The organism is Nocardia bhagyanarayanae, assembly GCF_006716565.1.
In the GTDB taxonomy this organism is placed as follows: domain Bacteria; phylum Actinomycetota; class Actinomycetes; order Mycobacteriales; family Mycobacteriaceae; genus Nocardia; species Nocardia bhagyanarayanae.
The window spans coordinates 5,629,266-5,744,608 of the sequence record NZ_VFPG01000001.1 but is presented as its reverse complement, the minus strand read 5'-3'; the positions used below and the strand labels follow the sequence as shown (position 1 = coordinate 5,744,608).

At 69.4% G+C, this 115,343-nt stretch carries 100 protein-coding genes and 3 pseudogenes (2 of these 103 cut by a window edge); 49 read left to right on the top strand and 54 right to left on the bottom strand.

Annotated elements, in window-relative coordinates; genetic code table 11:
* The 4 genes from FB390_RS25145 to FB390_RS25130 form a co-directional block, all read right to left on the bottom strand.
* Positions 1–38, bottom strand: partial view of a ribbon-helix-helix domain-containing protein gene (locus FB390_RS25145; RefSeq protein ID WP_141811167.1) — the start only. It extends 271 nt beyond the left edge of the window; 38 of the gene's 309 nt are visible here — the first part of the coding sequence; its start codon is at positions 36–38; the stop codon falls past the left edge of the window.
* Complete coding sequence (locus FB390_RS25140) at positions 35–319, bottom strand: hypothetical protein (protein ID WP_246124204.1); 285 nt, start codon at positions 317–319, stop codon at positions 35–37. The genes FB390_RS25145 and FB390_RS25140 overlap by 4 nt, the downstream gene beginning before the upstream one ends.
* Positions 320–462: 143 nt before the next feature.
* Positions 463–1,458: a zinc-binding dehydrogenase gene (locus FB390_RS25135; protein ID WP_141812020.1), complete on the bottom strand. Its 996-nt coding sequence runs from the start codon at positions 1,456–1,458 to the stop codon at positions 463–465.
* A 34-nt stretch (positions 1,459–1,492) separates the two neighbouring features.
* Positions 1,493–2,167: a TetR/AcrR family transcriptional regulator gene (locus tag FB390_RS25130; RefSeq protein WP_141811166.1), complete on the bottom strand. Its 675-nt coding sequence runs from the start codon at positions 2,165–2,167 to the stop codon at positions 1,493–1,495.
* 91 nt (positions 2,168–2,258) lie between these two features.
* On the opposite strand from FB390_RS25130, the gene FB390_RS25125 reads away from it, so the two are divergent.
* Complete coding sequence (locus FB390_RS25125) at positions 2,259–3,749, top strand: MFS transporter (RefSeq protein WP_141811165.1); 1,491 nt, start codon at positions 2,259–2,261, stop codon at positions 3,747–3,749.
* A 13-nt stretch (positions 3,750–3,762) separates the two neighbouring features.
* Here the strand turns inward: FB390_RS25125 and FB390_RS25120 are convergent, their stop codons facing one another.
* Positions 3,763–4,494 carry a hypothetical protein gene (locus FB390_RS25120; RefSeq protein ID WP_141811164.1) on the bottom strand — a complete coding sequence of 244 codons (732 nt, stop codon included), beginning with the start codon at positions 4,492–4,494 and terminating at the stop codon, positions 3,763–3,765.
* Between the two features lie 93 nt (positions 4,495–4,587).
* On the opposite strand from FB390_RS25120, the gene FB390_RS25115 reads away from it, so the two are divergent.
* From FB390_RS25115 to FB390_RS25100, 4 genes and pseudogenes are all read left to right on the top strand, one after another.
* Positions 4,588–5,466 carry an SDR family NAD(P)-dependent oxidoreductase gene (locus FB390_RS25115; RefSeq protein WP_246124203.1) on the top strand — a complete coding sequence of 293 codons (879 nt, stop codon included), beginning with the start codon at positions 4,588–4,590 and terminating at the stop codon, positions 5,464–5,466.
* A gap of 9 nt (positions 5,467–5,475) precedes the next feature.
* The gene (locus FB390_RS25110; RefSeq protein WP_141811163.1) at positions 5,476–6,126 is read left to right on the top strand and encodes an urease accessory protein UreF; all 651 of its coding nucleotides are present in this window, start codon (positions 5,476–5,478) and stop codon (positions 6,124–6,126) included.
* Between the two features lie 29 nt (positions 6,127–6,155).
* A pseudogene (gene ureG / locus FB390_RS25105) lies at positions 6,156–6,827 on the top strand (urease accessory protein UreG); the annotation flags it as partial.
* 163 nt (positions 6,828–6,990) lie between these two features.
* Complete coding sequence (locus FB390_RS25100; protein WP_141811162.1) at positions 6,991–7,695, top strand: urease accessory protein UreD; 705 nt, start codon at positions 6,991–6,993, stop codon at positions 7,693–7,695.
* 170 nt (positions 7,696–7,865) lie between these two features.
* On the opposite strand, the gene FB390_RS25095 is transcribed toward FB390_RS25100, so the two are convergent.
* Complete coding sequence (locus FB390_RS25095; protein WP_246124201.1) at positions 7,866–8,639, bottom strand: hypothetical protein; 774 nt, start codon at positions 8,637–8,639, stop codon at positions 7,866–7,868.
* A gap of 195 nt (positions 8,640–8,834) precedes the next feature.
* Positions 8,835–10,268, bottom strand: coding sequence for an NAD(P)/FAD-dependent oxidoreductase (locus tag FB390_RS25090; RefSeq protein WP_141811161.1), 1,434 nt, complete (start codon positions 10,266–10,268; stop codon positions 8,835–8,837).
* A gap of 232 nt (positions 10,269–10,500) precedes the next feature.
* Here FB390_RS25090 and FB390_RS25085 point away from each other — a divergent pair, with 232 nt between their 5' ends.
* A complete protein-coding gene (locus FB390_RS25085; protein ID WP_141811160.1) occupies positions 10,501–11,988 on the top strand; it encodes a cytochrome P450 in 1,488 nt (495 codons plus the stop codon).
* A 7-nt stretch (positions 11,989–11,995) separates the two neighbouring features.
* Here the strand turns inward: FB390_RS25085 and FB390_RS25080 are convergent, their stop codons facing one another.
* On the bottom strand, positions 11,996–12,835 hold the full coding sequence (locus FB390_RS25080; protein WP_425465883.1) for a serine hydrolase: 840 nt from the start codon (positions 12,833–12,835) through the stop codon (positions 11,996–11,998).
* 153 nt (positions 12,836–12,988) lie between these two features.
* A complete protein-coding gene (locus tag FB390_RS25075) occupies positions 12,989–13,186 on the bottom strand; it encodes a hypothetical protein (RefSeq protein WP_246124200.1) in 198 nt (65 codons plus the stop codon).
* A gap of 188 nt (positions 13,187–13,374) precedes the next feature.
* Here FB390_RS25075 and recC point away from each other — a divergent pair, with 188 nt between their 5' ends.
* The 3 genes from recC (at position 13,375) to recD (ending at position 22,442) form a co-directional block, all read left to right on the top strand.
* Positions 13,375–16,806 carry an exodeoxyribonuclease V subunit gamma gene (recC, locus tag FB390_RS25070; RefSeq protein WP_141811158.1) on the top strand — a complete coding sequence of 1,144 codons (3,432 nt, stop codon included), beginning with the start codon at positions 13,375–13,377 and terminating at the stop codon, positions 16,804–16,806.
* Between the two features lie 145 nt (positions 16,807–16,951).
* Positions 16,952–20,359, top strand: coding sequence for a UvrD-helicase domain-containing protein (locus FB390_RS25065; RefSeq protein ID WP_141811157.1), 3,408 nt, complete (start codon positions 16,952–16,954; stop codon positions 20,357–20,359).
* Positions 20,360–20,543: 184 nt separating this feature from the next.
* Entirely contained in the window at positions 20,544–22,442 is a 1,899-nt protein-coding gene (recD, locus tag FB390_RS25060; protein ID WP_141811156.1) for an exodeoxyribonuclease V subunit alpha, read from the top strand.
* A 155-nt stretch (positions 22,443–22,597) separates the two neighbouring features.
* On the opposite strand, the gene FB390_RS25055 is transcribed toward recD, so the two are convergent.
* Positions 22,598–23,479 (bottom strand): amidohydrolase family protein, encoded by an 882-nt coding sequence (locus FB390_RS25055; RefSeq protein WP_141811155.1) that lies wholly within the window; start codon positions 23,477–23,479, stop codon positions 22,598–22,600.
* Positions 23,476–24,561 carry a nucleoside hydrolase gene (locus FB390_RS25050; RefSeq protein WP_185757276.1) on the bottom strand — a complete coding sequence of 362 codons (1,086 nt, stop codon included), beginning with the start codon at positions 24,559–24,561 and terminating at the stop codon, positions 23,476–23,478. Before FB390_RS25050 ends, FB390_RS25055 begins: the two co-directional genes overlap by 4 nt.
* 175 nt (positions 24,562–24,736) lie before the next feature.
* Between FB390_RS25050 and FB390_RS25045 the strand changes: the two genes are divergently transcribed.
* On the top strand, positions 24,737–25,333 hold the full coding sequence (locus FB390_RS25045) for a TetR/AcrR family transcriptional regulator (protein WP_141811154.1): 597 nt from the start codon (positions 24,737–24,739) through the stop codon (positions 25,331–25,333).
* A 201-nt stretch (positions 25,334–25,534) separates the two neighbouring features.
* Here the strand turns inward: FB390_RS25045 and FB390_RS25040 are convergent, their stop codons facing one another.
* The 8 genes from FB390_RS25040 to FB390_RS25005 form a co-directional block, all read right to left on the bottom strand.
* On the bottom strand, positions 25,535–27,133 hold the full coding sequence (locus tag FB390_RS25040; protein ID WP_141811153.1) for an MFS transporter: 1,599 nt from the start codon (positions 27,131–27,133) through the stop codon (positions 25,535–25,537).
* A gap of 796 nt (positions 27,134–27,929) precedes the next feature.
* The gene (locus tag FB390_RS25035) at positions 27,930–28,625 is read right to left on the bottom strand and encodes a DUF8020 domain-containing protein (RefSeq protein ID WP_141811152.1); all 696 of its coding nucleotides are present in this window, start codon (positions 28,623–28,625) and stop codon (positions 27,930–27,932) included.
* 187 nt (positions 28,626–28,812) lie between these two features.
* Positions 28,813–29,964: a zinc-dependent alcohol dehydrogenase gene (locus FB390_RS25030; RefSeq protein ID WP_246124199.1), complete on the bottom strand. Its 1,152-nt coding sequence runs from the start codon at positions 29,962–29,964 to the stop codon at positions 28,813–28,815.
* Positions 29,961–31,193, bottom strand: a complete 1,233-nt coding sequence (locus FB390_RS25025; protein ID WP_141811151.1) for an MFS transporter — start codon at positions 31,191–31,193, stop codon at positions 29,961–29,963. Before FB390_RS25025 ends, FB390_RS25030 begins: the two co-directional genes overlap by 4 nt.
* A 217-nt stretch (positions 31,194–31,410) precedes the next feature.
* The gene (locus FB390_RS25020) at positions 31,411–32,295 is read right to left on the bottom strand and encodes an intradiol ring-cleavage dioxygenase (protein ID WP_141811150.1); all 885 of its coding nucleotides are present in this window, start codon (positions 32,293–32,295) and stop codon (positions 31,411–31,413) included.
* Complete coding sequence (locus FB390_RS25015) at positions 32,292–33,368, bottom strand: maleylacetate reductase (protein WP_141811149.1); 1,077 nt, start codon at positions 33,366–33,368, stop codon at positions 32,292–32,294. Before FB390_RS25015 ends, FB390_RS25020 begins: the two co-directional genes overlap by 4 nt.
* The gene (locus FB390_RS25010; RefSeq protein ID WP_141811148.1) at positions 33,365–33,769 is read right to left on the bottom strand and encodes a nuclear transport factor 2 family protein; all 405 of its coding nucleotides are present in this window, start codon (positions 33,767–33,769) and stop codon (positions 33,365–33,367) included. Before FB390_RS25010 ends, FB390_RS25015 begins: the two co-directional genes overlap by 4 nt.
* The gene (locus FB390_RS25005) at positions 33,766–34,656 is read right to left on the bottom strand and encodes an NAD(P)-dependent oxidoreductase (protein ID WP_141811147.1); all 891 of its coding nucleotides are present in this window, start codon (positions 34,654–34,656) and stop codon (positions 33,766–33,768) included. The genes FB390_RS25010 and FB390_RS25005 overlap by 4 nt, the downstream gene beginning before the upstream one ends.
* 375 nt (positions 34,657–35,031) lie before the next feature.
* On the opposite strand from FB390_RS25005, the gene FB390_RS25000 reads away from it, so the two are divergent.
* The gene (locus FB390_RS25000) at positions 35,032–35,763 is read left to right on the top strand and encodes a helix-turn-helix domain-containing protein (protein WP_141811146.1); all 732 of its coding nucleotides are present in this window, start codon (positions 35,032–35,034) and stop codon (positions 35,761–35,763) included.
* 292 nt (positions 35,764–36,055) lie between these two features.
* On the opposite strand, the pseudogene FB390_RS24995 reads toward FB390_RS25000, so the two are convergent.
* Both FB390_RS24995 and FB390_RS24990 read right to left on the bottom strand, forming a co-directional pair.
* Positions 36,056–37,137 (bottom strand): annotated as a pseudogene (locus FB390_RS24995) (acetyl-CoA C-acyltransferase).
* 16 nt (positions 37,138–37,153) lie between these two features.
* Complete coding sequence (locus FB390_RS24990) at positions 37,154–37,933, bottom strand: IclR family transcriptional regulator domain-containing protein (RefSeq protein ID WP_141811145.1); 780 nt, start codon at positions 37,931–37,933, stop codon at positions 37,154–37,156.
* A 203-nt stretch (positions 37,934–38,136) separates the two neighbouring features.
* On the opposite strand from FB390_RS24990, the gene FB390_RS24985 reads away from it, so the two are divergent.
* The 3 genes from FB390_RS24985 to FB390_RS24975 all read left to right on the top strand — a co-directional run bounded on the left by FB390_RS24985 (position 38,137) and on the right by FB390_RS24975 (position 40,447).
* Complete coding sequence (locus FB390_RS24985; RefSeq protein WP_141812014.1) at positions 38,137–38,883, top strand: CoA transferase subunit A; 747 nt, start codon at positions 38,137–38,139, stop codon at positions 38,881–38,883.
* Positions 38,880–39,524, top strand: a complete 645-nt coding sequence (locus FB390_RS24980) for a CoA transferase subunit B (protein WP_141811144.1) — start codon at positions 38,880–38,882, stop codon at positions 39,522–39,524. Before FB390_RS24985 ends, FB390_RS24980 begins: the two co-directional genes overlap by 4 nt.
* Positions 39,525–39,682: 158 nt before the next feature.
* The gene (locus FB390_RS24975) at positions 39,683–40,447 is read left to right on the top strand and encodes a lysophospholipid acyltransferase family protein (protein ID WP_141811143.1); all 765 of its coding nucleotides are present in this window, start codon (positions 39,683–39,685) and stop codon (positions 40,445–40,447) included.
* A gap of 116 nt (positions 40,448–40,563) precedes the next feature.
* Here FB390_RS24975 and FB390_RS24970 read toward each other — a convergent pair whose 3' ends face one another.
* Both FB390_RS24970 and FB390_RS24965 read right to left on the bottom strand, forming a co-directional pair.
* Entirely contained in the window at positions 40,564–41,181 is a 618-nt protein-coding gene (locus FB390_RS24970; RefSeq protein ID WP_141811142.1) for a TetR/AcrR family transcriptional regulator, read from the bottom strand.
* 84 nt (positions 41,182–41,265) lie between these two features.
* A complete protein-coding gene (locus FB390_RS24965; protein WP_141811141.1) occupies positions 41,266–42,132 on the bottom strand; it encodes a hypothetical protein in 867 nt (288 codons plus the stop codon).
* A gap of 503 nt (positions 42,133–42,635) precedes the next feature.
* Between FB390_RS24965 and FB390_RS24960 the strand changes: the two genes are divergently transcribed.
* The 4 genes from FB390_RS24960 to FB390_RS33725 all read left to right on the top strand — a co-directional run bounded on the left by FB390_RS24960 (position 42,636) and on the right by FB390_RS33725 (position 44,574).
* Complete coding sequence (locus FB390_RS24960; protein ID WP_246124198.1) at positions 42,636–43,406, top strand: hypothetical protein; 771 nt, start codon at positions 42,636–42,638, stop codon at positions 43,404–43,406.
* Positions 43,406–43,573: a hypothetical protein gene (locus tag FB390_RS34765; RefSeq protein WP_342780432.1), complete on the top strand. Its 168-nt coding sequence runs from the start codon at positions 43,406–43,408 to the stop codon at positions 43,571–43,573. The genes FB390_RS24960 and FB390_RS34765 overlap by 1 nt, the downstream gene beginning before the upstream one ends.
* Complete coding sequence (locus FB390_RS34760; protein ID WP_342780449.1) at positions 43,534–43,887, top strand: MFS transporter; 354 nt, start codon at positions 43,534–43,536, stop codon at positions 43,885–43,887. The genes FB390_RS34765 and FB390_RS34760 overlap by 40 nt, the downstream gene beginning before the upstream one ends.
* A gap of 366 nt (positions 43,888–44,253) precedes the next feature.
* Positions 44,254–44,574: a TROVE domain-containing protein gene (locus FB390_RS33725; RefSeq protein ID WP_342780448.1), complete on the top strand. Its 321-nt coding sequence runs from the start codon at positions 44,254–44,256 to the stop codon at positions 44,572–44,574.
* 67 nt (positions 44,575–44,641) lie between these two features.
* Here the strand turns inward: FB390_RS33725 and FB390_RS24950 are convergent, their stop codons facing one another.
* Entirely contained in the window at positions 44,642–45,988 is a 1,347-nt protein-coding gene (locus FB390_RS24950; protein WP_141811139.1) for a CoA transferase, read from the bottom strand.
* Positions 45,989–46,028: 40 nt separating this feature from the next.
* On the opposite strand from FB390_RS24950, the gene FB390_RS24945 reads away from it, so the two are divergent.
* Positions 46,029–46,802, top strand: a complete 774-nt coding sequence (locus FB390_RS24945) for a thioesterase II family protein (RefSeq protein ID WP_141811138.1) — start codon at positions 46,029–46,031, stop codon at positions 46,800–46,802.
* An 82-nt stretch (positions 46,803–46,884) separates the two neighbouring features.
* On the opposite strand, the gene FB390_RS24940 is transcribed toward FB390_RS24945, so the two are convergent.
* Together FB390_RS24940 and FB390_RS24935 are read right to left on the bottom strand one after the other, a co-directional pair.
* The gene (locus tag FB390_RS24940) at positions 46,885–47,679 is read right to left on the bottom strand and encodes an O-methyltransferase (protein ID WP_141811137.1); all 795 of its coding nucleotides are present in this window, start codon (positions 47,677–47,679) and stop codon (positions 46,885–46,887) included.
* Positions 47,680–47,749: 70 nt separating this feature from the next.
* A complete protein-coding gene (locus tag FB390_RS24935) occupies positions 47,750–49,180 on the bottom strand; it encodes an SDR family oxidoreductase (RefSeq protein WP_141811136.1) in 1,431 nt (476 codons plus the stop codon).
* Positions 49,181–49,447: 267 nt separating this feature from the next.
* Here FB390_RS24935 and FB390_RS24930 point away from each other — a divergent pair, with 267 nt between their 5' ends.
* Together FB390_RS24930 and FB390_RS24925 are read left to right on the top strand one after the other, a co-directional pair.
* A complete protein-coding gene (locus tag FB390_RS24930; RefSeq protein ID WP_141811135.1) occupies positions 49,448–50,251 on the top strand; it encodes a PRC and DUF2382 domain-containing protein in 804 nt (267 codons plus the stop codon).
* Positions 50,252–50,336: 85 nt separating this feature from the next.
* Positions 50,337–50,840: a flavin reductase family protein gene (locus FB390_RS24925; RefSeq protein ID WP_141811134.1), complete on the top strand. Its 504-nt coding sequence runs from the start codon at positions 50,337–50,339 to the stop codon at positions 50,838–50,840.
* 63 nt (positions 50,841–50,903) lie between these two features.
* Here FB390_RS24925 and FB390_RS24920 read toward each other — a convergent pair whose 3' ends face one another.
* Positions 50,904–51,767, bottom strand: coding sequence for a helix-turn-helix transcriptional regulator (locus tag FB390_RS24920; protein WP_141811133.1), 864 nt, complete (start codon positions 51,765–51,767; stop codon positions 50,904–50,906).
* Between the two features lie 101 nt (positions 51,768–51,868).
* Here FB390_RS24920 and FB390_RS24915 point away from each other — a divergent pair, with 101 nt between their 5' ends.
* Positions 51,869–52,618, top strand: a complete 750-nt coding sequence (locus FB390_RS24915) for an SDR family oxidoreductase (RefSeq protein ID WP_141811132.1) — start codon at positions 51,869–51,871, stop codon at positions 52,616–52,618.
* Between the two features lie 89 nt (positions 52,619–52,707).
* Here the strand turns inward: FB390_RS24915 and FB390_RS24910 are convergent, their stop codons facing one another.
* A complete protein-coding gene (locus tag FB390_RS24910; RefSeq protein ID WP_141811131.1) occupies positions 52,708–53,646 on the bottom strand; it encodes an alpha/beta fold hydrolase in 939 nt (312 codons plus the stop codon).
* 200 nt (positions 53,647–53,846) lie between these two features.
* On the opposite strand from FB390_RS24910, the gene FB390_RS24905 reads away from it, so the two are divergent.
* The 5 genes from FB390_RS24905 (at position 53,847) to FB390_RS24885 (ending at position 58,240) form a co-directional block, all read left to right on the top strand.
* Positions 53,847–54,542, top strand: a complete 696-nt coding sequence (locus FB390_RS24905) for a TetR/AcrR family transcriptional regulator (RefSeq protein ID WP_141811130.1) — start codon at positions 53,847–53,849, stop codon at positions 54,540–54,542.
* A gap of 126 nt (positions 54,543–54,668) precedes the next feature.
* On the top strand, positions 54,669–55,814 hold the full coding sequence (locus FB390_RS24900) for an acyl-CoA dehydrogenase family protein (RefSeq protein WP_141811129.1): 1,146 nt from the start codon (positions 54,669–54,671) through the stop codon (positions 55,812–55,814).
* Positions 55,798–56,472, top strand: coding sequence for a TetR/AcrR family transcriptional regulator (locus FB390_RS24895; RefSeq protein ID WP_221639359.1), 675 nt, complete (start codon positions 55,798–55,800; stop codon positions 56,470–56,472). The genes FB390_RS24900 and FB390_RS24895 overlap by 17 nt, the downstream gene beginning before the upstream one ends.
* A 405-nt stretch (positions 56,473–56,877) precedes the next feature.
* Positions 56,878–57,066 carry a hypothetical protein gene (locus tag FB390_RS24890; RefSeq protein ID WP_141811128.1) on the top strand — a complete coding sequence of 63 codons (189 nt, stop codon included), beginning with the start codon at positions 56,878–56,880 and terminating at the stop codon, positions 57,064–57,066.
* Between the two features lie 487 nt (positions 57,067–57,553).
* On the top strand, positions 57,554–58,240 hold the full coding sequence (locus FB390_RS24885; RefSeq protein ID WP_141811127.1) for a hypothetical protein: 687 nt from the start codon (positions 57,554–57,556) through the stop codon (positions 58,238–58,240).
* A gap of 4 nt (positions 58,241–58,244) precedes the next feature.
* Here the strand turns inward: FB390_RS24885 and ligD are convergent, their stop codons facing one another.
* From ligD to FB390_RS24870, 3 genes are all read right to left on the bottom strand, one after another.
* Positions 58,245–59,246 (bottom strand): non-homologous end-joining DNA ligase, encoded by a 1,002-nt coding sequence (ligD, locus tag FB390_RS24880; RefSeq protein WP_141811126.1) that lies wholly within the window; start codon positions 59,244–59,246, stop codon positions 58,245–58,247.
* The gene (locus FB390_RS24875) at positions 59,243–60,325 is read right to left on the bottom strand and encodes an ATP-dependent DNA ligase (protein ID WP_185757163.1); all 1,083 of its coding nucleotides are present in this window, start codon (positions 60,323–60,325) and stop codon (positions 59,243–59,245) included. Before FB390_RS24875 ends, ligD begins: the two co-directional genes overlap by 4 nt.
* A gap of 221 nt (positions 60,326–60,546) precedes the next feature.
* Positions 60,547–60,936, bottom strand: coding sequence for a cold-shock protein (locus FB390_RS24870; protein WP_372507985.1), 390 nt, complete (start codon positions 60,934–60,936; stop codon positions 60,547–60,549).
* Between the two features lie 205 nt (positions 60,937–61,141).
* Here FB390_RS24870 and FB390_RS24865 point away from each other — a divergent pair, with 205 nt between their 5' ends.
* Complete coding sequence (locus tag FB390_RS24865; RefSeq protein WP_185757162.1) at positions 61,142–61,777, top strand: TetR/AcrR family transcriptional regulator; 636 nt, start codon at positions 61,142–61,144, stop codon at positions 61,775–61,777.
* Positions 61,774–62,919 (top strand): hemerythrin domain-containing protein, encoded by a 1,146-nt coding sequence (locus FB390_RS24860; RefSeq protein ID WP_141811124.1) that lies wholly within the window; start codon positions 61,774–61,776, stop codon positions 62,917–62,919. Before FB390_RS24865 ends, FB390_RS24860 begins: the two co-directional genes overlap by 4 nt.
* A 4-nt stretch (positions 62,920–62,923) precedes the next feature.
* On the opposite strand, the gene FB390_RS24855 is transcribed toward FB390_RS24860, so the two are convergent.
* From FB390_RS24855 to FB390_RS24830, 6 genes are all read right to left on the bottom strand, one after another.
* Positions 62,924–64,636 carry an acyl-CoA dehydrogenase family protein gene (locus FB390_RS24855; RefSeq protein WP_141811123.1) on the bottom strand — a complete coding sequence of 571 codons (1,713 nt, stop codon included), beginning with the start codon at positions 64,634–64,636 and terminating at the stop codon, positions 62,924–62,926.
* A 139-nt stretch (positions 64,637–64,775) separates the two neighbouring features.
* Positions 64,776–65,402 (bottom strand): TetR/AcrR family transcriptional regulator, encoded by a 627-nt coding sequence (locus tag FB390_RS24850; protein ID WP_141811122.1) that lies wholly within the window; start codon positions 65,400–65,402, stop codon positions 64,776–64,778.
* 34 nt (positions 65,403–65,436) lie between these two features.
* Positions 65,437–66,762, bottom strand: coding sequence for a pyridoxal-phosphate dependent enzyme (locus FB390_RS24845; RefSeq protein WP_141811121.1), 1,326 nt, complete (start codon positions 66,760–66,762; stop codon positions 65,437–65,439).
* A complete protein-coding gene (locus FB390_RS24840; RefSeq protein ID WP_141811120.1) occupies positions 66,762–68,339 on the bottom strand; it encodes a type III PLP-dependent enzyme domain-containing protein in 1,578 nt (525 codons plus the stop codon). The genes FB390_RS24845 and FB390_RS24840 overlap by 1 nt, the downstream gene beginning before the upstream one ends.
* Positions 68,336–69,622, bottom strand: coding sequence for a heavy-metal-associated domain-containing protein (locus FB390_RS24835; protein WP_141811119.1), 1,287 nt, complete (start codon positions 69,620–69,622; stop codon positions 68,336–68,338). Before FB390_RS24835 ends, FB390_RS24840 begins: the two co-directional genes overlap by 4 nt.
* Entirely contained in the window at positions 69,619–70,950 is a 1,332-nt protein-coding gene (locus FB390_RS24830; RefSeq protein WP_246124196.1) for an aminotransferase class V-fold PLP-dependent enzyme, read from the bottom strand. Before FB390_RS24830 ends, FB390_RS24835 begins: the two co-directional genes overlap by 4 nt.
* 113 nt (positions 70,951–71,063) lie before the next feature.
* Here FB390_RS24830 and FB390_RS24825 point away from each other — a divergent pair, with 113 nt between their 5' ends.
* A complete protein-coding gene (locus FB390_RS24825; protein ID WP_141811118.1) occupies positions 71,064–71,495 on the top strand; it encodes a pyridoxamine 5'-phosphate oxidase family protein in 432 nt (143 codons plus the stop codon).
* 9 nt (positions 71,496–71,504) lie between these two features.
* On the opposite strand, the gene FB390_RS24820 is transcribed toward FB390_RS24825, so the two are convergent.
* The 3 genes from FB390_RS24820 to FB390_RS33720 form a co-directional block, all read right to left on the bottom strand.
* Positions 71,505–71,939: a CBS domain-containing protein gene (locus FB390_RS24820; protein ID WP_141811117.1), complete on the bottom strand. Its 435-nt coding sequence runs from the start codon at positions 71,937–71,939 to the stop codon at positions 71,505–71,507.
* A gap of 115 nt (positions 71,940–72,054) precedes the next feature.
* Positions 72,055–73,314: a PucR family transcriptional regulator gene (locus FB390_RS24815; protein WP_141811116.1), complete on the bottom strand. Its 1,260-nt coding sequence runs from the start codon at positions 73,312–73,314 to the stop codon at positions 72,055–72,057.
* Between the two features lie 431 nt (positions 73,315–73,745).
* A complete protein-coding gene (locus tag FB390_RS33720) occupies positions 73,746–73,922 on the bottom strand; it encodes a hypothetical protein (protein ID WP_185757160.1) in 177 nt (58 codons plus the stop codon).
* A gap of 504 nt (positions 73,923–74,426) precedes the next feature.
* Between FB390_RS33720 and FB390_RS24810 the strand changes: the two genes are divergently transcribed.
* From FB390_RS24810 to FB390_RS24790, 5 genes are read left to right on the top strand one after another with little or no spacing between them, the layout of a single operon-like run.
* Entirely contained in the window at positions 74,427–74,654 is a 228-nt protein-coding gene (locus FB390_RS24810; protein ID WP_141811115.1) for a ferredoxin, read from the top strand.
* Positions 74,654–75,205: a Cif family virulence factor gene (locus FB390_RS24805; RefSeq protein ID WP_141811114.1), complete on the top strand. Its 552-nt coding sequence runs from the start codon at positions 74,654–74,656 to the stop codon at positions 75,203–75,205. Before FB390_RS24810 ends, FB390_RS24805 begins: the two co-directional genes overlap by 1 nt.
* A 5-nt stretch (positions 75,206–75,210) precedes the next feature.
* A complete protein-coding gene (locus FB390_RS24800) occupies positions 75,211–76,461 on the top strand; it encodes a hypothetical protein (RefSeq protein WP_141811113.1) in 1,251 nt (416 codons plus the stop codon).
* Between the two features lie 22 nt (positions 76,462–76,483).
* Positions 76,484–78,091 carry an acyl-CoA synthetase gene (locus FB390_RS24795; protein WP_141811112.1) on the top strand — a complete coding sequence of 536 codons (1,608 nt, stop codon included), beginning with the start codon at positions 76,484–76,486 and terminating at the stop codon, positions 78,089–78,091.
* A gap of 45 nt (positions 78,092–78,136) precedes the next feature.
* Positions 78,137–79,363: a cytochrome P450 gene (locus FB390_RS24790; RefSeq protein ID WP_141811111.1), complete on the top strand. Its 1,227-nt coding sequence runs from the start codon at positions 78,137–78,139 to the stop codon at positions 79,361–79,363.
* A 52-nt stretch (positions 79,364–79,415) separates the two neighbouring features.
* Here the strand turns inward: FB390_RS24790 and FB390_RS24785 are convergent, their stop codons facing one another.
* The gene (locus FB390_RS24785) at positions 79,416–80,780 is read right to left on the bottom strand and encodes a cytochrome P450 (protein WP_141811110.1); all 1,365 of its coding nucleotides are present in this window, start codon (positions 80,778–80,780) and stop codon (positions 79,416–79,418) included.
* A 193-nt stretch (positions 80,781–80,973) separates the two neighbouring features.
* Between FB390_RS24785 and FB390_RS24780 the strand changes: the two genes are divergently transcribed.
* Entirely contained in the window at positions 80,974–82,143 is a 1,170-nt protein-coding gene (locus FB390_RS24780; protein WP_425465919.1) for an MCE family protein, read from the top strand.
* A 3-nt stretch (positions 82,144–82,146) separates the two neighbouring features.
* Here FB390_RS24780 and FB390_RS24775 read toward each other — a convergent pair whose 3' ends face one another.
* Positions 82,147–83,538: an NAD(P)/FAD-dependent oxidoreductase gene (locus FB390_RS24775; RefSeq protein WP_141811108.1), complete on the bottom strand. Its 1,392-nt coding sequence runs from the start codon at positions 83,536–83,538 to the stop codon at positions 82,147–82,149.
* A gap of 58 nt (positions 83,539–83,596) precedes the next feature.
* Here FB390_RS24775 and FB390_RS24770 point away from each other — a divergent pair, with 58 nt between their 5' ends.
* A complete protein-coding gene (locus tag FB390_RS24770; protein WP_141811107.1) occupies positions 83,597–83,863 on the top strand; it encodes a hypothetical protein in 267 nt (88 codons plus the stop codon).
* A gap of 36 nt (positions 83,864–83,899) precedes the next feature.
* Positions 83,900–84,034: a hypothetical protein gene (locus FB390_RS34680; RefSeq protein ID WP_281292409.1), complete on the top strand. Its 135-nt coding sequence runs from the start codon at positions 83,900–83,902 to the stop codon at positions 84,032–84,034.
* A gap of 43 nt (positions 84,035–84,077) precedes the next feature.
* Here the strand turns inward: FB390_RS34680 and FB390_RS24765 are convergent, their stop codons facing one another.
* Together FB390_RS24765 and FB390_RS24760 are read right to left on the bottom strand one after the other, a co-directional pair.
* Positions 84,078–84,311, bottom strand: coding sequence for a hypothetical protein (locus FB390_RS24765; protein WP_141811106.1), 234 nt, complete (start codon positions 84,309–84,311; stop codon positions 84,078–84,080).
* A gap of 337 nt (positions 84,312–84,648) precedes the next feature.
* On the bottom strand, positions 84,649–85,446 hold the full coding sequence (locus tag FB390_RS24760) for an SAM-dependent methyltransferase (protein ID WP_141811105.1): 798 nt from the start codon (positions 85,444–85,446) through the stop codon (positions 84,649–84,651).
* A 366-nt stretch (positions 85,447–85,812) separates the two neighbouring features.
* Here FB390_RS24760 and FB390_RS24755 point away from each other — a divergent pair, with 366 nt between their 5' ends.
* Entirely contained in the window at positions 85,813–86,037 is a 225-nt protein-coding gene (locus FB390_RS24755; protein WP_141811104.1) for a DUF397 domain-containing protein, read from the top strand.
* Positions 86,038–86,126: 89 nt separating this feature from the next.
* Positions 86,127–87,035 carry a helix-turn-helix domain-containing protein gene (locus FB390_RS24750; protein WP_141811103.1) on the top strand — a complete coding sequence of 303 codons (909 nt, stop codon included), beginning with the start codon at positions 86,127–86,129 and terminating at the stop codon, positions 87,033–87,035.
* 332 nt (positions 87,036–87,367) lie between these two features.
* Here the strand turns inward: FB390_RS24750 and FB390_RS24745 are convergent, their stop codons facing one another.
* The 3 genes from FB390_RS24745 to FB390_RS24735 all read right to left on the bottom strand — a co-directional run bounded on the left by FB390_RS24745 (position 87,368) and on the right by FB390_RS24735 (position 89,490).
* The gene (locus tag FB390_RS24745) at positions 87,368–87,595 is read right to left on the bottom strand and encodes a hypothetical protein (RefSeq protein ID WP_067778370.1); all 228 of its coding nucleotides are present in this window, start codon (positions 87,593–87,595) and stop codon (positions 87,368–87,370) included.
* 652 nt (positions 87,596–88,247) lie between these two features.
* The gene (locus FB390_RS24740) at positions 88,248–88,907 is read right to left on the bottom strand and encodes an NAD(P)H-binding protein (protein WP_141811101.1); all 660 of its coding nucleotides are present in this window, start codon (positions 88,905–88,907) and stop codon (positions 88,248–88,250) included.
* 28 nt (positions 88,908–88,935) lie between these two features.
* The gene (locus FB390_RS24735; protein WP_246124195.1) at positions 88,936–89,490 is read right to left on the bottom strand and encodes a DUF2599 domain-containing protein; all 555 of its coding nucleotides are present in this window, start codon (positions 89,488–89,490) and stop codon (positions 88,936–88,938) included.
* Between the two features lie 144 nt (positions 89,491–89,634).
* Between FB390_RS24735 and FB390_RS34930 the strand changes: the two are divergent.
* Positions 89,635–90,670: pseudogene (locus FB390_RS34930) on the top strand (alpha/beta hydrolase family protein).
* Positions 90,671–90,674: 4 nt separating this feature from the next.
* On the opposite strand, the gene FB390_RS24725 reads toward FB390_RS34930, so the two are convergent.
* Entirely contained in the window at positions 90,675–90,917 is a 243-nt protein-coding gene (locus FB390_RS24725; RefSeq protein WP_141811100.1) for a hypothetical protein, read from the bottom strand.
* Between the two features lie 333 nt (positions 90,918–91,250).
* Here FB390_RS24725 and FB390_RS24720 point away from each other — a divergent pair, with 333 nt between their 5' ends.
* The 3 genes from FB390_RS24720 (at position 91,251) to FB390_RS24710 (ending at position 95,143) form a co-directional block, all read left to right on the top strand.
* Positions 91,251–92,408, top strand: a complete 1,158-nt coding sequence (locus FB390_RS24720; protein ID WP_425465918.1) for a lipase family protein — start codon at positions 91,251–91,253, stop codon at positions 92,406–92,408.
* 212 nt (positions 92,409–92,620) lie between these two features.
* Positions 92,621–94,042, top strand: coding sequence for a lipase family protein (locus FB390_RS24715; RefSeq protein ID WP_141811099.1), 1,422 nt, complete (start codon positions 92,621–92,623; stop codon positions 94,040–94,042).
* 48 nt (positions 94,043–94,090) lie between these two features.
* Complete coding sequence (locus FB390_RS24710; protein WP_141811098.1) at positions 94,091–95,143, top strand: fused (3R)-hydroxyacyl-ACP dehydratase subunits HadA/HadB; 1,053 nt, start codon at positions 94,091–94,093, stop codon at positions 95,141–95,143.
* A gap of 6 nt (positions 95,144–95,149) precedes the next feature.
* On the opposite strand, the gene FB390_RS24705 is transcribed toward FB390_RS24710, so the two are convergent.
* On the bottom strand, positions 95,150–96,361 hold the full coding sequence (locus tag FB390_RS24705) for an NADH-quinone oxidoreductase subunit E (RefSeq protein WP_141811097.1): 1,212 nt from the start codon (positions 96,359–96,361) through the stop codon (positions 95,150–95,152).
* Positions 96,362–96,667: 306 nt separating this feature from the next.
* On the opposite strand from FB390_RS24705, the gene FB390_RS24700 reads away from it, so the two are divergent.
* A complete protein-coding gene (locus tag FB390_RS24700; protein WP_141811096.1) occupies positions 96,668–97,612 on the top strand; it encodes a helix-turn-helix domain-containing protein in 945 nt (314 codons plus the stop codon).
* Positions 97,613–97,844: 232 nt separating this feature from the next.
* Here FB390_RS24700 and FB390_RS24695 read toward each other — a convergent pair whose 3' ends face one another.
* The 4 genes from FB390_RS24695 to FB390_RS24680 form a co-directional block, all read right to left on the bottom strand.
* Positions 97,845–99,227 carry a condensation domain-containing protein gene (locus tag FB390_RS24695; protein ID WP_141811095.1) on the bottom strand — a complete coding sequence of 461 codons (1,383 nt, stop codon included), beginning with the start codon at positions 99,225–99,227 and terminating at the stop codon, positions 97,845–97,847.
* A 47-nt stretch (positions 99,228–99,274) separates the two neighbouring features.
* The gene (locus tag FB390_RS24690; protein ID WP_246124194.1) at positions 99,275–100,711 is read right to left on the bottom strand and encodes an MFS transporter; all 1,437 of its coding nucleotides are present in this window, start codon (positions 100,709–100,711) and stop codon (positions 99,275–99,277) included.
* The gene (locus FB390_RS24685; protein WP_141811094.1) at positions 100,708–107,118 is read right to left on the bottom strand and encodes a type I polyketide synthase; all 6,411 of its coding nucleotides are present in this window, start codon (positions 107,116–107,118) and stop codon (positions 100,708–100,710) included. Before FB390_RS24685 ends, FB390_RS24690 begins: the two co-directional genes overlap by 4 nt.
* Before the next feature lie 259 nt (positions 107,119–107,377).
* Positions 107,378–109,483 (bottom strand): AMP-binding protein, encoded by a 2,106-nt coding sequence (locus FB390_RS24680; RefSeq protein ID WP_141811093.1) that lies wholly within the window; start codon positions 109,481–109,483, stop codon positions 107,378–107,380.
* A gap of 450 nt (positions 109,484–109,933) precedes the next feature.
* Here FB390_RS24680 and FB390_RS24675 point away from each other — a divergent pair, with 450 nt between their 5' ends.
* Both FB390_RS24675 and FB390_RS24670 read left to right on the top strand, forming a co-directional pair.
* On the top strand, positions 109,934–110,593 hold the full coding sequence (locus tag FB390_RS24675; protein ID WP_141811092.1) for a TetR/AcrR family transcriptional regulator: 660 nt from the start codon (positions 109,934–109,936) through the stop codon (positions 110,591–110,593).
* Complete coding sequence (locus FB390_RS24670; protein WP_141811091.1) at positions 110,590–111,192, top strand: Rv1733c family protein; 603 nt, start codon at positions 110,590–110,592, stop codon at positions 111,190–111,192. Before FB390_RS24675 ends, FB390_RS24670 begins: the two co-directional genes overlap by 4 nt.
* A 228-nt stretch (positions 111,193–111,420) precedes the next feature.
* On the opposite strand, the gene FB390_RS24665 is transcribed toward FB390_RS24670, so the two are convergent.
* Positions 111,421–112,971, bottom strand: coding sequence for an acyl-CoA carboxylase subunit beta (locus tag FB390_RS24665; RefSeq protein WP_141811090.1), 1,551 nt, complete (start codon positions 112,969–112,971; stop codon positions 111,421–111,423).
* A gap of 431 nt (positions 112,972–113,402) precedes the next feature.
* Here FB390_RS24665 and FB390_RS24660 point away from each other — a divergent pair, with 431 nt between their 5' ends.
* On the top strand, positions 113,403–114,374 hold the full coding sequence (locus FB390_RS24660) for an RsbRD N-terminal domain-containing protein (RefSeq protein ID WP_141811089.1): 972 nt from the start codon (positions 113,403–113,405) through the stop codon (positions 114,372–114,374).
* 59 nt (positions 114,375–114,433) lie between these two features.
* Positions 114,434–115,343 carry the 5' portion of an acyl-ACP desaturase gene (locus FB390_RS24655; protein ID WP_141811088.1) on the top strand. 41 nt of this gene lie beyond the right edge of the window, so only the first 910 of its 951 coding nucleotides appear in the window; it begins with the start codon at positions 114,434–114,436; the stop codon falls past the right edge of the window.

The following is a 115,343-nucleotide window of genomic DNA, read 5'->3' as shown; positions in this document are numbered from 1 at the left end:
ATCTCTTCGGGGGTGTCGGGCCATTCGGTGCTGCTCATCGCGTCTTCTCCCACTTGCTGAATTCCTGGAGTTGATCCGGCGTCATCGGCTGGGCGGCGACGATCTGATGATCGAAGCCGTCCGACGCCCGCAGGGTGACGATCAACGGCCGCCCGTCGTCGGTGCGACCCCAGATCGTCAGCGCCGACAACCCGGTCACCGGATCGACGCCACGTCGCGGCCAACGACGATCGGCATACAGCACCTCGATCACCTCGTGGCGCTCGACTCCGGCCAACGCCAGAACCGTGACAATGCCGTACCACCACTCGTAGGCCACGTCCCGATCCTACCGTCTCGGTACCACGCGCGTGGTACCTCCTGGCCCGCCCGGTTCCTGCGGTCTACGGCAGGCCCGTGAGCAGCGAGGCGGGCGGGCTGCCGGAACGGTGGGCGGACGGGTCTGCGGAGGCGGGCCACGAGTCAGGGGATGAGCACGACTTTGCCAATCGTGGCGCGGGTTTCGATCGCGCGATGCGCTCCTGCCGCGTCCGCGAGGTCGAAGCGGTGCAGCGCGGGGCGCAAGCGCCCGGCGGCCGCCTCCGCCATGGCGCGGTCCTCGAGGACGCGGATGTCGCCGCCGACCGGCCGCAGCATGGGCGGCCCGAGGACGACCTGCGAGGTGATGCCCCGCGCGATCAGCTCGTCCTCGGTGACGGTCGGCGCGGTGCCGTCGTTCGGCCCCTTTCCGGCGAAACCGTAGACCAGGTGGCTCCCGCCCTTGGCGAGGAGATCGACGGCGGCCCTTGCGGTTTCGCCGCCGACGGCGTCGAAGACGAGGGTCGCGGCGCGGTCGCCGAGCTGGGCGCGCACCCGTTCGGGCCAGTCCGGCAGCAGGTAGTCGACGGCGATGTCGGCGCCGTTGCCGGCTACCCGCGCCACCTTCGTCGTTCCACCCGCGAGCCCGATCACGGTGGCGCCCAACGCTTTCAGAGACTGCACCAGCAGGGTTCCGATGCCGCCCGCGGCGGCGGTCACCACCGCGACGCTGTCCGGGCCGACCTCGGCGAATTGCAGGATGCCCATGGCGGTCCGCCCGGTGCCGATCATCGCGACCGCTTCGGCGGGACCGAGATTCTCCGGAATCATGTGCAGGCGAGCCACATCCACGACGGCGAGTTCGGCATACCCGCCCGGCGCCGAACCGAGGTGGGCGACCACCGGCTTCCCGAGCCAGTCGGGGTCGACGTCCGCGCCGACCCGATCGACCACGCCCGCGACCTCCCGGCCCGGCACGGTCGGCAGCTCGGGCAGCGGATAGGGCCCCGGCGCGCCGCGGCGCAGCGCGGTGTCGACGACGTGCACCCCGGCCGCGGCGACCGCGACGCGGACTTGGCCGGGCCCAGGGTCGGGATCGGGGAGGGTGTCGTAGCGGAGGTTCTCGGCGGGCCCGAAGGCGTGCAGTCGGATCGCGTGCATGGTGCTCACCCTGCAACCTCGAGCCAGGTTGGGGTCAAGCCGTGCGGTGCCGAACCCGCGCCGCGAATCCGTCGCACAGCGCGTCGAGCCCGGAGAACAACAGATCCTCGGAGGTGAGATCGCTGACACCCGCGCCTTGCAGCTCGGCGAGCGCGGCGGGAACCGGCCCGTTCGGCGTGCCCTCCAGCAGTGCGCGCAGACCGTTGTCGCCGTCGGTCTCGATGCCCTTTCGCGTCATCAGCGCCGAGCTGATCTGCGGCAGAGTCGCGCCCGAGATGTAGTTCCACACCGAGAACGCCATCTGCATGGCCTCGCGCGGCGAGACGTCCAGCTCGCGAAATCCCTCGACCAGCCAGGCCAGGCAGGCCATGCTGTGCGGGCCGAAGCTGTAGCGGGGCATCGCGAAGGTCAGGATGACCCAGGGGTGGCGCTGGTAGAGGTCCCAGTCGATCTCGGCCGCGATGTGAACCCGGTCGCGCCAGGTCCAGCCCCGGCCTTCGGCCGACGGATAGGGATGGCGGCGGGTGACTTCGTCGGTCATCGCCGCGATCAGCTCGTCCTTGTTGGCGATGTGCCGGTACAGCGACATCGCGCCGACACCCATCCGGTCGGCGATGCGGCGCATGGACACCGCGTCGAGTCCCTCGTCGTCCGCGAGCGCGATCGCGGTGTCGACGATGGCGACGCGGTTCAGCTTCGGCTCGGTCATCCCATGACTCGCTTTCGGTTCCGGGCCCGGATGCGTACACTGTACCCGGACTCATGCGTACGGCGTACGCGACACGGGAGAGGAAATCGGGATGACAGACCTGGAGACAGTGCGGCCCGCGCACGGGTCGTCCGTCGCTGTCGGCTCACGGCGCGCCTGGCTCGGGCTCGCGGTGCTGCTGCTGCCGGTGCTGCTGGTGTCGATGGACATCTCGGTGCTGTTCCTGGCCATGCCCACCCTCACCGTCGACCTCGACCCGTCCGCGGCCCAGCAGCTGTGGATTCTCGACATCTACGGCTTCCTCATCGCCGGCCTGCTGATCACCATGGGCAATCTCGGCGACCGGATCGGGCGCCGCAACATCCTGCTGATCGGCGCCACCGTGTTCGGCATCGCCTCGGTGCTCGCGGCCTTCGCGCCCACTGCTGGCGTGCTGATCGCGGCACGGGCGCTGATGGGCATCGGCGGCGCGACGCTGCTGCCGTCCAGCCTCGCGCTGATCTCCAGCCTCTTCCCCGACGCGCGCGAGCGGGCCGCCGCGATCGGCGTGTGGACGGCGTTCTTCGCGGGCGGCTCCGCGGTCGGCCCGATCATCGGCGGACTGCTGCTGCACCACTTCTGGTGGGGCGCGGTCTTTCTCATCAACATTCCGGTGCTGCTGATCCTGCTGGCATTCGGGCCGTTCCTGTTGCCCGAGCACCGCTCGGGAGCGCTCGGCCCGCTGGATCTGCCGAGCGTCGCGCTGTCCATCGGCGGCATCCTTCCGGTGGTCTACGCCGTCAAGCACGCCGCCTCGGAAGGCGTCGACGCGGCCGGCATCGTCATCGGAGTGATCGGCGTCGCGGTGCTGACCGTCTTCGTGCGCAGGCAGCGCACGCTCGCCGAACCGCTGCTCGACCTGCGGCTCTTCCGGCGCGCCCAGTTCTCCGTCGCCATCGGCTCCAGCCTGGTCGGCATGATGTCGCTGGCGGCGCTGAGCTACCTCACCAGCGTCTACCTGCAATCGGTCACCGGCCGCGACCCCCTCGCCGCCGCATTGCTCGGTATACCGATGGCGGTCGCGGTGTTCATCTGCTCGATGAGCGGCGCGCGCGTCGGACAGCGGATCGGCGTCCGTGCCACCTTCGTGCTCGCGCTGCTCGCGTCCGCGCTGGGCAATCTGCTGCTGCTCGGTGTCGGCGTGGACGGCGGTGTCGGCTGGTACCTGGTGGGCTCGACCATCGCGGGCGTGGGTTACGGCCTGGCATTCACCCTGGTCTCCGATGTCGCCGTGTCGTCGGTGCCGCCGGAGCGGGCGGGCTCGGCGGTCGGCATCTCGGAGACGAGCTTCGAACTCGGCAACGCGCTCGGGCTCGCGCTGCTCGGCTCGCTCGCGGCGCTGGTCTTCCGTTCCGGCGGCGACTACGACTCGACGCTGGGCGAGACCATCCAGCACGCCGGCGCCGACAAGGAACTGGTGCACAGTGCGGCGGCCTCGTTCGTGGACGGTATGCACGTCGCGACGACCGCGGGTGCGGGTCTGCTGGTGCTGATGGCGATCGTGGCCTGGGTGGCGACCCGGCGGCCCGCGCGCGCCGGGTGAGCGACTGCGGAATTCAGCGGCCGAACACGCCGGCCAGTATCTCGGCGGCCCACCGGTTGACCGGCGTGACCACGTTGCCGTGCACCCAGCGCACCGGACGCACGACCACCGCGACCCAGGCCGCCGCCAAGGCGAGCAGCAGCGGACGCAACACGCTGCGGTAGACGAAACGGCACGGCACCACGACCAACACCCCGACGATGACGGTCGCCACCCGCCACGCGTAGCTCAGCACCGTGCGCGACAGCGCCCACAGGGGACGCAGCACCCAGCGCCACAGCTGGACCAGCGGCCAGACCACGAACCACTTGCCGAGCCAGTACGCCGTCGCGAGCAGCAGGCCGATCAGCGGTTCCAGCACCGCCCGCCACAACCACGCCAGCGCGGGTCGCAACAGCGCGCGCCACAGCCAGCGCTCGATGGCCTGGCGGAGCGGGCGCAGGAAGTAGTCGAGCAGCACCGCGACCAACGGCGTCAGCACCAGGCCCCACAGCACGTGCTGCAGCACCCAACCCCAGAGAAAGTCCTTGAAGAACAGCCAGATCGGACGGATCACCCAGTACCAGACGAACCGGGCCACGGGCGCGAGCAGGCGGGTGACGACGTAGGAGAAGGCCGCGGCGAGCAGTCGCCCGAGCAGTCGCACGCCTTCCCAGAGCAGGCGAACGGGAACGAGCAGCACGACGGCGATCACCCTGGCGATCCAGGCGCCGAGCCCCGCGGGGCGGGGAGGTTGGGACGACATCGTCGAATCCTCTCGCACCGACCGGCTGCGGCGCCGCCGGGTTTCTACGCTTTGTGCCGGGTAGAAACCCCCAGCGCGCCATACATTGGTGGGGTGTCCGAGACTCAGCCCACCCGAAACGGGCGACCGCTCGCCGAGCGGGTGGCCGCCAAGCTGCTCTACCCGCACTCGCGCCCGTCCGGTGAAGACCTGCGCGCCGCGGTCTCCGGACGCAACGTGCTGGTGACCGGTGCGTCGCACGGGATCGGCAAAGCCAGCGCGCGCAAGCTCGCCGCCGCGGGCGCGACGGTGCTGCTGGTCGCCCGGTCCGCCACCGAACTCCAACGACTGGCCGCCGAGATCACCGCCGCGGGCGGCGCCGCGCACGTCTATCCGACCGACATGACCGACATGGAGGCGGTGGACCGCCTCGCCGCCGAGCTGCTCGCCGCGCACGGCCACATCGATGTGCTGATCAACAACGCGGGCAAGTCGATTCGCCGTCCGATCGACGAATCATACGATCGTTTCCACGATTTCACCCGGACCATCGACGTGAACTACCTCGGTCCGGTCCGCCTGCTGCTTTCCCTGTTGCCTGCCATGCGATCTCGGGGCAGCGGGCACATCGTCAACATGTCCACTTGGGGTGTTTTGATGCCGCCCGCCCCGCGGTGGGCCGCTTACGGTGCGTCGAAAGCGGCATTCGACGTGTGGCTGCGCAGCGTCGCCGCCGAGATCGCCGCCGACGGACTGACCACCACGTCGATCTACATGCCGCTCGTGCACACCAGGATGAGCGCGCCCACCGACTTCAGCAGGGTGCCCGGGCTCACCGTCGACGAGGCGTCGGACCTCGTTTGTCACGCCGTCACCGCCAAGCCGTCCGACATCGCGCCGTGGTGGTCGGCGCCCGTTCAGGCCTGGACCAACCTCACCAGAAGCCACGCCCAGCGTTTCTGGGCCCGCACCTACCGTCGCGGCGACGCGTAGGGTCGAACGATGCGGCAGACAGGTGCGACCAGCCCGGCGATGCTGTTCGCCCTGGCCGACTCGCGGCTGCCGATCGGCGGTCACGTGCACTCGGGCGGCGTCGAAGAGGCCGTCGCCGCCGGGCTGGTGCGCGACATCGCGACCGTCGAGGCGTATCTGCGCCGCCGCGTGCGCACCTCCGGCCTGGTCGCCGCCTCGCTGGCCGCCGCGGTGTGCGCGGGCGATCTCGACCCGCACCGCGCGGACGCCGAGGCCGACGCCCGTACGCCGTCGCCCGCCGTGCGTGCCGCCTCCCGCGCGCAGGGTCGCGGTCTGTTGCGATTGGCCAAACAGGTATGGCCACACCATGATTGGACCGAGCTCGCGGCGCGTCCGCACCTGTCCACGGTGTTCGGCGCGGTCGGTCGCGCCTGCGCGGTGACCCCGCGCGAGACGGCCGACGTCGTCGTCTACACCACGCTCACCGGCGCCGCCACCGCCGCCCAGCGGTTGCTCGCGCTCGATCCCGCGGCCATCGCCGCCTGCACCGTCCGGCTGGCCGAGCTCTGTGACCGCACCGCCGCCGAGGCGGCCGAGGGTCTCGCCGCGCTGTCGGATCCGCTGCAAGACGCGCTCGCCGAGCGACACCGGCGCCGCGCCATGCCGCTGTTCGCAAGCTGACCCCCGTTCCCGACAGAAGGAGATGCCGCATGCCACCGCACCTGATCGACGGTGAACCGCACCATCATTCGCACGACCGGCCGAAACGGGAGCGCACGCCGGGGGAGCCGCTGCGCATCGGGATCGGCGGCCCGGTCGGCTCGGGCAAGACGGCACTGGTCGCGGCGCTGTGCAGGCAGCTGCGCGGGGAACTGTCGCTCGCCGTGCTGACCAACGACATCTACACCACCGAGGACGCCGACTTCCTGCGCCGCCACGCGGTGCTGCCGGACGAGCGGATCACCGCCGTGCAGACCGGCGGCTGCCCGCACACCGCCATCCGCGACGACATCACCGCCAACCTGGACGCCATCGACGACCTGATCGCGGCCAACCCGCCGCTGGATCTGATCCTGGTGGAATCCGGCGGCGACAACCTCACGGCGACGTTTTCCTCCGGCCTGATCGACGTGCAGATCTTCGTCGTCGACGTGGCGGGCGGCGACAAGGTGCCGCGCAAGGGCGGGCCCGGCGTCACCTTCTCGGATCTGTTGGTGGTCAACAAAACCGACCTCGCCCCACTGGTCGGCGCCGACCTCGGCGTGATGGAGCGCGATGCCGCCAAGGTCCGCGAGGGCAGGCCGACCGCCCTGCTCTCACTGACTGAGGACCCGGCCGCAACCCCGGTGCTGGCCTGGGTGCGCGAACAACTCGCCGCACTGGTTCACCACGACGCCGCGCCGGGCGAACATCATGCCGGGCCGGATCGAGAGGACGCCGCGTCGGGCGAGCGCGATGCAGCGCCGGGGCGAAAGCTCGCCGTATCGGGCGAACGCGGGGCCGCAGCAAGCGAACCGAATCGCGGTACGGGAGACGCGGCGACCATTGCGCACTGACCTGAGGATCGTCGCGGCGGCGGGCACGCTCCCGGAAATCCACGCGTCCGGCGGACTTGCCGCGCGCCGGACCGGTCAGCACACCGTGCACCTGATCGGCACCGCCGCCACCCCGCTGGGCGGCGACGAACTGCACATCTCGGTCACGGTCGGCCCGGGTGCGCGGCTCGCCCTTCGCTCGGTCGCGGCGACCATCGCGTTGCCGGGCGTGACGACCCGAATCTCGTTCGCGCGGTGGGTTTTCGAAGTAGCCGAAGGCGGCGAGCTGGACGTGGAGACCGAGCCGCTCATCGTGGCGGGCGGTGCGGACCACCGGGCGGTCACCACCGCCCGGCTCGCGGCCGACGCCCGTCTCCGACTACGCGAACGCGTCCAGATCGGACGAGCGGGCGAGGATATCGGCCTGTGGCGCGGCGATCTGATCGCCGACCTGGACGACCTCCCGCTGCTGCGCCACCGGCTCGAGCTCGGTTCGGGCACCGCCACCGACGACGCGCTCTCGGCGCCGCGCGCCCTCGACAGCGAACTCGTCTATCCCGACGATCGTCCGGTCGAGACCCTCGGACCACACGCGACGCGCCTGCCCCTCGCCGCCGGCGGAAGCCTGTTCACAGCGGTGGGATCGCGGCTGGCCACCACTGCGAGCCCGCGAACCCCGAGAGGCGCAGTGGTTTCGGTGCCCGCCACCGCGTGAGGTGCAACCGAACCGGCTGGACCGCAGGGTCTTTCAGACCCGGCGCGGTCCTGGCACCAGGCTCCGGGGCGAAACCGAAAGGGCGGGGCTCCGACATGGTGTCGAAACCCCGCCCCGTGCTCTGACCTCCGGCAAACCTTTCCCGGTGGCCGGAGGCGTCTTCCGCGCGTTCAGTCGCCGACGACCCGCGAAGGGGCGTTGAAGGCGGAGACCGCGCCGACAGCCGCACCGGCAGCCGCGCCGACCATGGCTGCCGGAATGGTGATCACCGCGGCGCCGAAGGCCGCGCCGAGCGCCGGGCCCGCGACGAGACCGACGGGCATGAACGCCAGACCGGTCACCAAGCCGACCGTTCCGCCGACCATCGCCGAGGTGAGCGCGAACGGTGCCGCCGAGGCCGCACCCGCCACCGCGCCCATGGCCGCGGTGCCGACGGTCTGACCGGCGATGCGGTCGGACCGGCTGCGCTCCATGCCGATCGAGTCGAGGAACGTCGCGAGATTCGCCTCGATCATGGCGGAGTTGTCGTTGATCTGGATCGCCTGTTCGGTGTTGATCCAGTCGGGTGTGGGAACGGTGACGTCACCGAAGCGGAACTGCCCCGGGGGCGGCGCGATCGGCGGCACCGGTACGACCGGAACCGGCGGGTGCAGCACACCGACCGGCGCGAGGTAGCTCCGATCCGGCGCGGGCCGCGACCACTGCAGCGAGCTGCGAGTGTTGTCGGGGATGTCGAGGCCCTCGTACGGAACGGCATTGGGCGCGGCGGCCGCGGGCCACTGCGCCGGCTGTTCGGGCTGGGTGACCGGATTCGTCTCCGCGGGCTCGGCATTCGCGGTTCCGGTGCCGACGAGCGCCAACACCAGCGGAACAGCACCCGCCGCGACCATCGAGCCCACCTTCTGCCGCTGCGGGTTGGGAGCTCTGTGCTTGCCTGTGGCCATACTCACCTTTCTTCGTAGCTGACATGCTCGACGTTCCACATTCGGACCCACGGGCCGCACGGATTGGTGGAAAGGCGCACAGGACAGGTGAGTTGACGTTGCTAGCGGATTGCTGGACACGGAAAAGCCCGCCACCCGACGGTTTGTCGAATGGCGGGCCGGTGTCATCCCCGCTGGACAGAAACTCCGGAAATATCAGGAGACCGCGCGGTCTGTCGCCGCTTTGCCCGGCGCGCGACCGTTGCTCGCGGGCGGCGCGCCGAGCGCGGCCGCGAGTTCGTCGGCTTCTTCCTGATCCTCGTTGACCTGTTCCAAGGCGAGCCGGGCGAACACCCACTGCTCGGTGGCGGCCATCTGGCCGCGGGTGCGGCCGAGGAACGTGACGAACCACTGGATCACCGTGATGATCCGGCTGCGGTAGCCGACCAGGTAGTACAGGTGCAGCGCGAGCCAGGCCAGCCACGCGATGAAGCCGCCGAACTCCAGCTTGCCGACCTGGCAGACGGCGCTGAACCGCGACACGGTGGCCATGCTGCCCTTGTTGAAGTACTTGAACGGCTTGCGTTCCGCGGGCGCCTGGCCCTTGAGCCCGGCCTTGATCTGCTTGGCGGCGTAGGTCGCGCCCTGGATCGCGCCCTGCGCCTGACCCGGCACGCCGGGCACGGCCATCAGGTCACCGACCACGAAGACGTTGGGGTGGCCCTTGATGGTGAGATCGGGTTCCACGATGACGCGCCCGGCCCGGTCCACCTCGGTGCCCTCGGAGCGTTCGGCGAGCATCTTGCCCAGCGGGCTCGCCTGCACGCCCGCCGACCAGACCTTGCACGCGGATTCGATCCGGCGGATCGTGCCGTCGGCGTCCTTCACCGTGACGCCGTGCGCGTCGATGTCGGTGACCATGGCGTTGAGCTGGATCTCCACGCCCATGTTCTCGAGCCTGCGCTGCGCCTTGCCGCCCAGCTTCGGACCCATCGGGCCGAGCACCGCGCCCGCGCCCTCGATCAGGATGACCCGTGCGTCGCGCGGATCGATGTTGTGGAAGGTGCCCTCGAGCGTGCGGTCGGCGAGTTCGGCGATCTGCCCGGCCAATTCGACGCCCGTCGGTCCGGCGCCGATCACGACGAAGGTGAGCAACCGGTCGCGCAATTCCTGGGTGGTCGCCAGTTCCGCGCCCTCGAACGCGCCGAGGATGCGGCCGCGCAGCTCCAGCGCGTCATCGATCGTCTTCATGCCGGGGGCGTAGGTGGCGAACTGGTCGTTGCCGAAGTACGACTGCTGCGCGCCGGTGGCGACGATCAGGCTGTCGAACGGCGTGACGGTGTTCTGGTTCAGCAGTCGCGAGGTGACCGTCTTCTCGGCTAGGTCGATATCGATGACATCACCTAGCAGCACCTGGCAGTTGCGCTGCTTTCTGAGCACGAGCCGGGTCGCGGGCGCGATCTCGCCGACCGAGAGGATGCCGGTGGCGACCTGGTAGAGCAGCGGCTGGAACAGGTGCGTGGAGGTCTTGGAGATCAGGGTGATGTCCACGTCGGCTCGCTTGAGGTGCTTGGCGCCGAACAGGCCGCCGAAGCCCGAGCCGATCACCACCACCTTGTGACGACGGTTCTCGACAGACTGAGTGCTCATCGTCCTGCTCCTCGACAGTCGGGGGGCTCGTTCCCCCGCGAACGGTTACCGACAACGTTCAACCGTAGTCGGCCCGCCCTGGACCGTCACGACGAGATCCCCGATCCGGGTGTGTTGTCGTGCGAAGCCTCACCGTCGGCGGGCGGCGGAAGTGAAGGTGGCGGCGCTCGATCCGCCTGAACGATTGCGAAGAAGAGAATACGATGAATGCTGTCGTTCAGGGAGGTGTGCGATGGTCGCCGAAGACCGGGTCGCCGTCCGAAAGCGCAGCGTGCGCGCCGCATCGGAGAACGCGGATCTCATCGACATTCCCCAGGCGAGCGTCATCGATCGCGTGCTGCGCAGGCTGCCCGAACGCCACCGGGTGCTGGCCGCTCCGCCGCGCGGCAGCGCGACCGTTCCGGTGCACGGCGATATCGGGCTGCCGTACCTGGGCCGCGCCCTGCACTACATGCGCTGGGGGCCCGCCGAGATGGTGGACCGCCACCGCCGCTACGGACCGGTGTCGCTGAACAGCTCACTCGGCATCGACCGGGTGCTGGTGTCCGGACCGGAGGCGATCGACGAGGTGCTCGGCCGCCGTCGCCGCGATTTCGGCCAGGGCTGGGACTACTTCATCGGCCCGTTCTTCCGGCGCGGGCTGCTGCTGCTCGAATTCGACGAGCACATGTACCACCGCAGGATCATGCAGCAGGCTTTCACCAGGGACCGCCTCGCCGCGCATCTTGCGGCGCTGACACCGGTGGCGCGCGCGGCGGTGGCGCGCTGGGTGCCGCCCGGCCGGGACCGGACCACCGTGCGGCTGTACCCGACCGTCAAGGAGTTGACGCTCGAGATCGCGGGGGAGACCTTCATGGCGGTCGACGTCGGCGCGCGGCGGCGCGACCTGATCGACGCCTTCGTCGACTGCACGCACGCCGGTCTGTCGATCGTGCGCCATCCGGTTCCCGGCGGGCACTGGCGCGCGGGACTGCGTGGCAGGCGGGTGCTCGAGCAGTACTTCACCGAGATGCTGCCCGCCAAACGGCGCTCGCAGGACCCGGACTTCTTCTCCGGCCTGTGCCACGCACGCAGCGAGGACGGCGCGGTGTTCTCCGACGCCGACGTGGTGAACCACATGATCTTCCTGATCATGGCCGCCCACGACACCACGACGACCACCGCCACCGCGGTCGCCTACTACCTGGGCAAACATCCGGAGTGGCAGCGCAAGGTGCGCGCGGAGGTGCTGGCGGCGGACGCCGAAACCGCCGAGGCCGCAACGACCATCGCGGACCTGGACCGGCTGCACGATCTGGATCTCGTGGTCAAGGAGGCGCTGCGGCTGATGCCGCCGGTGCCGGGTCTGGTGCGCCGCGCCGTGCGCGACACCGAGATCCTCGGCCACTACATTCCCGCGGGCACCGCGGTCGACCTGGCCTATCAGGTCAACCACCTGCTGCCCGAGTTGTGGACCAGGCCCGAGGTGTTCGATCCGCTGCGCTTCGCCGAGCCGCGCCGCGAGGACCACTCGCACCGGCTGGCGTGGTTGCCCTTCGGCGCGGGCGCGCACAAGTGCATCGGCATGCACTTCGGCACCTTCGAGGTGAAGACCCTGATCTCGGCGATGGTGCGCGAATACGAGTGGGAGATCCCCGACGACTATCGAATGCCGTGGGGATTCACCACGATTCCGTTCCCGCGCGACGGCGCCCCCATGCTGCTGCGCCGCCGCGCGTGATCGCGGGTCAGCGACCGGCGAGCAGCATCTCCGCGACCTTGGTGTCGGTCTCGGCGCCCTCGGTGTAACCGCCCGCCTCGCCGAGCGAGCTCATGATCGCCAGCGTGTACCGCTCGTCGGGGCCCGCGAAGCCGACCGAGTTGACCACCCAGCCGCCCTGCTCGGCCGACCAGCCGTTCTTGAGTCCCGGCCGCATGCGAGCGCCCGCGCCCCAGACACCCCAGTGCTGGTTGTAGTCGACCGAGCGCATCCGGTCGAGCAGGTAGCCGCGGTCGTCGGGGTGCATCGCGGTGAGCACGTGATCCATCAGCCGGTCCAGGTCGGCGGCGGTGCACTTCTGGAACGACCAGTCGGGGAAGAGCGCGGTGCTGGTGGGCTGCGGGACGAGCGAGACCATGCCGTTGGCGCGGAAGGCGTTGTTGTACGCCATCCGGTCGATGCCGGCGTACTTGTTCCAGAGCAGGTCGGTGGCGGCGTCGTTGGAGGTGGCGAGCATGGCCTCCATCAGGTTGCGGTCTTCCGGCGTGAGCCCGATGGCGCCGACGCGTGCGCGGTTCAGCAGGTCCGCGGCGATCGCGAGCTTGATGGTGGAGGCCGTCCACACGGAGTTCTCGGCGTGCTCGTTCGCGTACACCCCGCCGGTCACCCGGTCGCGCACGACGTAGCCCGTGACGCCGGGGCGCGTCTTGAGGTAGGCGTCGACCGCGGCGATGCGACTGCTCATGTCGCAATCGAAGCCGGCGAGGCACGCGGCGGAGGCGCGCGGCGCGGCGGTACCGGGCAGCAGGGTGGGCGCGCTCGGGATCAGGATCGCCGCGGCGGCCAGGACACAGGCGGATGCGGCCACGCGGGGAACTGTCCGGGTGGCGGCCATGGGGTAACGCACGAGGGACCACGATCGCACATCCGCGCCGCTGACGCACGTCTTGAGCTCGGCGGGAAGGTGTGTTACAGCGGCCGTTGCGCGCTTGCACCGCAGCGAGTTTCGCGGCGCCGCGGTTCAGGTGAAGGCGGCGCGCAGTTCTTCGACGGTGCGTCCGTTGAGCCGATAGCAGTGCTCGAACGCCTCGGTGTGGCGGTCGCGCGGCCAGGTGTGCAGGACGACAGTGCGGCCGTAGTGGCGCGAGTTGACAAGCTCCCATCGGTCACCGACCCTGCGGACCGTGAACCCGCCTCTCGGCAATAGGGGAATCACCATCGCATCCATGAACGCGAACCAGCCTTTCGAAGCAGCTCTCCCGTTCCTCCCCGGTGGAGGACTCTCGCACACGGGTCCGACGGATTCGGCGTGACACGGCCGAGGATTCCGTTCGCGTGTGGCTCAATTCACTCGCCGACGGGCGGGGCGGCGCGGTTGCGCGACGGTCGCTGGCGTATAAACGTGCAATGCCGCTGCACATCCACCGGGCCGAGCGCGCCGACGCCCTGGCGGACGCGCTGGCGGAGTTGTTGGCGACGCCGCAGCCGGATCCGTTCGCGGCGGAGGTCGTCGCGGTGCCCGCCAAGGGAGTGGAACGCTGGCTGACCCAACGGCTGTCCTCGGTGCTCGGCGTCTCGGCGGGCGGCTGCGACGGTGTCGCTGCGAATATTCGGTTCCCGACTCCGGCGGCGCTGGTCGCCGAGGCGCTCGCGGCGAGCGCCGGTGTTGCCCAGGACGACGACCCGTGGTCGCCGCAGCGCACCGTGTGGACGCTGCTGCTGGTGATCGACGCCGCGCTCGGCGAACCGTGGTGCGCGGTGCTCGCCCGCCACCTCGGTGGTGCCGACCTATCCGGTCGTGACCACCGGATCGGCAGGCGCTACGCCACGGCGGCGCATCTTGCGGCGCTGTTCGACAGTTACGGCGCCCAGCGACCGGCGCTGATCGCGGAGTGGGCGGCGGGCGCCGACACCGACGGTGCGGGTCGTCCGGTGCCGGAGGATCTGCGGTGGCAGCCCACGCTGTGGCGGCGGTTGCGCGCCGAGATCGGCGTGCCGAGTCCCGCCGAACGGCTGGACGCGGCCTGCGCCCGACTGCGCGCCGAACCCGCGCTCCTCGAGCTGCCGCAACGACTTTCGCTGTTCGGGGTGACCCGGTTGCCCGCCGATCAGCTGGCGGTTCTGGCGGCCATCGGGCACCACAGGGACGTGCATCTGTTCCTGGCGCACCCCAGCCCGGTCATGTGGTCGGCCATCGCGCAGCTGCCGCCCGCGGTGTCCCGTGCCACCGATGCGTCCGGGCGGTCGGTGCGTCATCCGCTGCTCGCCGGGCTGGCGCGGGATGTGCGCGAGTTGCAGCAGCGGCTGTCCGAGCCTGCCGCGGGCGGGTCGGATACGCATCTCTCGGCGGCCGCCGCGTCCGGTGCGGAACCGCGGCTCGCGGCGGACGGATCGAATGCCGTTACGGGGACCGGCTTCTCGGCACCGTGGGAGCGCGGTGTGCGGCAGACCGAGACCTCGCTGCTCGCCGCGTTGCAGGCGGGCATCCGCGACGACGCGTGGCCGCCGACCGAACTCGTCCCCGCCGACGACAGCGTGCGGGTGCACGCCTGCCACGGACCGGCCAGGCAGGTGGAGGTCCTGCGCGAATGCCTGCTCGGCCTGTTCGCGGCCGATCCCACGCTGGAACCGCGCGACGTGCTGATCATGTGCCCGGAGGTCGAGGCGTACGCGCCGCTGGTGCGCGCCGCGTTCGGCTCGCGCGCGGGATCCGGCGAAACAACCACGGAGGCAGCCCATCCCGCGCACACGCTGCGGGTGCGGCTGGCCGACCGCGGCCGTGGCGTGACCAATCCGCTGCTGGCGGTGATCGGCGTGCTGCTGGAGCTGGCCGACGGGCGCGTCACCGTCACCCAGGTGCTCGATCTCGCCGCGTCCGAAACCGTCCGGCGACGTTGCGGATTCGACGACGACGCGATAGAGCGGCTGCGCGGCTGGGCCGCCGAATCCGGTGCCCGCTGGGGGATCGGGCAGCGCCAGCGGCAGGCGTTCGGGTTGGCCGATTTCGCCCAGAACACGCTGAACGGCGCGGTCGACCGGATCCTGCTCGGTGTCACCGCCGACGAATCCGCCGACGACTGGCTGGATCTCGCGCTTCCGCTGGACGACGTGGACAGCAACGACGTCGATCTGGCCGGTCGGTTCGCGGAGTTCATCGATCGTCTCGCGGTGTGCCTGCGCGATCTGCGCGGTCCGCGTCCGGCGCACGAGTGGGCCGCGGTGCTCGGCCGGGCGCTTGACCTGCTCACCGATGTTCCCGACAGCCAAGCCTGGGTGCGCACCGAGGCGCGCAGGGAGATCGCCGCGGCCACCGAACACGCGGGCGCGGTCCCGCTGCGACTGGCCGACGTGGCGGTGTTGCTGTCGAGCAGGCTGGCCGCCCAGCCCACCCGCGCCAACTTCCGCACCGGCGAACTCACCGTCTGCACCATGGTCCCGATGCGGTCGGTGCCGCATCGCGTGGTGGTGCTGCTCGGGCTCGACGACGATGTGTTCCCGCGCGCGAGCGGCGTGGACGGCGACGACGTGCTCGCGCGCGAACCGCTTCTCGGCGAACGTGATCCGCGCAGCGAGGACCGGCAGCTGCTGCTGGACGCCGTGCTCGCGGCGCGGGAGAAGCTGCTGCTCTTCCACACCGGCGCCGACCCGGTCAGCGGCGCGCACCGCCCGCCTGCGATCCCGGTCGCCGAACTGCTCGACGCGCTACGCGCCCACGTCGGCGTGGACGGCATGGACGCCGTGCTCACTCGCCACCCGTTGCAAGGCTTCGACCGCCGCAACTTTCACGCCGACAGCCCGTTCAGCTTCGACACGGTCGCACTGGCGGGCGCGCTGGCCGCGGGCCGCCCGCCCCGGCCACGGCCCCCTTTCCTGCCGGAACCGCTGCCCGCGCCGGAACCGTCGGATGTGGCGCTGGCCGACCTGATGTCCTTCGCCGAACACCCGGTGCGCGCCTTCCTGTGGCAGCGGCTCGGCCTGCGGGTGCCCGAACACGAGGAGGACATCGCCGACCGGCTGCCCATCGAACTCGACGGCCTCGCGAAATGGGAACTGGGCGAACGCATGCTGACCGCACGGCTCACCGGCGCCGACCCGAACGGGCTGCGCGCCGCGGAGTGGCGGCGCGGCACGTTGCCGCCGTTCGGGCTCGGCGGCGCGGTGCTCGACGAGATCGAGCACACCGTGGACAAGCTGGTGCGCGCCTCGCTGCCGGACTACGAGGGCCAGGCCAGGGCCGTCGACGTCGCCATCGATCTCGGCAACGGCCGCATGCTCACCGGCACGGTGCCGGAAGTGCGTGGAGAAACGTTGGTGCGCACGACTTTCTCGCGACTCGCGCCCAAACATCGCATCGCCGCGTGGGTCGCGCTGCTCGCGCTCGCCGCGACCGAGGACCGCTCCTGGCGCGCGGTGACCACCGGGCGCGGCCAATTCGGCCGCCCGGCATGGCGTTCCGTGCTCACCGCGCCCGACGCACCCGCCGCGGTGGCGATCCTGCGGGAGCTGGTGAAGCTGCGCGACGCGGGCCTCACCGAGCCGCTGCCCGTCGCCCCGACCGCGACCGCGGCCTACGCCGAACGCCGCTTCCGCGGATCGACCGCGGAGGAGGCGTTCGCCGCGGCCGAACGCGAATTCAACGGTGGCCCCAACGGTCCCGGCGCTTTCGGCGATCACACCGACCGTCACCTGCGCTACGTGTGGGGTTCGGCGCCGCGGTTGGAGCACCTGATGGATAGCCCGGCCCCGGCGGGTGAGCCGGGGGAGACCACCCGGTTCGGCGCCCTGGCGCGCCGCCTGTGGGCGCCGCTGCTCGGCGCGGAAAGCCAGGGGCAGCCGTGATCTCGATGCCATTCCCGCACCGGTTCGGGCTCCGACCCGGCGTGTCTGCGCGCGTTCTCGAGCGGGCGTGGTGCGATTCCTACGGGCGGCTGTTCGGCGCCCTGGTCGACGAGGTCCTGGTGCGGGGCGAAAGGCGGTGCGTGGCATGACCGTTGAGGACGCCGTCCGCGCCCCGTCGGTGGACACGATCGCGCCGTTCGACCCGTACGGCCCGCTGCCGAGCGGCACCACGGTGCTCGAGGCCAGCGCGGGCACCGGCAAAACGCACGCCATCGTCGGGCTCGCGGTGCGCTACGTGGCCGAGGCGGGTGTCGAGATCGGCCAGCTGCTGCTGGTGACCTTCAGCCGGGCCGCCACCCAAGAGCTGCGCGAACGCGCCCGCGACCGGTTCGTGGCGGTCGCGGTCGCGCTGGCCGACGCGTCGGCGGCGCGGGCGCACGCCGACGAACTGGTCCGGCACCTGGCGGACGCCGACCCCGACGAAGTGCGGCGCAGGCGAGCCAGGCTGCTCACCGCGCTCTCGGATTTCGACGCCGGCACCATCGCCACCACCCACAGCTTCTGCCAGCGCATGCTCGACGAGCTGGGGCTCGCGGGCGAACACGATCCGGGTTCGCGCCTGGTCGAATCGGTCGACGAGCTGACCTGCACGGTGGCCGACGACCTCTACCTGCACCGCTATGCTCGTGCGACGCCGCCGTTCTCGCTGAAGGATGCGCACAGCCTCGCGCTGGCGGCGGTTCGCGACCGGCACGCGCGCCTGGTACCGCGCGGCGACGGGACCGCGGGGGAGCGGGTGGCCTTCGCCGAGGCGGTGCGCGCCGAGACCGAGCGCCGCAAACGCCTTGCCGGACTGCGCGATTTCGACGATCTGCTGGTGCTGCTGCACGACGTGCTCGCCGATCCCGACCACGGCCCGCGCGCCTGCGCCCGCATCCGGGATCGCTACCGCGTGGCGCTGGTCGACGAGTTCCAGGACACCGATCCGCTCCAGTGGGACATTCTGCGCCGCTCCTTCCACGGCGAGACGACCCTCGTGCTGGTCGGGGATCCCAAGCAGGCCATCTACGCCTTCCGCGGCGCGGAGGTGCTCAGCTACCTGGACGCGGTCGCGCACGCCGACCGGCGCAGCGAGCTCACCACCAACTGGCGCAGCGACGCCGGACTGCTGGCCGCGCTGGAGCGCGTGCAGGGCGGCGCCGCGCTCGGCCACCCCGAGATCACCGTCTATCCGGTCGCCGCGACGCGCCCGTGGTCGCGTCTGTCCGGGCCTGCCGGGTTGGTCACCCCGATGCGGGTGCGGTGCCTGCCGCGCACCGGGGCGGGGCCGCTGAACAAGTCCGGCTTCCCGTCTGTTGGCCGCCAGCGCGCCAAGGTCGCCGACGACCTCGCCGCCGACATCGTGCGGCTGCTGGAATCCGATGTGCGAGTGACGGTTCCCGCGCCGAAGGTGCTCGCGGGGTCGGATGGGCAGGCGCGAGAATCCTTGCCGGACAATGGCATCGACGGTGTGGTCCGCCGCCCGGTCGGGCCGGGCGACATCGCGGTGCTGGTGCGCACCCGCTCCCAGATCGATGTGGTGCGGGCGGCGCTGGACCGGGTGGGCGTCGCCTCGGTGCTGGCGGGCGGCACCAGTGTGTTCGGCACGCCGAGCGCCACCGACTGGCTGTGGGTGCTGCGCGCGCTGGAACAGCCGCACCGTTCCGACCGCGTCCGTTTGGCCGCGTGCACGCCGATCCTGGGCTGCACCGCGGCCGACATCAACAGCGGCGGAGCCGATCTCGTCGGACGGGTGAGCGCGCAGCTGCGCGAGGCGGCCCGGCTGTTCGCCCGCGCCGGATTCGCCGCGGTCTTCGAAAAGCTCTCCGCCGAAACCGGTCTCGCGCCTCGGCTGCTCTCGATCGAGAACGGCGAACGCCAGCTCACCGATCTCAGGCACATCGCCCAGCTGCTGGATCAGGTCGCGCTCACCGAGGGGCTCGGCCTGACCGCGCTGACCCGCTGGCTGGCCGACCAGGTGCGCGACCCCGCCGCGAGCGCCGTCGCCGACCGCTCCCGCAGGCTCGACCGCGACGCGGCGGCCGTGCAGATCGCCACCGTGCACGCCAGCAAGGGGCTCGAATTCCCCATCGTCTACCTGCCTTTCGCGTGGGACAGCGCCAAGAACCCGTACCCGGCCACGCTCCTGTTCCACGACGACGACGGCGCACGAGTACTCGACGTGGGCGGTCAAGAGGCCGTCGGCTACGCCGAGCGCAAGCTGCGCAGCGAAGCCGAGGAGGCGGGCGAGGAACTGCGGCTGCTCTACGTCGCGCTGACCCGCGCCATGTGCCAGATCGTGGCCTGGTGGGCGCCCGCCATCACCACCGCCGCGGCGCCGCTGCATCGGATGATCCTCGGCCGCCCCGACGGCGGCGAGACGGTTCCCGGCCGGGCCGCCGTGCCCGCCGATCAGCAGGCGGTGCCGATGCTGGCGGCGTGGGCGGCCGCCGCGCCCGAGGCGATCTCGGTGACCGCGGTCGAACCGGCCGAGGACGTCGAACCGCGCCGGGTGCGCATCGAACAGCCCGGCGGCGACCTCGCGGCCGCGCGCTTCGACCGCGTCATGGACCAGCAGTGGCGGCGCACTTCCTATTCCGCGCTCACCGCGGGCGCGCACGAGATCGCCACGGACACCGAGCCGGAGGACGAACGCGGACCGGAGGACGAGCCGTCCGCGCCGCCACTGGACGCTGCCGAACCGGCCACCGTGGCCGCCCCTTCCCTGATGAACGCGCTGCCCTACGGCGCGGAGTTCGGCACCCTGGTGCACGGCGTGCTCGAGCGGATCGATACCGGCGCGGCGGATCTCGACACCGAGGTGCACACCCGCTGCCTCGCCGCGGTCGAGGAGTTGATGGCGGACATCGATCCCGCCGTGCTCGGCGCCGCACTGCTGGCCGTATTGCGTACGCCGCTCGGATTCGGTTGTCTCGCCGATCTTTCCCGCCGTGACCAGCTCGCCGAGCTGGAGTTCGAGCTGCCGCTCGCCGGTGGCGACACCCCGGCCGCGCGGGCGGCGACGCTGCGCGGCATCGCGGATCTGCTGCGCGAGCACCTGCCGCCGGACGACGACCTGGCGTCCTACGCCGACCTGCTGGCGGGCCTGGACGACATCCAGCTGCGCGGCTACCTCACCGGCAGCATCGATGCCGTGCTGCGCGTCACCGATCCCGTGGGCGCACCGCGTTTCGTCGTCGTCGACTACAAGACCAACCGCCTCGGCACCGGCGACCTCACCGTCGACCACTACACCAGGGAGCGGATGGCCGCCGAGATGCTGCGCTCGCATTATCCGCTGCAAGCGCTGCTGTATTCCGTTGCGCTGCACCGGTACCTGCGCTGGCGGCTGCCCGGCTACGACCCGTCCCGTCACCTCGGCGGCTGCCGCTACCTGTTCGTCCGCGGCATGGTCGGCCCCGAGACGCCGCCCGGCCGAGGCGTTTTCGACTGGACTCCGCCGGTCGCGCTGGTCACCGCACTGTCGGATCTGCTCGCGGGAGAGGTCCGATGACGTCGATTCGATCGGGGCGGCGGGGGCTCGGAATGTTGCGGGTCCTGAACGGGGCCGATGGACCGTCGTGGGGCGAGAATTCGGCAGCGGCGCGGTTCACGCCGGTCCTCGGTGCGTGGGACCTGCGACCGGCCGCCGTGTGCGCTCCGCGGTCGGGTCGGCGCGACAGCGCGGGGGAGGCATCATGACGTCGATTCAGTTGGCGCAGCGCGGCACCGGGCTGCTGCGGGTCTTCAACGAGGCCGGTGTGTTGTCCGCGGCCGACGTGCACGTGGCGCTGCGGCTCGGGCGGTTGGGGCGCGAGGACTCCGAGGAGGTGCTGTTCGCGGCGGCCCTGGCCGTGCGGGCGGTGCGCTCGGGCTCGGTGTGCTTGGAGCTGAACCGGATGCGCGAGATCGGCGTCGACGCGGACGAGGACTGGGACGCGGGGGCGGGCGTCGACCCGGCGACCCTGCCGTGGCCGGACATCGCGGCGGTGACGGCCGCGCTGAAGGTCAGTCCGCTGGTCTGCGGCGGACCCGCGGGTCCGCTCTGCCCGCTGCGGCTGGTGCCGCCGCAACGCGGCGACGACGCCGGCCCCCTGCTCTACCTGGACCGTTACTACCAGCAGGAGCAGACCATCCGGCGGGTGCTCACCGAACGCGCGGCGACCCACCCCAAGATCGACGTCCCCGTCGTGCGCCGGGAACTGGACCGGCTGTTCGACAGCCCCCTGGGCGAGGGACCCGACCGGCAGCGCCTCGCCGCCGCGCTGGCCGCCACACACTGGACCACCGTGGTGGCGGGCGGGCCGGGCACCGGGAAGACCCACACCATCGCCCGCGTCCTCGCGCTGCTCGAAGCGCACCGCAGGGCCGATCCCAAGGCCGCCGCGCTGCGTATCGCGCTCGCCGCGCCGACCGGTAAGGCGGCCGCGCGGCTACAGGAGGCGGTCCGCGAACAGGCGGGCGACCTGGGCCTGCCCGAGCTGACCGCCGCCACGTTGCACCGCCTGCTCGGCTGGCAGCGCGGGCGCCGCACCCGGTTCAAGTACCACGAGTTCAACCGCCTGCCCTACGACGTCATCGTGGTCGACGAGACCTCCATGGTGTCGCTCACCATGATGAGCAGCCTGCTCGCCGCGCTGCGCCCGGACACGCGCCTGGTTCTGGTGGGCGACCCCGACCAGCTCGCCTCGGTGGACGCGGGCGCGGTGCTCGCCGATCTGGTCGCGGGACCCGTTGTCGGCGAACCGAATCCGGTGCTCGACGAGATCATCGGTGCGGGCGTGCACGAGCCCGGCCACGACGCGGAGGCGCTCACGCCGCTGGAGCGAACGCGGCTGCGCGGCGGCATCGTCCGGCTCACCAGGGGGCGGCGCTTCGGCGGGCGGATCGCCGATCTGGCCGTCGCGGTGCGCGCGGGCGACGCCGACGCGGCGCTGGAGTTGCTGCGCGCGGGTGGTCCCGAGCTGTCGCTGTGCGCGCCGGAGGACACCGCGCCGGTGCGCGGAGACGTGGTGCGGGCGGCGCGGGCCGTCACCGAGGCCGCGGTCGACGGCGACGCCGCCGGTGCGCTACTGGCGCTGGAATCGCACCGGCTGCTGTGCGCACACCGGCAGGGCCCGTTCGGCGTGGAGCGCTGGGACCGGATGGCCGCGGACTGGGCGGCGGCCGCCGGCGCGGGACCCGACACGCATTACGCGGCCTGGTATCCGGGGCAGCCGCTGCTGGTCACCGCCAACGACCACGAGGCGCGCATCTACAACGGCGACACCGGCGTCATCGTCCGCATGCCCGACGGATCGCTGCGCGCCGCCCTCCAGCGCGGCAGCGAGCCGTACCTGGTGCACCCGACCCAATTCCCCGCGGTGGTCACGGTTTTCGCCATGACCATCCACCGCAGCCAGGGCAGTCAGTACGACACCGTCTCCGTCGTGCTGCCCGAACCCGAATCCACACTGCTCACCCGGGAACTGCTCTACACCGCGATCACCAGGGCCCGCAAGCACGTGCGCATCATCGGCACCGACGAGGCGATCCGCGCGGCAGTGGACCGCCGGGTGCTGCGCGCCAGCGGACTCTCCCGGCGCGAAACCCGCTGAAAGGTAGACACCAGAGCAGCTCACGCAGCGACGTCGAATCAGCTCAGCGAGAAGAGATCGGCGACATTGCGATAGCAACGACGTCCGCGTCCTCGGCACTCGGCGCTACATGCGCTGAACAGTAATCACGGCGTGGGTTGCGCAGCGACGCTGGATCAGCTCAGCGAAAAGAGATCCGCCGCATTTCGATAGCAAACCCGCCCCACCCAATCGGCGCCGAGTTCCAGACGCTCGAGGGCTTGGATGGCGTGGCCGTAGCTGTAAGGGATATTCGGGAAATCGCTGCCGAACAGGATGCGCTCGCCGTACTCGCGCACGCGGCCGTACTCGGCGACGGGGAACGGCGCGTCCGCCTCGCTGAAATCGGTCCACACCATCGTGGTGTCGAGGTAGACGCCGTCGTGCCGCTCCGCCAGGTCGAGGAACTGCGCGTACTCGGGGGTGCCCATGTGCGCGACGATCAGCCGCAGGCGCGGAAAGCGTTGCAGCAGTTCCGCGATCGGCTCGGGACCGGTGAACCGGCCGGGTGCGGGTCCGGACCCGCAGTGGATCAGCGCCGGAACGCCCGCGTCCTCCAGTAGTCCCCATACCGGGGTGAGCAGCGGGTCACCGGGCGGGAAGTCGCCGACCTGGATGTGCACTTTGAAGACTCGCGCGCCGCGTTCGAGCGCGGTCGCGACGTAGTCCGCCGCGCCGGGCTCGGGGTAGAAGGTGGCGGTGTGCAGGCAGTCGGGGGTGCGGGCGGCGAACTCGGCGGTCCAGTCGTTCAACCACGCGGCCATCTCCGGCTTGTGCGGGTACACCAGCGACGTGAACGCGCGAACGCCGAAGTCGCGCAGCGTCTTCAGTCGCACCTGCTCGTCTTCGCGATAGGCGATGGGCCAGCTTCGGCCGATCAGCGGGCCCACCGAATCGAAGTACGACCACACCTTGCTCAGCACCCGTTCCGGCATGAAATGGGTGTGCACGTCGATGATTCCGGGCAGGTCGAGTCGCGCGCGGAAGTCGGCGAGGTAGGTATTGTCGTCGTCGATCACCGAGGGTCCTTCGTCGGGCGGTGTGAAGCGGGCTGAGCGTGCGTCATGCGCGGCTCTCCCGAGGGGGGATAGAGGTCCTTCGCGAAATCGCCGACTCGGGCGATGAGCCGATCGAAGAACAGCTCGGGGTCGGTGCCGACGACGATGTCCGCGTTGGGTTCCCGTCCCCACATGCCCACCCAGTCGGCCACCGTCGTCGCCCGCGTCAAGGCGCCGGTCAGCTCGACGTCGACGGTCGCGGGCCTGGTGCGGGCCAGGGTCGGGTCGAGGGCCACCGCGGCGGCGAAGGGGTCGTGCATGTGCGCGAGATAGCCCTGGTCGTAGGCGCGGTGGAACTCGAAGTAGAACCGCACGGCGTCGGACACATGGCGCACAACGGGATTCGACGCCGCCGATCGGGTGCCCGGCACGTCGTCCTCCGACACCGTCTCCGCGGGGTGGCTGAGCGCGCGCTCGGCGAGCAGCGCCAGGTGCTTCGGATACATCTCGATGGTCTCGGTGATGTCGAGGGCGCACACCACCGGTCGGCGATCCGGCGGGGCGGCGGAGAAGGCGTCGAACACCTCCTTGGCCGACTCGGGATCGACGTGCACGTTCCACTCGTTGGTCGGCGTGGTGTTGCCAGGATGGTTGAACGCGCCGCCCATGATGACCAACCGGCGCAGCAGTCGCGGCAACTCGGGTTCGATGCGCAGCGCCAGCGCGAGATTGGTGAGCGGGCCGGTGCACAGGCCGACGATCTCGCCGGGATGTTCGCGTGCCAAAGCCACCCACATCTGCGCGGCCGTGCGGTTCGAGCACGCGCGCCGGGCCACGGGCAGTTCGGCGTAACCGAGGCCCTGCGGGCCGTGGGTGTCCTCGGTGGTGCGCAAGGGGATGGCGAGCGGTTCGGCCGCGCCGAGGGCGACCTCGATCTCCGGCGCCCGGCACACATCCAGCCACGCGAGATTGTTGGCGGCTACCTGCGCGGCGGGCACATTGCCCGCGGTTGCCGCGATACCGAGGATCTGCGCCTCGGGGGAGGCGAGCAGGTACAGCAGGGCCAGCGAATCGTCGATTCCGGTATCGACGTCCACGATCATCTTCTGCCGCACGATTCGACAGTAATCGACTCCGCCGGGCGCGCTCCGTCCAGTGCCCCGGGTGCGGCCGGAGGCGCGTGGCGATGCTCGGGCAACCGCGGCTCCCTCATCGAGGCCTCTGCTATTGAACGGACGTCTAGGACATACGTCTGAGACATGCCGTACTCTGGCTCGCATGGGAAACCGTGAAGACCTCTTGGCCGGAGCCCGCAAGGCGATCATGGAGCGCGGCGTGGCCAAGACCACCGCTCGCGACATCGCGAACGCGGCCGGGGTCAGCCTGGCCGCCATCGGCTACCACTTCGGTTCCAAGGACCGGTTGATCACCGAGGCGCTGGCCGAAGCGCTCGGCACCGGCATCGGCGACAGCATGGGTGAGCTGATCGCGGCGACGAAGGGGCGTCCGATGCCCGAGGCCTTCGCGTCGATGATCGACGGACTGCCCGCGGTGTTCGCCGCCAATCGCGAAGGCATGCTGGCCAGCATGGAGAACCTGCTGCGCATGGCTCGGTCGCCGGAATCGCAGCGGTTCATGTCCGAGAGCCTCCCGCAGGCGACCGCCGACCTGGCCACCACTCTGCGCGAAACCCACCCGCATCTGACCCAGCGGCAGGCCGAAGCGATCGGGGAACTCTATTTCGCGCTCACCCAGGGTCTTTCGGTGCTCTGGTTGATCAACCCCGACGGCGCGCTACCGGACGGAGCCACCCTGTCGACCGCCTTGGCGGCGCTGGCCGACGCGCCCGAACCGCCCTTTGACTCCGCTCGATAGAGAAATGGATCCGACGGGAGTCGAATGGTGGCTGCGAAACCTTTCGCAGCCACCATTTCTCTCCCGTCGATCGACCGTGGACTGACGCGGCATTGCTCGCGCCGCTGTTGTGCACGCTGCGCAAGAATGCCAGGGGTGGCGTCTCTGAACCTGTAGTCCCCGTGGGGCGATGGACCCGGCCGATTCCCACCGCCGGGACCGTCACTCGTCGTGGGTCAACGGCCCTGCGGGGATATCGCGCAGCTTGCGCACCGAGACCACCGCGATGGCCAGTGCGGCGATACCGGCGATGGCCGCGGTGATGTGCACACCGTGCAGGAATGCTTCGCGCGCCGCCGCGAGCACGGATTCGCCGAGGGCCGTCGGCACCTGGGTCGACACGTGGACCGCCGCGCCCAAGGTGTCGCGGACCGACCCGGCGTCCGCCTCGGACAGCCCGGCGGGCAGCGAGGACGACAGGTCGCCGCGGTAGATGGCGATGCTGATGCTGCCTAGGATCGAGATGCCCAGCGCGCCGCCGAATTCCGCGCCGGTTTCGGAGACGCCCGAGGCGGCGCCCGCCTGCTCGGGTGGTGCGGCCCCGACGATGAGTTCGGTGGTGATGCCGAAGACCGGCGCCAGCCCGAGCGCGGAGATCACCGAAGCCGCGAGCGCCAGACCGTATCCGCCGGACGCGCTGAGCTGCGTCATCATCAGCAGCCCGATACCGGCCATGGTCAGTCCGCCGCCGATCAGGTAGGCGGGACGCACCAGTTGGACCAGCCGCGGCGCCAGCTGCGATCCGACGATGAACCCGATACCGGAGGGCACCATCACCAGACCCGTCGCCAGCGGTGACATCGCGAGCACCAGTTGGAAGTACTGCGCGACGAACAGGAAGTAGCCGAACGCGACGAAGATGCCGACGATGTTGATCAGCAGCGCGACCCGGAACCGGCTCAACCGGAACAGCCGCAGGTCCAGCATCGGATCGGCGCTGGTGAGCTGACGCCGGACGAACAGCGCGCCTAGCGCGGCGCCCCCGATCAGGCCCGTGAGCGCCGCCATGCCGACACCGTCCTGGGCGATCTTCTTCATGCCGAACACCACCGCGATCATGGCTCCCACGCACAGCGCGGCGCTGATCGGATCGAGCCGCCCCGCCTCGGGGTCGCGGAACTCGGGAAGCACCTTCGGGCCGAGCACCAGCAGCAGCACCATGACCGGCACCGCGAGCAGGAACACCGATCCCCACCAGAAGTTCTCCAAGAGCACGCCACCGAAGATCGGCCCCACCGCGCCGCCTGCCGAGAACGCGCCGACCCACACGCCCACTGCCACCGAACGTTGCCGTGGATCACGGAACATGTTGAAGATCAACGACAGGGTGGACGGCGCGAGCGTGGCTCCCGCGACGCCGAGTAGCGCCCGGCAGACGATCAGCGCCTCGGCGGTGGGCGCGAACGCCGCGACCACCGAGACCACCGCGAACGAGGCCGCGCCGATCATCAGCATGCGGCGACGGCCGATCCGGTCGCCGAGGGTGCCCATGGTGATCAGCAGACCGGCCACCATGAAGCCGTAGACGTCGATGATCCAGAGCAGCTGCGAGCTGGTCGGATGCAGGTCGGCGCTGATCATCGGCACCGCGAGGTGCAGCACCGTGAGGTCCATCGCGTAGACGAGGCAGGCGAGCGCGAGCACCAGCAGGCCCACCCACTCGGTACGTCCGGCGAGCGCGGGGGTCTCGCCGCGCACGCTCTCGTCGACGATGTCCACGGTGCGAGTTCCTTCCGGCGTGCCGATGTCGATGGCTGTCATGTGTGTGCAGACGACGGGTGAACTCACATTTCATCGCCCGCGCGCCACCGAGCGCAAAGGATTTTTCGCGGTCGGCCGGGCGCGTCGATGTGCGGTACCACTGGGTCGCGGGAAGGAGATTTATTCAGTGGCGTGCGATCGGGCCGGAGCCCTACAGTTCGGTGCATTGGCAATCCGAAGGGGCGGGCCGGAGTCGGTCGGTTACCACTTTCAATGGAGCGGTTGCGGGTTCGAGTCCAGATGGGGGAGCAGAAACAGCAGGTCAAGCCCGATAGCTCGGCTTGACCTGCTTCTTTTCTCGCGGTGTGTAACCAGGAATACACCAAAGTTTCCGGGCCAGACTTCCAATCAGTTGAACGGCCTGGCGGTCGTCCGTCGCAGGTTCGTGCCCGCGGCGGGGCACATCGAACGGAACGGGAACAACCTGCGGTTTCGGGTGGCCGGTTGGTGATCGAAGCCGATTACCAACGGTAGGCGGACCCAGCGGCGATCACGAGACAACTAGAACTCCTGAGTGGGGGTCAGGGGTTTCGAGTCCCCTTAGCTCACAGAAATAGCAGGTCAGGCCCGGTCTCAGACCGGGCCTGACCTGCTATTTCTGTGTCTGACCCCGCGCGTACCCCCCGTTTTGGGTCCTGGATTCTGACGCCGGTGCGACAGGGGCGGTCGTGTACCTGCTGTGGTTACCGGTCGCAGATTCGTGCCCCCGGCGGGCTCGAGTAAGAGCGAACGAACTGGACTGACACGGGACCGGGGTCCTGGCCGCATGGCCACGGCCCCGGACCTCACCGGCTATTTATTTGACCGGGGCGGGCTGGTTGATCGTCGTGAAGTACTGCACGGCAGCCATCACGGCGACCGGAGCGGTCACCAGGAGCTGGCCGGCGAGAGTTCCCAGTGCGCCGACAGCGACGATGCCGCCGATACAGCCGACTGCGGCGGCGGGCAGGAACGCGCCGAACAGGCCGATGATCGCGGCGGCGGCCACTGTCGCCCCCGCGATGCCGCCGAGCAGGCAGCCCGCCGCGGCCCCGCTGAGACCGCCTACCAGGGTGCCGACGGTGGCGCCCATGGTGATCGTGGAGGTCATGCGGCTCCAGGCGGCCTGTTCGCGCTCGTACTCGTTCTTCCAGGGAGCCTGGTTCTCATATGGCAGCGCCACGGGCCGGTAGGTGGCGTGGGCGAGGTCGAATTGCGGGGTGAGCACGGCGCGGGTGCCCTGGATCTGTGCCTCGATGGGGAAGATGAAATCGTCGACGCGGAAGGACAATTCGGCACCGGCCAGAACGGGGCCGCCGTTCTCGGGTCGGATGCTGAGCACCCCGTCGGTGGCAGTGATCGCCGTGCCGGCATCGGTTTCGATCACGGCGGAGGTCGGGGTGAGCTCGGCGTGGTAGCCGATAGATCCCGGCGCGGACTCGGCGTGCGCGGTGGCGCAGCTCAGGCTCACGGCGGTGGCCAGAAGGGCCGAGGTGATAACGGTTTTCCTCATCGTTTTCCTTGTTTTCTCAGTGCCGACCGGTCGGTCGGCGGAGTCTTCGGCAGGTTGCACCCCCATTTGCCTTGGCCTGGGTGTTCGTTTTCGGCGTCGCGCGGCAGTGCGCGGTGGTGGTCATGTGTGAGCGCAGGTTCCCTGTGACCCCGGCTCCTGGCAGTGGCAGGCCGTGCTGGTTCGGGCGTCACGCGGTGGGGTCGATGAGGATCTTTCCTTCGACCTGTCCGGTGGCGAGGCGGTCCAGGCTCTCGCCCAGCTGTGCCAGCCCGACCGGGGTCTCGGCGAATTCCTGACCCAGCAGTGGGTTTTGGGCCAAAATGTGCAGCGCGGCCGGCAGGTCGGTATCGCAGATGTGGGCCAGGGTCGTCTCCAGGGTGATCTCGCGGAAGATCATCGAGTGCAGGTCGATCTCGGGTTTTTGCTTCGGAATCCCGACTGCTTCGACACGGCCGCCGTCAGTGACCAGCTCCAGAGCCAGCGCCAGCTGGCCGGGTGCGCCGCTGGCCTCGATAACCACATCGGGATTGGCGCCGTCGAAGGCATCGGTGAGTTCATCGGCGAGCGCGGCGGAGGCGGTCACAGTGATGTCTGCGCCGAGGCGTTTGGCCCGCGCCAGCCGGGAGGCGGCGATGTCGACCACGGCGATCTGGAAGTCGCCGAGATGACGCAGTCCGGCCAGGACGAACGAGCCGATCGCGCCTGCGCCGATCACCACGACGCGATCACCGGCGACGGTACCGGCCCGGCGGGCCGCGTGGATGCCCACGGCCAGCGGCTGGGCGAGCGCGGCGTGATCGAGGGTCATCTCTGGTGTCAGGGGGCGCAGGGTGGCCGAGGGCACGGCGACGTATTCGGCCATTCCGCCGTGGACGTTGAGTCCGAGCGTGCGGTAGCGCACGCATTTGTTGGTGCGACCCTGGCGGCAGCGTCGGCACTCACCGCACCAGATGCCGGCGCCGCTGGCGACCAAGGTTCCCGGCAGCAGGGTGGGGCGCGGGCCCGCCTCGACGATCTCGCCGACGAATTCGTGACCGGGGATGATCGGTCCGAGGTGTCCGCTGTGTGGGTGGCGCTGGCGGACGGGAAAGACTTTCGGCCCCGCGATCCACTCGCCGGCATCGGTGCCGCAGATCCCCGACCGCAGCACCTTCACCAGGACTTCGCCCGTGGCCAGGACTGGGATCTCGACCTCCTCGATCCGGATGTCGCGGGGTCCGTGGTAGAGAGCGGCTTGCATCGTCGATGGCACAGCGTCGTCTTTCGTCGTTGAGGAATGAAGAAGAGATCGCGGGTGGGTCCGGGCCCACCCGGTGACGGGCCCGGACCCAGCGGTCACACCGTGGCGGGTGCGTCGTCGCGCGGGTCGGCGATCGGCGTGGAGGTGGGCTCGTCGGTGGTGGCGCCGGTGCGGGGCAGCAGCAGCGCCACCACCGCGGCGAGGGCGAAGAAGCCCGCGCAGACAACCAGCCCGCCCTGGAAGCCGATGCTGGCGGCCAGTCCGGCCAGGATGAACGGGGCCAGCGCCGAGACACCACGACCGACGTTGAAGCAGAATCCGGCACCGGTGGCGCGGGCCCGGGTCGGGAACAGTTCACCGAGGTAAGAGCCGAACAGACCGAAGAAGGCGGTGAACGCGCCGAAGAGAGGCCCCAGCCACAACAGGGCGGTCAGGTCGCTGGTGAGCGCGTAGATCGGCAGCGTCGCCGCGACACCGAACAGCGTGATCACGATGGTGCGGTGGCGGCCGATGTGATCGGCCAGGTAGCCGAATCCGTTGTAGCCGGCGAACATTCCCAGGTTGACGATGGTGACGAACAGCGCGACCGATCCCTTGTCGAGGCCGCGTTCGGTGGTGAGATAAGTCGGCAGCCAGGTCATCGCACCCCAGTATCCGAACAGTGCCAGCGCTGCCATGAGGGTGCCGAGCAGGGTCCGGCGGCGCAGCGAGGAACCGAGAACGTCACGGACCGAGACGACATCGCCGCTGCTGTAAGCCTTCTGCTCGACCCAGGACGCGGACTCGGAGAAGAAGATCGCCACCACTGCGACCGGCAGCACGACCGCGGCGCCGGCGACCAGGAACATCAGCCGCCAATCAGGCAGGAACCATCCGGAAATGGTCGCCGCCATCGCGCCACCGGCAGGAAACGCGCTGATCACGAACGCCGCAGCGCGACCCCGATGCTGCTCCGGCCAGGTCTCCACCGCATAGGCCGAGACCACACTCCACACCGCGCCCAGCCCGATACCGGCCAGGAACCGCAGCAGCAGAAAGACTTCGAAGTTCGGCACGACTGCGATGGCGGCCGTGAACACCCCGAACGTCGACAGGGAGGCGAGCAGGGCCTTCTTGCGGCCGAAGTTGTCGGCGACGTAGCCGCCCAGCACGCTGCTGACACCGATACCGACCAGGGTCGCGGTCGCCAGCAGGCCGCCCTGGGTCACGGTCAGGCCCATGTCCTTGCGGATGGCGGGCAGACCCATCGACAGCAAGACGATCTCGAGCGCGTCGAACAGATAGGCGAGGAAACACCCGCCGAGCACGATCCAACGTGTACGTCGCATCGTTGTACCTCCAGTGTGAGCTGCTGGGATCGTTCCCGGGCAGCGGTGATCTTCGAATCGCGGTTGGCGACGAACCTCGCCTCGCGGGGTGTGGAACACGCACCCCAGCGCATGCTGGAGGGAGCTTTTGTTGTTCCGTCCGATCCGGGCCACGAGGGGCGCGGTCGCTAATGTCCGGCGGCTGTGCCGTCCGGAAGAACTGCCGCGGGGTGAGGGGCTACTGGTCGCCGTGTGGGGCGAGGACCAGGTCGAAAACGATACTCGTCCAATCGCCCTGGGGGTGAGAGCCGTCGGGAGCGGCGGTGTCGTGGTGCCAGGACACGTCGACCACCAGGCTGTCCTTGACACCGAACACCGCGTCACAGGCCAGGTAGGGGTCCTCGGCGAGGAAAATATGGGTGATCAACTTCCGGAACCCGGGCGCGGTCACCATGAAGTGCAGATGCGCGGGCCGCATCGGGCCCCGGCCGGTCGCGGTGAGCAGATCGCCCACCGGGCCGTCGTGCGGGATCGGGTACGGGGCCGGCAGCACCGACCAGAAACGGTATTCGCCGTCGGTGCCTGAACTCAGCCAGCCGCGCCCGGCGGTGCGCCCGTCGGGGTATTGGACGTCGTAGAAGCCATCGTCGTCGGCTTCCCACACCTCGATCCGTGCGCCGGGGATCGGTTCTCCGGTCACCGAGCGCACCTCGCCCGACACGTAGCACGCCACACCCGATGCGCCCTGGGCGATGTCGCCGTCGAGCGGTATTTCCGGGGCGTCGTCGACGAAGAACGGGCCGAAGACCGTGGCCTCGGTGGCGCCGGGCGCCTGGGGTTCATTGATCGCGACCGTGAGCATCGACAGCCCGAGCACGTCGGAGAGCAGGATGAACTCCTGACGGCGACTGTCGGTGATATGTCCTGCGCGGGTGAGGAATTCGATCGCGGCAGCCCATTCGGACTCGGTGAGCCGGATGTCGCGGGCGAAGGCGTGCAGGTGCTCGACGAGGCTGCCTATCACCTCGCGCAGCCGGGGATCGGCCGTCTCGGCGAAGGCGGCCAGCACCTCGGCGGTGACCGCGGCTTCCCGATCCGTGGCGAGCGTGTTGTCGGTGCTCATCGTGGCGTCTCCACCGGATCGTCTCCGGCCCACGCGCCGCGCAGGATGGCGCGCACACCGTCGTCGGTGACCGGGGTGGGGTTGTCGGCGGGGGCGATCGCGGTGATGTCGTCGATCACGGTGTCGATGTCGGCTTCGCTCATGCCGAGATCACGCAGGCCGCCGCGAACGCCGAGCCCGGTTCCGAGTTCACGCAGCGCGGTGACGATGTCGGGTCGACCCAGTGCCCGGGCGATGCGGTCGGACGCCTCGACAGCGTTGGGGGCGTTGTAGGCCAGCACGTACGGCAGCACGATCGCGTGGGTCTGGGCATGCGGCAGGTCGAAGGCGCCGCCGAGCACGTGACAGATCTTGTGGTGCAGACCCGATCCGGCCACGGCGAACGCCGACCCGGCCAGGTAGGCGCCCAGCAGCAGGTCACCGCGGGCGGCCCGACCGGTCGGGCAGGTCTCGACAGCGCTCAGACCGGCAACGAGGTGGCGGATGCCGTCCTCGGCCACGGCGCTCGAGACCGGGCTGCGCCGCGGCGCCCAGAACGCCTCCACGCAATGGGCGACGGCGTTGAGGCCGCTGGCGACCGACAGCGGCACCGGCAGCGACGTGGTCAGATCGGGGTCATAGACCACGGTCTTCGGCAGGACCCGCCGGTCGGTACCGGTGGTCTTGCGGCCGCGGTCGGTCATGCCCCACACCGGGGTGACCTCGGATCCGGCGTAGGTGGTCGGGACCGCGAGGATGGGCAAGCCGGTGGTCAGGGCGACGGCTTTGGCGGTGCCGGTGGTGGATCCACCACCCACCGACAGCACCAGATCGGCGTCGGCTTCGGTGGCGGCCTTGCGGGCCAGTTCGGCCACCTCGACCGGAACATGCGGGCGGACCTGGGAGAAGGTGGCAGCGACACGGTCGGCAAACGGCGCACACATCCCGGTGGCGAGCTCACCTTCGGTGTCGGAGGCGATGAGCAGAATCCGCTCAGCGCCCAGCAAATCCAGTTCTCTGAGCAACCGGGTGCTGGTCGTGCCGGAGCCGAAGACTATGCGGCCGGGCAGGCCGTCGTAGGTGAAGGTGCTCATCGGGGCTCCCCGGGGATGACGGTGGGACCGTAGGCCAGCAGCAGCCACTGATCGCCCTGGCGTACCCAGATCGCCTGCGCGCGGTTGCCGAGCTGTTTGCGGACTCCGCCCGCGGTGATGTCGGCATGCATCTCTCCGGAGACGACCGCGGTATCGCCCACGATTGCGATCCGGTTTACAGGGTGGTCGATGCGGTGGTAGACGTAGAACCCGCTGCGGAGTTTGTCCAGATAGCTGTCGAGGGTGTCGACGACGGCGTTGGAATGGGTGTAGATCAAATCGGGGTGGGCCAGGGCGGCGAAGGCGTCGATGTCTCCGGCCAGTACTGCGGTGTAGCGTGCATCCTCGAGCGCGGCGATGGTCGCTACGATCGTGTCGGTGGCGAGGGTGTCGCCGGTCATGAGAGTGCTCCTGTATGCAATGCGGGGGAGGGGATTTCGGGCAACGCCGAGGCGTTGCTGCGGCGCAAGGCGGTGAGGACCTCGGCCATGTCGGCCGAAGCCAGTCCACCTGCTACGGCCTCGTCGAGTACACCGAAGGCCGCTTCGGCGCCGGGCAAGATGAGGTGATGGCGATGGGCCAGATCCAGTGCCAGGCCGAGGTCTTTACGGATCAGCGAGACCGGGGCGGCGACGGGAGTGGTTTCCGGGGCGAGGTAGGCCTGCTGCTTGTAGCCGACATACGGTGCGCCGGCGGCGCTGTTGGTGAGGATCCCGTAGAAAATGGCTGGGTCCAAGCCACCTGCCTCGGCGAGGAGAACACCTTCTGCCACAGCCTGACTCAAGCCGGCGAGCACCGCGTTGACCGCGAGTTTGGCGGTGGAACCGGCACCGGCCGGACCCGCGTGGAACTGCCTGGCGGTCATCGCGGCCAGCACCGGCTGTACTCGGTCGAACTGTGCGGCGCTGGCGCCGACCATGGTGGTGATCGTGGCGGCCTCGGCCATCGACACGCTGCCCGAGACGGGTGCGTCGACGACGTCGATCCACGACAGCGCCGCCAGCTCGCGCACGACCGCGGGGCCGACGGTGCCCATGATGATGTGCAGGTGGCCGGGGGCGACGTCGGTCAACGCCTCGGTGACCAGTGCGTGGGTCGCCGCGCAGTCGGGCAGCATGCTGATCGAGATCTCGGTGGCGGCCAGCGCTTGGGCGGTGTCGACCAATCCCACCGACGCGGGCGCCTGCTCGGTGACCGGGTCGTAGGCGAGCACGGTGTGCCCGGCAGCGGCCAGGTGCGTGGCCATGGGCCTGCCCATCCGGCCCAAGCCGGCAAATCCGATCAACATGTCGAGCCCTGCTCTGCACGGGCGATTTCGATCGAGGCGAGGACAGACCGCGGCCGCCGGATCGGAGGTGTGTGTTCATGCGGGGAAGACACGAGACTCCTTCGTCGTCGATGACGGGAACGGGGCGAGAACCGCCACCGGATATGTTCAGTATCATTGAACATGACGTGAGTGATGTCAACCACTATCGGGCCGGTGTTTTATGACACCGAATCTTCACGGGAGGGGGTCCTGGACAAATGGGCTGGCGCGCGCTGTCAGCCCTGCTAGGGAAGCTGGGGTAGCGGAGCGCCCGCTCGGAGTTCGGCGGGTATGTTCATTGTTGGTGAAACGCTATTGTTCGCTGATAGTTGATGAGCAGACAGGGGTTTGCTGATGCAGGACAGGATCGGGCCGGCGCTGAAGCAGGCGCGCCAGGATCGCGGGTCGAGCCTGCGGGCGGTGGCGTCCGCGGTCGGGATCTCGGCCAGTCAGCTCTCCCAGATCGAGAACAACAAGTCCCAACCCTCGGTGAGCACCCTCTACGCCTTGGTCAACCACCTCGAGGTATCGCTCGACGAACTGCTCGGGATCGAGCATGGGCGCACGACCGAACCGGCTGCCGAATCGCCCGACAGCGCCGCTGAACAGGTTGTTCAGCGCGGTACTGACAACCCCGTGCTCGAGATGGCCAACGGGGTCCGCTGGGAGAAGCTCGCGGTCGGGCCGGACTCCGACGTCGATGCGCTGCTGGTCACCTATGAACCCGGAGCCGCGAGCTCGGTCGACCGGATGCCGATGCGGCACTCCGGAACCGAGTACGCCTACCTGTTCTCCGGGGAACTCACGCTGCTGCTGGGGTTCGACAAGTACACGATCGGCGCCGGTGACTCGCTCTGGTTCGACTCCACCCGCCCGCACATGTACGTCAACCAGTCCGACCGACCCGCGCGCGGGGTGTGGTTCGTCTCCGGGCGCCATGAGTCCGGCCCGAGCCGGGAATGGGTCGCCGCCCAGCTCGGGGAGCCGACCGCGGGGGGTTCACCTCGAGTGAACAGCGCTGTCGACGCGCTGGATCTGCTCAGCGGTTCCATCGCGCGACCGCCCGTGGGCGGTCGCGACGCCTAGGCGTGCGTAGCGAGGGCGTAGCGCATGCACCGGTCGGCACCCTTTGTTCTGCGACGTCGACGGCCGGTCACGACATTTCGCAGCTCCTCCGAGCGGTGACCGGCGTGCAGGCAGAGTCGAGCACCTACAACACCCACGATGCGTTGAAAGCGCCGCGTGAGCTGGGCTTCGCCACGTTCGAGCCGGTGGAGTACGACGCGCGGGAGCGGTCGTGGTGCGCGCAAGCCGCAAGCGCGGCTAGGTCCGGCATCTCCACGCAGAACCTAGCCGCCGACGGGGTCCACCGAGCAGGTCAGACCCGTTCGAACACGGCCGCTAGGCCCTGTCCGCCGCCGATACACATCGTTTCGAGACCGTAGCGCCCGCCGCGGCGGGTCAGTTCGTGCAGCAGAGTCGCCAGGATCCGGGCGCCGGTGGCCCCGACGGGATGGCGTGAGATCCAGTCGCGCGAGCGCTTTTTCGGTCGCCGGGACCGGCCCGATGCCCATCGTGGCAGGCTCCACGCCGGCAACCGCCCAGGACGCGAGCCGCGCCATCGGCTGCAGACCCAGCGCCGCGGCGCGCTGCGGCGTGGTCACCACGCACACGGCCGCGCCGTCGTTCTGGCCGCTGGAGTTGCCGGCGGTGACCGTGGAGTCGGGATCGGCCGCCGAGCGGATCGGGCGGTGACGGCCCAGGGCGTGGATATCGGTGTCGGCGCGAGGATGCTCGTCGAGGGCGACCCGCAGCGGCTCTTTGCGTCGCTGTGTCACCGCCACGGGCACCATTTCGGTGTCGAAGCGGCCTTCGCGCTGTGCGGCGACCGCACGCTGATGCGATTGCACAGCCAGTGCGTCCTGGTCGGTGCGGGTGATACCGAACTGTGCGCGCAGATTCTCCGCAGTCTCGATCATGCCGCCCGGAACGGGAAAGTTCTTGCCTCCAGCGGTGATCCGGGCGCGGGCGAGGCGGTCGTGGAGCACCGGGCCGTCACCGCGGACGCCCCAGCGGATGCCGTCGGTGTAGAACTTCGGTGCCGCTCATCGACTCCACGCCGCCGGCGAGCACGAGATCACTGCCACCGGACTGGACCTGCATGCAGGCCTGCAGGACCGCTTGCAGGCCCGAGTCGCAGCGTCGGTCGACCTGGAGGCCCGGCACGGTCACGCCCAGGCCCGCGTCCAGGGCGGCGATGCGTCCGATCGCCGGTGCCTCGGCGCTGGGTGAGGCCTGGCCCAGGATGACGGCGTCGATGTGTTCGGCGGCCAGGCCGATGCGCGTGATCAGTTCTGTGATCACGGTCGCGGCCGGGTCTTGTGCGGTGAGGTCTTTGAAGACACCACCGAGCCGTCCGACCGGGGTGCGCAGGGGGTGGCAGATGACAGCTTCGGGCATGAATCTTCCTCGTGGATCAGGTGTTGGAGCGGATCTGTGTCAGGTCGTGCTCGATGGCGGCGCTGGTCTCGAGCAGCGCGGGAATCAGGCGATCGTGGACCTCGGCCAGGCTGTAGCGGGCGGCGTGGGTGGAGATGTTCACCGCGGCCACGACGGTGCCGTGCCGGTCGTGGATCGGGGCTGCCATCGAACGCAGGCCGTGTTCGAGTTCCTGGTCGACGACGCAGTAGCCCTCGGCGCGCACCCGTTGCAGCTCGGCGCGCAGGTGTGCCGCGGTGGTGATGGTGCTGGGCGTGATCGGGGTGAGGTCGGCCCCGGCCAGGTAGCGCTCCAGCGCCTGGGGGTCGAGGTCGGCGAGCAGGACCCGGCCCATCGAGGTGGCGAAGGCAGGGAAGCGGGTGCCGATGCTGATCGAGACCGTCATGATCCGGCTGACCGGTACGCGGGCGACGTAGACGATGTCGGTGCCGTCCAGGATCGATACCGAGGTGGACTCGCGGACCTTCTCGGCCAGCGCCTCGAGGTGCGGGCCCGCCAGGTCGGGCAGGCTCAGACTGGACAGGAAGCTGTAGCCGAGTTCGAGAACCCTTGGTGTGAGCCAGAACTGGCTGCCATCGGTGCGCACGTAGCCGAGGTCGACCAGGGTGAGCAGGAACCGGCGCGCGGTCGCGCGTGTCAAGTCGGTGGCTGCGGCGACCTCGCTCAGTGTGCGCCGAGGATGCTCGGCGTCGAACGATCGGATGACGGCCAGGCCTCGTCCGAGGGACTGCACGTACTCCGGTGACGGTTCGGTCATGACTGGCCCAGCTCCTTCGTGATTGAACCCGATGGCATCCACCCGCGGCGGATGACGGTCCATCAGATCGGGCTCGAGGCTACGGGGCGGCCCTGCGACACGGCGGCAGCTGGGCGTGCTCTGCCGGTCACTGCGCCACCTGTGTGTTCGCCATACAAACGAGTGTACGCATTACGAACGTGTCGTCTACTATTGCTGGCGTGATCGACAAAGTCATTGCGACGGCAGCCACAGCCGTCGCCGATATCCACGACGGCGCCTCGCTCGCGGTCGGCGGGTTCGGCCTGGTCGGAGTGCCACAGGCGCTCATCGACGCCGTGCTCGCCCAGGGCGCCAGCGAGCTTGAGGTGGTCAGCAACAACTGCGGCACCGCGGGCTCCGGCCTCGGCGTGCTGCTCGAGGCCCACCGGATCCGCCGCACAACCAGCTCCTATGTCGGCTCCAACGCAGAGTTTGCCCGCCAGTTCCTGGCCGGCGAACTCGAAGTCGAACTGACGCCACAGGGCACACTGGCCGAGCGCATGCGCGCAGGTGGCGCGGGGATTCCCGCGTTCTACACTCCAGCCGGCGTCGGCACCCAGGTCGCCGAAGGTGGGCTGCCCCTGCGCTACGACGGCAACGGCGGGATCGCGCTGGCCAGCCCGGCCAAAGAGACCCGCGTCTTCGACGGCGTGCCCTACGTGCTCGAGCAGGCGATCGTCACCGACTTCGCACTGGTCCACGCTTGGAAGGGCGACCGGCACGGCAACCTCGTCTACCGGCGCAGCGCGCGCAACTTCAACCCGCCCGCCGCAGCGGCCGGGCGCATCACCATCGCCCAGGTCGAAGAACTGGTCGAACCCGGCGAACTCGACCCCGACCAGGTCCACACCCCCGGCATCCACGTCCAGCGAGTCGTGCACGTCGGCCGCGTCGAGGTTGGCATCGAGAACAGGACGGTCCGCGCATGAGTCTCACCCGCCAGGAACTGGCCGCGCGCGTGGCCGCCGAGCTGCGCGATGGCCAATACGTCAACCTGGGCATCGGGATGCCCACCCTGGTGCCGAACTACCTGCCCGACGACGTCACTGTCGTGCTGCACTCGGAGAACGGCGTGCTCGGTGTCGGCCCCTACCCGAGCGAAGACGAAGTCGACCCCGAACTGATCAACGCTGGCAAGGAGACGATCACCGTCCTGCCCGGCGCGACCTACTTCGACTCCGCGCAGTCGTTCGGGATGATCCGCGGCGGCTGCGTCGATGTCGCGGTGCTGGGCGCCATGCAGGTCAGCACCCGTGGTGACCTTGCGAACTGGATGATTCCGGGCAAGATGGTCAAGGGCATGGGCGGGGCGATGGATCTGGTCCACGGCGCGAAACGGGTCATCGTGATGATGGAGCATTGCTCGCGCAGCGGCGAACCGAAAATCGTCGAACAGTGCAGCCTGCCGCTGACCGGAAAGGGCTGCGTGCACCGCATCATCACCGACCTGGCCGTGTTCGACATCGGCCCCGACGGGCTGCACTTGGTCGAAACCGCGCCCGGTGTCAGCGAATCCGAGATCCGGGCCGCCACCGGGGCCGACTTCACGGTCGCCCTGGCTCTGGCCTGAACGTACGAGCCGCGACGCACCCGGCCCCGCCGAGGGGGCGGGGCCGGGTCCGTCGGCCGGCGTCGAACGCGGCCGGGCCCTTCGGCCGACGAACAACTCCACTACCGACCGACCTGCCGCGGAAAGGCCGGCGCGTGTCGCTGCATTCGCGAGGACAGATGAACAACATTGCGGGAACCGACCCGACGGCCCGACCGCCCCGAGAATACCGCTGGCCCTGGCGAGTGCACACGGGCGAGAGTTTCAACCCGTGGTGGAATGCGGTCTACCTCGCAGCGCATCCCCCGGTACGCGCGCTGGTGTCGACGCGCTACCGCGGAATCGAGAATGTGCCGAGCGCGGGCCCGGCAATCATCGTGTGCAATCATGTGTCCCACGTCGACCCGCTGCTGATCGCGCGGTTCCTCGTCGATGTCGGCCGCAGTCCGCATTTCCTCGCCAAACGCGAAGTATTCGTCGGGTTGGCCGGTGTGGTGATGCGGGCGGCCGAACAGATCCCGATCGATCGCGCCGCCGAGCCCAGTGAAGCCTTCCGAGCCGCATCTGCGGTTTTGCAGTCGGGACGGGTGGTCGTGATCATGCCGGAGGGCACCATTACCCGCGACCCTGCCGGTATGCCCGGTCCCATGAAGACTGGTGCCGCGCGACTGGCGAAACTGAACCCCGGCGTTCCGGTCGTCCCGATCTCGCAATGGGGTGTACAGCGCTCGATCGACTTCTATCAGAGGCGATTCCAGCTGCTTCCGCGCAGCCAGCACTTCGTCACCGCGCACCCACCGATCGAGGTCGACGACGACACCGATGTCAGTGCACTGACAGCGATGATCTCCCAACGGCTGACCGACGGCGTCGCTCGCCTGCGCGAGACAGCTGGGGAGCAGATCGGTCTCGGGGCCCGCCCGGCCGACTCGGGTGGTCGGTAAGAACAGCGCCCAGGCAGGTGAGCAGCCAACCGCGGGCCCGCCGGATACGTTCTGGCGGGCCCGTTCTGCATGTCGGCGAGCGTTGCCGGGAGTGTCGAGAGCGCTCACATCCGACATCAACGTTCTCGGTGCAGGGCCAAGGTGTCGTCCACACAGCGCGCGACAAACGCTTCGTCGATGGGTTTGTCGCCTACCAGCAGCCGGAAGTACAGCGGCGCGGACAGCGTTTCGAGTACCTCGCGAGGGGAGGTGTGCTCGGGCAGTTCACCCCGTGCGATCGCCTTGGTCACGACCTGCGAGCTCTTCTCGAAGCGTTCGTCCCAGAACCGGCGGCGAGCGGTGTCGACCTCCGGATCCGAGGACAAGGCGACGGTTGTACCCACCACGCGCGCGATTCCCGGCTGCTCGATCAAGTGGGTGACCTGCTCGGCGAGTATCCGCAGGTCCGTCCGCAGATCGCCGGTATCGGGCGCGGGGTTGCCAGCAGCGGCCAGCTCGGTGAGCGCTTCGGCGATCAACGTGGTGCGGGTACCCCACCGGCGATAGATGGTGGTCTCGGCGACACCAGCGCGGGCGGCGATATCGCCGATGGTCAGGCCCTCGATGCCGTGCTCGATCACCTGCTCGAGGGTGGCGGTCAGCACGGCCTGACGCACACGCGCCGACCGGCCCCCGGTCCGCTTGCGCGGAGCCGGGGAACTGGCAGAGTCCTCTGCGGTTCGCTGCTGGTCCATGGTCCAAGTTCTACTCGACCACACTCGAATACGCCCAATGTTCACCGTCGCCAACAATCGGCTCGGCGTCGGTCGGCCGGTCGGTCAGCGCAGGTAGGCGCTGATCCAGTTGCCGAACTCGCACGCGAGGTGCCACCGGTGTTCGGCGATATAGAGCTCGGGCAGCGCGGCGGGGAAAGCGACCTTGAGCTGACTGCGGAAACCTCCACCGGGCTCGTCGCGGAACTGGTGGCGCACACCGCCGATGACGAATCCGTCGGCCAGCGACGCCACACCGGCGACGGTGAGCGGGAACGCGGCATCGGTGGGCACCATGACCTTGGCGACGTCGGCGTAGTCGACGAAGAACTGGCTGGCCAGCATGGCGCCGCCGGTCACCTCGATGACCTCCTGGCGGCCGTCGGGCAGGGTCGCGATGATGTAGTGGTCCGGGCACGCGTCGGTCCACACGGCGCGATCGTTGTTCACGCGGGCCCGGTCGAACCAGTCCAGGAAGCCCTGCGCGGTGCCTCGATCGCTGGCGATCTCGGTGATGGAGTACTGCCAGCGCCCACCTGAGGCGGCCACCCCGGTCCGGGCCGCAGCCTCGGAAGCGACGAGTTCTCCGGCAAGCAGTTCGCGCAAACCATCCGGGCCGATCAGCACCCGGGCTTGCGCGAGCGCCGCGCGCGCGGCGGGGATGTCGTCGACGGAGACTTCCAGCCGAGCCAGCAACGAGTCGAGCTCGCCGACCAGCATGCCGGCGTAGTCCGTGCGCAACCGCGCGGCAGCCACCGACAGCCGCCGTCGCTCCCACTCGATGACCTTGGCCTGATCGACCAGGTTGCCGTCGATGAAGGTGCGTAACTCGGCTCCGACGGACTGACCCGGTGGTGCTGCGAAGGCGCTCCCGCTACCCATGTACGTGCCGGCCACGGCTGCGGCAGCCGTGGTGCCTGCGGCGCGGATCATAAAGCTTCTCCTGGTCAGCATTGACCAATTCCTCTCGGGCACTTGCTCGTTCGCGCATTGTCGGCACGTCACGAGCCCATCGGGTAAACGCAAGCAAATCCTGCGTTAACCAAGCATCGGTTACCTGCATCATGGTGTCAACGTCTTGTGCATAACTAACGCCAGAAATATTGGCTTTTGTGTGTCCATATCCTCCGGGGATGTGACGGGGCATGACCGGTCGACCGAGCGGCTAGCCACCGAAAAACGCCTCATCGGGGCGTGGTGTGGTGCCTGGATGTATGCGTCGAAGTCTGGCGCTGGCAGTGGTCGCGTCGATGCGGCAAGCCGTGACGCGTGCCTCATTATGGTCGGTCAAGGCCTGCGTTCTGCGCCCTCGGCGGCGACAGGACTTGCGGTCGGCGGTGCCGGGGGAGCACTCTTAATGCAAGTTCTATTGGCGTTAACTGGTGGGTGTCGGTCGCCAACGACCTAGGAAGGCAGAGCTGCTCATGATCAATCCGGTGAATCTCCGAGCGACCATCGGCGCACGGGAAGTCACCCGGCAGGAGGTCCTGGACTGGGAATCGCGCCGCGCCGACGCCGTGCTCGCCAAATTTGCCTCGCGGCTGGGCGATCTCGGGATCGATGAACTGCTTCCCGACCATGCCGAGGTGCGTCGTGCTCCGCTGCCGACTCGCCGCACCGCGCTGAACACACTCAAGTACGGGTTGGGGCATGCTGGCATGTACGCCATGCTCAAGCGGGAGATCGCCTTCTCGGAGCGAATGACCAGGGCCGGGGTCGCGATGAGCCGGGGTCGCGTAAAGTTCGCCGCCACTCGTCTGCAGGTACCCGGTTTGTCTGCCCAGCGCTTCGGTGAATGGTTCGACAACCTGGTCGTGATCAACGACGAGAAGACGATGAACGCCGCTTGCCCCGACCACTACCTGCTGCGCGGCTTGGGCGATGGTCGCCAGGAGGTCGTCGAAACCACCGGTGGCGCCCCGGCTGCGTCGCGGTTCCTCGTCGACTACCAGCGCACCGAAGCTATCGAGATCCCCGCGGACCCGGACTACCCGATCCAGATCGTCGGCACCGCCTACCTCGACGACGGTCTCGTGATCGGCGGTGTCCGCCACCAGTTCCGCGACACCAACGGGGTTCTCGATGCGATGATGACGGTGCAGTTTCCCGCCGCGGTTCCGGCCCGCAACATCCACCAGCATCAGTGGCATTTGGCCTGTGAGTTCAGCAACTGGCTGATCGCCTCGGAACCCTACGCCGCCGCGTGATGACCCTGACCGCCGAAGCCGCCACATCCGCCGCCCCGATGCGGCGGAGAGCAGGCCTCGTTCCCTTCGTGGTCACCGTTTTCGCGTTCACGGTCGTCATGGCCGGCGCCACTATGCCCACGCCGCTATATGGCCTGTACGCCGATCGCATGGGCTTCGAACCCTGACTACCACGACGATCTTCGCCGCCTACGCTCTGGGCGTGATCGCGGCGCTGCTCGTGTTCGGGCGGTGGTCCGACGAATTCGGTCGCCGCCCGCTGCTGCTGGCTGGTATCGCGATCGCTTCCAGCGGCGCTGTGGTGTTCCTGACCGCCGGGCCGATCTGGCAGTTGATGATCGCTTGCCTGCTATCGGGGCACTGGTCATCGCTATCTTGTTCCTGGTCTCGGCCGTGGCGCAGATCCTGGGCCGTCCGCTGTCGAACGCGGTCGCGATCGTCATCGGCTGTGCCTTGCTGGCCACTGGCGGGCTGGTCCTGATCGCCGCGCTGACCGTCCAGCAGTGCGCTCTGATGGTCATGGGTGCCACGCTGTGCGGCATCGGCCAGGGCCTGTCGTTCAGCAAAGGCTTCGCCACTCTGCTCGCCTCGGTCGACGACACCCGCCGAGCGGAAGTGGTCTCGGCCTACTTCGTCGTCGCCTATCTGGCCACCTCCGTACCGGTCATCGGCCAAGGCCTCGCCGCGGACCTGTGGGGTCTGCAGGTCGCCGGGACTGCCCTCAACATCGCCATCGTGTCGGTTGCGACGCTGGCGCTGATCACCACCGCCTTGGCGGCGAGACCCCGTCACACAGCGATAGCGAACCTTCGGCACGTCGAGCAGTTCCGCGGCTGGGGCCGTAAGGCTGCGCCGCGCCGTCGCGGACTGGTACGTCGAGAAGTCCGTCGACGACCTCGCCTTCCAGGTGGTGAAGTACCGCCAGCGCGAGGGGTGGACGCACCGCGACCTGCTGCGGCTCGCGCACCCGGATACCGCGGAGGCGGACCGCAAACGCCTGTTCGACTGGATCTGCGGCCGCGAAGCGTCCCTGGACGGGCTGCGGCTCATCGAGGGCTACCACCGGGCGCAGGCCGCGCCTGCGCGCGAGATCCCGGATCTGGTGCGCGCGTACCGGTTGTCCTGGGAGATGCTGCCCGACGCCGCGCTCGACCAGCCCGTCGTGTGAGAGGCGCTGCTGGACAACGGAATTCCGCAGACGACGCTGATGCGCCAGCTGCCGCGACGCGGTGCGCCTACCGGGTGCGCACCGGCCAGGCGGGCGCACCAGCGCCGAATTGCGGTGCGGGCCAGGCGTAGTCGGGGTACTCCGCCAAGACGGGCGCGGCGGTCACGAGAGCGCCGTGGCGCACGGTCAGCTCGGGGTTGGGGGCCGTGGCCGGGCCGTGCTGCAGGGTGCGGGCCGGGTGGGTCAGCAACCAGGACGCCGTGCGCGCCAGGGAGACTCGCACGTCGCGGCCGATGCCGTCGTAGGTGCGGGCGGCCAGCGCGTCGATCACGCCCGCGGCGAGCAGATAGCCGGAGGCGTGGTCGAGGGCCTGCGCGGGCAGGGCGCCCGGCACCGAGGGCGCGCCCTCGAGGATCGAGATGCCGGTGGCGGCCTGCACGATGCTGTCGAAGCCGCGGCGCGAACCCCACGGACCGGACTCGCCCCACGCGCTGACCCGGCCGTGCACCAGGCCGGGGCGCACGGCGGTGGTGAGGCCGGCGTGCTCGAGCGCACCGGGCCGATACCCGCTGACGAGTACGTCGGCCGAGGCGAGGAGATCGTGGAACACCGCCGACTGGGCGCGCACGTCGACGAGCGCGGAGTGTTTGCCCTGGCAGGTGTCGGCGTACTGCCACGGGATCTCGGGTAGCCAGGGCGGATCCACCCGCAGCACTTCCGCCCCGAGCAGCGCCAGCGTCCTGGTGGCGACCGGCCCGGCGATCACCCGGGTCATGTCGAGCACGCGCACGCCGCGCAACGGCTGGAACGGCGTTGCGTCGGAACGGAATTGCGCTCCCGCGCGGTCCTGGCGCGGTTCCATGGCGACGACCGGGCCGGACGCCGCGGCGTGCGCCTGCGGACTCGCGGCCCACTCGTCCTCGGTGCGCACCTGAACCGCGATCGCTCCCGCCGCCGCGGCATTGTCCTCGATGTCGGAGGCGCGGCTCATGGCGATGTGGGCGACCGCGAGATCGAGAGGCGCGTCCTCCGGTAGACCGAGCGCGGCGAGCAGGCGGGTTCGGTGGTGGGGGTAGTTGGCGTGGGTGCGCACCCACCCGTCGAAAGTGGGGAAGAATCCGGATAGATCGGCGAACATCGATACCTGGCGGCCGTTCGCGCGGAGCAGGCTGTCGCTGGAGAACGCGGCGGTGATCCGTTCCGGATCGATCCGGTGCGGCACCGGAGCCAGCCCGTGCGCGTCGCGCAAGCGGTTGGCCGCGGCAGCCACGGCGGCCACCGATCCCGCGGCCAGTGACCATACCGGCAGTGTCGCAGCAAGATTGCTGCCAGGATCGGGAGAGTGCGTAATGTCGGAAGCGGGGACTCCGATTCCGGCTTCGTAGTCGTGGACCAGCCGTGCGTGCGCGTTCACCAGATCGAGACTAGCGGTACCGGAGGAGAAGGAGACCGACGTGGACGAGACGATCACCGCCACCGACTGGCTGCGCGTCCTGCGCACCGACCCGGCGCCGCGCCATTACCTGGTGTGTTTCCCGCCGGGCGGCGGTTCGGCGACCGCCTACCGCGAGCTGGCCCGCGAAATCGGTTCCGGCGTCGCGGTACTGGCCGTGCAGTATCCGGGTCGGCAGGATCGGCTCGCCGAGCCGGCGGTTCCGGATCTGCACGCGCTCGCCGATCTGATCGCCGGGGAGTTGCTGACGCACGGCCCTCGGTCCGGTCTCGCGCTGTTCGGGCACAGTATGGGCGCCACCCTCGCCTACGAGACCGCCCGCAGGCTCGAGGACGGCGGGCAGGAACTCACCGCGCTGTTCGTCTCGGGCCGTCCCGCACCGTCTCTCGCCGAACCCGGCCGCCTGCACCTGGAGTCCGACGAGGCGCTCATCGCGGATTTGGAGCGCCTCGCGGCCGATCCCGCGCCGATCGCGCTGCTGCGCACCGAACCCGGCCTCGCCGACCTGGTGCTGCCCGCGGTGCGCAGCGACTACCAGGCCGTGGAGACCTACGAGTACCGGCAGAGCCCGCCGCTGGCTTGCGATCTCGCCGCACTGGTCAGCACCGAGGACCCGACCGCCACACCGGACCAGGTCGACGAATGGCGGGCGTTCACCTCGGGCGGGTTCGAACGCGCGACCTTCCCCGGTGGCCACTTCTACCTCGACGAACAGGTCGGTGCGCTGGCGGAATTCGTCACCGGGCACCTGCACGACCCCGCGCGCCGCCGCTGAACCGACCGTCCGGAAACGCGTATCACGGGAAACCGACGGAAAACCCTCGGACTTCGCCCCGAAATGCCCGGGTGGCAACCGATCAGCCGAGGTATTCCGACTCGAGGACGAGATCGTGCAGCAGGGATTGGTATTCGACGTGGGTACGGTGCTCCACCGTCCGCCAGCTCAGGCCCTCGTGCTCGCGCATGTAGCGCAGGTAGTCCGGCGCGCCGGGGATCTTCACGTTGTCGGCGACGACGAGGCTGCCCGGATGCAGCCAGCGCACCTCGAGCAGCGCGAGCAGGTCGGGCAGGTACGCGGTCTTCAGGTGGTCCAGGAAGACGAAATCGAGCGCGCCCGAAGCGAAACCGTGATCGACGGCCAGCCTGCGCAGGGTCGTGCCGCCGTCGCCGATCTTGCCGACCACCACCTCGACGCGATCGGCGAGTCCGGCGTGCGCGATCACGTCGGTCGCGATCGCCGCGTTGGCGGCGCTGGCCTCCACCGAGACGAGCCGCCCTTTCGGCGGCAGCAGTCGCCCTGTCCGCACCGCGCTGTATCCGCAGTAGGCGCCGAGCTCCAGCGCGAGCAGCGGCTTCGCCCGCCGGACCGCGGCGTCCAACAGCAGGCCTTTCTCGTCGCCGACGTTCATCAGGATGCTGCGGTTGCGCGCGAAGTCGTCGAAAGCGGCGAGCACACTGTCCGGATCGCCCGCCGACGCGGTGTGCAGCACGTGCTGCCGAACGGCCTCCTCGCGGCCGTCACCGACCTGCCCGGTGCGCAGTACGGACCGTCCGCCGAGCGCGAATCGGATCGTCGACCAGCGCAGGAACGGCGCCTTGTCGCGCAGCAGCGCGCCGAGTCCGCTTCGCCGCGATCCACCCTGATCCGCCATGCGCCCTCCGATCGTCGTAGCCGGTGTCACCCGCGATTCTGCGCGCCCGACCCGGCCCGGCGGTAGAGGCTCACCAAGGCGAGGGCTGATAGTCCTTGAGGAAGCAGCCGTAGAGGTCGACGCCGTCCTCGCCGCGCACAATCGGGTCGTAGACGCGGGCGGCGCCGTCGACCAGGTCGAGCGGGGCGTGGAAGCCTTCCTCGGCCAGGCGGATCTTGGTGTAGTGCGGGCGCTCGTCGGTGATCCAGCCGGTGTCCACGGCGGTCATCAGGATCGAGTCCGACTCGAACATCTCCTTGGCGCTGGTGCGGGTCAGCATGTTCAGCGCCGCCTTGGCCATATTGGTGTGCGGATGTCCCGGTCCTTTGTATCCGCGGCTGAACTGACCCTCCATGGCGGAGACGTTCACGATGTACTTGCGCCGCGCCGACGCGGCCGCCATGGCCGGGCGCAGGCGCGATACCAGGATGAACGGCGCCACCGAATTGCACAGCTGCACTTCGAGCAGCTCGGTGGGATCGACCTCGCCGACGGTCTGCACCCAGCTGTTGGTGTGCGCCAGATCGGGCACCAGCCCGCCCGCGTCGATCGCCACGCCGCGCGAAATCCGTTCGGGGGTGGCCGATCCCGCGACCAGGGCGAGCTCGGCGACGTCCGCGGCGGTGAGTGTGGGCGCCAGCGAGGCGGTGAGCGCGGTCGGGTGCGCCTGCATGGTCTTGCCGAAGCTCACCACATCGGGCAGCTCGCCCGCGGGCAGTGGACCGGACTCGGCGTCCACCAGCGCGCTGTAGGCGCCGGGGGAGCGGCGCACGGTCTGCGCCGCGTTGTTGATCAGGATGTCCAACGGGCCCTGCGCGGCGACGTCGTCGGCGAGCGCCACCACTTGCGCCGGATCGCGCAGGTCGATGCCGACGATGCGCAGCCGGTGCAGCCAGTCGGCGCTGTCGTCCATCGCGGCGAAGCGGCGGATGGCGTCGTTGGGAAAACGGGTGGTGATGGTGGTGTGCGCGCCGTCGCGCAGCAGCCGCAGCGCGATGTACATGCCGATCTTGGCGCGGCCGCCGGTGAGCAGTGCGCGGCGACCGGACAGATCGGTGCGCGCGTCGCGCTTGGCGTGGCTGCTCTCGGCGCACTCGGGGCACAGCTGGTGGTAGAAGGCGTCGACGCGGGTGTAGCGCTGCTTGCAGATGTAGCAAGGCCGCGCGCGCATCAACGTGCCCGCGCTCGCGCCTTTGGCCGTGGAAGTCAGCGGGATGCCCGCGGTCTCGTCGTCGATGCGATTCGGCGAGCCGGTGGCGGTGGCGGCGACCACGGCGCGATCCGCGGTCGAGATCTTGTCGCGCGCCTCGACGCGGCGGCGCTGCTTGAGCTTCTTGAACATGTGCCCGACCGCGCGCTGCACCGCGATCGAGTCGGGGTGTTCCTTGTCCAGCTGTCCGGCCTGGTCGAGTACCCGAAGACAGGTGGCGAGCTCGTCGGGATCGATACTGCTGTCGGCCATCGGGTCTGCGGGGGTCCTTCGTGAGCTGGGCAATCGAAGTCACCATTGTCGCAAACCCCGATGCCGGGTCGCGGTCCGCCCGTGCGGAGCGCGCACGATCTGCCCTGGCCGCGCGGATTCCGGCGCTCGACCGGCCGCTGTTTGTGCAGGAAGGGACCGGGTAGTTGCCGCTGTGTAACTGATGATCATGCAGGTCCGCGGTGTCCTGCTAATCGTTCACTCGGCTGGTCGCCGCGATCGTCCGGAGGAAAGATCGAGGAGGAGACCATGAGTAATCTGCTGGATTCGGTACTCGGCAGCACCGTCTACGACCGCGACGGGGACAAGGTCGGCAAGGTCAAGAAGATCTATGTGGACAACGCGAGCGGCTTCCCGACCTGGATCGCCGTCTCGACCGGCGTGTTCGGCCGCGACTCGCTGGTGCCGCTGGCGGGCGCCGAACACCGGCGCGACCGCTCGGCGCTGCAGGTGCGGGTCGGCAAGGACGAGGTCAAGTCCGCGCCGTACCTGGACGAGGACGGCAACATCAGCCAGCGCAGCGAGCGAGAACTGTTCGACCACTACCACATCGACCCGGCCCTCTCGGCATGGAAGACCTACGGCAGGCCCTACGGCGAGAACCAGATGGGCAACCAGCCCAACGCGGCGGACCGGGCGATCGACGGCAACAGGCGGACCGGCATGGAGCACACCGACGACGGCGAGCTGATCCGTTCCGAGGAGCGGCTGAACATCGGCACCGATCGCGAGGCGGCGGGCAGGGCGCGCGTCCGCAAGTACGTGGTCGAGGACGAGGAGACGGTGGCCGTGCCGACCAAGCACGACGAAGCGCGTCTGGTTCGCGAGCCCATCGCCGATCCGGCGTCGGCGCGCGGCGAGATCGGCGACGACGAACAGGAGATGACCTTGTTCCGCGACGAGGTCACCGTGCGCAAGGACTCGGTCCCGGTGGAACGGGTGCGGCTGGAGGTCGACGAGGTCGACGACGAGGAGATCGTGTCCGACACGGTGCGCAGGGAGCGTATCGAGGCCGAGGGCATCGACGAGCCGCGCGATCCCGATCGGTGGTGACCGGGCGCGCTACGGTGTCGTCGAGGACCGGAGCACATTCCTCGGCGGCGCCGTCGGCCGATGTGTGATCGAAGGAGAGGTAGCAGTGCCGAACGACTCGGAGGTTCGCGACGCTTTCGACGCGGTACTCACCGCGGCGGACTATCCGATCTGGGTGGTCACCACGGTCGCGTGTGGAATCCGCGCGGGATGTCTCGTCGGCTTCGGCACGCAGCTGAGTATCGACCCGCCGCGATTCGTGGTCGGGTTGTCCGAGAACAACCACACCTTCCGTGTCGCCGCGGACGCCGAACACCTCGCCGTGCACCTGCTGACCGAGGAGGACCGGGAGCTCGCGCGGTTGTTCGGCGGCGAAACAGGCGACAACACAGACAAATTCGCGCGCTGCGAATGGACAGAGGGTCCGCACGGTCTGCCGATCCTGAGCGCGGCGACGCACTGGTTCACGGGCCGCATCGTGGCCAGGTACGACTTCGGCGATCACGTCGGCGTGGTCCTGGAACCGACCGCGGGACGCGCCGCCGATTCGGCGCGTTCCGCACTGCGTCTCACCGCGGTCCTCAATCTATCCCCCGGGCACGAGGCCTGATCGTCCTAGGCTTCGGACGATGGCTTCGCTGCCTGGCTCCACAATCCGACCTTCGAACTCGGTTCATCGGACTGGTTCGGCTCGCATCGCCTGGGTGCCCACGACGGTCAGCAGCGCGAGCTTCTCTGCGGTGTCGGTCCCGGCGCGTGGGGTGAACCAGAGCAACCGCTGGCGGGCGTCCTCGCTGAAGAGGCTGAGGCAGTTGAGGTCGAGCATGCCAACGGTGGGGTGGACGATCCGCTTGCGCTCGTCTCTGCGCACCTCCACGTCCTGGTCGGCCCACAGCGCCTGGAACTCCGGCGACTGCCGCAGCAGCTCGTCCACCAGCTCGGTCGCCTCGGCGTCGCCTGGGCTGCGTCGCCCGACTGCCGCGCGCAGGTCGGCAACGAACGAGCGTGACTGCCTGGCGAGGTCCTCCGGCGGATAGATCTGCCTCGCGGCCGTGTCGGTGAACCATCGGTAGATGAAGCTCGCCGGGCGGCCGCGGTGCGCGGACAGGTCGCCGAGCATCGCGACGGCGAGCGGGTTCTGGACCAGAACGGTGTGCAGGTCGGTGCTCACCATCGCCGGGGTCGCGTCGATTCGTGTCAGCAGGTCGAGCATCGCGGGGTGGACGTGTGACGTCTTCCCGCCCTGGTGCGGGATCGGGCGGTTCGCCAGCCGGTACAGATGGTCGCGTTCGTCGCGACTGAGGCGCAGGGCGCGGGCGAGCGCGGCGAGCATCTGGTCGGAGGGCTGCGATCCGGCACCGCGCTCGAGCTCGGTGTAGTACTCCACCGAGGCGCCGGCCAGAACGGCGACCTCGTCACGACGCAGACCGGGGACGCGGCGCCGTGGGCCGGGCGTGAGCCCGACCTCCTCGGGGCGGATCCGCTCGCGTCGCGAACGCAGGAAGCCACCGAGTTCGGAGTACCTCGTCTTCGACATAGGCACAGCCTTCCTGGGCGGCGTCGTCGGCGCCAGGGGATGTCGTCCCCACCTTCGCAAGCAACTGTCACGGGTCCGCGCCGCGCCACAGAGTGGACGCCATGAACACTTCACTCACCGACTCCGGCGCATCGCCGGTCGCTGGAAAGACGGTCCTGATCACCGGTGGCACGAGCGGGATCGGCGCCGCGACCGCTCGGCTCCTGCTCGTGCGTGGCCACCGGGTCGCCGTCACCGGGCGCGACCCTGGTCGGCTCGCGGCCTTCCTCGACGAAGTCGGCCACGCCGACCGCGTCCTCGGCCTGGTAGCAGATGCCGCCGATTGGGACTCCACGAACACCGCGGTCACCAGTACGGTGGAGCGCTTCGGGTCGCTCGACGCGGCAGTCGCCAACGCGGGCGGCGCGTCCGCGGATCACTTCCGGACGGGCGGTGCCGGCGTCATCGACGGCGGCGATCCGCAGCTGTGGGCGCCGATGGTGCTCGCCAACGTGCTCGGCCCGGCTCTGCTGGCCAAGGCGACCCTGCCCCACCTCGAGCAGTCCCGCGGCCGGCTGGTGCTCATCGGCAGCGTGGCCGGAATCAAGAACAGCCCGGGCAACCTCTACTCCGCCACGAAGTGGGCAGTGGTCGGCTTCGCCGAGAACCTCCGCCTGCACGCCACGACCCGCGGCATCGGAGTCACGGTCGTGAACCCAGGCATGATCGACACCGCGTTCTGGCACGGCCAGGCTCCCCCCATCGCGATGAGCCCGGAGCCGGTGGCCGAGGCGATCGGCTTCGCGCTCGACCAACCGGCAGGCGTCGACCTCAACACGGTGACGATCCGTCCGATCGGCCAGCCCGTCTGACGAGGCGGCGCCTGCTGGTCGCCACTGGGGGCTGTGCGATCGAATGTGAGCACCGAAAGCCGGACCGAAGGAGCGCTCGGAGTACGAGCTCAGCCGCGGGGCAGGCTGGTGTCGGCCGCGGTCAGGTCTTCGACGAAATTGCCGAGCGCCTCGGCGACCAGCAGCGGTTCGGTGCTCGGCAACCAGTGGTCGGCGGGGATCGAGCAGCGCCACAGCCGGTCCACCCAGCGGGCGCTGCCGTAGTAGAGGAACGGCGGCACCAGCACGTCGGTGGTGTCGACCACCAGTTGCACCGGCACCGGGGTCGGCCGCGGACGCGGCCACAGCAGGCGCGGCGCCAGGTTGGCGTGCGCGATGCGCGCGCCCGCGATCAGGTCCGCCCGCCATGTCGGCGCGATCGGCGCGTACGCCGCGGGGATCCCGCCGAGCAGCTCGATCAACCAGGTGCGCATCCGCGGCGGATAGGCGAGGCGGACGGACGCCGTACGCGCCGAGCCCGCACCGTGCCGCCAGAATTTGCGGTCGGCCAGCAGCCGCTGGATCCGGTGCGGCCGGACGGCCAGCTCGCGCAGCTGGACGCCGAGGTGATCGAGATTGGGTCCGGAGATGGCGGTGAAGGAGGCGATCCTGGTGTTGGCGCGCGGATCGCAGACCGCCTCCCACCCCTGGATCGCGCCCCATCCGTGTCCGCAGACGTGCGCGGGCAGGTTCGGGCTGACCGCGTCGAGCACCGCGTAGAGATCGTCGGCCAACTTGTCGAGCCGGAAAGCGCCTGGGCCGGAAGGTGTTTCGGACTCGCCGTGCCCGCGGGCATCGTAGGCGACGACCCGGAAGTCGTCCGCGAGCAACGTGGCGACCTCGCGCCAGACCCGATGGGTGTCGCTGAGTCCGTGCATCAGGACCAGCGGAACGCCGCGCGGGTCACCCCATTCGAAGACCGCGAGCTCACCGTCTGCGCCGCGCACCCTGCGCTCGCGCCGCGGGCGGTGGGTTCCGCCCGATCCGATGCTGTCGAACGATTCGGTCATCTGCTCGCCTCGGTTGCTGTCCATGACTTCCGGGCGCGGGAACCCGAAACGTACTGGCGGTACGTTCCACGATATTGCCAGTACAGCGGCTGTCGAAGCAATGGCGTGCGTGGTCTCGGCACGATGAGCTGGATCACGGATGTGGGGTCCCGGGCCTTGGCTCACGGTCGGCGTACCGCCGGTACGGGTATGCTGCGGGCATGGGACGTACGCACGACAGATCCCCGAGGACGACGATCACCCGTGAGGAGATCGTCGATGCCGCCGTGCGGGTCATCGATCGCGACGGGCCACGGCCGAGCATGGACGCCATCGCGCGGGCGGCGGGCATCACCAAGCCGCGCCTGTACCGGCGATTCGCCGACAAGGCCGATCTCTACGCCGAGATCGGCGACCGGATGGGCAAGTCCGTCGCGGCCGCGGCGGGCACCGATCTGACCCTGGTGCTGCAACCGCCGCGCGTCGCGCTGCGTCGCGTGCTCACCGGCTACGCCGACCGTATTCGCGAACACCCCAATGTTTTCCGGTTTCTCGGTCGAGCGCAGATGAGCCAGCGTGGCGACGGCTCGGTGCTGCAGTTCGATCTCGGTCGCGCCGCGGCCGATCGCTTCACGCGACAGGCGCGCGAGATCGCCGAGTCCGTGCCGATCGATCCCGCCGGAATCGACTATCTCGCCCGCGCCGTCGTCGGGTCGGTCGTCGCCATGACGGATCTGTGGCTGGGTGATTCCGGCCGTCCCGATTCCGGGAGCGCGGCCGAATTCGTCGATCGCGCGGCGGTATTGGTCTGGGGGCTGATCGATGGATACCTGCGCGGGCAGGGCATCGTCGCCGACCCCGATACGCCGATCTTCACCACGCTGGCCGCGCTGGAGTCCGCGCGCTCCGCGAGCTGAACCCCTCCGTCGGTCCGTCGCGAGCACACCCGCGCCCACAGTTGTTGACAAGCCGCCAATAGTGCTGGAATCTGATGACGACGGACCGGCGCCGAGGCCGGTCCGAGGCGAGCAAAGGATCGAACCATGGCACGCGCCGCGTGGAGTGACGACGAGGTAGAAGCCGTACGCGACCTCGCACGAACGTTCTTCGAGAAGGAAGTCGTCCCGCACGAGGAGAAGTTCGTCGCGCAGGGCCACCCCGACCGCAACCTGTACAACCGTGCGGGCGAACTGGGCCTGCTGTGCACCGCCATCCCGACCGAATACGGTGGTGGCGGCGGCACTTTCGCGCACGAGGCGGCGATCATCGAGGAGCAGGCCTTCGCGGGCGACGGCTCGCTCGGCATGGCGGTGCACAGCTCGATCATCGCGCCGTACCTCATCGAGTTCGGTTCCGAGGAGCTCAAGCGGCGGGTGCTGCCCAAGGCGGCCAGCGGCGAGATGGTGCTCTCGATCGGCATGACCGAACCGAGCACCGGATCGGACCTGCAGAACATCAAGACCCGCGCGGTGCGCGAAGGCGACGAATACGTCATCACGGGCTCGAAGATCTTCATCACCAACGGCTGGCTCTGCGACGGCATCGTCATCGCCGCGAAGACGGACCCCGAGAAGGGCGCGGCGGGCGTCTCGCTGATCTTCGCCGAGGTCGGCGCCGACACCCCGGGCTTCACCCGCGGCCGCATCTTGAACAAGATCGGCGGCAAGGCCCAGGACACGGCCGAGCTGTTCTTCGACGGACTCCGGGTGCCCGCCACGAACCTGCTCGGCGAAGCCGAAGGCCAAGGCTTCTACCAGATGATGCAGCTGCTGGCCCAGGAACGACTGGTCACCGCCATCCTCGCCACCGCCATGATGGAGAAGGCGGTCGAATTGACCGTCGACTACACCAAGGGCCGCGAGGCGTTCGGCAAGCCACTGTTCGCGATGCAGAACACCAAGTTCGAACTGGCCGAGTGCGCGACCCTGGCCAGGGTGTGCCGCACGTTCCTCGACGACGCGATCGTCAAGCATCTGCGCGGCGACCTCGACATCCCGACCGCGGCCATGTCGAAATACTGGATCACCGACCAACTCGGTATCGTGGTCGATCGCTGCCTGCAACTGTTCGGCGGCTACGGCTACATGACGGAGTACCCGATTTCCCAGCTCTACACCGGCGCCCGCGTCCTGCGCATCCTGGCGGGCAGCAACGAAGTGATGAAGGATCTCATTGCGCGGTCTCTCTGAAACCCGAAGCGGCGGCGCGGCGTCGGCGGGGCCGAAGAGCGCCGCCGACGAGTCGCCGCGCCGCCGCAGGCTCGAACCCGACGAGCGGCGCGCGCAGATCCTCGCGTGCGCGATCGACATGTTCGGCGAACGTCCGTACGCGGCGGTGTCCACCGCGGAACTCGCGCAGCGCGCCGGGGTGGCCCGCGGGCTGATCAACCATTACTTCGGCAACAAGCGGGATCTCTATCTCGCAGTGGTGCGCCGGATGGTGACCCTGCCCAAGCTCGACGCGATGGTGGTGCCCGCGGGGACCGATCGCGAGCGCGTCGACGCCAGCGTGCACTGGCTGCTGGACACTATCGGCGAGCACGGCAGCACCTGGGTGAAGGTCACCAGCCACGAGGGCGTGGGCGACGACCCCGAGGTGCAGCAGATCCTCGACGAGGCCGACGACGCCGCCGCCGAGCGCACGCTGGTGATGGTCGGCCTCGCCGACTCGGCGCACAGTGCCGAACTGCGAGCGATGGTGCGGGCCTACGGCGGACTGGTCAAGGTCGCGGGCCGGGAGTGGATCACCCGCGGCAACCTCACCCGGGAACAGGTGCACGAACTGCTCGCCGATCTGCTGCTGACGCTGGTCACCGAGACGATGCCGAAGGTCGACCGGCGGCGCTGATCCGCCCGCCGGTTCGGCACGGGTACCCGCCGTAACCAGCGGATACGGGTCGGTTCGCGCGTGAATCTCGCTCCTGGATCGGGCATTTGGCAGGACGTGACTGCTCGAATCTTTCCGGCATTCTTGCGGAGGGGCTTGATTGCTGGGAGTAAGCTGATCTGGACGCCTTTCCAGCAGTGATCGAAGGAGCGTTCGCGCTGCGGCCGACATCCGCGGCGCTCGACTCGTCCGGTGGGTGCCGCGGAGGGCGGATGCCTGATGATCCGGCGCCGGACCGTTGCCTGTCGGGGCGACCCGCGAACTCCGCACCACGCGCTCACCGGGAATCCTCGGCGACCAGCGGACCAGGCCCGCGGCCGACGCGGGGCCTTTGTGAATTACTCGATCGAATCAAGGGATTACACAATGTCCAGCAAAATGATCAAGACCGCCGCCGCGACCGCCATGGCCCTGCCACTGTGCTTCCTCGCGGCTCCCGCCGCTTCGGCGAATCCGGCTCCCGCGCAAGGGTCTCCGGTTTCCGCGTCCGTCACGCCCACTACCGGGTCCGTGATTCTCTGCGTGCCCCTCGGCAGCGTCGTCTTCTGCATCTGAGTTCGTCGCACTCGCCGCGCGTAACCACGTGCGGCACAGCGTCCGAGCCGACCGTTCATTCGGTCGGCTTCGGCCCGCGAGGCGCCGTTGCGCGGTAGCGCGCCTCGTGCGGCCGAGCCTGCCCGCCGCAGTTCGAGCACTTCCCGCGCGCGGTGGCCGCGACACCGAGCACTATTTCGGGCAATTCATGGTTATCGGCGAGCAGATCACTCGTTTGCGCATGTCAGCGCCAGTTGTCCAGGCCTGATGAATTCGTGGCCCGGTGCGTTGGTCTTCGGGAGTGCACCAGCGCATTGTCAGCGATGTCGCCGCAATCTCGGCACGAGCCGCCGGTTCGGAGACGGCGAGCGTTGTCCCGGGTCCCTATTTCCTTGTCGATCGGACAATTCGGTCTTATAGCGGCATTTCGTCCGTATTCTGTCTGCGTATCGGGCGGGGCCGGACAGCCCGGGTTTCCGCGCGATAGGTGAATGCGAGAGGGACCTGGATGGCACGCACGCAACAGTGGCAGGAGCGCGAGCGCTGGCCGGAGGCTTGGCCGGACGAGCGGGAACCGGAGGATCCGTACCCGTACGAGCCGCGGCCGATCGTCAATCCCTACGCGATCGTCGCGCTGGTGGCCGCGTTGCTCGCGTTGTTCCCCGTCGCGATCGTCTTCGGGTTCATCGCTTTCAGTCATCCGCGTGGACGCGCGATGGCCTGCTTCGCGCTGCTGCTCGGCGCGGCCGAGGTCGCGGCGGTGGCCGGGTTCTTCGTACTCTCCGGGAACCTGCTGTCCGACACGGTTACCCGCGCCAATCAGGCCGCCGCGACCACGACCGCCCAGGTCACGACGGTCGCGACCACCTCGGCGCCGACCCCGGTGGCCCCGCCGCCGACCACCGCGCCGCCGACCAGCGCCCCGCCCGTGGTGCGCAAGGGCGAGGCCTGCACCGAAACCCAAGCCGGCCTGATCGGCGCCGCGTCCGACGGCGGCACGCTACTGTGCCTGGCCAACGCCTCTTCCGACGGCGGCTACCAGTGGTCGGGCCCGTACAACGTCGGCACCGGCGTCTACGAAGCGGGCGCCAAATGCGACTCCTCCGTCGCCAAAACCGGCCGCACCTCCGACAACCGCGCTCTCGTCTGCGAAACCCAGTCCCGCACCCCTGCCTGGGTCCTCTGGACGGAATAGATTGCTATTCCGCCTTCTTCGCTCGGCTGGGTTGGACTCGGGGTGGCTCGTTGGGCATTTTCGGGTATTGCGGGGGCCAGGGCGCGTCCATGAGGCCCGCGGCCATATCGCGGTCGGACATTTCGAGGAGGGGGTCGATAGATTGGGGTGCGCGGTTGGACCACGGGTCACCGCGTTCGGCGAGGCGGGCGGGGACGGTCGCGATGGTGAGTTCGTCGGGGGCGACGTCGTCCAGGTCGTCCCAGGAGATCGGGGTCGAGACCTGAGCGCCGACCTTCGGGCGCACGCACCACGCGCCGAATACCGTTTTGTGGGGCGCGTTCTGGTTGAAGTCGATGAAGACCCGTTGGCCGCGTTCCTCTTTCCACCATTGCGCGGTGATCAGGTCCGGGTGCCTGCGCTCGAGCTCCCTGGCCAGCGCGACGGCGGCCGCGCGCACCTGGTAGCCGTCCCATTTCTCCTGCAGCGCGACGTAGATGTGCAGCCCGCGTGAGCCGGAGGTCTTGATCCGGCTTTCGATGCCGAGTTCGGCGAACAGGTCCCTGGTGAGTACGGCGGCGTGCTTGAGGTCGTCGAAACCGATGCCGGGGGAGGGATCGAGATCGATCCGCAATTCGTCGGCGATGCGCAGATCGGCGACATGGTTGGGCCAGACGTGGAAACCGAGGCACCCCTGGTTCACCGCCCAGAGAATGTGCGCGAGGTCGTGCGCGACGAGCGCGTCGCTGGTGGTGCCGTTCGGCGTCGACACCTCCACGGTGTGCAGCCAGTCGGGCGCCGACTTGGGCACCCGCTTCTGGAACCACGACTTGCCCGACGCCCCATCGGGATAGCGCTCCAGCAGCAGCGGCCGGTCGCGCACCACGCCGAGGAACGGCTCGGCCACCGCCTGGTAGTAACGCACCAGATCGAGCTTGGTCTCGCCGCGCTTGGTGAAGTACACCTTGTCGGGATTGCTGATCGTGACGGTTCTGCCGCCGACCTCGATGTCCACCGACGCCGTCATCGCGACGCCTCGGTGAAGATGGCACTCAGCTCGGCGGGCGCCACCTCGTCCAGCTGGGCGTAGGTACACGATTCCGGTGTGCGATCGGACCGGAAGCGCACCAGCCTGCCGCCATGGCGCAGCCGACCGGACTGCACGTGCTCGTAGCGGACCTCGGCCACCAGCTCCGGCCGCAGCGCCTCCCAGGACAGGTCCTTGCCCCCGGTCCATCGGCTCACGCCGCCGGGCATCTTGCCCTCCGCCTTGGCCTGCGCGGCGGCGTCGGCCCAGTCCCGCCACGGGTGCTTCGCCAAGGCGTTCTCGCGCAACGGTTCCAGTTCCGCCACGAGTTCCTTGCGCCTGGCGGCGGTGAAACTGCTGGCCACCCCCACGTGGTGCAGCCTGCCCTCGTCGTCGAACAGTCCGAGCAGCAGCGAGCCGACACCCGCGCCGTCCTTGTGCCAGCGGAACCCCGCCACCACGCAATCGGCCGTGCGTTCGTGCTTGATCTTCAGCATGACTCGCTTGTCCTGCTCGTACGGCTGGGCGTCGGACTTGACCATCACGCCGTCGAACCCGGCGCCCTCGAACCGGGTGAACCAGTCCTCGGCCACGTCCGGGTCGCGGGTCAGCGGCGTCAGGTGGACGCGCGCCAGCGCGGTGTCCAGGATCGTCTCCAGCAGGCGCCTGCGCTCGGCGAACGGTTCGCCGGTGAGGTCCTTGTCGCCGAGCGCGAGCAGATCGAAGGCGACGAAACTCGCGGGCGTCTCCACCGCCAGCTTGTTCACCCGCGACGCGGCCGGGTGCAGCCGATTCTGCAGGGTGTCGAAATCCAGGCCGTGCTCGGTGACCACCACGATCTCGCCGTCCACCACGCATTTGTCGGGCAGCGCCTGTTTCAGCAGTTCGGCGACCTCGGGAAAATACCGGGTCAGCGGGCGGTCGTTGCGGGAACCGAGTTCGACTTCGTCGCCGTCGCGGAACACCACGCAACGGAAGCCGTCCCATTTGGGTTCGAAGCTCAGGCCCGGCTCGCGCGGCACCGACGGCGCGGTCTTGGCCAGCATCGGCCGGACGGGTGGCATTACCGGTAGGTCCACACGTTCCTCCTCGGATCTGATCCTCACCCTTACCGACGTCGTGGCCGACGCGAATTCATCGGTACGGATCGGGTCGTCCCGGTCGATCGTAAAGGCCGGGTCCGACAAGGAGGAATACTTCGGTATCCGGCCGCGCGCCGTTCACCGGCAATTCTCCGGCAGCCGCCTGTCAGCTGGGTGTCGTCGGTGCGTCGGAGGGTTTGGCTACCGCGGGGCGTCGCTCAGTCCAGCCAGCCGTGCTGATCGGCGAAGGCGGTGAGGCGGTCGCGGATGGTGAGGATCTCGCCCGCGGTGAGCGCGGGGCTCGCGTCCAGAAGCAGTTCGGTGATCAGGCGCTTGTGCTCGGCGGCGGTGAGCTGGCCGGTCGACGATCTGTCTTTCTTGTGGCGGGACGGGGCGGCGGCCGCACCGCCGACCGCGCTGAGATTGACCGCCTTGGGACCCCTGTCGCCCTCGGTGACGTCGAATTCGAAGACCCGCCCCTGGCGCAGTTCGTCCTCGTCCAGCCCGATGTCGTTCACGTGCACGAACACATCCGGTCCACCGTCTTCCGGTCGAATGAACCCGAACCCCCGAGAGCTGTCGAACGACACCAATTTCCCGATGGACACCAACACCCGCTCCTCGCCGCCGTCGCTACCCGGCCACTTTAGCTCGCATTATCCGCTCTGTTGTTCGAAAGCGCCTTTTGTGGAGAGTTCACCCCGTGCGCATCGAGATCTCTTTTGCGCCAGGAAGGAAGCGCGGCGGGCATTCCCGATCGGCAATTCGCTGGAACAGCCTTGTGTTGAATACAGGCCTGTTCGACGATGGAGTATGGCCACGAGCACTCGGCGGTACCGTTCCACCCTGCGCCAGGCGAAGGCCGACGAGACGAGGGCGGCGGTGCTCGCCGCTGCCGCAGAGCTGTTCGTCGCCCGCGGGTGGGCCGGCACCTCGATGCGCGACATCGCCGCCCGCGCGGGGTGCGCGGTGGAGACGGTGTACAGCAGCGTCGGCAACAAGCGCGAGATCCTCAAAGTGGTGCTCGACGTGGCCGTGGTCGGGGACGACGAGCCGGTGCCCCTGCTCGAGCGGCCGGAATTCCACGCCATCGCGGCGGGCGTCATGCGCGAGCGCGCCGTGAAGCTGGCGAGTCTGCTCGAGACCGTGAACCGGAGATCGGCGGCATTGCACCGGGTGCTGGTGCAAGCCGCGGCCGCCGATGCGGAACTGGCCGCCCTCGCGGCCCGCGACCGCGCGAATCGCTGGACGTCGATGCGAGCGGGAGTCGAGGCGGTGACGGGTCGCCCCGTCACCGACGCCGAGGCCGACTCGCTGCGCGCCGTCCTCGGTGGCGAGGTCTACCTCGCGCTCACCGAGGAATCGGCGTGGACGCCGGACAAGTATCGGAACTGGGCGGCCGACACCGTGATTCGGCTGCTCGACCTCGCCGAGGAGCAAATCTCATGACTTCCTCCGCAGACCTGGAACGGCCCGCCGACACCCGCGTGATGGGAATCGTGCACTCGGCGATGCGCCGTGATCTGCGCCGAGCCAGAAACGCGTTGAGCGCCTGGCCCTATCCGTTCGACGAGCAGCGGGTCGCGATCGCGGAACATCTGCTCTGGATCATGCGCTTCCTGCACCATCACCACGAGTCCGCAGACGAGCACCTCTACCCGGTGGTCCGCGACCGCGACCCGGCGGCGGCACAGCTCCTCGACCGGATGGACGCCGACCACCGCGCCATCGAACCCGCCATCGACCGGCTGGTTCGTGCGGCGGCGGTCTATCGGGTGAGCGCCGAGGCCCGCGCCGATGTGCTCGCCGCGCTCGACCACCTGGAGGCCGTGCTGTTGCCGCACCTGGAACGCGAAGAGCGCGAGATGATGCCGGTGGTCTCGGCCGTCGTCACCGAAGGTGAGTGGCGGCACTGGGCCGACGAGTACAACGTCAAACCCCTCGGCCCGATCGAATTGTTCGACGAGGGGTTGTTCCTCGTGGACGGCGCCTCGCCCGGCGATACCGCCGCGATCAGCGAGATGGTCCCCGCCGTCCCGCGCTGGCTCATGCTGCACGTCATGATCAAGCGGTACCGCAAGGCCGCGTTCCGGCGCTGGCACACCGCGGAATTCTCCCCGCTGCATGTGCCGCTGGGCGGCAGCAACGACGTGTTCTGTGCCGCGCCGCCGGAGGCGGTGTGGGCGGTGCTCACCGATGTCACCCGCGTCGGCGAGTGGAGTCACGAATGCCGCGGCGCCCAGTGGCTCGGCGACAGCACACGCGCGGAGGTCGGTGCCCGCTTCCGCGGCAGCAACAAATCGGGCATCTGGCGCTGGCGGCGCGTCTGTACTTTCACGGTCGTCGACAAACCCCGGGAACTGGTCTGGGTGACCGACGGCGGCATCTTCGGCGACAACTCCGAATGGCGCTTCCGGCTGCGGTCCACGCCCGACGGGACCTGCATCGAGCAGACCTTCCGTGTGCTCTCCCTTCCGGTCTGGCTCGACTGGGTCATCTACCGAACCCTGCCCGCGCACCGCGATCGCTCCCGCGCGTTGCACGGCGATCTCGACCGGCTCGCCCAGCTGGTCGAGCGCGAATCGTCCTGAGACACTACGGGTTCATCCGGTACGCGCCCGCGTGACCGAGCACCTCCGCGTAGACCCGATCGGCCCGCGCGGCGTCGCCGATCGGCTTGCGCAGCACGCTGAGCGCCCATTCCTGTTGCGCGGCAGTGGAAGACGTCTTGCCGAACACCCCGAGGGCATAGGCCGAGAAGTCGCGGACGAACAACTCGAAGATGGCGTCCACATGATCGTCGGGCGTGCCCGCGATCTTCGCCTGCTCCAAGATCAGCTGGCCGTAGGGCAGCAGCGTGAACAACTCGCCGACGGCCAGCTGATAGTCCAGATCGGTCAGCTGTTCGTCGGTGGCGGGCGCCTGCACCGGGAATTGGACGAACCGCTCCGCCTGCTCCAGGAACAGCGCGACGTTCGGCAGGTGCCGGTAGTCGGCGAACGCGGGTCGCCAGTCGGCGAAGCGCACCTTGCCGAGACCCGCGGCGCCGGGCTGACGGAACAGCGCCTCGTCGTCGCCGGGGTCGCGGCGCACCGGCACCGGCGGCAGGTCGGCGGCGTTGTAGAGGAAGCTCGGCATGAACTTCAGGGTGAGTGCCATGTTGACGTGGGCGGTGCCCTCCAGCCGCGGCATGGAGTCGATCAGGCCGCGCGCCATCGCGAAGTAGGTGTCCTTCTCGAAACCCTTGGCGGAGATGACATCCGAGAGTTCCCGGAAGGCGCGCTCGCCCTCACGTGTCACCTTCATCTTGCCGATCGAGTTGAACATGACGAAACGCCGGTCCGCCGGGGACGATTCGCGCATGTAGTCGATGGCCCGCTCGTGGTAGAGCTTCATGGCCGTGATGCGAATGTAGTTGTCGGACAGGATCTGCCGCACCTGACCGAAGTCGGTGACGGGATGCCCGAAAAGGATCTTGTTCGCCGCCTGATCGACGGTCTCGTAGAAGCAGTGCTGCACGATGCCGAGGGTGACCATGCCGATGTTGAACTTGCCGCAGTTCACCGCCGCGAGCGCGACGTCGAAGGCCTTGCGGCCGGTGTGCAGCACGTCGTCGGCGGCGACCGGGTAGTCCGCCAGATCGTAGGCGCTGACGTAGTTTTGGCCGTGGATGACGTTCTCGACCAGGGTGTAGCTGGGGTGCGCGCTGTCCGCGAGGAACCAGACGTAGGCGTCCGGGCCCTCGACGTCGGTGCGCCTGCCGATGGTCGGCACCAGCCGCGCGACATTGCCGTTTCCGATGTAGTACTTGCTGCCGTTCGCGGTGAATCCGCCCGCGCCGTCGGGGGTGAGCAGCATGTCGGTGGAGTAGATGTCGGCGCCGTGGTCCTTCTCGGACAGACCGAACGCGACGATGCCGCCGCGGTCAAGCTCCTCGGCGGCGCGCGCGTGCGCCTTGCCGTTGGCGCTCTGCCAGATGGTGGCGAGGCCGAGGGTCGACACGCCCCACGCGTACCAGTACTGCGCGCCGTAGAACCCGGTGATCTCGTTGAACTTGGAGATGAACGCGGTGTCCCAGCGCTTGTCCGGGTCGCCGCCCGCGTGCGCCTTGGGGGTGGCCATGTAGGCGAGGATCCGGGATTCGGCCAGGTACGCCATCCAGTCGTCGTACCACTCGCCGCGGTGCGCGTCAGCGGTGAGCGCCTGCTTGCCCTTGCTCTCGAAGAAGTCGACGAGCGAGGCCAGCAGCCGCCGGGTCGTCGGGTCGAAATCCGCGAAGGTGTCGGTCTTCGGGTTGAACAGGGGCATGGCCGCGCTGCCTTTCATCTGAGGGCGTATGCCATCAATCTAGAAGTGATGGCACCTGCCGTCAATTGCCATCCGCGGATTTCCCGGCAATGACAACGGCCCGCTGCCTCGGGAGGCGGCGGGCCGTGGATTTCCCGGGTCAGGAGCGGTAGATCGAGCGGTAGGCGGTGAGCGTGGCGACGCAGTGGTCCACGATCTGTTCGCGGGTAGCGCGCAGCGAACCGTTCAGCCACGCGGAGAACATTCCGGCATTGCCGCTGGCCATGCTCACCGCGGCCAGCCTGCGCCGGACCGGGTCCGCGATGTGGACGAACAGGTGGTCCTGGATCAGCCTCGTGAAGGCGGGCATCACGGCGATGGTGGTCTGGCCCAGGCCGGTGCTGGAGTACGGCTCGACCAGGAAAAGGCGCGACTTGCGCGGATCCTCCAGCACCTTGTCCACGAGGACTTCCGACAGCGCCCGATCCCTGGACGGGTCGTCGGCCGAGGCGAACGCGGTCATCGGCTCCAGGAATTCCTCCGCGATCTGCCGGTACAGCACATCGAGCAGTTCGTCGCGGCTGCTGAAACTCTCGTAGAAATAGCGATCGGTGAGGTTGGCGCGGCGGCACACCGCGCGCATCGTGACGCCCGCGGCCCCCGCTTCGCCGATCAGATCCAGCGCGGCCTCGAGCAGCGCGGCGCGGCGCGCCTCCCTGCGCTCGGTGAGCGTCGTCCCACCCCAGATGCGGGGACCGGCGTCGTCTGATTCCTGGCCTGTCTGCACCGATTCACACTAATGCCTACCGGACATCGGCCGTTCAGGCCCCGCTTTCCAGCGCCATCCCGGCGTCGCGCCAGCTCACGATGCCGCCGTCCAGGCTCGCCGCGTCGTATCCGGCGTGCCGGGCGAGCGCGGCGAAGCGCAGCGAGACCTCGCCGACCGGACACACGAACACCACCGGTCGCGAGCGCGGGAACGGGACGCCTTGGCCGAGCATGTCCTCGAGCTGATCGTCGCGGATGTTCACCGCGCCGGGGACGTGCCCGATGCGATAGGCCATCGCGCCGCGGGTGTCGACGATCGTGGGGCGTCCGGTGCGGTCCAGTTCCGCGAGCTCGGCGGGCGAGAGCCGTGGCGTGGCCGTGAGTTCGGCGGCCGTCGGTTCCCTGCGCCGGTCCGGCCGGTCGAACAGGTCCGGCCTGCGCTTCTTGATGTAGGAGAGGTAGGGCTCGAGCCGATCGCAGACGATGATCACCGCGACCACCGGATCGCTCGCGTCGCGTGCCGAGAGGTCGAGCCCGGCAAGGGTTTCCAGCGCCGCCGCGTAGGCGGCGCCGCTCGTCGGCCCGGCCAGCACGCCGTAATCGGTGGCCAGCCGCAGCGTCGCGTCGATGGCGTCGCCGGATGCCACGGTGACGATGCGGTCGTAGAAATCCGGCTGGAACAGCCCGACATCCCACATCTCCGTCTCCGAGCGAATGCCCGGGATGAAATCAGTGCGCTCGGAAACCACGGCGACCGTGCGCAATTCCGGATTGTGCTTGCGCAGGTAGGTCGCCGCGCCACGAGTGGACCCGGTGGTGCCGAGCCCGCCGACGAGGTAATCCACCCGGGCGATGCCGTCGGCCGCGAGATCTTCGTGGATCTCCCGCCCGGTCCCCAGATGCGCCTCGACGTTCTTCTCGTTGGTGTACTGCGACGGATGATGGTAGACGCCGGGCTCTTTCGCCATGGTCGACTCGATCACCGAGTACACGTCGTTCGGCGTGGTCGGGTCCGGACACTCGGAAAGCCCGGGCAGCTCGACGATGTCGGTGCCCAGCAGTCGCAGCAGATCGCGCACCTCGGCGACCTTGATCCGATTGGTCACCGCGCGCAGCCCGACACCCGAGAGTCCACCGAGCACCCGCAGCGCCTTGGCGGTATTGCCGCTGGACGCCTCGATCAGCGTCTGTCCCGCGGCGGTGATCGCGTCCAGGTCGTCGCGGATCATGCCCCAGGCGACCCGGTCCTTGACCGAGCCGAACGGGTTGTACGACTCCAGTTTCGCGAACAGCTCGACGTGCTCGAGCCCGTGGACCGCGGGATCGAGGCGCAGCAGCGGTGTGTTGCCGATCAGTTCGGTGATGTGGTCGTAGCGCATCAGGGCGCCTCGATTTCTCGCAGCACCGGGGCCGGACGGGGCGCAGCCGGTCGCGCCGACGGCAGACCCGCCGGAGCGTGCGGTTCGTAATCGACGTCGCGGCAGACTTCGAAACCGCCCGCCCGGTGGACCACCGCCAGTTTCGGCGGCGGTGGCTGCATCGAGGCCGAGGCCGCCGAGAGGTCCATGTGATACGCGGCGGTGTTGGGGAAGACGACCAGGTCCCCCGACCTCGGACGATTCGCCAGCCAGACCTTGTGGTTGGTGATCAGGTCGCGCTCGAGGCACAGTCGTCCCGCGAAAAACACTCCTACCGGCCGGGTTTCGTGCACCGGTCGCAGCGCGGGGGCGGTCTCGGCCGCCGATCGCTGCGGGGTGCCAGCGCCGTCGCCGGACCCCTCGTGCGGGAGGCTGTCGTGCGCCGCGCCGGGCAGCACGATCGGATCGACCATCACCTCCTGATCGGCCGGTGTGACCGCGTCGCGGCTGAGGTCGACGTTCACCAGCAGCGTGCCGTCACCGAGCTCCTTGACGAACACGACCCGCGCCACCGTCACCCCGGCGTGGTCGACGAGGGCCTTGCCCGGCTCGAGCCAGAGCTCGAGCAGATTGTCCGCGGCGATCTGGGCGACCGTGCGTCCGCCGTGCCGTTCCAGGGGCGAGGTCAACAGGTCGGCGAGCATCGTGGTGGCCGGAATCGTGTTGGCGTACTTGTGGAACACCGGCGTTCCCTGCACCGCCCCGCCCTCGACGTGGTAGCCGAAAGTGTTGTCACCCCAGCTCATCGGCTCGCCGCGACCGAGAAGCGACTCGCGCAGCGCGCGGACGTAACCGTCGAACCGGTCGGCGTCGGCGGTGAACACTTGGCGCAGGCCGCCGCCGAGGTCGAGCACGCCGGGGGACAAGCCGTGCGCGTAGGCCTGCTCGACCAGCGCCAAGCAGGCGTCGACGGCACGCACCCGTTCGGCGTTCTCACCGGTATCGAGGTGAAAGGCGAAGCCGAGGAACGAGATTCGGCCGCGCTGGGCGCTGAGCAGATCCAGCGCGCGGTCGACATGGCTCAGCGGCACCCCGAAGCGGCTCAGCGGTGACCCGGGGAAACCGGAGACACGAAGCAATACCGGCACTTCGGCGCGATCACCGGCCAGCTCGGCGATCCGGCGTAGCTCCCACAGATTGTCCACGTTGATCGTCGCTCCGCAGTGGATCAGATCGCGCAGGAACGCCTCGCCTTTCGGGCCGGTCACCTCGATCCGCGTCGGCCCGAATCCGGCGCCGATCGCGCTCGCCAGTTCCTGCGGCGAAGCCACGTCGACGGCGATCCCGGCGTGCTCGGCCGTGCGTACGAAGGCGCGGGACTGATTGGCCTTGTGCGCGTAGCAGATTCGATAGCGGGGCAGCTCCCGATCCAGCACGGCGCGCAGGTTTTCCAGGTTCTCGGTGAAGACCTGGGGGAAGACGAGATGCACCGGTGAGCCGAATCGGATCAGCGTCTCGTCCAAGGCGTCGCGGGTGGCGAGAAAGGCACGAACCAGCGGATGGATCTTCGCGGGTAGCGCCGGTAGCGGCGCCGTCATACCGCGGATTCCGAAGGCTGCGCGCTAATTTCGGCGTCGGCCGGATCGGGCCTTTCGGCGACCGGGTTGTACCCGCCGTCGCGCAGTGCCTCGAAGGCGCGCGCCCGGTTGCGCGGGCTGCGGAACTCGGCGACCACTCGTTTGCTGATCAGGTCCACCTCGGCGACCACGAGCCCCATCGACTCGAGCACGCCGGTGATCGTGCGGACACAGTGCTTGCAGGTCATGTCCGGTACGTAGAAGACCCGATCCTCGGCCGTCACCGGATCGTCGGCCGTGCGCTCGTCCAGCACCGACGCGATCTCCACCGGGCGGCAGCTCGCCACGATCTCGGTGAACACCGCGACGAACCGGTCGACCACGATGGGCAGCAAGCTGTAGTGCGCGCCGTCGAGTTGGTGCGGCATCGCGGCGAGGCAGGCCGGACGCGTGCCGGGCGGCAGCAGCGCGTACTGACGGGAGATGAGGTCGAGATCCTCGTGGTACTTGGCGATCGCGTCCTCGACGCTCAGGCCCTCCACCATGGTCGCGCGCCGCATCACCGTGTGCGCGTCGGCGATGGTGGCGTCCTTCATGGCGCGCAGCGTGGCCACCGATTCGGCGGTGTAGCGCACGGTGCCGTCGGGCTGGGTGGCCAGGGTCACCGGGATCATCCCGCGCCGGTAGGTGGAGGCCTGCAACTCCCAGAACCAGCGCGTCGCGACCGCCGCGAACAGGCCCGAATTCCGCATGCCCGTGGCGAATTCGATCGGGTCGCGGTAGGGCGTCTGGCGCGCGAGCAGCGCGTGCTGGGCGAGCGCGCGGCCGGTCGCCTCGATGCCGACGCGGAAGATCTCCAGCGGTTCGTGATCGGTCGTAGTGCCCACCAGTACGGCGCGCTCCCGGCCGCCGAGTTCCTCGGCGCGGCGCACCAGCGCGGTATCGGCCCGCAGTGCGTGCCACAGCGCGAGGACGGTCTCGCGCACCGCGATCGGCACCAGCGGGCCGAAGCCGTCGGCGCGGTAGTGGCCGGTGTTGGGGATGCCATCGCTGTCGGTCCACGCGATGCGGTGGGTCGCGGTGGTCACCTGGTTCGGGCGGCAGGGCCGCATGAACCGCTCCAAGTACAGCCGCTGCGAATAGGTGAGGTGGCTGTTGGCTTCCGGACGCACTGCGGCAGAGGTGAATTCGATGCGGCGGGGATCGGGCGGCACCGGGACGTCGCCGAACAGCCCTGGCTGGGCGAGTCCGGCGAGTACCCGGGACGCCGCCCTGCGGTCGTAGCGCGGGGTGTCGGTGTTCACGTGACCTCCTCGGCAATCGTCGTGACGCAGGCGGTGAACCGGTCGATCTCGTCGAGGGTGTTGTAGATGTGCGTGCTGACCCGCACCGAGTCCAGGTCGTCGGCGCCGGGGGCCGCCGCGGGCGTGCAGTGCAGCCCGGTGCGCACGAGGAACCCCATCTCGCCGAGCACGAAACCCGCGTCGGCCGCGGTGATTCCGGCGATGCGGAACGAGACGATGCCGTAACCCGTTTCGCACGGCGCGTACGCGGGACCGGGCAGGAACTCCAGCCCTGGCGCCGTGCGCAATCGCTCGATCAGTCGCTGGGTGAGCGCGCGGTTGTGCGCTGCGACGGCCTCGATGCCGAAGGACTCGAGCACGTCCAGCGCGCTGCCGAGCGCCAGGATGCCGGGGATGTTGTGGGTGCCGCCCTCGAGCAGATCGGGCATCGCGGTGCCGACCAATCCCGACTCGGTGAGCCGCACGCCCGAATTCCCGCCGGGTAGGAAGGGCAGCAGTCGATCGTGAATCCGCCTATGGCAGTACAGGATTCCGACTCCCGGCGCACCGAGCATCTTGTGCGCGGCGAACACCGCGAAGTCGGCGCCGAGCGCGGTGACGTCGACCGGCAGATGCCCTCCGCTCTGGCTGCAGTCGAAGCACAGCAGGACCGAAGGATCGATCCGTCCGCGCAGTTCTTCCAGCGTGGTCAGCCCGCCGAAGACGTGGTGCAGGTGGCTGGTGACGATCAGCCTGGTGCGCGGGGTGAGCTTGCCGAGGATGTCGGCGGTGTCGGCCTCGCCGAGTTCGGTGGTCCGGTAGGGCACCAGCTCGATGCGGCGGCCGAACCGGGCCAGCAATTGGCGCAGGTGGTGCCACGGATGCACGGCGGAGGCGTGGTCGCGCGGGTTGTAGAGGATCTCGTCGCCGTCGGCGAGCTCGGCCAGCCCCCAGGACAGCGCGACCGCGTTGAGCGCGGCGGTGGCGCCCGCGGTGAAGACCACCTCGTCGGGATGTTCGGCGCCGAGGAACGCCGCCGCGCGGGCGCGCACGTCCGCCACCCGTGCGGTCAGCTCGGTCGACCAGGCGTAGGCGCCGCGCCCGGCGTTGGCGGTGCGGGAGGAGTGATAGCGCTGGATCGTCTCGATGACCGGCAGCGGCTTCTGCGTGGTCGCCGCGCTGTCCAGATAGACCTCGGACGATTCCGCCAGCGCGGGAAACAGCGCGCGGATCGTGTCGGCGCGGATCGTGTCGGTGCGGGGCGGTGACGAAGCAGGGAACCGGTGACCGGGGGAGTGGCGTACGGCAGGGGAGCGGGTGAAGTGCGAGCCTGGCGCGGGTGACCGCAACGTGACGCTCCCTTCACGCCGATGCCCTGGACACCAACCAACGATACGCACTTTTCCCGAGGTGATCGAAGGTTTCAGGTGGACAACGCCTTTCACGCGCTAGCCTGGAGCGCATGCCATTGAGCCAGGAGGAGCGTCAGGAATTTCTCGCGCAGCCGCACATCGCGGCGTTGGCCGTCGCGGCGGGCCGGGATCGCGGTCCGCTGAACGTGCCGATCTGGTACCAGTACGCACCCGGCGCCGAGGCGTGGGTACTGACCGGCCCGGAGTCGGAGAAGATGCGGTATATCAAGGAGGCAGGCCGCTTCAGCCTGATGGTGCAGCGGCTCGAGCCCACGGTGCGCTACGTCAGCGTAGAGGGGCCGGTCACCCGGATCACGCCGATGACCGACGAACTGCACCGCGAGATGGTCGCCCGCTACCTGCCGCCGGACAAGGTCGACGTCTACCTGAAGGCCGCCGAGGCATACGGCGAGCAGGTCGCGGTGTACATGCGACCCGAGCGGTGGCTGTCCGCGGACCTCGGCGACCTGTCCTCGCTCTAGCGCGCGAGGTCAGTACCTGCCCTGGAGATAGTCGACCAGGTGCTGGCGTTCGGTCGCGAGCTCGGAGATCGCGCTCTTGACCACGTCGCCGATGCTGACGATGCCGATCAGCCGGTTGTCCCGGACCACGGGCAGATGCCGGATCCGGTGGTCCGTCATGACCCGGCGCAAACTGTCGACGTGGTCCTCGGGCACGCAGGTGCGGACCTCCACGGTCATGATGTCCGCGACGGGCGTGTCCAGCAGGTCCGCGCCGAGCTCGTGCAGGCGGCGCACCACATCGCGCTCGGAGACGATGCCCGCGATCCGCATGCCGTCGGGGGACACCACCACCGCGCCGATGTTGTGCTCGGCCAAAGTGGCCAGCAGGCTCCGCACCGTCGTGTCGGGCGGAACCGTGGCGACGTCGCTACCTTTCCTGCGCAAGATCTCCGCGATTCGCATACTTTTCACCATCCAGACTCACGGGGTTCCAGGATCGCAAGTTCGGCAGCGGGTGACCAGCACGAATCCGCATCGTTGCGCGGGCGAGATTCACCAGGCGTACGTGTGCCGCGCTCTACAAGCGCCGCGCGACGCTGCGGTCGAGGTCCCTGGCCAGCAGGGCGATGGCCGCCTGCGAGATGCCCGCCGAGGTGGCGAGGTCGATGGTGGTCAGCTGCGCGATGCGGCGCAGCCGGTAGTCGACGGTGTTGGGGTGCACGTACAGCTGGCGCGCGGTCAGCTGCCGGTTCATGTCGTTGCCCAGGTACGCGCGCATGGTGTCGAACAGTTCGGGGTGCGCGTCGAGCGGGTCGAGGATGGTGGCGATCCGGCGGGCGGCGGGTCCGCCGCGGGTCAGCTGGTACTCCACGGCCAGATCGGTCATCTGATAGAGGCCGGCAGCGCGGCCGCCGACGCGGACCAGGTTCAGCAGTTCGTGGGCCTGCTCGGCGGAATCCGGGATTCGGTCGGTGTCGCCGACGACGACGGTGGCGGTGAGCGGCACCTCGGCGCCCTCGGAGAGCGTGTCGAGCAGTTCGGCGGTGAGCGCGGGGATCTCCTCGCCGAGCGGAATGAGCAGCGTGCCGCCTTTGGTGGAGAGCAGGGCGAGCGCGCGCGAGCGGAAGACGGTGGCCAGCGCGGACTGTAGTCGGCGTAGTTTGCGGCGGGCCGCGACCTGCGCGTCCACTCGCGGGTCGCGTTCGTCCGGATGCTCCGGCACCGAGAGCGCCACCACCTGGTACGCCTCCGCGATCGGGATGCCCGCTTGTCTCGCGAGCGCGGAACTGCCGCGACCGCTGAGCAGGGCGGAGGCCAGCGTCTGCGCCGCGGTCTGGTGCTCGCGGGCGACCAGGTGCTGCTCGTCGACGTAGGCGTCGGAGACCGCGGCCGTGATGGCCTCGAGCAATTCGAGCATCAGATCGGTCGCGACGATCAGCTCGTCCACGTCGTCGGCCTTGGCGCCCTCGGTGACGAGTCCGAAGGCGATGCGCAGACCCTCGTGGTAGGCGCGCAGGATGGTGCCGAGCGGGACCGCCTCGCGCGCCCACTGCGCCGCGGCTTCCCTGACCTCGCCGAGCTGGGCGTCGTCGGGCACCGTCCGGCGATCGAACATCTCGGCCGCGAGCGCGAGGCAGAAGCGCGTCACCTTGGTGACGTCGCCGCGCATCTGCTCACCCGGCAGCGTGCGGCACGGCGCGACGCAGGTCGCGAAGTACCCCACCATGCGCGAGGCGACTCCGTCGGTGTTCTGCAGTGGCACCGACGCCGGCTGTCCGCCTATTTCGAGCGCCGTGGCGGACGTGTCGGCGGACAGATCCAGCGCGGTGAAGGTCATACGTAGTGCTCCAGTGCCACATCGGACGAAATAGAACTGCGCCCGAATCGTTGCATCACTATACGAAACGGTTATGGGCGGGGCGAGTGTTCGGTGAGATACGTTGCATCGCATCACCGTTGTGCATCGTTCCGAAATGCGAGCCTCGGAACAAGGGTGACCGGCGAATCGGCGCTCGCGCCGGCAAGCTCGGCCCGCGGCGGCATGGCCGTATCAGACGGTCGGCGGCAGCTCGCGCCGATGGATGAGCCCTGGCGTCACCGCGCCCCGCTGGCGAGCGCGGTGAACCCGTGAAGCGGGCCCGTGTCGAATCCTCGGGCTCTCGAGCTCAGGGGAAGCCGGTCGGCGCCGAACGGGTACGCGGCGCCGACGGCCTCCGGTGCGGCGGCCGAGTCGTCCGCCCCGGGGGTGGTCCGCTCCGGAACCGGAGCCTATTTCGCCCCGTCTTCCATTGCGGCGCTGTAGATCTCGCGTTCTATCGCCACCGCCGCGTAGTGCTGCCCGCAGGCGCGCAGCTGGGCGATGCGTCGGTGCACTGCCTCGGTGCCGTAGACGGCGGCGATATCGGCGACGCCGAGTCGGCGGGAACGATGTAGCGACTGATCCATGTGAAAGACCTTCGGGCGGTAGCGAGGAGTCCTCGTGGCAACGCTGGCACGGGCTCGGTGAATCTCCTCTGTTTTCGGGCCGAGTGTAGGTCCGTGTTCGATACAGATGCAAGTACAGATGCGCGAACATCGCTGTGAGATAACGGTTTTGGCAACGCGCCGTGATCTTGTACGGCCAACTGTCTCGGCCAGTGGTCCGATCTCGCGAGGCCGTCCGATTCGACAGTGGACCTTCTCGTCGCAGCGCGCGACGGAGCCGAGCCTTCGCGAGGCGAAGCCGTGAGCGATCGGGCGTGCCGGTCGCGGGGATGTGCCGCATCGGCCGCCGCGCCGTCTTGTCCCGAAACCGTTGTTGGCCGCCGATGGCGGTGGTACCGTCCAGACACGTGTCCAGGTATCTGTCTCAACGGTTGTATCCGTCGAAACGGTCTGGGCGAACCTGTTCTCGAAATCGAGGTGTGTGATGACAGCCAGGGTGTCCGCGCCCGGCGAGGGGAGGGCGCCGTGAAGATCTCCGTCGACCTCGACCTGTGCCAGGGCCACGCCGTCTGCCAGTCCGAGGCGCCCGCCGTCTTCGCCGTGCCCAAGCGCGGCCAGGTGGAGATCCTCGAGCCGAGCCCGGACCCGGAACTGCGCGATGCGGTCGCGAGCGCGATCCGCTACTGCCCGACCAGGGCCCTCTCCCTCGCCGACGACGGCGAGACCGACGACGCCGCGAAAGGTGCACACTGATGGCCGCTTACGACCGCGCCGAGCTCGACGAGATGATCCGCCGCTGGATCGTCGAGAACCAGCGCTGCGAGGAGAAGGGCGACTGGAAGCCGCTCGCCGAGATGTACACCGTGGACGCGACTTACGGCTGGAACTACGGCCCGACCCAGGAATTCATGGCGGTCGGGCGCGACGAGATCCGTGATATCGCGCTGGGACAGGAGATGTCGGGCCTGGAGGGCTGGACCTACCCGTACCAGGAGTTCGTCGTCGACGACCGCAGCGGCACGGTGATCGGCTTCTGGAAGCAGGTCGCCGACGCGCAGCGCCCCGACGGCCGCCCGTACAGCCCGGAGGGCATCGGCGGCAGCTGGTTTCGGTACGGCGGCGACTTCCAATGGTCCTGGCAGCGCGACTTCTTCGACTTCGGCAACGTCTCGGCGTTGTTCCTGGAGATGATCACGAACAACGCGCTGACCCCCGGCATGCAGCAACGGATCGCCCGCTCGACCTCCGGCACGCCGCTGCCCGGCTGGTACCGCGTCGGCGAAGCGCCCGCCTCGCTGTGGTGACGCCGATGAGCGCGATACCGAGCCGCTACGCGCGGTTCTCCAGGCAGACGCTGGCCGCGCTGGTGCCGGAACTTCTGTTGTGCGGGCACCTCATCGACCGTTCCGGCATGGCGCACTCCATCGCCGCGTTCGGCAGGACCGGCATGGCGGAGGTGGCCATCGAGGAGTGGCGGCTGGCCAGCCCGGTGTACACCCGCAGAATGCGGCGGGCGCTCGGTTTCGCGGGCGACGGCGTGGAGACGATCTTCAAGGGGTTGCAGCTCGACATCGGCGCGCCGCCGCAGTTCATGGACTTCCGCTTCCGGGTGGACGACCACGAGCACGGCGAATTCTGGCTCGACCACTGCGGCGCGCTGGCCGACGTCGAGCCGATGGGCGAGGACTTCGTGGTGTCGATGTGCCACGACATCGAGGACCCGACCTTCGACGCGACCGCGCTGGCGACGAACCCGCACGCGCGGGTACGCCCCATCCACCGCCCGCCACGGCGGCCCGCCGACCGGAGGCCGGTCTGTGCCTGGCGGGTCACCATCGACGCGGCCAACGAACCGCCGCCGGTGCCGCGCAACGCGGCCTTGGTCGCCGAGTCCGCCGCCGCTCGAACGGAATTGGCGCCCATCGATCCCTCCGACGACGGCCGGTCCGACTACGCGGGACCACTGCTGAGCGACTTGCGTTTCGCGGACTTCTCGCATTCGGCGCTGGTGCGGTTGGCCGAGGAGGTGTGCCTCCAGCACCATCTGCTGACCCTCGGCTTCCTGGTGGCCGTGCGGGCCAAGGCCGACGCGCCGACCGCGACGGCGATCGTGCGCAAACAGTTCACCGGCATCGCCGGACTCACCGCGGACCGCATCCGGCGCTGCCTGCGGCTCGGTGACGACGCGGACGCCCTGGCCACCGTGCTGGCAGCGCATCCGGCGCTGAACCCGTTGCCCTACACCGGCATCGCCGTCGACAACGCGGACGGCACTGTCCGCCTGCGTATTCCGCGGAACAGCGGCGCGAGCACCGACGGCGCGTGGCCCGCGCTGCTCGACCCCGAGCACCTGGCGCCACTGGACGCGCTGGCCCGGGCGGTGAATCCGCGCTGGTTCGCCACGGCCGTCGACGGCGACGACGGGTTGCTGACCGTCGATTTCGGACTCGCCGACGAACCGTTCCGCGAGTCCGCCGAGGTGGCCATCACCCGATTCAGCACCGGCGCGGACTTCGCGTTCACCGACCGCGGAAAACCCTTGCCGCTCACCGTGGTGTGACGGCCGACGAGCGAGACACCAGATGGCCAACAACTTCGCCGACCTCTTCGAGCACGCCGTCGACGCCATGCCCGACCGCACCGCGGTACTCCAGGGCGAGCGGCGCGTCCGCTTCGCGGAACTCGACGCCAGGGCCAATCGGTTGGCCGACCACCTGGCGGCCTCGGGTATCGGGGCGGGCGCGCACGTCGGTTTCCAGATGCACAACAGCGTCGAGACCATGGAGACGTTGATCGCCTGCTTCAAACTCGCGGCCGTCCCGATCAACATCAACTACCGCTACGGCCCCGCCGAACTCGCCTACGTCTACGACAACGCCGACCTGGACGCGCTGGTCTACCACGCCTGTTACGCGGAGGCGGTGCGGGCGGCCAGGTCTCGGGTTCCGCGCGTGCGGCACGCGCTGTGCGTCGACGACGACACGGTGCGTCCTGCCGAGGACGACGCGGTGCCGTACGAGAGCGCGCTGGCGGATCGGCCGACCGCGCGGCCGTCCGTGCCACGCGGCCCCGACGACCTGTTCATGATGTACACCGGCGGCACCACCGGGCTGCCGAAGGGCGTCATGTGGCGGCAGGAGGACATGTGGCGGGTACTCGGCGGCGGCATCGACTTCTACACCGGCGAACCTGTCGCCGACGAGTACCAGCAGTCGCGCATCGGCGCGGCGGGCGACCCGAGCACCTGGTTCGTGCTGCCGCCGCTGATCCACGCCGCCGCGATGATGCCGACCTTCACCGCGCTGTGGTCGGGCAACGCGGTGATCTTCCAGCGCCGCTTCGACCCCGAGGCCGTCTGGGCGGGGGTGGCGCGGCATCGGCCGCAGGTCCTGGTGATCACCGGCGACGCCATGGCCCGGCCGCTGATCGACGCCTACCGGCGGCGACCGGTCGACGCGTCCTCGCTGCTGGCCATCGCCTCGGGCGCCGCGCTGCTCTCGCAGGCGATGAAGAACACCCTGCTGGAGACGTTCCCCGCCGCGGTGGTGTCCGACTCCATTGGGTCCTCGGAAACCGGTTTCGGCGGAATAGGTTTCGCGCAGAAGGACGACGATCCCGCCCGTGGCCCCAGGGTGCGGACCGGTCGGGGCGCGGTGGTGGTCGACGACGACGGACGTCCGGTGCCGCCCGGCGCGGAGGGCTGGCTGGCCAAGACCGGCGCGGTGCCGCTCGGGTACTACAAGGATCCCGGTAAGTCCGAACGGCTGTTCAAGTCGGTGGACGGCGCGCGCGTCGTGGTGACCGACGACCGGGCGCGCGCCGAGGCCGACGGCACGGTGACCCTGATCGGGCGCGGCAACATGGTGGTCAACACCGGCGGCGAGAAGGTGTTCGTCGAAGAGGTCGAGGGCGTGCTGAAGGCGAACGCGCAGATCTACGACGCGGTGGTCGTCGGGGTGCCGCACGAGCGCTGGGGCCACCAGGTCGCCGCTGTCGTCGCGGGCGCCGAACCCGGCCCGATCGATTTCGGCGCGCTGGAACAACACGTCCGCGACCACTTGGCCGGATACAAGGTGCCCAAACAGATCTGGGTGACCGACGCCATCGTGCGCTCGCCGAGCGGCAAACCCGACTACCGATGGGCCGCCGGCCACATCGCGGGCCGCGCGCCCGATCACCGATCCGCCTGAACCGGGCCGCATTGTGCCGCAGGGCATTCCATCCAGGAGGTAGACATGACCGCACCGTCGTTGCCCGCGGGTTTCGACTTCACCGATCCCGCGCTCTGGCAGAACCGCAGCCCCGTCGAGGAATTCGCGCTGCTGCGCCGCACCGCGCCGGTGTGGTGGAACGCCCAGTCCGACGACGCCTCGGGCGGATTCCGCGACGGCGGATACTGGGTGGTGAGCAAGCTCGCGGACGTCAAGGAGATCTCGCGCCATCCGGAGCTGTACTCCTCCCAGCGCAAAGGCGCCATCATCCGGCTGCCCGGTGACATCACCCCGGAGCAGATGGACCTCACCGGTGCGCTGCTGGTCAACATGGATCCGCCCAAGCACTCCAAGATCCGCCGGATCGTCTCCAAAGGATTCACCCCGCGCGCGGTCGAGAGCCTGCGCGCCGCGCTGACCGAGCGCGCCGAGCGCATCGTGCACGCCGCCAAGCGCGCGGGCGGCGGCGATTTCGTCCAGCAGGTGGCCTGCGAGCTGCCGCTGCAGGCGATCGCCGAACTGCTCGGTGTGCCGCAGGAGGATCGGCGCAAGGTCTTCGACTGGTCGAACCAGATGCTCAACTACGACGATCCCGAGTACGGCGACCCGGCCACCGCCTCGGCCGAAATCCTCGGCTACGCGTGGACCATGGCCGAGCAGCGCCGGGCGTGCCCGGTGCACGACATCGTCTCCGAACTGGTGCACGCCGACGTCGACGGCGAGGCGCTGGCCTCCGACGAGTTCGGGTTCTTCGTCATCCTGCTCGCGGTCGCGGGCAACGAGACCACGCGCAACGCGATCACGCACGGCATGAAGGCCTTCGTGGACAACCCGGAGCAGTGGGAGATCTACCGCGCGAGCCGGCCGCGGACCGCGCCCGACGAGATCGTCCGGTGGGCCACTCCGGTGACGGCCTTCCAGCGCACCGCCACCGAGGACGTGGTGCTCGGCGGCCGGCGCATCCGTGCCGGACAGCGGCTCGGATTGTTCTACAGCTCGGCCAATTTCGACGAAGAGGGCTTCACCGACCCGTTCACCTTCGACATCCTGCGCGATCCCAATCCGCACGTCGGCTTCGGCGGAACCGGCACGCACTATTGCGTCGGCGCGAATCTGGCCCGGTTGGAGATCGACCTGATGTTCAACGCGATCGCCGACGCCATGCCGACCCTGCGCCAGGTCTCGGATCCGGTGCGGTTGCGGTCGGGCTGGATCAACGGCGTCAAGAGCTGGCAGGTCCGCTACGACTGAGACGGCGACACTCGAACGGCCGCGACCCGCCGCCGCGGCCGTTCGAGTGTGCTCAGCCGTCCCGTCGAGGGCCGCGCCTGCGGTAACGCACCCGGCACGGCTGTTGCAGCTGCACCACCATCTTCGAGTGGTCGTTGCGGTAACTGTCCGAGGGCTGGGCCATCTCGAACTCCCAGTCCCGCAACAGGATCGAGAAGATCGCCTTGAGCTGCATCAGCGCGAACGCGGCCCCGACGCAGCGGTGCCTGCCCGCGCCGAAGGGGATCCACGTCCAGCGGTTGACGATGTCCTCCTGGTTCGGGTCGATATAGCGGCCCGGGTCGAAGGCGTCCGGATCGGGGAAGTCCTCGGGCAGCCGGTTGGAGATGGCGGGGGTGGCGGCCACGTGGTCGCCCTCGGCGATGTGGTATCCGCACACCTCGAAGTCGCCCCTGGCGACGCGCATCAGGATGATCAGCGGCGGATGCAGGCGCAGCGTCTCCTTCAGCACCGCCTCCAAGCGCGGAATCTGGCGCAGCGCACCGAAACTCACCGGGGAACCGTCCGCGTACAGCTCATTCAGCTCGGCGACGACGCTGTCCAGCAGTTCGGGGTGGCGCAGCAGTTCGATCACCGTCCATGCCGCCGTGCCCGAGGTGGTGTGGTGACCGGCGAACATCATCGAGATGAAGATGCCGGTGATCTCGCTGGCGCTGAAGCGCGGTTCGCCGTTCTCGCCGGGCACCGAGACCAGCACGTCGAGCATGTCGCGGTCGCCGCGGTCGGCGGCGGGGCGGGCGGCCCGCGTGTCCATGATTCCCTGCACCAGCTCGACGAGCGCGGCGCGAGCCTCGTCCCTGCGGCGGAAGCTCTCGATCGGCGCGTAGGGGTCCACGTAGGCCAAGGCGTCGGTGCCGCGCTCGAGTTCGTGATAGAGATGCGCGAACCTGCCGTCCAGCTCGTTGCGGAATTTCACGCCGATCAGGCAGGCCGAGGATGTGTAGATGGTCAGTTCGGCGAAGAAGTCGAGCAGGTCGATCTCGCCCTCGTCGCCCCAGCGCGCCAGCATCCGCTCGACCTCGGCGGCGATCGTGGCCGCGTGCCCGCGCATGTGCTCGGCGCGCAGCGCCTGGTTGTGCAGCATCTCCTTGCGGCGTTCCGGACTGGCGTCGAAGACCACCCCCTCGCCGAAGATCGGCTTCATGAACGGATAGGCCGCGCCCTGGTCGAGATCCTCGTCGCCGGATCGGAAGAAGAATTCGTTGGCTTCCGCCCCGGACAACAGGATGACCTGCTTGCCCGCGAGTTCGAAGGCGCCGATGTCGCCGCACTCGGCGCGCACCCGGCGCATCAGCGCGATCGGGTCGGAGCGGAATTCCTCGAGATGTCCGTGCTCGTGCTCGCCGCCGGAGACGCGCTGTGGTTTGACCAGAGTCATCGGAAATCCTTCCACAGATACCTGTCCAGACATATGCTGGACACGTGTCTGGACAGTACTACTGCCGACCGGGCGCGAGCAAGGGATTCGCGGTCGCGTGATCGCGCGCAGGGCCCTCTCGAAGGGGTGAAGAGTGGACGCACGGCAACAGTCCTCGCGAGGGCGCTTCCCGATCCTGTGGGCCACCTGGGCCGTGGTGCGGCTCAAAGTGGCTGGGCTGGCGTTCGTTTCGATGATCGCGGTGGTAGCGCTGCTCGCCATGTCGATGTACGCGGGCCGCTTCGAGTCGACCGCGACGGTGTTCGTCGACGCGCCGCGCTCGGGTCTGGTGCTCGATCCGGACGCCGCGGTGCGGATGCGCGGTGTCGAGATCGGGCGCGTCGCGGCGGTCGAACCGCACGCCGATCGGGTGCGGCTGCGGCTGGAGCTGGATCCGGAGCTGCTGCGCATGGTGCCGGAGAACGCCCTCGTCGACATCCGCTCGACGACGGTCTTCGGCGCCAAGTACGTGCACTTCGTGTCGCCTGCCGCGCCGTCGCCACGCTCGCTGGCGCCGGGGGCGCTGGTCCGGGCGGAATCGGTCACCGTCGAGTTCAACACCCTGTTCCAGCGGCTCTCCACGGTGCTCGCGAAAGTCGAACCGGGACAACTGAACGCGACGCTGGCCGCGCTGAGCGCAGCGTTACAGAGTCGCGGTGAGCTGCTCGGTGATCTGCTGGCGCGCGCGGACGCCACGCTGCGCCTGCTGAATCCGAGTCTGCCGCAGCTCGGCCGTGACATGGCCGCCACCGCCGAGGTCACCGACGTCTACGCCGATACCGCGGGGGAGTTGCTGCGCACCGTCGACAACGCGACCGTGACCGGCGCGACGGTCGCCGACCGCGCCGCGGACTTGGACGAAATGCTGCTCAACGTGGTGGGTTTGGCCGAGACCACCCGCGCGGTCCTCACCGAGAGCGAGCAGCCGCTGGCGACGGCGGTCCGGCTGCTGCGCCCGGGAAGCGCGCTGCTGAACGAGTATCGCCCGGCGTTGCGCTGCGTGATCACGGGCATCGCCTCGGTGATGCCGTTGGCCGAGGCGATATTCGGCGGCATGGTGCCGGGGGCGGTGTTCAACACCAATTTCATGCTGGCCTCCGAGCCGTACCAGTATCCGGAGGACCTGCCGAAGGTCAACGCGACCGGCGGTCCAGACTGCTCCGGCATCGACCAGCGCACACCGGGCGCGCACGCGGACTATGTCGTGACCGACACCAGCGAGGGCGCGCTGTTCGTCCCGTCGACCAGTGCCCGGCTGCACGCGGATCCGCCGACGGTGTTCGAGATCTTCTTCGCCGGGCTGCCCGGTGTCGCTCGCCGGTGAGGTTCAGCCGTCCAGCAGGTGCGGCAGGCCCGCGCGATAGCAGCAGGTGGCGGATGCGAGAGCGTGGTGCGCGCGCGACTGCCACCAGTCGGTGGCGGTGTCGCGGGCCTCGTGCAGGAGATCGGTGAGCACCGGGCCGACCGACGGCCAGGCCTCGCGCAGCGCGCCGAAGGCCAGCGCGGCCGCGAGCGCGGGGGTGAAGACGTCCTTCGGATCTCTCGTTCGCGAGAAGATCGCGGTGACCGCCCGCGCCAGCTCCGGGTCGTTCATCGCGCGTCGGTAGAGCTGAATCTCCAAGGGGCTCATCGCCGTCGCGCGGGCCAGCCGGTTCGTCCACTGGTAGATGTCGAGACAGTCGGCGAGGCGCCGGGACTCCCAGGCGCGCAGCGCCGCGTCCAGCCGGTCCGGCTCGTGCAGCACCGGTGCGGCGAGTTCGCCGAGCCGTCGGCCGTAGTGCAGCGCGTCGCGAATGCCCTGGGCGGTCACCGGATCCTTGAAATGACCCGCGTCGCCGGGCAAGGCCCACCCCGGGCCGCTGGATCGGCGGAAGTAGGAGACCAGCCCGGTCGCGGAGCGGACGCGACCGACCCGCTCGCTCCCCGCGAGCCGGGCCGCCAGCCCCGGAATGCGTTCGATCGCTTCGCGATAGCGTCGTTCGGCGCCGCCGGGCCCGGGACGGTTCACGCTCGACGGAGGTTGCACCAAGGCGAGCAGCAGTCCGTCGTCGCAGGGAAAGGCGGTGCCGAGGTCCGGACCGTCGCGCCACTGGGCGGCCACCTCGCGCCAACCGGTCGCGGCATCGCGCCAGTAGGCGAAGTAGCAGTCGCGGCCACTCGGCGCGGACAACCGGGGACTGGACGCCCCGGCCAGCCGGGCCACCGTGCTGCGCCGTCCGTCGGCGCCGACCACCAGGGCGGCGCGCAGCTCGCGGGTGCCGGAGGCATCGGTGTACCTGACACCGGCGCAACGCTTTCCGCGCCAGAGCAACTCGCCGACTCGCGCACCCTCGCGCAAGTCCGCGCCCGCTTCGACCGCGGTGGCCGCGAGCGCGGCGTCCAAGCCGGTGCGGCGCACGCACAGCGCGTAGTCGATGCCGTCGACCGGCACGAACGGCGAGCGGATGGTGTGGCCCGCGCCCGCCGCGAACGCCGTCCGCAGCGGTGGCGCGCTCAACGCGGTGACGCGATCCAGCGCGCCGAGACGTGCCAATTCCGCGACACCACCGGGCCACAACAGGTGCGTGGAGAGGGTGTCCGAGGGAAATCGCGTCGCATCCAGCAGCACGACTCGCACGCCCGCCCGTGCGAAGGCGGCGGCCGTCGCCGAGCCCGCGCAGCGGGCGCCCACCACGACGACCTCGGTATCCTCCACCGGGATGGCGGGAGCGCCAGGCATTTTCGAACCACCTCGGTCACAACGTCTCGGACACAGTGTCCGGACAAGAGTCAGCCTATTGATCAGAATGGCCGAACTCGCCACCGCGGACTTGTTCGACGCGGCCGAGACCTGGTGGCGCGCCGACCACGGCGACCACCGGGCCGGGGTGGTGCGTGCCATCGGCAGCATGATCGCGGGATTCCGCGAGCATCGCTATCTGCTGCTGGCGCTCAGCGAAGTCGCCGCCTACGACCGGGATGTGGGGCGGTACTGGAGCGGCCGGGTCGCGGCCTTCGTGGGCGTGGTGCGGACCAGACTCGAGGCAGATCGCGCTGGGGCGTGATCGATCCGGCCGTCGATTCGACCGCGACGGCGTTGGTTGCTGACCGCCATGGTCGAGCGCTCGATCACCGCCGCCTTCGCGGCGAAATCGGTCGTCACCGACCCCGCGCTGGCCGAGTTCTTGGGACGGGCGAGCTGGCTGGTCGTCTACGGTGACGCGCCCGGAGCGTGAACGATGCGCGAAAAGCGCTGCGCCGGAGCGCTATCGGCGTGACCTACTCGTCGTCGAGACCGGCGGACAGGTACGCCGCCGCCGCGAGCCATTGCCTGCACTGCGGGCCGTGCACCTCGTGGACGTGCAGAATCTCGCGTGCCCTGCGGTAGGTGAGGCCACCGGGTTCGGCGCCGCAATCGGCGGTGGACACTTCGCTCACGGCGCGTGGCCGCAAGGTCTCGACACCGGTGCCTCCGAGGAAGTCCCGGTGGGGAGTTCGAAATGGCTGACTCATGTCGACCGCCCCTCGCGTCTGGCGATGGGGAGGCGAATTGTCTGGCGACGCCGGCGCGAACTCCCTGGCGCCTCCCCGCTATCTACCGCCCGAGTTTAGAGCCGCGTACCTTACAGATGCAAGTACATTTGCACGAACGACCAACAGGTATGTAAAACGGCGGCCGCCCGATCGCTGGGCGGCCGCCGTTGTGGCGCAGGGGCTTTCCTGATGTGCCCCAGAATATTACTGACGTGTCAGGAATTCACCGGTGTGACATCAGTTCTCGATGACGCGTCACGTTATTTCCGACGGCTCGGACTTTTTCGCGACGCGTCGGTATTCGCGTCGTCCCGCGTCAGGGTTTCCGCGCCACGGCGCCGTACGCGGAAATGGGCCGGATCTCGCCCACCTCGGCATTCTGGGCGCGCCACTGGGTGATGGAGGTGAAGCCCGGCTCCACCATCTCCAATCCGTCGAAGACGGCCTTGATCTGGGCCTGCGGCCGCGGCACGTACGGAACGCCACCGGTGCCGGTGTAGTTCTCGCAGAGGGTCACGTACTCCTTGCTGTCGTCGGTGCCGTCCCACATCACCAGGTAGCTGCCCGAAGGCACGGCGTCGAGCACCGTGTGCACGATGCGCAGCAGCTCGTCGTAGGTCTTGGCGTGGCCGAGCACGCCCATGAACATGACAGCGATCGGCTTGTTGAAGTTGAGCACGTTGCGCGCGTCGGCGACGATCTGCTCGGTGTCGTGGAAGTCGCAGTCCACGTAGGTGGTGACACCCTCCGGCGTCGTGCTGGTCAGCAGCGCCCGCGCGTGGGTCAGCACCAGCGGATCGTTGTCCACATAAACGATTTTCGCGTCCGGCGCCACGCTCTGCGCGACCTCGTGGGTGTTCTGCATGGTCGGCAGGCCGGTGCCGATGTCGAGGAACTGGCGGATGCCGACCTCGCTGGCCAGGTAGCGGACCGCGCGGATCAGGAACTGCCGCGACTGCACGGCCATGGTGGTGATGTCGGGGTCGACCTCGATGCCCGCGTCGCCGGCGATCCTGTCGATTTCGTAATAGTCCTTGCCGCCCATCCAGTAGTTCCAGATTCGCGCGGAATGGGGAATGTCGGTCCGGATGAGTGGGCTGTGGTCTTCGGGCATCGCGTAAGACTCCTCTGGAACATGTGTGCGTGGCCGGATGTCCGCCGCCCTTGACCGATGTGCGGGGCGCGCCGCGCGCGTCTGACGCCGGGGTTGTCGCGAATGGACGGTCATCCGATGTGCTCTGTGACAGTACAAGATTCGGTTGCGGCGAGCGGTCCGGATGCGCGAGGTGAACGGGGCCTTTACACGAGTCCGCGAACCACCGGCATCAAAGCCGACCGGTAGGTCCGAATTATTCTGCGCCGCATGGTGAACTTCGTGCTATCGTCCGAACGTAGGTGCAAATGCAAGAACGTTTGAGCGTGCATCTGCAAGCACTCAAGCCGTAAGTCCCTCACACTGGCAGTAACCGAGGAGTGGGAAATGTCGGGTACAACCACGCACAAGATCACGAGCGCCTGGCGCAAGAGTTCGTTCAGCGGACCGAGCGGCGGCAACTGCGTCGAAGTGGCGGAGGTGTCGAACGGGCTGGTCGCCGTACGCAACTCGCGCGATCCCGAGGGCGCGGTCCTGTTCTATACGCGTCCGGAGATCGACGCGTTCGTCCGCGGTGCGAAAGCTGGAGAATTCGACGATTTGACTAGCTGAAAGGTAACATTGCGGTCGGTGCGGTGTGTCTCGTAACGACAAGTGTGTGACACACTGGTGGGCAACCTCGAGTATCGGAGACGAACTCCATGATCGCAGAACCCAACGACGATGGCCTGGTGCAATCGGTTGTCGCGGAGCGTGGTCCGACCGTGCTCCGGATCGCCCTCGGTGGGCAATTGCGCAAACTACGCGAGAGTTGCAACATCACCCGCGAGGCCGCCGGTGACGCGATCCGTGGTTCGCACGCCAAGATCAGTCGTCTCGAGTTGGGCCGCACCGGTTTCAAAGAACGCGACATCCGCGATCTGCTGACCCTCTACGGCGTCAGCGATCCGCTGGAACGCGAACAGTTCCTGACGCTGGCAAGGCAGGCCAACGAACCCGGTTGGTGGCACCGTTACAGCGATCTGCTGCCGTCTTGGTTCGGCACTTACCTCGGCCTCGAGCAGGCGGCCAACAAGATCCGCACCTACGAAGCGCATCTCGTGCCCGGCCTGCTACAGACGCCCGAATACGCAAGGGCCGTACTGGCTCTCGGCTACGACGACGCCGACACCGATCGGCGCGTGGCCGTGCGTCAGCGCAGGCAGGAGATCCTGCACCGCACCGACCCGCCGATCGTCTGGGCGGTGATCGACGAGGCCGCGCTGCACCGTCCGGTGGGCGGGCCGCAGGTGCACCGCGAGCAGATGGAACATCTCATCGCGCTGGCCGCCCTGCCGAATGTCACCATCCAGGTCCTGCCGTACTCGGCGGGCGAGCACGCGGCCGCGGGCAGCTCCTTCAGCATCCTGCGCTTCGCCGAGCCCGAGCTACCCGACATCGTGTACCTCGAGCATCTGACCAGCGCGCTGTACCTGGACCGCAGGCAGGATCTGGCGCTGTACCTTTCGGTGATGGACCGCCTGAGCGTACAGGCCTTGCCGCCGCAGAAGTCGATCGAGATCTTGTCGTCCTACGCGACCGGACTTGCGACGATCACCCCTCCGCACTGAAGATTGCGAGCGGTCTCTTTTCGCTTCCCGCGCGGCGGTGCGTGCGGAGCGAAAGCGATTGATCGCGTGAACATCCGGATCGCCGCGCGCGCTCGCTGAGCGGTGGGTTGTCGCGGGTCGGTCATACGGTTCGATTCGAACCGCGGAGAAGCTGTGCGAAGGCGGATTCAGCCGCCGGGTGAGCGTCCGGATGACGCGAGAGAAGTTGTCGGGTCGCGATGTGCGTCGCACACCGAGGCCTCCCGGGCGGAGGTGGCGCCCGGCCGAGGCTTGACAGCCGAGAATCATTGGCGCGCAGCGTTGTTCGACTGCGGCGCCGCGTGCTGAGTCGGCTACTGCTTGATGAAAGTGGACGCGATACGCCAGAAGGTCGCCGGTTGCAGCGCCTTCAGATCCCAGTCGTCCGCCATGGCGTGCGCCGTCGAAACGATCCGATCGATGTCGAAATCGTTCCGGGTGGCCGCGCCGGTGGACTCGACGGCATCGATGACGAACGCGACCGCCGTTTCTCGTGAGTACGTGGTGTTTCTGTGGCCACTGCGGGCCGGCGATGTGCTCATAGTTCTACCGTTCGCTGGCTGGTCGGCCAGTGCGGCCTCGGCGAACCCGAGCCGGCCGCCGACGAGTGGTTGGTCCATAAGACGCCCCTGACTGTAGGCGGCAGCAAACTTCCGGCGACTTTGCCATCGGTTCGCCCACGCGGCCTCCCCTGGTTGTCCCCTATATAACTTTGCGGAACTGAGTTTATGTCCGCGTGCCTTTCATATGCAAGTACATCTGCACGATCGATTGTATTCGCACAAAAGGTTTTTCATCCTTACCGCTCGTGTCGCCGACCGTCCCGACCGGACGGTTCATCGGATCGGCGTCTCGGCGTCCGGGTTTCCTTTCGTCCGCGCGGCCCGCTTCGAGTGGTCGAGCGTGTGCTTGGCCAGGTCGGAGGCCGCTCGCCGCGACGATGTGGCCCGCGCGGCGCGGCCGGCCCGCACGCGTCGGGCGAGACCGGACGGTGCGCGATCCGCGAGCGGAGTGAAGTGTCGTCATTTCCGCCGACGCGCGTGCCGACGTCGATCCTCGAATCGGTGAGATCGATAATCGTTCCGGAATCGCGGCGAAAGCAAGCGCTCGTATGGCGCGGATAACTCGTCGACGCAACCGGCTTTGGGATCACGTCGATCGAATCCACTGCGACGCAGAACATTCAGCAATCAATCAGCTACCAATTGCGGAGACCGCGTCCGCCACTGGCGTATCCCCCGCGACGAGCGCGAGCGTGGTGCGCACGGTGTTCGGAGCGGACAGAAGGGCGGCGAGAACGGCGGCGACATCGGCGCGGGCAATGCTGTCGCGACCGATCGGATACTGGCTCAGAGTGACCAGTCCGGTGGCCTCGGTGTCGAGCAACCGGCCGGGGCGGAGGATGGTCCAGTCCAGATCGCGGGCCCGAAGATCGTCCTCGGCTTGGGTTTTGGCATCTATATAAGCGGCCCACACCTCGTCGGTACCCGGCGCGGGCGGCTGACCAGCCCCCATGGTCGAGATCTGCACGAAACGGCGCACACCCGCCCGCTCGGCGGCGTCGGCGAGCAGCACCGAGCCGCCCTTGTCGACGGTGTACTTGCGGGCCGCGCCACTGCCTGCCCCCGCGCCCGCCGCGAAGACGACGGCATCGGCACCGGCGAGCGCGTCGACGAGCGCGGGCAGCTCGGTTCGTTCCAGATCGAGCAGGACGGGGCGGGCTCCGGTGGCGGCGACATCGTCGGCATGGTCGGGGTTGCGGATCAGGCTCGATACGGAGTGACCTGCGGCGGCGAGCGTTTCGGCGAGCAGCAGGGCGATCTTGCCGTGTCCACCGGCGATCACGATGCGCATGGGTTCCTTTCCGGTCGCGGGCGAACCGTCAGCGTTCGGGTCCGCCCGGGTTGCACGAGGCCTGCACGGTGGCGGGGTAGCCGACGGCGGGCCGCCACGGTTCGAGATTCCAGCTCGGCTTGTTCGGCTGCACCAGCCGCGCCCAGTCCCAGTGGCAGACGAACTGGTCGCGCATGCCGGGGGCGTCCGCGGCGGGGGACTGGGTGAGCACTTCCTGCCAGGCCCGCTCGTCCGAACCGGGATAGGTGGTGCGGCGGCCCGCCTCCGAGGGAAAGACGAGCAGGCGTGGGCCGTCCACGTTCTCGGTCCACTCGACGTGGTCGACGAGCGGAATGCCCTCGTAGGGATCGACCGTCGGCTGCGCGGCGATGGGCGTCGCGGGATCGGTGCTCGTGATCGGCGGAGGCGTCGGCGTCGCGGAGGTGGTGGCGGACAGCGCCCGCGCGACTGTGGTGGATGGCGTCGAGATGGATGCCTCCTCGCCCCCGCATCCGGCGACCGCGACGGACACCAGCAACGTGAACCCCGCACCGCGCGCCAGGCGCGGTCGCCGGTCGTGTGCTGTCCGCGTCCGCTGTCTCACTATCGATCCCTCCCGAGGCGCTGTCGCGTCCGCGCGGCGCGGACGTCTCCGTCGAGCGTAATCGCGCGCGGACCGACAGCCTGCGCCGACGACACCGAATGTGGTGTCTTGCCCGACGAGCATCGATCCGGCAATCATCGGGCGATGAAGCGTGCACTGATCATGGCGGGCATGCTCGTGGTCACCTCGGTGTCGGCGCCCGGCGGCACCGGCTCGGCAAATCCTGCCGAAGGGCCTGGGACCGTCACCGAGGTGTCCCCGCTACCGGACGTGGTCGCCGTGGCGAACGCGGGCGCCGCGCTGCGGCTGGTCTATTGGTCGCGCGGTCCACGCGGGCCGATGCGGAGCGGCGGCGCGATCTATCTGCCGCAAGGCGCGCCGCCGCCGGGCGGCTGGCCGATCGTCGCCTACGCGCACGGCACGGTCGGGATCGCCGACCACTGCGCGTTCACGTTGCAGCCGCGTCGTTTGTACCTGGACACCGTCTACCCGGAATTGCTGCGCGCCGGTTATGCCGTGGTGCTGACCGACTATGTCGGGCTCGGCACCCCGGGCACGCACCCGTATCTCGACGGACCCTCGCAGGCGCGCAGCATGATCGACGGTGTGCGCGCCGCGCGTGCGGTGGCGCCGGATCTGAGCGATCGGTGGGCCGTGCTCGGGCAGTCCCAGGGCGGCCAGACCGCCCTGTTCACCGCGCGCATCACCCCGGACGACGCGCCGGAGCTGCGGCTGCGCGGCGCGGCCGCCACGGGCCCGCCGTCGAACCTCGAGCATCTCGCGCCGCTGATGGGGCCCTGGGTGCCGCGGCTACCGCTCCGGATGACGACCGCGTATTTCGCCTCGATCGTGGCGGGGCTGCGCGCGACCGCGCCCGAACTCGAGGTGGACGGCTACCTGACCCCTGCTGGCCAAGCCGCTGTGGGATCCGGCGCTGCTCGCCGCGGTGCGCGCGATGCTGCGGATACCGACCGAGGGACACACGGTGCCGCTGTTCATCGGCCAGGGCCTGACCGATCGCGACGTGCCCGCGCCGCTGAGCGCCGGATTGGTCACCGAGCTGACGCTGGCCGGTGCGGATCTGCAAGTCGTGGTCTATCCCGGCGACCACCTGGCGACAGCGCGCGACTCGCTGCCGGACACGCTGGCCTTCCTGCATCGCGTGCTGGACAACCCCTGAGGGCTCAGCGCCACAGCGAACGGCAGGGCAACCTGCGCAACTCGGGCCGGACCTTGCCGTCGACGGTGACGGTGAGTCCCGCGTGCAGCGCCGCCGTGGTGAACTCCCACGCCTCGGTGCTGGTCGCCGCGTACTCGAGGACGATCTCGTCCTCGGGCGTCGGGCCGTCGAAGTAGACGGTCACGCGCCGGGTCGGCGCTTCCGCGACACCCCGCCAGCGTTCCGCGATGTGCTGCGTGCCGTCCATGCCACCGTCTCCTTCCGGGCCGGCGCGGCCCTGCGCCGGTTACTCGACGGTAGAACCGCGACCATAGCGAAGAACATGTTCCATCCCACTAGCTGGACAAGTCACAGGGCTCCGGGGGCTTCGGTGGGGATTCTCACGAGTATGTGTGCGCGGCGGTCACAGCGTGTCATGGCCAAACTTGTGAGAAGTCAACACGTTTCCTGTCTTTTTTGCCACGCCGACCGGGCGTTGATGAGGATGTTCTCCAACGTTGGACCCACTGGGGAGGCACAGTCCATGAGGAAGGCCCTACGTTCGATGCGCGCGCTCGGAGCGGCGGTGCTCGGCGTGTTGATGGTGGTGGCGGTGGCCGGAGCGAGCCATAGCGAACCGCTCTATCCCGCGCCGGACCCGGATCCGTTCTATGCCGCGCCACCGGACCTGGCCGGCAAGAAACCCGGCGACGTGCTGGCGGTGCGCCAGATGCCGCCGCTGGTGATCTTCCCGGACACCACCGTCACCCTGGTGCGTTTCCGCTCGACCAACTCCACGGGCAAACCGATCGCGGCCACCACGACGGTGCTGACCCCGAAGGCGCACCGGCAGGACGGCCCGTTGCTGTCCTTCCAGCACATCATCAACGGGCTCGGCGCCGAGTGCTCGGTCTCCCGGGTGCTCTACACCGGCGATCCGAATCTGATCGTGCGCGAGGCGCCCGGCTGGAATGTGCTGTTGCAGCGCGGCTGGACCGTGGCGCTGCCCGATCACCTCGGCCCGCAGTTCGCCTACGGCGCGGCGAAACTGGGCGGTCAGATCACCCTGGACGGCATCCGCGCGGTCAAGCAGGTGTCCGAATTGCGGCTGGCGCAGAGCCCGACCGCGCTGGTCGGTTATTCCGGCGGCGGGATGGCCACCGCGTGGGCGGCCGCGCTCGCGCCGGAGTACGCACCGGAACTCCAGCTCGCGGGCGCCGCGATGGGCGGTGTGCCGATGAACCTGGTCAAGATGCTCGAGGGCCTCGGCCTCGGTTCGCATCCGGTGTTCGGTCTCGCGCTGGCCGCGGGCCTCGGCTTGGAACGCGAGTATCCCGAGCGGTTCCCGCTCAGCGAGCAGCTCAACGATCGCGGGCTGGCCGCGCGCGACGCCATCGCCAACAGCTGCACCAACGACATCATCGCTACCGGCGCGGGACGCGGCGCGATGGACTTCGCGAAGACGACCTCGATGATCGACGACCGCGACGCGCGCGCGGTGGTGGAGGAGAACAGCCTCGAGCTCTACGCCGGTGTGCCGCGCACGCCGGTGTTCGAATGGCATTCTCCGATCGACGGATTGGTTCCGGTCGACGCGATCGTCAATACCGACCGCAGGTGGTGCGCGGCGGGCGTGCCGGTGCAGGCCGAGCAGATTCCGGTGCCCGATCACCTGACCGCTGCGGTTCTCGGCATCCCCGCCGTGCTGAGCTGGCTCGACGCCCGCTTCCGCGGCGAACCCGCGCCGAGCAACTGCTGACGCCGACCGAGCCGAATCCGCCTCGTGGCAGGCGGATTCGGCTCGGTTGTTGCGATTCGGCGTCATGACACGCACAACTCGAGCACGGACCGGCTGTCGCCTCGGCGCGGCCGGTTAGCCTGAGTCCCTGGCCCCAGGGGCATTTCGGGGGTCGACGGCCGCATCTCCCCGGGCGCCAGGCGAACCCGACGTCGCACCCAGAGGCGTGTGCCATGAGATCTTTGCGTGCCCTGCTCCTGACAACGCTGCTGATCGCTTCGGTGGCGATGGGCCACGCCGCGGCCGATCCGCCCGCCGTGCCCGCACCGCCCGCCCTGCCCGATCTGTCCGGACTGCCCGCGGTGCCCCATGTTTCGGGATCGCTGCTGCCTGGTGTGCAGGAATGGATCGACCGGGTGATTCCGCCGCCACCGATCGTTTCGACGCCGCGCCAGGACGGCGCGGTGCTGGAGACCGCGGGCGTCTCGCCGACGTTGGCCGCGCTGCACGAGGCCTCGCTGCCCGCCGGGGTGGGCGATCCGATCTTCGATCACTGGCCGCCCGGCCTCGCCGACTACGCGCCGGGCGAGATCATCGAGGTCCGTGATGTCACCGCGACGGCCGGCCTGCTCGTTCTCGTGCCGTTCCGCCAGGCGCTGCTGATGAAGTACCGCACCACCGACGCGCACGGCAGACCGTCGTTCGCCACCGCGACCCTGGTCGTGCCCGCCGGCGCGTGGGCCGGTCCCGGCGATCGCCCGGTGGTGGTCAACAACCTGCCGATCGACGCGCTCGGCCGCGACTGCACCCCTGGTTACAGCTTCGCCAACGGCTGGACCGACAACACGAGCGTCACCGACTTCATTCCGCCCACAACGCAATTGGCGGTACTGCGCGGGTACGCGGTGCTGATCCCCGATCACGAGGGCCCGTGGATGGCCTACGCCGAACCGTATGTGGCGGGCCACGCGGTGCTGGACGGTATCCGCGCCGTGCGCGATCTGCTGCCGGAAGAATTCGGCGCCAGCGCTTTCGGCATGTTCGGCTATTCCGGCGGGGCCATCGCCACGCACGGCGCGGTCAAGCTGATCGAGGACTACGCGCCGGAACTGTCCGAAGTCGTGGTCGGCGCCGCGCTGGGCGGTGTACCCGCCGATTACGAGATCCTGGCGCGCAGCATGAACGGCAATCTGGCCTCCGCGGTCTTCATGGCCGCGGTGTTCGCCATCGGCAGGGAGCGCCCGGAAATCCTGGCCAGGATGAACAACCTGGCCAAATGGATCGCGACCTCACCGGTGAAAGACCTGTGCGGCAGCGGCTTCGGCGCCATCGGCGTGCTGATGCTGCCCATCGACATCGCCGCGAACTACCCCGATCCACTCCGCTCGGAGGTCGCCGCCGAGATCTACCGCGTGACACGCATGGAGAACATGCCCTCGGCGGTCCCGCTCTACATCTACAACGGCGACCAGGAATTCTGGATCCCGGCCGAAGGCGCGCGCAACCTCTACCGCGAACAGTGCGAGCTCGGTGTGTCCGCGGTCTATCGCGGGGTGCTCGGCGAGCATCTGATCGGAGCGGTGACCGGATACCCCGAGGCGATGCTGTGGCTGGACGAGCGCTTGCGCGGTGTGCCCGCCGTGAGCGAATGCTGACGCCCCGGCGAACGTTGCGCTAACCCGTCGCGGCGCGATCTAACAGGTATGACGCCGCACATCGACGCACCCTCGGCCGCCGGGCAAGCCGCAGCGCTTGTCGGACGGCACTTCCGGCTCGCCGACCACTACGAGGTCGGCCGGGAGAAGATCCGCGAGTTCGCCCAGGCCGTGCAGGACCATCACCCGGCGCACTGGAGCGAGGACGCCGCGGCGAGGCTCGGCTACGGCGGACTGGTCGCGCCGCTGACCTTTCCTGCGATGGTGTGGCTGCAGATGCAGCGGACGATGTTCGAGACCGAATTGACGGGCTACGACGTCAGCCAGGTGCTGCACACCGAGCAGCGGGTGCGGGTGCACCGGCCGATCGTCGCGGGCGACGAGCTGGTCTCCGACTGCACGTTCGAGTCGTTCCGGCGGTTCGGCGAGAGGGATCTGATCGTCATCCGGAATCTGCTCAGCGACGGCGCGGGGCGGCCGCTGCAGACGACGTTCAGTACCGTCATCGCGCAGACCGGCGTCGCGATGACGGGCGATCTCGCGGCCGCGGTGGCGGGCGTGATGATGAGCGGTCAGGGGGCCGCGGCGCGCGGCGGCGCTACCCGGCAGCACTGTGCGGCTCGGCTCACCGAGCGCGCGACGAGCCCGCCGCACGCGCTCGACGACAGCGATCGACGCGGCCTCGTCCGCTTCGAGGACCTACGCGTCGGCGACGAATTGCCCGCGCGCCACGTGCCGCTCTCGCGCGGCGATCTGGTCAACTACGCGGGCGTCTGCGGCGACACCAACCCCATCCATTTCAGCGATGAGGTCGCCAGGGCGGTCGGGCTGCCCGACGTCGTCGCGCACGGGCTGCTGACCATGGGCCTCGGCGCGGGATATCTGACGTCGTGGCTCGGCGAGCCCGGCGCGGTGGTCGACTACGGCGTGCGCTTCGCCGGTTTCGCGCCGGTGCCCGCGGACCGGAACAGCACGATCGAATTCAGCGGCCGCGTCAAGGAATTGGATCCGGGGCGGCGCGCCGCGACCGTGCAGGTCGGGGCCATGTCCGGTGCTCGCAAATTGTTCGGCCGGGGCAGCGCGCGCGTCCTGCTCGCCTGACCGGGCTCACCCTCCCAACAGCCATTGCTGGTTCAGCCGCAGGTGGTTCGCCTGCCACGCGGAGATGAGCGCGGGATCGGAACCCGGTGGGGGAGGGGGTGGTTCGCCGGGGAACAGGCCGTTGTCGTCGGGTGCGCCGAGCGGCGCCGCGACCGCCGGTCCCGTCTGCCGCGTGGTGGTCTCGCGCTCCGAAGGGCGCGGATCGTTCGGATCGTACGGATCGGCTGGGTCGCCGGGGTCGATGGGCCGCGCCTGCGCGGCTCCGGGAGCAGGCTGGACGGGGTTCGCCGGTGCGCCGGCCGCGGGCCCGATCGGCTGGGGAGCGCCCTCGATCAGGACCGGCGCCGCGTCGGGTCGCGCCGTATCGGGGGTGGCGGGCGCCGAGACGGGGGCCGGCTGGTTCGCCTCGCGCGCCCACGTCGCCTCGTCGGTGCCGCGCGAGAGCGCGATGCCCGATGCGGTTAGCACCGCCACCGCCGCCGCGCCGAGCGGAAGCGCGACACCCGCGCGCCGCCTCTCGACGGCGATCGCCGGCGCGCCGCCGGGTTCGCCGCCGGGGTCTTGCGGGAGCTGAGCGGCCGCGATGCGGGCGGCGCCGACCGCCGCGGCGGTGTACCGGTCGTCCGCGGTGACCGCGGGGACCTGGAAAACGCGCTCGAAATCGTCGAGCAACTCGGGTGCGGCCGATTGCGAGCCGCACAGCACGACGCCGTCCAGCGTCAGGCCCTTGGCCAGGAGCGCGGGACGCACGCGATCGAGCGCTTCGGCCGCGGGATCGGGTCCGGTCCGCCACGCGGCCGAGGCGAGGATGCGCGAGCGCGCCGCGTCGGCGAGGATGAAGGTCAGGTCACGGTCGGCGATCTCCAGCGCCAGAATGGTCTCGAATCGGTCGAGATCCGGTGCTTCCCGCACATAGGCGAGCAGCGCCGCACGCACCGAGACGAGCGAGGACGTCCGCCATCGGCCGGTGGCCAGATGCGTGACGATATCGCGCCGCTCTTCCACCGTGCGGTAGGTCAGCGCGATGTTCTCGATGAGCGAGCGGGTCCGGCCGGCCAATTCCTCGAGGGCCGCCGCGATCGACTCGGCCGCCGTGGCCTCGCCGATCTCCCGCTCCACCTCCTCGAGCGAGGCCGGTGGCGGTTCGTCCGCCGCCGGATTGGAGAGCAGTACCGCGCGAACCGCCGATCGGTCCGCCGAAACACCCACGGTCGCCATACGATCACCTCTGCCTACACGACTCTCCTATTCGATTCGTCGCGGGCCGGTGTGCCGATTGGCCCGAGACCTGTCTGCCACACACTCGATATAGCGGCGGAATGTGCGGAAACGTTAGCGCCACGATCGGCGCGGCCGATGTCCGGCGTCATGCGCGCGATCGAGTCGTGCACATCCAATCGGACACGGTCTCCGGCTGGCGGCTGGTGCTCGGCCCCGACGCGCACGTGCGACTGAAAGTGCGTTTTCGAACGACAACGCGAGGCGCGCTGGAGAGTCGCCCGTGATTCATGGCATCATCGGTGGATGGGTGCTCCGGACGTGCGACTCTCGGGCGAATCTTCTTTTCCTAGAACGAATCCCGGCCCGGACGGTGGTCCGACGGTGCTGCGGATGCTGCTGGGCGGTCGATTGCGGCGATTACGCGAGGCCGCGGGCATCTCCCGCGAGGACGCGGGTGAGTCGATCCGCGGATCCCACTCCAAGATCAGCCGTTTGGAGCTCGGCCGCACCGGATTCCGCGAACGCGACCTGGTGGACCTGCTCGCGCTCTACGGCGTGACGGACCCGACCGAGCGCGAGGAGTTCCTCGAGCTCGCCCGACAGGCCAACGCGTCCGGCTGGTGGCACCGCGACAACGACTGGCTGCCGAAGTGGTTCGACACCTACCTCGGCCTGGAACAGGCGGCCAGACTGATCCGCTGCTACGAGCCGAGGGCGGTGCCCGAGCTGCTACAGACCGCCGACTACGCGCGGGCCCTGCTGTCCCTCGCGCACCCCAACGAGTCGTTCGCGGCGATCGAACGCCGGGTGGCGTTGCGGATGCGCCGCCAGCACATCCTCACCCGGCCGGAACCGCCCCGGATCTGGGTGATAGTGGAAGAGGCCGCGTTGCGCAGGCGCATCGGTGGTTCGGCGGTCTGGCTCGAGCAGCTGGACCGGCTGCTCGAGGCGGTCGATCAGCCCAACATCACGCTGCAGGTGCTCGCCGACCATGTCGGTGGCCCGGCCCTGGCCGACGGCGCCTTCACCATGCTGCGCTTCACCGAGTCCGATCTGCCCGACATCGTCTATCTCCAGCAACTGACCAGCGCGCTGTATTTGGACAAGCAAGCCGATCTCGCCGCCTACCGGGCCGTCGCCAACATGCTCTCGGTGCACGCGTCGCCGCCCCAGTACACGCGCGGGTTGCTGGAAGCGCTGCGCGATCGTCAGCCGCCCACCGTGGACGAGCCGACCGGGATGAACTGAGGCGACAGACGAACAGGCCGCCCCGGCGGGGCGCGACGGTGTTGGGAGCGGTGTCGCACCGACCGGGACGGCCTGCCTCAGCGGCTCCGGAACTCGTCGCGCCGCGGGCCGCTGCGGGTCGGCCCGCGGCCGGAGCCGTCTCGGCGAGCATAGGCACGGACTCGGTGCGCGGGCAGGTCGGCGAGCGGAATCTGGGACATGCCCAGCCGGATGTGAGCTGGGCGTTGATTTCTCACAACGACGCGGCGACGAACACGCTCCGCAGCGCGGTGACGTAGCGGCGCACCGAATCGTGCGCGACCGGGGTGTCCGGGTAGATCGCGCTCAGCGAGGTGCCGCCCGGCAGCCGGTTGATCCACATCAGCACCTCCTCGCTGGCGGCGCGGTTGGCGTAGACGCCGCCGTGCGCGATGTCGAAGTACTCGTGTCCGGCGAAGTCGCGGGCGTCGACATAGGAGATCATCGGGGTCGACCAGCCGGGCTCGATCCGGAATCCCGCGTCGGCGGGCACGAGCTCGAGGACCCGGTGGAAGGAGACCGGCATCAGCCGCAGGCCGTTGTCGTAGGCGCGCTGCGCCCGGCCGACCGTGCGCGCGAACGTCGCCGTCGCGCCGATCGGGAACGCGACGGGGATCAGCGTCACATACCAACCCACGGAGGCGAGTTCGCCGAGCGAGGAGCGCGTGCTGATCGGCGTCATGCCGAAGTAGTAGTCGCTGTCGGCCAATTCGCGTTCGGCCAGCGCCGCGGCGGCGAAGATGCCGCCGGTGAACTCGGCGCCGTTGGCGCGGCAGTTCTGCTCGAAACGTCGCGCCGCGGCCTCGTCGAACAGCGGCACGGTGAGGTGGGCGCTGCGGTGGTAGCCGTCCCCGCCGGTGCCGAGAGCCAAAGGGAAGGACGGTAATTCGCCGTCGTTGCCGCGGACCAGCTCCAGCCATTTGCGCACACCGGGGGACGACGGCGTGAGCCGCGCGGACTGCTCGCGTTCGCGGGCGCAGTAGTCGAGGTAGCTGGCGGGCTGGAGCAGCGCGCCGGTGTCGCCCCACATCTCCCGCGCGTAGAGGTGCGCGAGGTCGAAGCACGAAATGTATTGCGCGACACCGTCGGTGTGCAGATGGTCCACGGCGAGGTATACCGTGGCGGCGTCCGCGCGCTGGATCACGCCGAAGGTGAAGCAATCCCATTGGAACGGACCCGGCGTCTCCTTCTGGACGTGCTCGCGGATCGCCTCGGCGTTGTCGATGTCGCCGTGGTCGACCGCGACGAAATCGATCACGTCCGGCGCCATCACGTGCCTGCGGACCTGCCCGCTCGCGAGGGCGAACCAGCTGCGAAAGGTGTCGTGCCGCAGCAAGAACGCGTTGACCGCGCGCGTCATGGCGTCCAGGTCGAGCGTGCCGGGCACCTCCGCGGTCACCACGCACAGGCCCGAGTAGCGAAAGTCCGCGGCCGCGTTGCGGTGCGCCAGCTGGAGATACTCCTCCTGCTGGTGCGACGGCGGCGTCGGGTGGACCGGCGCCAGCGCGGCGCGGGCCACCGCGTCGGCCGACGCCACCCAGCTGATCAGTCGGCCCGGCGCCGGATCCCACTCGTCGATGAGCCCGAAATTGACCACGTCTTCCTCTATTTCGCCGATGCGGAGCTTCTGGACTGGCGGGACCGTCAGGACGCCGATGCCGGATCGCGGGCCTCGGGCGGCTCGGGCAGCGCCAGGGTCAGCGCGCCCATGCCGATCGCGACGGCGGCGATCGCCAGCAGCATGGTGACGCTGCCCGCCAGGGTGTGCGCGCGGAAGAACATCGCGCTGAGCAGGGCGAGACCGACCGCGTTGCCGATCTGTTCGATGGTGGGCAGCACGCCGGAGGCTTCCGCCATGCTGCGCTGATCCAGTGCCGCCAGCATCAGCGGTTGCAGTTGCACGCCGAACAGGCCGACGCCGAGCCCGGAAAGGAACACCGGACCGACGGCCAGCGCGAGATTCACCGCACCGCCGGTGAGGTGCAGGTAGACCGCGCCGATCGCCACGCAGCCGCCGTACACCGCGATCCCGGCCGCGAGCGTGCGAACTCCCCAGCGGCGCACGAGGAACGGCGAGGCGAGCGCGCCCGCACCCGCGCCGAGCGCGAACGGCGTCATGGCAAGACCGGTGCGCAGCGGCGAGAACCGCAGCTCGTCCTGCATCGTGATCGAGACGGCGAAGACGAACGCGGTGAACAGCCCGAAGAACGTCGTCACCAGGATCGCGCCGAGCGCGAAGGCCCGGTCGCGGAACAGCTCCAGCCGTACCAGGGGGCTGCGCGCTCGCCGCGCGAGACTGCGCTCGTAGCCGAGGAAGACCGCGCCCACCGCGATCGCGCCGACGATGACACCGAAAGGAACCGGTCGCCAACCGTTCTGGTGGATTTCGGCGAGCGCGTAGAGCAGCGCGAACAGGCTGATCGTTGACAGCGCCACTCCGGCAAGGTCGAGCCGTTCGCGTTCGGCGGGCTTGCCGAGGCGCAGATAGCGCCAACCGAGGGCGAACGCGACGAGGCCGAGTGGCAGGTTCATCAGGAAGACGGTGTGCCAGCCGAGCCCCCACAGGTCGGCGGTGATGAGCGCCCCGCCGAGGATCGGTCCGAGCATCCCCGCGAACCCGGCCGTCGCGCCGTAGAGGGCGAAGACCTGCTGGTGCCGCTCGCGGGGGAAGGTCGCGGTCAGGATGGCGATGGTCTGCGCCGCCATGCCCGCTCCCGCGACGCCCTGCGCCACCCGCGCGATCACCAGTTCCGTTGCCGTGCCGGCTGTTCCGCACCATATCGACGCGGCGGTGAACGCGGTCACCGAGGCGAGGAACATGGTTCTGCGGCCCACCATCTCGCCGAGCCGCGCCGCGGTGAGCAGCGAGCAGGCGAAGGCCAGCGAATAGCCCGAGACGACGAGCAGCTGCGCCGAACGCGACGCGCCGAGATCCTCGGTGAGGCTCGGCAGCGCCGTGTTGACGATCGTCACGTCGATCATCTGCATGAACACCGCGATCAGACATCCGGCGAAGGCCAGCCACGCCGCGCGCTCCCCGTCCGGCCGTGCGCCGGGCGGGCGGGTGCCGAGCTCGGTCACGCCCCGGCCGCCACGGGCTCGGCCGTCGGCGCGTCGGCGAACGCGGCGGGGGAGTCGGGCGCCGCACCCGGCAGCGCGGAGACCGCACCGAGCGCGCCCGCGTCCGCCGCGAGGATGAGTTCGGCGACCTTCGGGCCGACCTGCTCGAGGCTGAACGAGCGACCCATTTGCAGCGACATGAGCTCGATGCCGAGCGATTTGCTCACGCGTGCACCGAATTCCACCGCCATCAGGGAATCGAGGCCGAGTTCCGGCACCGGAACGGTGAGGTCGATGGATTCTGGGGCCACACCCATCACGACGGCCAGCTGGTCGGCGAGCATCCGCGCCACGGCTTGCCCGCGCTTGCCCTCGTCGAGGGCGGCGAGCTCGGCCTTCATCTTCGCCACGGCCGAGTTGTCCTCGACGGAGGCCGCGATCAGCGCCGTCAGCCTGCCGGTGCGGTTGAGTTGTGGGAACGCGGCGGTGAGCTTGGTCCAGTCGGTCGGAATGACGGCCGCCCGCGTCGCGCCGAGGCGCAGCGTCTGTTCCAGATACACGGTGCCGTCGGCCATGTCGATCGGGCCGAAACCCACCACCTCGAGGTACTTGGCCACCTTCTCGTCGGCGGCCATGCCGCCCGTCGCGCCGGACAGGTGTCCCCAGCCGACGCAGACCACGCGCTCGCCCGCCCTCGCCCACCGCTCGGCCAGCGCCTCCACCGCGACGTTCGCGGCGGTGTAGTTGTACTGGCCGAAGATGCCGAACATGGAACCGCCGGAGGAGTAGAGCACGAACATGTCCAGCCGGATGCCCGCGTCGGTCACGGCCCGGTGCAGCGCCTCGGCGCCGTGCACCTTCGGCCGGTACACGCGGGTGAGCTGATCGAGGTCCATCAGCGCGATCCGGTTGTCGGCCACCGCGCCCGCCGCGTGGTAGATCCCGCGCAGCGGGTGCTCCAGTGCGTGCGCCCTGGCCACCACGGCGGCGACGGCCTCGGCGTCGGCGATGTCGGCGAGTTCCTCGACGACGGTCACCCCGCCCGCGCGCCAGGCGGTGATCTGCTGCCTGGCGGCCGAGGTCGTCGCGCCGCCGCGGCCGACGAGCACCAGCCGTCGCGCGCCCTTGGCCACCAGCCAGCGTCCCGTCGCCAAGCCGAAGCCGCCGAAGCCGCCGGTGACGAGATAGCTTGCCGCGCCGTCGATCTCCACCTCCGGCAGTCGCGGCCGCACCGGCGGCGCCGCGTCCTCCATGCTCAGCGCGACCCGGCCGATCCGCGCGGAACGAATCACCTCGTCGAACGCCTTGGCCACCTCGTGTGTCTCGAACGTCTCGTAGGGCAGCGGTCGGTAGACGCCCGCCTCGATCTTCTCGTAGACCCGGCGCAGCAGATCGGCCAGCTGGGCGGGCCGCGCCGCGCACATGCGGTCCAGGTCGATCGAGAAGTACGCCAGGTTCTTGTCGAAATTCGCCAGCTCCAGCAGCCCGCCGGTGTAGATGTCGGCCTTACCGACCTCCACGATGCGCCCGAACTCGGTGACCGCCTTGAAGTTCTGGCGCAGGATCTCCCCGGGCGCCGTGCTGAGCACCACGTCCGCGCCCGCGCCGCCGGTCAGGCCGAGCACGTCGTCGGCGAAGTTGAGCGATCGGGAGTTCAGCGCGTGGTGCGCGCCGAGGGCGAGGATGTGCGCGCGCCGCTCCTCGGTGCTCGCGGTGCCGATGATCCGGGCGCCGCGCGCGGCCGCCACCTGGATGGCGGCCGAACCGACACCGCCCGCGGCGCCGTGGATCAGCACCGTCTCGCCGGGCCGCAGTTGGGCGAGGTCCAGCAGCGCGTACTCGGCGGTGCCGAAAGCCGTTGTGCTGGTGCACAATCCGGGATCGGCGTCCGCGGGAAGCCGGATCACCGCGTGCTGGTCGACGAGGTGGTACCTGCGCATCATGCCCTTGGCCGCGATGGCGACCTGATCGCCGACGGCCACGGTGTCCACGCCCGCGCCGAGCCGCACGACGGTGCCGACCCCCTCCATGCCGGGCGCGGTGCCGAAGAAGGTGCCCGCCAGCTCACGTTCGCCGAGGATGCCCATCACCTTCAGCGGGTCCTTGTAATTGAGGCCGATGACCCGCATCCGCACCTCGACCTCGCCGGGGCCCGGGTCGCGGCGCGGGCAGGCGCGCCACGCGAGGGCCGAGAGCAGCCGTGATTTCGGCAGTTCCAGCTCGAAGTCCGCCTCCGGATCGGTGAGCGGCTCGGCGGTCTCCAGAACGTCGATGCGCTCCTGGAGCGGACGGGTCACCACCGGGGCCCAGCGGGCGCCGCCGCGCAGCAGGATCTCGTCGGTGTTGTCGTACGAGAACGCCCCCGGCACAGCGAGTTCGGCGATGAGCTCGGCGAGCGAGGTCTCCGGTTCCACGTCGATCAGCCGCCACCGCAGCCGGGTCTGCTCGTTGAGCAGCACGCGGCGCGCGCCCGCGAGCGCGGCGTGGCCGGGGTGTGGCTGGTCGGCGCTGTCCGGGAGGGTGAACGCGCGCTCGGTGACGACGGTGACGTGGCAGGAGCCGTCACCGACGCCGGGCAGGACGTCGTCGGCGCTGGTGTCCTCCGCGAACGCGTCGACCGCGACCGCGATGCGCTTGAGGTTCCACAGGTCGGCCAGATGATCGGCGACCTCGCCCGCGACGACGCACACGTGCAGCCTGCGCACCGAAGGATCCGCCGCCGCGGCGCGCAGCAGCGCGGTGATCTCCGGTTCCAGTTCGGGATCGTCGGGCCCGACCCGATGGAACCGGGCGCGGGGGAGCGCGGCGGCGAGCTGCTCGGCCCGCTCGCCGCTACCCAGGGCCAGTACCACCGCGGCGGTCGAATCGGTGTCGGGCAGGACGGCCGGGTCGATCGGGTCGCGGCGCTCCACCGTGTCCTCGTAGTAGAAGTCCGCCATCCGGTGCAGCGGGCTCAGCCCGGGCGTCAGCGCGCCGATCCGCACACCGAGCAGTTGCAGACACGGATTCCCGTCCGAGTCCAGCAGGGCGACATCGGCGCTCAGGTGCGCGGATGGATCGCGCCGCGCCACCACGGTGACCTGCTCGGGCAGCGGTCCGAACATCCGCACGGCGTCGACGCCGACCGGAACCATCGCGCCCGCACCGAGACTCGCGTCGGCGAACAGCAGCGCCACCGTCTGCATGGCGGCGTCGACCACCGCGGGATGGGCCAGGTGCCCGGAGCCGATGCCGATGCTCGCGTCGACGGTGGCCACCACCGCGTCGGTGCTCGCGCGCACCGCGGTGACCCTGCGGAAGGACGGTCCGTACTGGAGCCCGCGCGCGGCCAGGGCGGCATAGAACGTCTCGGGTTCGAACTCGACCTCCGAATCCAGCTCCGGCAGCGCGACTTTCGTCGGCTCGTAGGAGCCGGTCAGCAGCCTGCCCATGGCGTTGACCGTCCACACCGAGCCGGTGGCGTTGCGGGAGCGGATCAGGAACCGTCCGCTGGAGTCCTCGACGCTCAGTTCCAGCATCGGCACGTCGGGCGCGCTCATCACCAGCGGAGCGACGAAGCGCACCTGCTCGAGCGCGACGCGTCTGTCGCCCATCCGGCCCGCCGCGGCGCTGAGCGCGGCGTCCAGGTAAGCCGCGCCGGGCAGGATGCGGGCACCGCCGACGACGTGATCGGCCAGCCACGGCAGCGTCTCGGTGCCGACCTGCAACAGCCAGCCGGGACGACCCTCCAGATCGGGGTCGCCGAGCATGGCGTAGCCGCCCGGCGATCCCTTCTTCATCTGCTCGAAGATCGGGAGCGGGGAATGCAATCGGGTGCGCTGCCAGGGGTAGCGCGGCAGCGGCAGATGCGGGGTCGCCGGGCGCGCGGGCGGGAACAGCGCGTCCAGATCGAGCACGCCCGCGCTGTGCAGACCGATCAGGGTCTTGCGCACGCTCTCGGAATCGGGCTGCTTGCGGTCCAGCGTGGCGACGGTGGTGCCGTTCTCGCCGGAGCCGAGCAGGATCTCCCGGATATTGCCGGAGAGCACCGGATGCGGACCGATCTCGAGGAAGACCCGGTTGCCCGCGCCGAGGATCGCGGTGATCGCGTCGGCGAAGCGCACCGGTCTGCGCACGTTCGCGCACCAGTATTCACCGTCCCAGTCCGCGGCGGTGACCCGTGCCCCGGTGACGGTGGAGTAGAGCGGGATGCCGGGTTCCTTCGGCGTGAGCTCCGCTAGCATCGCGCGCAGCTCGTCCAGTATCGGATCCATCAGCCTGCTGTGGTACGGCACCTCCACCCGCAGCCTGCGCGCGAAAACGCCGTCCTCGGTGAGCTTTTCGGCGATCTCGTCCAGCCTGTCCACGTCGCCGGAGAGGGTGAGCGCGCTCGCGCTGTTGACCGCCGCGATGTCCACCGCGTCGTCGTCGCCGAGCAGTTCCCGCGCCTGCTGCGCGGAGAGACCGACGGCGAGCATGCCGCCCGAGCCCGCGGTGGTGGCCTGGAGCCTGGCCCGGTGGTAGGCGACGCGCACGGCGTCCTCCAGCGACAGCATGCCGGTGACGTAGGCGGCCGACACCTCGCCGACGCTGTGCCCCACCACGGCGGCGGGTTTTATGCCGTACTCGGCCAGCTCCGCCACCAGCGCAGCCTGCACGAGGAAGTTGGCGGGCTGGGCGACCTCGGTGCCGGTCACCCGGGATTCCGCCTCGGGGCGCAGCAGCTCCTCGATGATCGACCATCCCGACACCGCGCGGAAGGCGGCGTCGATCCGCTCGGCCTCCGCGGCGAAGGCGCCGTGTGCGCCGAGCAGGTCGCGCGCCATGCCCCACCACTGCGGGCCCATGCCGGAGAAGACGAACACGGGCTCGTCGGTGCGGCGCGCGACGGTGCGCGCGGCGTCGCGACCTTCGCCCGCGGCGAATTGCCGTAAGTCCCTGATCATTTCCTCGGTCTCGCCGACCAGCACGCCGGTGCGGTACTGGTGGTGAGCAAGGCGGGTCCACGCCGCCTCGGCGAGGTGATCGCGATCGGCGCCCGCGGCGAGCAGATCCGCGAAGCGACCGGCCATGGCGCGAACGGCGGCGGTGGAGCGGGCGGAGAGGGGCAGCACCCCGAAGTGCCGTGCCGGCTTCGGCTCGGGGGTCGCGGCCGCCGCGCGGAACTCCTGGAGGATCGCGTGGGCGTTGGTGCCGCCGTAGCCGAAACCGTTGACGGCGACGGTCATCGGACCGTCCTCCGGAGCCAGCGGTCGCGGCTCGAGCTGGATGTGCAGGCCGAGCTCGTCGAAGGGGATGTCGGGGTTGGGCGTGTCCAGCCAGCCCTGCGGCGGCAGCGTCCGGTGGCTGATGGCCAGCGCGGACTTGATGACGCTCGCGATGCCCGAGGCCGCCTCGGTATGCCCGAGGGTCGCCTTGAGCGACCCGACGCCGAGGGACTCCGCGCACCCGGCCTCGGCACCGTAAACGCGCCCGAGCGCGCGCAACTCGATCGGATCGCCGACCGGGGTTCCGGTGCCGTGCGCTTCGACGTAGCTGATCAGGTCCGGCGCGAGACCCGCCCGCGCGCACACCGAACGAGCAAGCGCCTCTTGGGAATCGGCGTTCGGCACGGTGATGGCGGTGGTGCGGCCGTCCTGATTGGAGCCAGTGGCCTTGACCACCGCGTAGATCCGGTCACCGTCGCGCAGCGCGTCGTCGAGCTTCTTCAGCACCACCATGCCGCCGCCTTCGCCGCGACCGTACCCGTCGCCCGCGGCGTCGAAGGACTTGCACCGGCCGTCGGCGGCGAGGAAGCCGCCCTTGCACATCATCACGAACGTCTCGGGTTGCAGCATCACGTTGACCCCGCCCGCGATCGCCACCTCGCAGTCGCCGTTGTGCAGCGCCTGGCAGGCGAGGTGGAAGGCGACCAGCGAGGACGAACAGGCCGTGTCGACGGTGATCGCGGGCCCGATCAAGTTGAGGGCGTAGGCGATTCGGTTGGACAGCATGGTGTAGGAGGCGCTGGCCGCCGTGTGCATGTCCACGTGCGCCAGCGCGGGTCCGACGACGCCGACGACCGACTGGTCCACCACGAATCCTCCGACGTACACCCCGACCGAGGCGCCTGCCGCGCGTCCGGCCATGCCCGCGTCGTCGAGCGCCTCCCAGGTCACCTCGAGCAGCAGCCGCTGCTGCGGGTCCAGACCCGTCGCCTCGCGCGCGGAGATGCCGAAGAAATCGGGGTCGAACTCCCACGGGTCGATCGTCATGAACGCGCCGCGCTTGGTGTAACTACGGCCGGGCGTGCGCTTGTCGGGATCGTAGTACCGGCGATAGTCCCACCGGCTCGCCGGAATCTCGACGACCGCGTCCCGCTTGTCGACCACGAAATCCCAGAACGTCTCCGGGGATTCGATACCGCCGGCGAACCGGCAGCCGATTCCGACGATGGCAATGTCCGACATGGTGGATCCTCCCGAACTCGGGCAACCGAGTCGCCACTGGCGGCGAAAGATGAGACGGTCGAAGTATCGGCCGCCCCCCTTGGCGGCGCAGCTTTCCGCTCCGAAGATTCCGTCATCACACAACGCACGCGCGCGACCAACTGTGAAGCGCACCAAGGGCTTACGGTTGCCTCGGAATCGCCGCCCGCGTGCGGCGACGGGCGTCGGCCCGCCGGGTTTCCTGCGGTGGCGTTCGGCGAAGCGCGGTTCGCCGAACGGGTCAGAACGAGCCGGGGGCGATCGTCCCGATGATCGGATGCTGGGCGGCGTCTTCCTGGCCGCCGGTGAGCAGGCGCTTGAGGATCTTGCCGGTCTCGCCGCGGGGCAACGCGTTGAGGAAGGTGACGTCGCGCGGCACCGAGAACCGGCTCAGCCGATTGCGGATGTAGTTGCGGACCATATCCGAATCCAGGCCCGCTCCTTCGCGTTTCACCACGAAGGCGGCGAGGCGCTGGCCGTATTCCCGATCGGGGACGCCGACCACCGCGACCTCGCGGACCTGCGGCAGATAGGCCAGCGCCTCCTCGACCGGGCGCGGGAAGACGTTCTCGCCGCCGGAGATGATCATCTCGTCGTCCCGGCCCGCGATGAACAGCTTGCCCGTGGCGTCCAGGAAGCCGAGATCGCCGGTGTCGAGCATGCCGTCGGCCTCGTCCGGCGGCGCGGCGTTGACGTAGCCGTCGAAGAGCATGTGATTGCTCACGTAGATGTGCCCCGTCGCGCCGACGGGCAGCGGCTTGCGGTCCGGGCCGAGCACCGCGACCTTGGTGCCGAGCGGCGGGCGGCCCGCGGTGGTCGGCGCCTCGCGCAGGTCGGTGGGGTCGGCGATGGTCGCCCAGGACACCTCGGTGGAGCCGTAGACGTTGTAGAGGACGTCGCCGTAGGCGTCCATGAAGTCGAGCACGGTGCTCGCGGCGAGCGGCGCGCCGCAGCTGGCCACCACCCGCAGGCTCGAGGTGTCGTAGCGGGCCCGGACGTGCGCGGGCAGCTCCAGGGTGCGGTGCACCATTATCGGCACCGCGATGAACGTGCTCACCCGGTGTTCGGCGATCAGGCGCAAGCAGTCCTCGGCGTCGAACTGCTCGGGAAGCACCACCGTGGAACGCAGCGCGGTGCTCAGTTGCAGCGCGGCCAAGCCCCAGGTGTGGAACAGCGGCGCGGGGATGAGCATGGTCTCGTCCATGCGCAGCGGAATGCGGGACAGCAGCGCCGCGATGGTGCTGAACCCCTTGGCGTGCGGACGGCGCGCGCCCTTCGGGGTGCCGGAGGTGCCCGAGGTGAGCACGATCAGCTTGCCCGGATGCGCGGGCTTGCGGAAATCCTTGTGCCCCATGTCCGCGAGATCGTCGAGGGTGGTCCGGCCCGGCACCGGCTTGGTCCGGTCGGTGGCGTAGCGCGGAAGATCGGCGTGCAGGTATTGCACGAGATGGTCGAATTCGCCGTCGACGAACAGCGCGGTGAGCTTGTCGCGCTGCACCACCTCTTCGATGCGCCGCGCCGGTAGGCCGGTGTTCAGCAGCGCCACGTCGACGCCGAGCTTGCCCGCCGCCACCATGGTCTCGACCATTCCACCGTGGTTGCGCGCGAGCAGTCCGATGGCGTCGCCCGCCGCGAGCCCGAGCATCGACATGGCGCCCGCGATGGCGTTGGTGCGCTCGTGCATCTCCGCGAAGGTGCGCGCGCCGCGCGCCTCGATCAGGGCGGTGCGCTCCGGTGCGAACGCGGCCGCCGCCGCGTAACCGCCCGCGAGATTGAATCCCCACTCGGAGAGCCTGCGCAGCTGTTTGAAGCCGAGGTCGGGGCGGTAGGCGCGCACCACGCCGGTGGCCATCATCTGCCGCGCCACCTCCGCGCGGCGGCGGACCGGGGAGTTCTCGCCGTTGACCACGACCGAGGTGGTCGCGCCGCGCACCAGATCGGCGATGCGACGCAGGCCGCGCTCGGTCCAGGCGATGATCGCGCCGTTACCGAGCTTCGCGACGGCCGGATGGATGCGGCCGGGTCCGAAGAACGTGACCGAGACGCGGGTGCGTTCCTCGGTGCCGCGCAGCCGGATCGAGGCGAAGCTGCCCAGCGTCGGGCTGACCAGCTCGAGGCTTTCGTACCAGCGGCCGATCCGCAGCTGGATGACCTGGGTGCGGACCCCGAGCTCGGCGGTGCCGACGCGGAAGCGCAGCATCTGATGTCCGCCAACGGATTCCAGCGGTTCGCACGCGCCGATCCCGGGAAAGACGCGGGGGTAGGTCTGCGGCTCGCGGAGCAGGTCCCACACCGACTGGCGGGGGATCGGGAATTCCACGGTCACATCGATGACGTCGGTAACCACTGGCTTGCAATTCTCGTCGGCCGGTTCGAACAGCTCGGGTCGGCGGAGATTTCATTTGTAGCTCCCGCCGCAATTCTGGTCAAGGGTCCGGCATTTCGCCTGGTAGCGAACTGTTTTCGGACCCATCCGGCGGCTGATTCGACTGTGGTCGAGCGCAACTCGGCTCGGGTCGGCGGGTTTCTCCGACGGCGATTTCGCAAGATGCACACGAAAACGATTTCCGGGCAATTTCGGACAGCTTTGTGAGAAGTCATGAGTGGGTGGCGCCCGAACTGTCGCTGGGTCGAGCGCCTCGGTTCGGTTGCCGGCCGTCGTCACCGTCGAAGCGAACGCCGGGCACCCGCGTTCGGGCAGTGCCGTTCGATGCGATCGGTAGCGGGTACTGCCCTGACGTGTGGTGGAGAGCGGGAAACTAATGTCCCGTCGGGACAATATTGGTAGGATGAGTACATGGGCACCGACGACGCCGTCGACCTGGATGGCCGCAGACTGCGCACCCGCCGCAGCCGCGAGGCGCTGTCGCGCGCCGCGTTCGATCTGCTGACCGAGCGGGGTCTGGCCGCGGTGGGCGTGGAGGACATCGCGGAGCGAGCCGGCGTCACCCGGCGCACCTTCAGCCGCCACTTCCCGTCCATCGAGGCGGCGATCCTCGGCGACATCGACCAGGACATGCACCTGCTGAACGAGGCGCTGGCCCGTCGCCCGGCCGACGAGCCGCCGCTGCGGGCCTATCGCAACGCTGTGCACGACTGGCTGACCGCCGAGTACACCGGGGAGCGGGCCGGTCTGCTCGCCAGGCGCTGGGCGCTGTTCCAGCGCTTCGACGACGAACCGGCGCTGCTGGCCGGCTATCAACGCATCCGCAACGAGGGGCAACGCGAATCGGTGCGCATTCTGGCCGCGCGCCTCGGCGTGGACCCGGCGCGGGATCTGCGCCCGGCGACCGTCGTCGCGGCGTGTTCCGGGCTCATCGTCGCGGCCTTGCAGACCTGGGCGGCCGGGGCGGACCCGGACGGCCTGCCCGATCTCATCGAAGGCTTCTTCGACACCCTCGCCGGGGTGGCGAACGACATCGAGTGCACCATCGAGTACGAGGAGTCGGCGTCATGACCGAGGAACGTCCGGTCGGGTCGGCGGGCATCGTGCGCCGGACCTGCCGACGGATGGGCCTGGACCGAAATCCGATGCGGCGCAGAGAGGATCGGCTGCAATCCGGGGTCGGCATGTTGCTGACCCTGCTGTTCCTCGTCGTCGTCCCACTGGTGGCGATCGGGATCGGCGGCCGGGTCTACGAGACGGAATCCCGGGTGGTCGAGAGTCGTATCGCCGAACTGCGTCGCGTGGACGCCACCGTGGTCGAGGTCGGCAAGGCGCCGCTGTACGCGCCGATCACGCCCGCGCGGGTGTCCTGGGTCGACGACGCGGGCGTCACCCGTGTCGAGGACTATCGCTCCAGCACCTTGGTGAAACCTGGTGCCGCCGTGAGCATCTGGCTAGATCGGGACGGCCGGGTGGTGGAGCCGCCGTCGGAGACCCGAGCGCTGAGCCGTGCTGTGCTGCTGTCGAGCGCGGTGGCGGGCGCGGTGCTCGTGTGCTTCGTGACCGGCTACTGCCTGCTGCGCGCGAGCCTGGACCGCAGGCGTGCGCGGCTGTGGGAAACCGAATGGGCGACAGCGGGTCTCACCTGGGGCGGCCGCGGCGCGGTCTGACCCGCGCGCCTCGCGCGACGAAGTGCGGCGTGCCCGCCGGGTAAGGGTAGGGAACAAACCACGGCAGGCACGCCACTGTGTCCGGCCGCTGCGCGGCGAACGTAGGGCCGGACACAGATCCGAGATTAGGCGACGGGATCGCCCGGTGTCCCCGCCTCGCGGAACATCCGGCGATCCCACGACCCCTCATGGGATGTGTTGTGAGACAGCACAACCGGTTTGTTTCGGTTACACGGGGAAGAGGCTGTGCTTGCGCGGGTTGTGCTTCGGCTTGGGGTCCTTGTCGCGCAGCAGCCGCAGCGCCTTGCGGATCTCCAGGCGGGTCTGCGATGGCTCGATCACCGCGTCGATGTAGCCGCGCTCGGCGGCGATCCACGGCGTCGCCATGGTGGCGTTGTAGAAGTCGATCATCTGCTGGCGCACCTCGGCGCGCTGGTCGGCGGGCGTCGCCTCCAGCTGCCTGCGCCCGATGATGCCGACCATGCTCTCCGCGCCCATCACCGCGATCCTCGCGGTCGGCCAGGCCAGGCTGATGTCGGCGCCGAGCTGTTTGCAGCCCATCACCGCGTAGCCGCCGCCGTAGGCCTTGCGGGTCACCACGGTGACGATCGGCACGGTCGCCTCGATCACCGCGCGGAAGAACCGCCCGCCGCGCTTGATGACGCCGCTGCGCTCCTCCTCGATGCCGGGCAGCACGCCGGGGGTGTCCACCACGAACACCAGCGGCAGGCCGAAGGCGTTGCAGAGGCGGATGAAGTGGGTGGCCTTGTCCGAGCACGCCGCGTCGAGCGCGCCGCCGAGCACCATCGGCTGGTTGGCGATCACGCCGATGCTGCGCCCGTCCACCCGCGCGAAGCCGGTGATCAGGTTCTGCGCGGTACCGGCGCTGACCTCGTGGAAGGCGCCGTCGTCGAAGATGCGCACGAGGATGTCGTGCATGTCGTAGCCGACCTTGTCCGCGTCCGGGATGATCGAGTCCAGCTCGAGGTCGTGCTTGGTCATCTCCGGCTCGAGCCCCGGGTTGACGATCGGCGGTTGTTCCAGGCAGCTGGAGGGCAGGTAGCCCAGGTACTCGCGCACCCAGTCGAACGCGGCGCGCTCGCTGCTCGCGACGTGGTGCACGGTGCCGGTGCGCGCCTGCACGACCGCGCCGCCGAGCTCCTCGGCGCTCACGGTCTCCCCGGTGACCGCCTTGATGACCTCGGGGCCCGTGACGAACATGTACGACTTGTCGGTCGCGACCAGCACGTCCATGTTGACCGGGCCGTACACCGAACCTGCCGCGCACTTGCCGAGCATGATCGCCACCTGCGGCACGAAGCCGGACAGGTCCTCCTGGCGACGGCACATCAGCGCGTACCAGGCCAGCGAGGCGACCGCGTCCTGGATGCGGGCGCCGCCCGAGTCGTTGATCGCGATCACCGGGCAGGCGTTCTCGTAGGCGAACTCCATGGCCGCGGCGACCTTGCGGCCGAACATCTCGCCGACCGAGCCGCCGTGCACGGTCTGATCGTGCGCGATCACCACGACGGGCCTGCCGTCGATGTACCCGCGGCCGGTGACCACGCCGTCGCCGTACATGGCGCTGCCCGCGCCCGGCTGGCGCATCAGCGCCCCCATCTCCACGAAGGTACCGGGGTCGAGCAGCATACGGACCCGCTCGCGGGCGCTGGGGATCTCCTTGGCCTTGCGTTTGGCGATCCCCGCCTCGCCTGCGGGCTCCTCGGCGAGCTCCAGGATGCCCCGGAGCTGCTCCAGCTTCTCTCGCGTACCGGTCATATGTCCGTGTTGTCCTTCGCACTCGACGTGGCGCCCGGTCCGCGGTACGGAGGCGCGGCGCTCGATGCTATCGGTGATGAGACGCGCGGCACACTACGGGCCACCCTACTCATGCGACAACTTCCAGCGGGCGATACCGCGCTCTTTGTCGGATGTCCTATCGCTTCCCGGCCGCCCCGGGTTACGCCGGTTCGACGGAATTCGCCGAACGCCCCGGAAAATATTCGGTCGACCGCGCGGCAGGACGCCCGACAATTCCAACCGGTACGGTCGTAAGCTGTCGGTGACGCCGCTTCGCGCCGCGCCCGCCGCGCGAAAAGCCGTGATCTGCTTGTGATTCCGCCCAACACCTCGGGTGCGGCCTGATGAAATGCCCGGAACTCGGTAACGCGAAGGGATTTCGCCGCGATCGCCGCTATTGTTCGACAGTCATGGCGGGCACACAGGCCGGTTCGGGCACCGAGACGCTGCGTACGAAACTCGTGGAGCATCTGCGATATCGGCCGCGCGGAGTGCCGCCCGGTGATCTCGTGACGATAACGCGGAACTGCCTCGCCGAGGCGGTGGAAGTGCTGGAGCCCGGTGCTTTTCCGGCCGCTCCGGAACCGGCGGAGATCGCGGGCAGCGCCACGCGCTGGGCGCGGGAAGGCGTCGCGCTGGAAACGGTGCTCGGGGCGTATCACGACGGCATTCGTTCCGGATTGGAATTCCTCGCGGCGAACAGCGGCGACTCCGATCAGGTGGTGGCGGGCGCCCGGTTGATCGTGCGCGCGCTGGAGATGGTGACGGTGGGGGCGTCGACGGCCTACGTCGAGGAACACCGGCTGGTCGCCAAGGAGCACCAGACGGCGGCGCAGACCCTCGTCTCGGCCCTGCTCAGCGGGCACGGCGTGGCCCAGCTCGCCAAGCAGACCGGTATCAGCATCGCGCCGTCGTACCAGGTGGTCGCCGTGTCGATCCCGCGGCACAGCGACGAGTTGCGTCCGGGCGGCGGCGCGACGGCGGGACGCCGCAAACTGCGCAGAGTGCAGGCCGCCTTGGCCAATCCGCTCGGCTCGCGTGCGCTGTCGCTGCTGTCCACCGAGGGCGGCACCGTGCTGGTGCCGATCGACGAGGCCTCCGCGCTCACGCCGTTGGCCATGACGGCCGAGGTGCTCGAGGTGGTGAGCGAGGCCGCGGAAGTCCCGCTGACGGCGACGGTCACGGCCGGGGCTCGTTGCCGCATACCGGAACTCGCCGGACGCGCGCACGATCTGCTCGGCCGGATCCGGGCGGCGAACCGTCCTCCCGGCCTGTATCCGATGGCGGGCCTGGGGGAATCGATCGGTTGTGACGGGCCCCAGCAGGCCAGAGGGGCGGTAGTCAACTCGCCCAACAATCCGCGAATGGGGCGTTCGGCCTGATTTTTCGGCCTTATCGTCGGACACGCCTCGATGTTCGAGGCGGGCAAGGAGTGTGACCAGTGACCACCGCGTCGACCGATCTCGACCTGCTGCGCGAACTGGAGCCGGTCGCGGAGCGTCTCCTCGACGACCATCTCCGCAAGGCCAAGGGCTGGCAGCCGCACGACTACGTGCCGTGGGACGACGGCCGCAATTTCGCCGCCCTGGGCGGAATCGATTGGGAGCCGGGACAATCCCGGCTGTCCGAAGTCGCTCAGGTCGCGATGATCACGAATCTGCTCACCGAGGACAATCTACCCTCCTATCACCGGGAGATCTCGGAATCCTTTTCGCTGGACGGCGCTTGGGGCACCTGGGTCGGCCGCTGGACCGCCGAGGAGAATCGGCACGCCATCGTGATGCGCGATTATCTGGTGGTGACTCGCGCGGTGGATCCCGTTGCGCTGGAAGCGGCGCGGATGCAGCACATGACGACCGGCGTCGCGAAACCCGTCAGGGGACCGCAGTTCCTGCGTTCGGTCGCCTACGTGACGTTGCAGGAATTGGCGACCAGGATCAGTCATCGAAATACCGGGGCCGCGTGCGACGAACCACTCGCGGAGCGTATGCTGCAACGAATCGCAGCCGACGAGAACTTGCATATGATCTTCTATCGCAATCTGAGCGCCGCGGCCCTCGACCTCACGCCCAACGCGATGCTGCGCGCGATCACCGACATCGTCACCCAATTCCAGATGCCCGGTCTGACGCAGCCCAACTTCCGCCGCAACGCCGTGCTGCTGGCCAAGCACGGCATCTACGATCTGCGCCAGCATCTGGACGTGGTGGTGCGGCCCGTGCTGCGGGCGTGGAACGTCTTCGAGCGCACGGACCTGTCCGGCGACGGGGAGCGGGCCCGCGACGAGCTGCACGCCTTCCTCGAGGACCTGGAGCAGCGGGCACGACGCTTCGAGGAACAGCGGGAACGGG

Coding starts and splice junctions, on each gene's coding strand:
- FB390_RS24975 (WP_141811143.1), top strand. CDS start 39,683: ATGAACAACATTGCGGGAACCGACCCGACGGCCCGACCGCCCCGAGAA.
- FB390_RS24865 (WP_185757162.1), top strand. CDS start 61,142: ATGGCCACGAGCACTCGGCGGTACCGTTCCACCCTGCGCCAGGCGAAG.
- FB390_RS24765 (WP_141811106.1), bottom strand. CDS start 84,311: ATGAGTCAGCCATTTCGAACTCCCCACCGGGACTTCCTCGGAGGCACC.
- FB390_RS24710 (WP_141811098.1), top strand. CDS start 94,091: ATGACGCCGCACATCGACGCACCCTCGGCCGCCGGGCAAGCCGCAGCG.
- FB390_RS24665 (WP_141811090.1), bottom strand. CDS start 112,971: ATGACCGGTACGCGAGAGAAGCTGGAGCAGCTCCGGGGCATCCTGGAG.
- ligD (WP_141811126.1), bottom strand. CDS start 59,246: ATGACGGCGTCGGTGGACATCGAGGTCGGCGGCAGAACCGTCACGATC.
- FB390_RS34765 (WP_342780432.1), top strand. CDS start 43,406: ATGACCCTGACCGCCGAAGCCGCCACATCCGCCGCCCCGATGCGGCGG.
- FB390_RS25025 (WP_141811151.1), bottom strand. CDS start 31,193: ATGCGACGTACACGTTGGATCGTGCTCGGCGGGTGTTTCCTCGCCTAT.
- FB390_RS25125 (WP_141811165.1), top strand. CDS start 2,259: ATGACAGACCTGGAGACAGTGCGGCCCGCGCACGGGTCGTCCGTCGCT.
- FB390_RS24685 (WP_141811094.1), bottom strand. CDS start 107,118: ATGTCGGACATTGCCATCGTCGGAATCGGCTGCCGGTTCGCCGGCGGT.
- FB390_RS24820 (WP_141811117.1), bottom strand. CDS start 71,939: ATGCGAATCGCGGAGATCTTGCGCAGGAAAGGTAGCGACGTCGCCACG.
- FB390_RS25050 (WP_185757276.1), bottom strand. CDS start 24,561: ATGATCGTGGACGTCGATACCGGAATCGACGATTCGCTGGCCCTGCTG.
- FB390_RS25065 (WP_141811157.1), top strand. CDS start 16,952: ATGACCGTTGAGGACGCCGTCCGCGCCCCGTCGGTGGACACGATCGCG.
- FB390_RS24900 (WP_141811129.1), top strand. CDS start 54,669: ATGGCACGCGCCGCGTGGAGTGACGACGAGGTAGAAGCCGTACGCGAC.
- FB390_RS24825 (WP_141811118.1), top strand. CDS start 71,064: ATGCCATTGAGCCAGGAGGAGCGTCAGGAATTTCTCGCGCAGCCGCAC.
- FB390_RS24940 (WP_141811137.1), bottom strand. CDS start 47,679: ATGGCGGATCAGGGTGGATCGCGGCGAAGCGGACTCGGCGCGCTGCTG.
- FB390_RS24815 (WP_141811116.1), bottom strand. CDS start 73,314: ATGACCTTCACCGCGCTGGATCTGTCCGCCGACACGTCCGCCACGGCG.
- FB390_RS24795 (WP_141811112.1), top strand. CDS start 76,484: ATGGCCAACAACTTCGCCGACCTCTTCGAGCACGCCGTCGACGCCATG.
- FB390_RS25110 (WP_141811163.1), top strand. CDS start 5,476: ATGCGGCAGACAGGTGCGACCAGCCCGGCGATGCTGTTCGCCCTGGCC.
- FB390_RS25045 (WP_141811154.1), top strand. CDS start 24,737: ATGGGAAACCGTGAAGACCTCTTGGCCGGAGCCCGCAAGGCGATCATG.
- FB390_RS25040 (WP_141811153.1), bottom strand. CDS start 27,133: ATGACAGCCATCGACATCGGCACGCCGGAAGGAACTCGCACCGTGGAC.
- FB390_RS25090 (WP_141811161.1), bottom strand. CDS start 10,268: ATGAGCACTCAGTCTGTCGAGAACCGTCGTCACAAGGTGGTGGTGATC.
- FB390_RS24785 (WP_141811110.1), bottom strand. CDS start 80,780: ATGACTCTGGTCAAACCACAGCGCGTCTCCGGCGGCGAGCACGAGCAC.
- FB390_RS24715 (WP_141811099.1), top strand. CDS start 92,621: ATGAGATCTTTGCGTGCCCTGCTCCTGACAACGCTGCTGATCGCTTCG.
- FB390_RS33720 (WP_185757160.1), bottom strand. CDS start 73,922: ATGGATCAGTCGCTACATCGTTCCCGCCGACTCGGCGTCGCCGATATC.
- FB390_RS24890 (WP_141811128.1), top strand. CDS start 56,878: ATGTCCAGCAAAATGATCAAGACCGCCGCCGCGACCGCCATGGCCCTG.
- FB390_RS25135 (WP_141812020.1), bottom strand. CDS start 1,458: ATGCACGCGATCCGACTGCACGCCTTCGGGCCCGCCGAGAACCTCCGC.
- FB390_RS25075 (WP_246124200.1), bottom strand. CDS start 13,186: ATGGTGATTCCCCTATTGCCGAGAGGCGGGTTCACGGTCCGCAGGGTC.
- FB390_RS24840 (WP_141811120.1), bottom strand. CDS start 68,339: ATGACGGCGCCGCTACCGGCGCTACCCGCGAAGATCCATCCGCTGGTT.
- FB390_RS25130 (WP_141811166.1), bottom strand. CDS start 2,167: ATGACCGAGCCGAAGCTGAACCGCGTCGCCATCGTCGACACCGCGATC.
- recC (WP_141811158.1), top strand. CDS start 13,375: ATGCCGCTGCACATCCACCGGGCCGAGCGCGCCGACGCCCTGGCGGAC.
- FB390_RS24790 (WP_141811111.1), top strand. CDS start 78,137: ATGACCGCACCGTCGTTGCCCGCGGGTTTCGACTTCACCGATCCCGCG.
- FB390_RS24905 (WP_141811130.1), top strand. CDS start 53,847: ATGGGACGTACGCACGACAGATCCCCGAGGACGACGATCACCCGTGAG.
- FB390_RS24740 (WP_141811101.1), bottom strand. CDS start 88,907: ATGCGCATCGTGATCGCCGGTGGACACGGCAAGATCGCCCTGCTGCTC.
- FB390_RS24885 (WP_141811127.1), top strand. CDS start 57,554: ATGGCACGCACGCAACAGTGGCAGGAGCGCGAGCGCTGGCCGGAGGCT.
- FB390_RS24935 (WP_141811136.1), bottom strand. CDS start 49,180: ATGGCCGACAGCAGTATCGATCCCGACGAGCTCGCCACCTGTCTTCGG.
- FB390_RS25035 (WP_141811152.1), bottom strand. CDS start 28,625: ATGAGGAAAACCGTTATCACCTCGGCCCTTCTGGCCACCGCCGTGAGC.
- FB390_RS25015 (WP_141811149.1), bottom strand. CDS start 33,368: ATGAGCACCTTCACCTACGACGGCCTGCCCGGCCGCATAGTCTTCGGC.
- FB390_RS24860 (WP_141811124.1), top strand. CDS start 61,774: ATGACTTCCTCCGCAGACCTGGAACGGCCCGCCGACACCCGCGTGATG.
- FB390_RS24805 (WP_141811114.1), top strand. CDS start 74,654: ATGGCCGCTTACGACCGCGCCGAGCTCGACGAGATGATCCGCCGCTGG.
- FB390_RS24965 (WP_141811141.1), bottom strand. CDS start 42,132: ATGATCCGCGCCGCAGGCACCACGGCTGCCGCAGCCGTGGCCGGCACG.
- FB390_RS24980 (WP_141811144.1), top strand. CDS start 38,880: ATGAGTCTCACCCGCCAGGAACTGGCCGCGCGCGTGGCCGCCGAGCTG.
- FB390_RS24910 (WP_141811131.1), bottom strand. CDS start 53,646: ATGACCGAATCGTTCGACAGCATCGGATCGGGCGGAACCCACCGCCCG.
- FB390_RS24755 (WP_141811104.1), top strand. CDS start 85,813: ATGTCGGGTACAACCACGCACAAGATCACGAGCGCCTGGCGCAAGAGT.
- FB390_RS25120 (WP_141811164.1), bottom strand. CDS start 4,494: ATGTCGTCCCAACCTCCCCGCCCCGCGGGGCTCGGCGCCTGGATCGCC.
- FB390_RS25020 (WP_141811150.1), bottom strand. CDS start 32,295: ATGAGCACCGACAACACGCTCGCCACGGATCGGGAAGCCGCGGTCACC.
- FB390_RS24670 (WP_141811091.1), top strand. CDS start 110,590: ATGACCGAGGAACGTCCGGTCGGGTCGGCGGGCATCGTGCGCCGGACC.
- FB390_RS25000 (WP_141811146.1), top strand. CDS start 35,032: ATGCAGGACAGGATCGGGCCGGCGCTGAAGCAGGCGCGCCAGGATCGC.
- FB390_RS24675 (WP_141811092.1), top strand. CDS start 109,934: ATGGGCACCGACGACGCCGTCGACCTGGATGGCCGCAGACTGCGCACC.
- FB390_RS24990 (WP_141811145.1), bottom strand. CDS start 37,933: ATGACCGAACCGTCACCGGAGTACGTGCAGTCCCTCGGACGAGGCCTG.
- FB390_RS24750 (WP_141811103.1), top strand. CDS start 86,127: ATGATCGCAGAACCCAACGACGATGGCCTGGTGCAATCGGTTGTCGCG.
- FB390_RS24700 (WP_141811096.1), top strand. CDS start 96,668: ATGGGTGCTCCGGACGTGCGACTCTCGGGCGAATCTTCTTTTCCTAGA.
- FB390_RS24705 (WP_141811097.1), bottom strand. CDS start 96,361: ATGGCGACCGTGGGTGTTTCGGCGGACCGATCGGCGGTTCGCGCGGTA.
- FB390_RS24800 (WP_141811113.1), top strand. CDS start 75,211: ATGAGCGCGATACCGAGCCGCTACGCGCGGTTCTCCAGGCAGACGCTG.
- FB390_RS24970 (WP_141811142.1), bottom strand. CDS start 41,181: ATGGACCAGCAGCGAACCGCAGAGGACTCTGCCAGTTCCCCGGCTCCG.
- FB390_RS25005 (WP_141811147.1), bottom strand. CDS start 34,656: ATGTTGATCGGATTTGCCGGCTTGGGCCGGATGGGCAGGCCCATGGCC.
- FB390_RS24720 (WP_425465918.1), top strand. CDS start 91,251: ATGGTGGTGGCGGTGGCCGGAGCGAGCCATAGCGAACCGCTCTATCCC.
- FB390_RS25095 (WP_246124201.1), bottom strand. CDS start 8,639: ATGGCCACAGGCAAGCACAGAGCTCCCAACCCGCAGCGGCAGAAGGTG.
- FB390_RS25010 (WP_141811148.1), bottom strand. CDS start 33,769: ATGACCGGCGACACCCTCGCCACCGACACGATCGTAGCGACCATCGCC.
- FB390_RS24855 (WP_141811123.1), bottom strand. CDS start 64,636: ATGCCCCTGTTCAACCCGAAGACCGACACCTTCGCGGATTTCGACCCG.
- recD (WP_141811156.1), top strand. CDS start 20,544: ATGACGTCGATTCAGTTGGCGCAGCGCGGCACCGGGCTGCTGCGGGTC.
- FB390_RS25085 (WP_141811160.1), top strand. CDS start 10,501: ATGGTCGCCGAAGACCGGGTCGCCGTCCGAAAGCGCAGCGTGCGCGCC.
- FB390_RS24725 (WP_141811100.1), bottom strand. CDS start 90,917: ATGGACGGCACGCAGCACATCGCGGAACGCTGGCGGGGTGTCGCGGAA.
- FB390_RS24745 (WP_067778370.1), bottom strand. CDS start 87,595: ATGAGCACATCGCCGGCCCGCAGTGGCCACAGAAACACCACGTACTCA.
- FB390_RS24760 (WP_141811105.1), bottom strand. CDS start 85,446: ATGCCCGAAGACCACAGCCCACTCATCCGGACCGACATTCCCCATTCC.
- FB390_RS24930 (WP_141811135.1), top strand. CDS start 49,448: ATGAGTAATCTGCTGGATTCGGTACTCGGCAGCACCGTCTACGACCGC.
- FB390_RS24920 (WP_141811133.1), bottom strand. CDS start 51,767: ATGTCGAAGACGAGGTACTCCGAACTCGGTGGCTTCCTGCGTTCGCGA.
- FB390_RS24915 (WP_141811132.1), top strand. CDS start 51,869: ATGAACACTTCACTCACCGACTCCGGCGCATCGCCGGTCGCTGGAAAG.
- FB390_RS24775 (WP_141811108.1), bottom strand. CDS start 83,538: ATGCCTGGCGCTCCCGCCATCCCGGTGGAGGATACCGAGGTCGTCGTG.
- FB390_RS24660 (WP_141811089.1), top strand. CDS start 113,403: ATGGCGGGCACACAGGCCGGTTCGGGCACCGAGACGCTGCGTACGAAA.
- FB390_RS24845 (WP_141811121.1), bottom strand. CDS start 66,762: ATGCGCTACGACCACATCACCGAACTGATCGGCAACACACCGCTGCTG.